Source organism: Paenibacillus sp. Soil750 (genome assembly GCF_001428045.1).
Classification (GTDB): Bacteria; Bacillota; Bacilli; order Paenibacillales; family NBRC-103111; genus Paenibacillus_E; species Paenibacillus_E allorhizoplanae.
Genome location: NZ_LMSD01000012.1, coordinates 1 through 115,343, shown reverse-complemented (window position 1 = coordinate 115,343; position 115,343 = coordinate 1). Strand labels below are relative to the sequence as shown.

Annotated in this window: 108 protein-coding genes, 1 tRNA gene and 1 pseudogene; 93 read left to right on the top strand and 17 right to left on the bottom strand. The window is 44.4% G+C overall.

The window, feature by feature from the left end; translation table 11 throughout:
* Position 1 precedes the first annotated feature (1 nt).
* The 41 genes from ASL11_RS12800 to ASL11_RS12605 all read left to right on the top strand — a co-directional run bounded on the left by ASL11_RS12800 (position 2) and on the right by ASL11_RS12605 (position 34,404).
* Positions 2-592: a nucleotidyltransferase domain-containing protein gene (locus ASL11_RS12800; RefSeq protein WP_157256919.1), complete on the top strand. Its 591-nt coding sequence runs from the start codon at positions 2-4 to the stop codon at positions 590-592.
* A gap of 2 nt (positions 593-594) precedes the next feature.
* On the top strand, positions 595-945 hold the full coding sequence (locus ASL11_RS12795) for a 2Fe-2S iron-sulfur cluster-binding protein (protein ID WP_436244598.1): 351 nt from the start codon (positions 595-597) through the stop codon (positions 943-945).
* Between the two features lie 21 nt (positions 946-966).
* Entirely contained in the window at positions 967-1,710 is a 744-nt protein-coding gene (locus ASL11_RS12790; RefSeq protein ID WP_235550465.1) for a hypothetical protein, read from the top strand.
* Between the two features lie 249 nt (positions 1,711-1,959).
* On the top strand, positions 1,960-3,438 hold the full coding sequence (gene spoIVA / locus ASL11_RS12785; RefSeq protein ID WP_056614411.1) for a stage IV sporulation protein A: 1,479 nt from the start codon (positions 1,960-1,962) through the stop codon (positions 3,436-3,438).
* A gap of 247 nt (positions 3,439-3,685) precedes the next feature.
* Positions 3,686-3,958: an HU family DNA-binding protein gene (locus ASL11_RS12780; protein WP_056614405.1), complete on the top strand. Its 273-nt coding sequence runs from the start codon at positions 3,686-3,688 to the stop codon at positions 3,956-3,958.
* Between the two features lie 161 nt (positions 3,959-4,119).
* Positions 4,120-4,193, top strand: a tRNA-Pro gene (locus tag ASL11_RS12775).
* A gap of 105 nt (positions 4,194-4,298) precedes the next feature.
* Complete coding sequence (locus ASL11_RS12770; protein ID WP_056614402.1) at positions 4,299-5,228, top strand: phosphatase PAP2 family protein; 930 nt, start codon at positions 4,299-4,301, stop codon at positions 5,226-5,228.
* Positions 5,229-5,304: 76 nt separating this feature from the next.
* Positions 5,305-5,553, top strand: a complete 249-nt coding sequence (gene mtrB / locus ASL11_RS12765; protein ID WP_056614396.1) for a trp RNA-binding attenuation protein MtrB — start codon at positions 5,305-5,307, stop codon at positions 5,551-5,553.
* A 218-nt stretch (positions 5,554-5,771) separates the two neighbouring features.
* Positions 5,772-6,305, top strand: coding sequence for a hypothetical protein (locus ASL11_RS12760; protein WP_056614393.1), 534 nt, complete (start codon positions 5,772-5,774; stop codon positions 6,303-6,305).
* A gap of 99 nt (positions 6,306-6,404) precedes the next feature.
* A complete protein-coding gene (locus ASL11_RS12755; RefSeq protein ID WP_056614384.1) occupies positions 6,405-7,271 on the top strand; it encodes a heptaprenyl diphosphate synthase component 1 in 867 nt (288 codons plus the stop codon).
* Positions 7,272-7,284: 13 nt separating this feature from the next.
* Complete coding sequence (locus tag ASL11_RS12750) at positions 7,285-8,040, top strand: demethylmenaquinone methyltransferase (RefSeq protein WP_056614382.1); 756 nt, start codon at positions 7,285-7,287, stop codon at positions 8,038-8,040.
* Between the two features lie 7 nt (positions 8,041-8,047).
* Positions 8,048-8,923 carry a UbiA-like polyprenyltransferase gene (locus ASL11_RS12745; RefSeq protein WP_056614378.1) on the top strand — a complete coding sequence of 292 codons (876 nt, stop codon included), beginning with the start codon at positions 8,048-8,050 and terminating at the stop codon, positions 8,921-8,923.
* Positions 8,920-9,534, top strand: a complete 615-nt coding sequence (locus tag ASL11_RS12740; protein WP_056614374.1) for a UbiX family flavin prenyltransferase — start codon at positions 8,920-8,922, stop codon at positions 9,532-9,534. The genes ASL11_RS12745 and ASL11_RS12740 overlap by 4 nt, the downstream gene beginning before the upstream one ends.
* Complete coding sequence (locus ASL11_RS12735) at positions 9,515-10,378, top strand: menaquinone biosynthetic enzyme MqnA/MqnD family protein (RefSeq protein WP_056614373.1); 864 nt, start codon at positions 9,515-9,517, stop codon at positions 10,376-10,378. Before ASL11_RS12740 ends, ASL11_RS12735 begins: the two co-directional genes overlap by 20 nt.
* Complete coding sequence (locus tag ASL11_RS12730) at positions 10,375-11,352, top strand: polyprenyl synthetase family protein (protein ID WP_056614370.1); 978 nt, start codon at positions 10,375-10,377, stop codon at positions 11,350-11,352. The genes ASL11_RS12735 and ASL11_RS12730 overlap by 4 nt, the downstream gene beginning before the upstream one ends.
* 78 nt (positions 11,353-11,430) lie before the next feature.
* Complete coding sequence (gene ndk / locus ASL11_RS12725) at positions 11,431-11,874, top strand: nucleoside-diphosphate kinase (protein ID WP_056614362.1); 444 nt, start codon at positions 11,431-11,433, stop codon at positions 11,872-11,874.
* Positions 11,875-11,997: 123 nt separating this feature from the next.
* Positions 11,998-12,780, top strand: a complete 783-nt coding sequence (locus ASL11_RS12720; protein WP_056614352.1) for a CheR family methyltransferase — start codon at positions 11,998-12,000, stop codon at positions 12,778-12,780.
* Positions 12,781-12,872: 92 nt separating this feature from the next.
* Positions 12,873-13,037 carry a hypothetical protein gene (locus tag ASL11_RS37090; RefSeq protein ID WP_164483568.1) on the top strand — a complete coding sequence of 55 codons (165 nt, stop codon included), beginning with the start codon at positions 12,873-12,875 and terminating at the stop codon, positions 13,035-13,037.
* Between the two features lie 265 nt (positions 13,038-13,302).
* A complete protein-coding gene (gene aroC / locus ASL11_RS12715; protein ID WP_056614350.1) occupies positions 13,303-14,466 on the top strand; it encodes a chorismate synthase in 1,164 nt (387 codons plus the stop codon).
* Between the two features lies 1 nt (position 14,467).
* Complete coding sequence (aroB, locus tag ASL11_RS12710; protein ID WP_056614347.1) at positions 14,468-15,562, top strand: 3-dehydroquinate synthase; 1,095 nt, start codon at positions 14,468-14,470, stop codon at positions 15,560-15,562.
* 3 nt (positions 15,563-15,565) lie between these two features.
* Positions 15,566-15,952, top strand: a complete 387-nt coding sequence (aroH, locus tag ASL11_RS12705) for a chorismate mutase (protein ID WP_056614336.1) — start codon at positions 15,566-15,568, stop codon at positions 15,950-15,952.
* A gap of 290 nt (positions 15,953-16,242) precedes the next feature.
* Positions 16,243-17,790: an anthranilate synthase component I gene (trpE, locus tag ASL11_RS12700; protein ID WP_056614334.1), complete on the top strand. Its 1,548-nt coding sequence runs from the start codon at positions 16,243-16,245 to the stop codon at positions 17,788-17,790.
* A gap of 21 nt (positions 17,791-17,811) precedes the next feature.
* Positions 17,812-18,852, top strand: coding sequence for an anthranilate phosphoribosyltransferase (gene trpD, locus ASL11_RS12695; RefSeq protein ID WP_056614330.1), 1,041 nt, complete (start codon positions 17,812-17,814; stop codon positions 18,850-18,852).
* Positions 18,842-19,627, top strand: a complete 786-nt coding sequence (trpC, locus tag ASL11_RS12690) for an indole-3-glycerol phosphate synthase TrpC (protein ID WP_056614327.1) — start codon at positions 18,842-18,844, stop codon at positions 19,625-19,627. The genes trpD and trpC overlap by 11 nt, the downstream gene beginning before the upstream one ends.
* A gap of 177 nt (positions 19,628-19,804) precedes the next feature.
* On the top strand, positions 19,805-20,503 hold the full coding sequence (locus tag ASL11_RS12685) for a phosphoribosylanthranilate isomerase (RefSeq protein WP_056614323.1): 699 nt from the start codon (positions 19,805-19,807) through the stop codon (positions 20,501-20,503).
* Positions 20,500-21,693, top strand: coding sequence for a tryptophan synthase subunit beta (trpB, locus tag ASL11_RS12680; protein WP_056614320.1), 1,194 nt, complete (start codon positions 20,500-20,502; stop codon positions 21,691-21,693). Before ASL11_RS12685 ends, trpB begins: the two co-directional genes overlap by 4 nt.
* Positions 21,694-21,696: 3 nt before the next feature.
* Positions 21,697-22,512: a tryptophan synthase subunit alpha gene (gene trpA, locus ASL11_RS12675; protein ID WP_056614309.1), complete on the top strand. Its 816-nt coding sequence runs from the start codon at positions 21,697-21,699 to the stop codon at positions 22,510-22,512.
* A gap of 16 nt (positions 22,513-22,528) precedes the next feature.
* On the top strand, positions 22,529-23,629 hold the full coding sequence (gene hisC, locus ASL11_RS12670) for a histidinol-phosphate transaminase (RefSeq protein ID WP_056614305.1): 1,101 nt from the start codon (positions 22,529-22,531) through the stop codon (positions 23,627-23,629).
* Positions 23,630-23,656: 27 nt separating this feature from the next.
* Entirely contained in the window at positions 23,657-24,745 is a 1,089-nt protein-coding gene (locus ASL11_RS12665; RefSeq protein ID WP_056616957.1) for a prephenate dehydrogenase, read from the top strand.
* 169 nt (positions 24,746-24,914) lie between these two features.
* A complete protein-coding gene (locus ASL11_RS12660; RefSeq protein ID WP_162261633.1) occupies positions 24,915-25,787 on the top strand; it encodes a polysaccharide deacetylase family protein in 873 nt (290 codons plus the stop codon).
* Between the two features lie 407 nt (positions 25,788-26,194).
* The gene (locus tag ASL11_RS12655) at positions 26,195-26,776 is read left to right on the top strand and encodes an RNA polymerase sigma factor (protein WP_056614299.1); all 582 of its coding nucleotides are present in this window, start codon (positions 26,195-26,197) and stop codon (positions 26,774-26,776) included.
* 6 nt (positions 26,777-26,782) lie between these two features.
* Positions 26,783-27,412 carry an anti-sigma factor family protein gene (locus ASL11_RS12650; RefSeq protein WP_056614297.1) on the top strand — a complete coding sequence of 210 codons (630 nt, stop codon included), beginning with the start codon at positions 26,783-26,785 and terminating at the stop codon, positions 27,410-27,412.
* 46 nt (positions 27,413-27,458) lie between these two features.
* Complete coding sequence (locus tag ASL11_RS12645; protein WP_056614294.1) at positions 27,459-28,049, top strand: histidine phosphatase family protein; 591 nt, start codon at positions 27,459-27,461, stop codon at positions 28,047-28,049.
* 128 nt (positions 28,050-28,177) lie between these two features.
* On the top strand, positions 28,178-29,293 hold the full coding sequence (locus ASL11_RS12640) for a hypothetical protein (protein ID WP_056616954.1): 1,116 nt from the start codon (positions 28,178-28,180) through the stop codon (positions 29,291-29,293).
* A 176-nt stretch (positions 29,294-29,469) separates the two neighbouring features.
* A complete protein-coding gene (locus ASL11_RS12635) occupies positions 29,470-29,658 on the top strand; it encodes an IDEAL domain-containing protein (protein WP_056616951.1) in 189 nt (62 codons plus the stop codon).
* A gap of 205 nt (positions 29,659-29,863) precedes the next feature.
* Entirely contained in the window at positions 29,864-30,295 is a 432-nt protein-coding gene (locus tag ASL11_RS12630; RefSeq protein WP_056614292.1) for a DUF2487 family protein, read from the top strand.
* A 281-nt stretch (positions 30,296-30,576) separates the two neighbouring features.
* Entirely contained in the window at positions 30,577-31,122 is a 546-nt protein-coding gene (locus ASL11_RS12625) for a ubiquinol-cytochrome c reductase iron-sulfur subunit (RefSeq protein ID WP_056614289.1), read from the top strand.
* Positions 31,123-31,139: 17 nt separating this feature from the next.
* The gene (gene qcrB, locus ASL11_RS12620) at positions 31,140-31,811 is read left to right on the top strand and encodes a menaquinol-cytochrome c reductase cytochrome b subunit (protein WP_028554311.1); all 672 of its coding nucleotides are present in this window, start codon (positions 31,140-31,142) and stop codon (positions 31,809-31,811) included.
* A gap of 20 nt (positions 31,812-31,831) precedes the next feature.
* Positions 31,832-32,722 carry a c-type cytochrome gene (locus ASL11_RS12615; RefSeq protein WP_056614286.1) on the top strand — a complete coding sequence of 297 codons (891 nt, stop codon included), beginning with the start codon at positions 31,832-31,834 and terminating at the stop codon, positions 32,720-32,722.
* 89 nt (positions 32,723-32,811) lie between these two features.
* Positions 32,812-33,471: a DUF1405 domain-containing protein gene (locus ASL11_RS12610; RefSeq protein WP_056614284.1), complete on the top strand. Its 660-nt coding sequence runs from the start codon at positions 32,812-32,814 to the stop codon at positions 33,469-33,471.
* Positions 33,472-33,525: 54 nt separating this feature from the next.
* Entirely contained in the window at positions 33,526-34,404 is an 879-nt protein-coding gene (locus ASL11_RS12605; RefSeq protein ID WP_056614280.1) for a sporulation protein YpjB, read from the top strand.
* Positions 34,405-34,475: 71 nt separating this feature from the next.
* Here the strand turns inward: ASL11_RS12605 and ASL11_RS12600 are convergent, their stop codons facing one another.
* Positions 34,476-35,348, bottom strand: a complete 873-nt coding sequence (locus tag ASL11_RS12600) for a YitT family protein (RefSeq protein WP_056614277.1) — start codon at positions 35,346-35,348, stop codon at positions 34,476-34,478.
* A gap of 118 nt (positions 35,349-35,466) precedes the next feature.
* On the opposite strand from ASL11_RS12600, the gene ASL11_RS12595 reads away from it, so the two are divergent.
* The 14 genes from ASL11_RS12595 (at position 35,467) to ASL11_RS12530 (ending at position 49,075) form a co-directional block, all read left to right on the top strand.
* The gene (locus tag ASL11_RS12595) at positions 35,467-35,805 is read left to right on the top strand and encodes a nucleotide pyrophosphohydrolase (protein ID WP_056616948.1); all 339 of its coding nucleotides are present in this window, start codon (positions 35,467-35,469) and stop codon (positions 35,803-35,805) included.
* A 65-nt stretch (positions 35,806-35,870) separates the two neighbouring features.
* Positions 35,871-36,395, top strand: a complete 525-nt coding sequence (locus ASL11_RS12590) for a tetratricopeptide repeat protein (protein ID WP_063795565.1) — start codon at positions 35,871-35,873, stop codon at positions 36,393-36,395.
* A gap of 16 nt (positions 36,396-36,411) precedes the next feature.
* A complete protein-coding gene (gene dapB, locus ASL11_RS12585; RefSeq protein ID WP_056614274.1) occupies positions 36,412-37,215 on the top strand; it encodes a 4-hydroxy-tetrahydrodipicolinate reductase in 804 nt (267 codons plus the stop codon).
* 25 nt (positions 37,216-37,240) lie between these two features.
* On the top strand, positions 37,241-37,660 hold the full coding sequence (locus ASL11_RS12580) for a methylglyoxal synthase (protein ID WP_056614270.1): 420 nt from the start codon (positions 37,241-37,243) through the stop codon (positions 37,658-37,660).
* A gap of 1 nt (position 37,661) precedes the next feature.
* Positions 37,662-38,354 carry a bacillithiol biosynthesis deacetylase BshB1 gene (gene bshB1, locus ASL11_RS12575; RefSeq protein ID WP_056614266.1) on the top strand — a complete coding sequence of 231 codons (693 nt, stop codon included), beginning with the start codon at positions 37,662-37,664 and terminating at the stop codon, positions 38,352-38,354.
* A gap of 19 nt (positions 38,355-38,373) precedes the next feature.
* Positions 38,374-39,546, top strand: coding sequence for an N-acetyl-alpha-D-glucosaminyl L-malate synthase BshA (bshA, locus tag ASL11_RS12570; RefSeq protein WP_056614263.1), 1,173 nt, complete (start codon positions 38,374-38,376; stop codon positions 39,544-39,546).
* Positions 39,547-39,570: 24 nt separating this feature from the next.
* A complete protein-coding gene (locus ASL11_RS12565; protein ID WP_063795564.1) occupies positions 39,571-40,860 on the top strand; it encodes a CCA tRNA nucleotidyltransferase in 1,290 nt (429 codons plus the stop codon).
* A gap of 522 nt (positions 40,861-41,382) precedes the next feature.
* A complete protein-coding gene (locus ASL11_RS12560) occupies positions 41,383-42,351 on the top strand; it encodes a biotin--[acetyl-CoA-carboxylase] ligase (protein WP_056614259.1) in 969 nt (322 codons plus the stop codon).
* Between the two features lie 327 nt (positions 42,352-42,678).
* On the top strand, positions 42,679-43,533 hold the full coding sequence (gene panB, locus ASL11_RS12555) for a 3-methyl-2-oxobutanoate hydroxymethyltransferase (protein WP_157256918.1): 855 nt from the start codon (positions 42,679-42,681) through the stop codon (positions 43,531-43,533).
* A gap of 24 nt (positions 43,534-43,557) precedes the next feature.
* On the top strand, positions 43,558-44,427 hold the full coding sequence (gene panC, locus ASL11_RS12550; RefSeq protein WP_056616941.1) for a pantoate--beta-alanine ligase: 870 nt from the start codon (positions 43,558-43,560) through the stop codon (positions 44,425-44,427).
* Between the two features lie 6 nt (positions 44,428-44,433).
* Positions 44,434-44,817, top strand: coding sequence for an aspartate 1-decarboxylase (gene panD, locus ASL11_RS12545; protein ID WP_056614256.1), 384 nt, complete (start codon positions 44,434-44,436; stop codon positions 44,815-44,817).
* 87 nt (positions 44,818-44,904) lie between these two features.
* Positions 44,905-45,501, top strand: a complete 597-nt coding sequence (locus ASL11_RS12540) for a tetratricopeptide repeat protein (RefSeq protein WP_056614253.1) — start codon at positions 44,905-44,907, stop codon at positions 45,499-45,501.
* A 90-nt stretch (positions 45,502-45,591) separates the two neighbouring features.
* Entirely contained in the window at positions 45,592-48,450 is a 2,859-nt protein-coding gene (gene dinG, locus ASL11_RS12535) for an ATP-dependent DNA helicase DinG (RefSeq protein WP_056614250.1), read from the top strand.
* Positions 48,451-48,454: 4 nt separating this feature from the next.
* Positions 48,455-49,075 (top strand): redox-sensing transcriptional repressor Rex, encoded by a 621-nt coding sequence (locus ASL11_RS12530; RefSeq protein ID WP_056614246.1) that lies wholly within the window; start codon positions 48,455-48,457, stop codon positions 49,073-49,075.
* 53 nt (positions 49,076-49,128) lie between these two features.
* On the opposite strand, the gene ASL11_RS12525 is transcribed toward ASL11_RS12530, so the two are convergent.
* Both ASL11_RS12525 and ASL11_RS12520 read right to left on the bottom strand, forming a co-directional pair.
* Complete coding sequence (locus tag ASL11_RS12525) at positions 49,129-50,130, bottom strand: inorganic phosphate transporter (protein WP_056614243.1); 1,002 nt, start codon at positions 50,128-50,130, stop codon at positions 49,129-49,131.
* Positions 50,131-50,189: 59 nt separating this feature from the next.
* On the bottom strand, positions 50,190-50,816 hold the full coding sequence (locus ASL11_RS12520) for a DUF47 domain-containing protein (protein WP_056614240.1): 627 nt from the start codon (positions 50,814-50,816) through the stop codon (positions 50,190-50,192).
* 258 nt (positions 50,817-51,074) lie between these two features.
* Between ASL11_RS12520 and ASL11_RS12515 the strand changes: the two genes are divergently transcribed.
* The 8 genes from ASL11_RS12515 to ASL11_RS12480 all read left to right on the top strand — a co-directional run bounded on the left by ASL11_RS12515 (position 51,075) and on the right by ASL11_RS12480 (position 59,363).
* The gene (locus tag ASL11_RS12515) at positions 51,075-52,370 is read left to right on the top strand and encodes an amidohydrolase (RefSeq protein WP_056614237.1); all 1,296 of its coding nucleotides are present in this window, start codon (positions 51,075-51,077) and stop codon (positions 52,368-52,370) included.
* 43 nt (positions 52,371-52,413) lie between these two features.
* Positions 52,414-52,902 carry a cell wall elongation regulator TseB-like domain-containing protein gene (locus ASL11_RS12510; RefSeq protein WP_056614234.1) on the top strand — a complete coding sequence of 163 codons (489 nt, stop codon included), beginning with the start codon at positions 52,414-52,416 and terminating at the stop codon, positions 52,900-52,902.
* A gap of 153 nt (positions 52,903-53,055) precedes the next feature.
* On the top strand, positions 53,056-53,592 hold the full coding sequence (locus ASL11_RS12505; protein WP_056614230.1) for a hypothetical protein: 537 nt from the start codon (positions 53,056-53,058) through the stop codon (positions 53,590-53,592).
* Positions 53,585-55,090 carry an AAA family ATPase gene (locus ASL11_RS12500; RefSeq protein ID WP_056614227.1) on the top strand — a complete coding sequence of 502 codons (1,506 nt, stop codon included), beginning with the start codon at positions 53,585-53,587 and terminating at the stop codon, positions 55,088-55,090. The genes ASL11_RS12505 and ASL11_RS12500 overlap by 8 nt, the downstream gene beginning before the upstream one ends.
* A gap of 109 nt (positions 55,091-55,199) precedes the next feature.
* Positions 55,200-56,072 (top strand): 3-hydroxyacyl-CoA dehydrogenase family protein, encoded by an 873-nt coding sequence (locus ASL11_RS12495; protein ID WP_056614224.1) that lies wholly within the window; start codon positions 55,200-55,202, stop codon positions 56,070-56,072.
* Complete coding sequence (locus tag ASL11_RS12490; protein WP_056614221.1) at positions 56,069-57,277, top strand: acetate kinase; 1,209 nt, start codon at positions 56,069-56,071, stop codon at positions 57,275-57,277. Before ASL11_RS12495 ends, ASL11_RS12490 begins: the two co-directional genes overlap by 4 nt.
* Before the next feature lie 65 nt (positions 57,278-57,342).
* Complete coding sequence (gene asnS, locus ASL11_RS12485) at positions 57,343-58,638, top strand: asparagine--tRNA ligase (RefSeq protein WP_200962441.1); 1,296 nt, start codon at positions 57,343-57,345, stop codon at positions 58,636-58,638.
* A gap of 38 nt (positions 58,639-58,676) precedes the next feature.
* Positions 58,677-59,363 (top strand): DnaD domain-containing protein, encoded by a 687-nt coding sequence (locus ASL11_RS12480; RefSeq protein ID WP_056614216.1) that lies wholly within the window; start codon positions 58,677-58,679, stop codon positions 59,361-59,363.
* A gap of 1,019 nt (positions 59,364-60,382) precedes the next feature.
* Here ASL11_RS12480 and mtnB read toward each other — a convergent pair.
* From mtnB to ASL11_RS12440, 8 genes are all read right to left on the bottom strand, one after another.
* Positions 60,383-61,018, bottom strand: a complete 636-nt coding sequence (gene mtnB, locus ASL11_RS12475; RefSeq protein ID WP_056614215.1) for a methylthioribulose 1-phosphate dehydratase — start codon at positions 61,016-61,018, stop codon at positions 60,383-60,385.
* On the bottom strand, positions 61,015-61,677 hold the full coding sequence (locus ASL11_RS12470) for a 2-hydroxy-3-keto-5-methylthiopentenyl-1-phosphate phosphatase (protein WP_056614213.1): 663 nt from the start codon (positions 61,675-61,677) through the stop codon (positions 61,015-61,017). The genes mtnB and ASL11_RS12470 overlap by 4 nt, the downstream gene beginning before the upstream one ends.
* The gene (locus ASL11_RS12465) at positions 61,674-62,942 is read right to left on the bottom strand and encodes a 2,3-diketo-5-methylthiopentyl-1-phosphate enolase (RefSeq protein WP_056614211.1); all 1,269 of its coding nucleotides are present in this window, start codon (positions 62,940-62,942) and stop codon (positions 61,674-61,676) included. The genes ASL11_RS12470 and ASL11_RS12465 overlap by 4 nt, the downstream gene beginning before the upstream one ends.
* 65 nt (positions 62,943-63,007) lie before the next feature.
* Positions 63,008-63,877, bottom strand: coding sequence for a pyrroline-5-carboxylate reductase (gene proC / locus ASL11_RS12460; protein WP_056614209.1), 870 nt, complete (start codon positions 63,875-63,877; stop codon positions 63,008-63,010).
* 22 nt (positions 63,878-63,899) lie between these two features.
* Positions 63,900-65,147, bottom strand: a complete 1,248-nt coding sequence (locus ASL11_RS12455; protein ID WP_056614207.1) for a glutamate-5-semialdehyde dehydrogenase — start codon at positions 65,145-65,147, stop codon at positions 63,900-63,902.
* An 11-nt stretch (positions 65,148-65,158) separates the two neighbouring features.
* A complete protein-coding gene (locus ASL11_RS12450) occupies positions 65,159-66,862 on the bottom strand; it encodes a proline--tRNA ligase (protein WP_056614205.1) in 1,704 nt (567 codons plus the stop codon).
* A gap of 39 nt (positions 66,863-66,901) precedes the next feature.
* A complete protein-coding gene (gene proB, locus ASL11_RS12445) occupies positions 66,902-68,002 on the bottom strand; it encodes a glutamate 5-kinase (RefSeq protein WP_056614203.1) in 1,101 nt (366 codons plus the stop codon).
* Between the two features lie 378 nt (positions 68,003-68,380).
* Positions 68,381-69,586 carry a pyridoxal phosphate-dependent aminotransferase gene (locus ASL11_RS12440; RefSeq protein ID WP_056614200.1) on the bottom strand — a complete coding sequence of 402 codons (1,206 nt, stop codon included), beginning with the start codon at positions 69,584-69,586 and terminating at the stop codon, positions 68,381-68,383.
* 155 nt (positions 69,587-69,741) lie between these two features.
* Here ASL11_RS12440 and ASL11_RS12435 point away from each other — a divergent pair, with 155 nt between their 5' ends.
* The 3 genes from ASL11_RS12435 (at position 69,742) to ASL11_RS12425 (ending at position 72,999) form a co-directional block, all read left to right on the top strand.
* On the top strand, positions 69,742-70,272 hold the full coding sequence (locus ASL11_RS12435; RefSeq protein WP_056614197.1) for a DUF1572 family protein: 531 nt from the start codon (positions 69,742-69,744) through the stop codon (positions 70,270-70,272).
* 197 nt (positions 70,273-70,469) lie between these two features.
* Positions 70,470-71,270, top strand: a complete 801-nt coding sequence (locus tag ASL11_RS12430) for a carbon-nitrogen family hydrolase (protein WP_056614195.1) — start codon at positions 70,470-70,472, stop codon at positions 71,268-71,270.
* A 346-nt stretch (positions 71,271-71,616) separates the two neighbouring features.
* Positions 71,617-72,999: a glycine--tRNA ligase gene (locus ASL11_RS12425; RefSeq protein WP_056614192.1), complete on the top strand. Its 1,383-nt coding sequence runs from the start codon at positions 71,617-71,619 to the stop codon at positions 72,997-72,999.
* Positions 73,000-73,061: 62 nt separating this feature from the next.
* Here the strand turns inward: ASL11_RS12425 and ASL11_RS12420 are convergent, their stop codons facing one another.
* Positions 73,062-73,553 carry a cysteine dioxygenase gene (locus ASL11_RS12420; protein WP_056614189.1) on the bottom strand — a complete coding sequence of 164 codons (492 nt, stop codon included), beginning with the start codon at positions 73,551-73,553 and terminating at the stop codon, positions 73,062-73,064.
* 557 nt (positions 73,554-74,110) lie between these two features.
* Between ASL11_RS12420 and ASL11_RS12415 the strand changes: the two genes are divergently transcribed.
* The 17 genes and pseudogenes from ASL11_RS12415 (at position 74,111) to ASL11_RS12335 (ending at position 94,260) form a co-directional block, all read left to right on the top strand.
* Entirely contained in the window at positions 74,111-74,956 is an 846-nt protein-coding gene (locus tag ASL11_RS12415; RefSeq protein WP_056614185.1) for a LuxR C-terminal-related transcriptional regulator, read from the top strand.
* A 621-nt stretch (positions 74,957-75,577) separates the two neighbouring features.
* A complete protein-coding gene (locus tag ASL11_RS12410) occupies positions 75,578-76,594 on the top strand; it encodes a VanW family protein (protein ID WP_056614182.1) in 1,017 nt (338 codons plus the stop codon).
* Between the two features lie 63 nt (positions 76,595-76,657).
* Positions 76,658-78,388, top strand: a complete 1,731-nt coding sequence (locus tag ASL11_RS12405) for a GspE/PulE family protein (RefSeq protein ID WP_056614179.1) — start codon at positions 76,658-76,660, stop codon at positions 78,386-78,388.
* A 24-nt stretch (positions 78,389-78,412) separates the two neighbouring features.
* Complete coding sequence (locus tag ASL11_RS12400; RefSeq protein ID WP_056614176.1) at positions 78,413-79,642, top strand: type II secretion system F family protein; 1,230 nt, start codon at positions 78,413-78,415, stop codon at positions 79,640-79,642.
* Between the two features lie 35 nt (positions 79,643-79,677).
* Positions 79,678-80,376 (top strand): prepilin-type N-terminal cleavage/methylation domain-containing protein, encoded by a 699-nt coding sequence (locus ASL11_RS12395; protein ID WP_056614173.1) that lies wholly within the window; start codon positions 79,678-79,680, stop codon positions 80,374-80,376.
* Between the two features lie 73 nt (positions 80,377-80,449).
* Positions 80,450-81,448, top strand: a complete 999-nt coding sequence (pilM, locus tag ASL11_RS12390) for a type IV pilus biogenesis protein PilM (RefSeq protein WP_056614170.1) — start codon at positions 80,450-80,452, stop codon at positions 81,446-81,448.
* Complete coding sequence (locus ASL11_RS12385; RefSeq protein ID WP_157256917.1) at positions 81,400-82,065, top strand: PilN domain-containing protein; 666 nt, start codon at positions 81,400-81,402, stop codon at positions 82,063-82,065. Before pilM ends, ASL11_RS12385 begins: the two co-directional genes overlap by 49 nt.
* An 8-nt stretch (positions 82,066-82,073) precedes the next feature.
* Positions 82,074-82,793: a hypothetical protein gene (locus ASL11_RS12380; protein ID WP_056614160.1), complete on the top strand. Its 720-nt coding sequence runs from the start codon at positions 82,074-82,076 to the stop codon at positions 82,791-82,793.
* A 30-nt stretch (positions 82,794-82,823) separates the two neighbouring features.
* A complete protein-coding gene (locus ASL11_RS12375) occupies positions 82,824-83,894 on the top strand; it encodes a type IV pilus twitching motility protein PilT (protein WP_082595411.1) in 1,071 nt (356 codons plus the stop codon).
* Positions 83,895-85,094 (top strand): S-layer homology domain-containing protein, encoded by a 1,200-nt coding sequence (locus tag ASL11_RS12370; protein ID WP_056614157.1) that lies wholly within the window; start codon positions 83,895-83,897, stop codon positions 85,092-85,094.
* A 16-nt stretch (positions 85,095-85,110) separates the two neighbouring features.
* Entirely contained in the window at positions 85,111-87,495 is a 2,385-nt protein-coding gene (locus ASL11_RS12365) for a vWA domain-containing protein (RefSeq protein WP_056614154.1), read from the top strand.
* 36 nt (positions 87,496-87,531) lie between these two features.
* Positions 87,532-88,062: a type IV pilus modification PilV family protein gene (locus tag ASL11_RS12360; RefSeq protein ID WP_056614151.1), complete on the top strand. Its 531-nt coding sequence runs from the start codon at positions 87,532-87,534 to the stop codon at positions 88,060-88,062.
* A 6-nt stretch (positions 88,063-88,068) separates the two neighbouring features.
* Positions 88,069-88,608 carry a PilW family protein gene (locus tag ASL11_RS12355; protein WP_056614149.1) on the top strand — a complete coding sequence of 180 codons (540 nt, stop codon included), beginning with the start codon at positions 88,069-88,071 and terminating at the stop codon, positions 88,606-88,608.
* Positions 88,609-88,634: 26 nt separating this feature from the next.
* Positions 88,635-90,524 (top strand): hypothetical protein, encoded by a 1,890-nt coding sequence (locus ASL11_RS12350; protein WP_056614146.1) that lies wholly within the window; start codon positions 88,635-88,637, stop codon positions 90,522-90,524.
* A 35-nt stretch (positions 90,525-90,559) separates the two neighbouring features.
* Positions 90,560-90,910, top strand: a pseudogene (locus ASL11_RS37455) (response regulator); the annotation flags it as partial.
* 1,277 nt (positions 90,911-92,187) lie between these two features.
* The gene (locus ASL11_RS12340; protein WP_056614143.1) at positions 92,188-92,967 is read left to right on the top strand and encodes a prepilin peptidase; all 780 of its coding nucleotides are present in this window, start codon (positions 92,188-92,190) and stop codon (positions 92,965-92,967) included.
* Between the two features lie 33 nt (positions 92,968-93,000).
* Positions 93,001-94,260, top strand: a complete 1,260-nt coding sequence (locus tag ASL11_RS12335; protein WP_056614139.1) for a methyl-accepting chemotaxis protein — start codon at positions 93,001-93,003, stop codon at positions 94,258-94,260.
* Here ASL11_RS12335 and ASL11_RS12330 read toward each other — a convergent pair.
* The 4 genes from ASL11_RS12330 to ASL11_RS12315 all read right to left on the bottom strand — a co-directional run bounded on the left by ASL11_RS12330 (position 94,242) and on the right by ASL11_RS12315 (position 98,714).
* Entirely contained in the window at positions 94,242-94,553 is a 312-nt protein-coding gene (locus ASL11_RS12330) for a DUF5658 family protein (RefSeq protein ID WP_056614137.1), read from the bottom strand. The genes ASL11_RS12335 and ASL11_RS12330 overlap by 19 nt on opposite strands.
* A gap of 32 nt (positions 94,554-94,585) precedes the next feature.
* Entirely contained in the window at positions 94,586-95,479 is an 894-nt protein-coding gene (locus ASL11_RS12325) for a LysR family transcriptional regulator (RefSeq protein ID WP_056614130.1), read from the bottom strand.
* 158 nt (positions 95,480-95,637) lie between these two features.
* A complete protein-coding gene (fhuB, locus tag ASL11_RS12320; RefSeq protein ID WP_056616936.1) occupies positions 95,638-97,683 on the bottom strand; it encodes a Fe(3+)-hydroxamate ABC transporter permease FhuB in 2,046 nt (681 codons plus the stop codon).
* A gap of 11 nt (positions 97,684-97,694) precedes the next feature.
* Positions 97,695-98,714, bottom strand: a complete 1,020-nt coding sequence (locus ASL11_RS12315; protein WP_235550464.1) for an ABC transporter substrate-binding protein — start codon at positions 98,712-98,714, stop codon at positions 97,695-97,697.
* Between the two features lie 240 nt (positions 98,715-98,954).
* Here ASL11_RS12315 and leuC point away from each other — a divergent pair, with 240 nt between their 5' ends.
* The 10 genes from leuC (at position 98,955) to ASL11_RS12265 (ending at position 115,167) form a co-directional block, all read left to right on the top strand.
* Entirely contained in the window at positions 98,955-100,376 is a 1,422-nt protein-coding gene (gene leuC, locus ASL11_RS12310) for a 3-isopropylmalate dehydratase large subunit (protein ID WP_056614125.1), read from the top strand.
* A gap of 68 nt (positions 100,377-100,444) precedes the next feature.
* Positions 100,445-101,050: a 3-isopropylmalate dehydratase small subunit gene (leuD, locus tag ASL11_RS12305; RefSeq protein ID WP_056614122.1), complete on the top strand. Its 606-nt coding sequence runs from the start codon at positions 100,445-100,447 to the stop codon at positions 101,048-101,050.
* 261 nt (positions 101,051-101,311) lie between these two features.
* Positions 101,312-102,829 carry an N-acetylmuramoyl-L-alanine amidase family protein gene (locus ASL11_RS12300; RefSeq protein ID WP_063795562.1) on the top strand — a complete coding sequence of 506 codons (1,518 nt, stop codon included), beginning with the start codon at positions 101,312-101,314 and terminating at the stop codon, positions 102,827-102,829.
* Between the two features lie 68 nt (positions 102,830-102,897).
* Positions 102,898-103,485, top strand: a complete 588-nt coding sequence (locus ASL11_RS12295; RefSeq protein ID WP_056614116.1) for a GerMN domain-containing protein — start codon at positions 102,898-102,900, stop codon at positions 103,483-103,485.
* A 26-nt stretch (positions 103,486-103,511) separates the two neighbouring features.
* Positions 103,512-106,250, top strand: coding sequence for an S-layer homology domain-containing protein (locus ASL11_RS12290; protein ID WP_056614113.1), 2,739 nt, complete (start codon positions 103,512-103,514; stop codon positions 106,248-106,250).
* 194 nt (positions 106,251-106,444) lie between these two features.
* On the top strand, positions 106,445-107,116 hold the full coding sequence (gene nth, locus ASL11_RS12285; RefSeq protein WP_056614110.1) for an endonuclease III: 672 nt from the start codon (positions 106,445-106,447) through the stop codon (positions 107,114-107,116).
* 25 nt (positions 107,117-107,141) lie between these two features.
* Complete coding sequence (locus ASL11_RS12280) at positions 107,142-107,417, top strand: hypothetical protein (RefSeq protein WP_028554377.1); 276 nt, start codon at positions 107,142-107,144, stop codon at positions 107,415-107,417.
* A gap of 87 nt (positions 107,418-107,504) precedes the next feature.
* On the top strand, positions 107,505-111,218 hold the full coding sequence (locus tag ASL11_RS12275; RefSeq protein WP_056614107.1) for a dynamin family protein: 3,714 nt from the start codon (positions 107,505-107,507) through the stop codon (positions 111,216-111,218).
* A gap of 263 nt (positions 111,219-111,481) precedes the next feature.
* Positions 111,482-113,323, top strand: a complete 1,842-nt coding sequence (locus ASL11_RS12270) for an ABC transporter ATP-binding protein (protein ID WP_082595408.1) — start codon at positions 111,482-111,484, stop codon at positions 113,321-113,323.
* On the top strand, positions 113,320-115,167 hold the full coding sequence (locus tag ASL11_RS12265; protein ID WP_056614103.1) for an ABC transporter ATP-binding protein: 1,848 nt from the start codon (positions 113,320-113,322) through the stop codon (positions 115,165-115,167). Before ASL11_RS12270 ends, ASL11_RS12265 begins: the two co-directional genes overlap by 4 nt.
* Positions 115,168-115,252: 85 nt before the next feature.
* Here the strand turns inward: ASL11_RS12265 and ASL11_RS35810 are convergent, their stop codons facing one another.
* Positions 115,253-115,339 (bottom strand): IS3 family transposase, encoded by an 87-nt coding sequence (locus ASL11_RS35810; RefSeq protein WP_235550485.1) that lies wholly within the window; start codon positions 115,337-115,339, stop codon positions 115,253-115,255.
* Positions 115,340-115,343: the final 4 nt, after the last annotated feature.

The window sequence follows — 115,343 nt, the reverse complement described above, 5'->3', positions numbered from 1 at the left end:
CATGATGAAACTGCTGGAGCCACTACTCCCGTCGATTTCGACTATTCATACTCGGTTACAGCAAGCCCATAACGTTCAATGGCTGATTGGCGGAAGCTGTGGCTTACTCCTGCATAACGTCGATATTGGAAGAACTCCCAGAGATTTGGATATTTATATCGATCTGAAGGATGTTCACACGGTACATAAGTTGCTGCAGACTTACGCAATTGATAACCCAGAATTTAGTGAAACACCTATATATGCTTCGATGCTGAGTCATTATCGGATTGATGGACATGCCATTGAGGTTGTTGGTGATTTTAAAGTCAAGGCGCTCGGATCCTTGTATCATGTTGAAGTCAATTACTTGTTTGAGAACTATTACAGTTCTGCCTCCATTGAGGAGTGGAAAGTTCCAGTTATGCCGTTAGCGCATGAATTTCTCTTTAATGTTCTGCGAAATCGGCCCGATCGCTATGAACCGATTCTAAGAACGATGCAAGAACATCCTGACAAACATATGCAGGCTTTGAGTGATTTGATGAACCGTAATCAGTGGGGTCATGAATTTCAAGTGAAGATGAACGAATTGCTAGATTGGAACCGGTGACGATGATGAGTGTATTTGATGTTCATTTTTGGCCAGATAATAAAAAAATTAAAGTAAGACCAGGCACAACCTTGTTGGACGCTGGTAATAAAGCCAAAGTTCATATAAGAACGCGTTGCGGAGCAAAGGCCGCTTGTTTAATGTGTAAAGTAAAGGTAGGCGACCAAAGTGGTCTAGCCCCTCTGAATACGAATGAACGGTTGAAGCTTGGCTCCCTAGTAGATGAGGGGGTTCGTCTTGCCTGCCAAGCACGAGTTACAGGTGATGTGGAAGTAAACATTCCGGAGGATCCCTTAAAGGCAGCAATTCGAGCTCAGCTAGCTAGACAAGCGGAGGATGACGATTTCATTTAGACAAGATAGGATGGTTGAATAGTGAAAGTAAAACGACAACGAACCCAAGGTAGAAGCTTGCTTCTGGCACTCATCTTGGTTATTTTGCTTACAGGCTGCGCGTATCCACAAGAACTACGGAAAGAGAATCAGATTAATCCTGCAGAATTTATTACCGTGGTGGGGCAAGCTGTTGATACCTATCATGAGAAAACAGGTGTACTTCCCATTAAAAATAGTGAGATGACAACACCACTCTATGAGAAGTATGTGATTGATTTTCCAAAACTTAAAAAAACGAATCTGCTCAGTACTGTTCCCGCGAACGCATTTGAAAGCGGAGGTGTCTTCATCTATGTACTCGTTGATGCCGAAACGAAGCCTACGGTGAAGTTAATGGACCTTTCCGCCTATCAAAGTGTGGAAGATGTGCAGAAGAAAGTGAATGATTACATAGCGAAACATGGTGGTAATATGCCACAAGGGGTCGCCATTAATGATGCTTTTGCCTATGTAGATTTCAAATTGATAGGGATGAAAGAACCGGATATTAAATCTGTGTATAATCGAAAAAATGCCATTACGTACATTTTAAACAAGCAGACTGGAGAAGTAGCCATTGATTATGCAATGGATATCAACACGTTCATTAAGAATAATGCTTTAGAGAATTCCTTGAAACCGGATCAAGATTTGAGGCAGATTCTTGTAGATAAATCCTATTTCGTGCCGATTCGGAGCGTTTCCTATACCTGGAAAGATAATCAACCTATGCCACAGAATTGAAAATGAGCTAACCTCTTACCCATGTGTAAGAGGTTTTTTTGTCTTTATAGAATAAGCGCAACGGACTGATCATATATTCTTTCGAAAGCCGTATGTGCTTCATAAAATATGAGCGAAAAAAAGTTGAAACGCATCTATCATATTTCTATCGAAAGTACATATATTTTTACTAGTCCAAATGAATGTACGAGTAGTCAATTGTTACCGTCACTAGCGTCAGTTGACGACCAAACTGTAGGAGGGATTCTCTTGGAGAAAGTGGATATCTTTAAGGACATTGCAGAACGAACGGGAGGGGACATTTACCTGGGGGTTGTCGGAGCAGTCCGGACAGGGAAATCAACCTTTATAAAGCGTTTTGTGGAATCTGTAGTGCTGCCGAACATTCAAAGCGAAGCGGATAGGATCCGGGCTACCGATGAACTCCCGCAGAGCGCTGCTGGCCGCACGATTATGACAACGGAGCCGAAATTCGTACCGAATACGGCGGTTCAAATTTCTGTGGCTGAAGGACTGAACGTCAATGTCCGCCTTGTTGATTGTGTCGGGTATGCAGTCGATGGCGCCAAAGGCTATGAAGACGAGAACGGACCTCGGATGATCAATACACCATGGTTCGATGAGCCGATTCCTTTTCAAGAAGCGGCTGAGATCGGAACACGGAAAGTCATTCAAGAGCACTCCACACTGGGTGTTGTGGTTACGACAGATGGCACGATCTCGGATATCCCGCGGTCTTCCTATGTATTGGCAGAGGAAAGAGTTATTAATGAACTCAAAGAGGTCGGGAAGCCGTTCATTGTGATCATAAACTCTCAGAAGCCAAACAGTGAGCCTGCACTTGAGCTGCGTAGCGAGCTGCAAAGCCGCTATGATGTTCCAGTTGTAACAATGAGTGTAGCTAGCGCTGGAGAAGAAGAAATGGTCTCCGTGCTTCGTGAAGTCCTGTATGAGTTCCCGGTTCATGAAGTGAATGTGAACTTGCCTAGCTGGGTAATGGTTCTAGATGAGAATCATTGGCTGCGGACACAGTTCGAAGCATCCGTTCGCGATACGGTACAGGATATCAGACGCTTACGCGATGTTGATCGAGTTGTCAGCCAATTTGCTGAATATGAGTTTATCGATAAGGCTGCATTAGCAGGGCTGAATATGGGGCAGGGTGTGGCAGAGATTGATCTCTTTGCACCTGATGAACTCTATGATCGTATTCTCGTCGAGGTCGTTGGTGTTGAGATTCGCGGAAAGGATCATCTTCTCCAGCTTATGCAGGACTTCACACATGCGAAGAGGGAATATGATCAATTCGCTGAGGCTCTTGAGATGGTCAAAACAACCGGGTATGGGATAGCGCCTCCTACACTTGCTGAGATGGCATTAGATGAGCCTGAGTTAATCCGTCAAGGCTCCAGATTCGGCGTACGTCTAAGAGCAACTGCGCCTTCGATTCATATGATTCGAGTGGATGTAGAATCCGAATTCTCACCAATCATCGGAACTGAAAAGCAAAGTGAAGAGCTTGTACGTTATCTCATGCAGGATTTTGAGGATAATCCGCTCAAGATTTGGGAGTCCGATATTTTCGGAAGATCACTGCATTCGATTGTGCGAGAAGGCATACAAGGCAAGCTTGCCCAAATGCCAGACAATGCGAGATACAAACTTCAAGAAACGCTTGGACGTATTATTAACGAAGGCTCTGGAGGCTTAATCGCCATTATATTGTAAGAAAATGTGGACAAAAAACACTCGAAAGGGTGTTTTTTGTCGTTTAATAGCGGAAAGACCCACATAAAATGGAAATAGATACTTGAAATTGCTCCCTGAGTGTATTACTATGAATTTATTCGTCTGCTTTCAAAGTTCATTTTGCTTAGAAAATCAACGATTTTTCAGAAGTTTATGTATAATTTCTAGGAAAACGGTGAAAACAGGAAGTAACGGTAGTGAGAAATTTTGGGGGGAGGTGAATGGCATGAATAAATCTGAATTGATCAACAAAGTTGCGGAAACATCTGAGCTTTCCAAGAAAGACGCAACGAAAGCAGTAGATGCTGTTTTTGATGCAATTTCTGAAGCATTGCAAGGTGGAGATAAAGTGCAATTGGTTGGATTTGGTAACTTCGAAGTTCGTGAACGTTCTGCTCGTAAAGGACGCAATCCACAGACTGGTGGAGAAATTGATATCCCAGCAAGCAAAATCCCAGCTTTCAAACCTGGTAAAGCACTTAAAGATGGCATTCAATAATTTGTATTTATACATAGGATTGAACGTTACATAATTATAAAGCCGTGGCCGCTAAATGCGGGTAACGGCTTTATTTGTTTTGCCTGAAAATGGCTTTACAATTTAATATTCTCCTACTATACTAACAAAAGTGAATGCGTTATTTTTGGCTGTAAACGTAACGGGGTATGGCGCAGCCTGGTAGCGCGCACCCTTGGGGTGGGTGAGGTCGCACGTTCGAATCGTGTTACTCCGATTATGACAGAGACATCGGTGTTCGATGTCTTTTTCTAATGCCAAGAAACGAAGCGAGTTAACATTCATAGGATTGAATCTCTTGGATTACGTAGGGGGTACAGGGTTGACTAAATTGAAGTTGAATGAGCTGATTAAGTCACTGGATTGGACAATGTTCGGAATAATTGCTTCTATTTTCTTGATTTGGCGAATTGGTACGGTGGGCAACTGGAGTACAGAATGTTGGATATTACTGTGTATCTGTTTATTAGGCGTGCGGAAGGATCAGATCGATGTAGATTGGAAACGCTTTTTTCTATTCGGCATTCCCCTATTAGGTGTTTTTTATTATTTTTATGGGACAGGCAATGGATTTTGGTGGAAAATTGCAAACTGGATGTTTGAAAATAATCGCCACCCCTGGCGCTGGGATAGCTATATGAACGCAATCCCGTTGAATTCGGGAGGTTGGGCAAGGTGGATCTCAACACCATTTTTGGATAGAGCTATGGTATGGGTGTATAACTATGGCTTTGTGCTTTCGCTTTGGATCTGTATTGTTCGCAGTTTCTGGACACGTAGTATTAAGAAAATGTTGTCATACGCGCTTTCAGGGCATATGCTGCAATTTCCGCTTATCTTGCCTTTTTATAATTTGATCCTGCTTCATGAAGTATGGTATGTAAATAAGCAGCCTGATTTACTTCATCGTGTGTTTGCAGATGAAAACTCCTTATTAGTAGCAGTTATGAATTGCTTTCCTAGTATGCATACGTCCATTTCGTTTGCCATGCTGCTACTTGCACTTCGGGAGAAGGATCGTATCTTCAAATATATGATGGTCACGTATTGTTCGGCTATTATATTTTCGACGCTGTATTTACAAATTCATTGGCTGATCGATGTGATCGCAGGCATGTTATTTGCCTATGGAACCGTTAAATTGACGGATTTTCTTATTCGCGTAGGATCCACGCATGCATTGCCAGCGAAGTTCAAACAATTTTATCGGAAACGCGCAACAACATCAGCCCCTTCTGAATTAACTATCTAGTACATGTTGACTTCCGGTTACTTTTTTTGGCATCATTAGGTAAGGTATGAAGGTTAGGGAAGAACGGAGGATGGATATGGAACAATCGAATAAATCAGATCAGTCAAATTCGAACGGTAACGAGTATTTCGTGATTAAAGCGAAAGATAATGGGGTTCATGTGATTGGATTAACACGTGGACAAGACACACGTTTTCATCATACAGAGAAGCTAGACAAGGGTGAGGTTATGATTGCTCAGTTCACTGAGCATACATCCGCGGTTAAAGTAAGAGGCAAAGCTTTGATTATGACCAAGTTTGGCACGATCGATACAGAAGAATAAAAGCGTATCCCAATAAACGGCTACAACGTCCATCTTGAACGGGGCGAAGTGTTTGTCATGAATTACATCCATGTTATCGTGTGTAACAATTGCATACATATATTTGAGAAAAGCAGGCATAGCCTGCTTTTTTTCTATGTACAATGGTGTATAGGACTTGTTTATTTGGATAACCTGTCGGTTATTTGGCTCCTGCATATGCTTAGGGGGTGTAGATTGTGAAATGGTCAATGCGTATTGTGATCACATTAGGGATTTCGGTTGTTGTTGCGATTAGTCTATCCATGTTACCAAAGCTGGATCTTTCTTCAGGCTTAGGATCTGCCTACACGTGGTCCAATAATAGAGGGGGACAGCTCACCGAAAATAACTTGGCAGATCTTCTAGTTCAAATTCCACTGCAGCTTCGAATACGGAAAGTAGAACTAAGTACGTCGCGGTTGTCACTCGATTTAAGTTTACCCAAAAATGCGGAGACGATTGCGGTTTATCGTGATTTGTATACAATTGCACAGACCATGCTAGTTAAAACCAAAAATGTCGATCAGGTGTGGGTACGTATTATTGACTATTCCGGCTCGGCCGATACAACCTCAACTCAGCTTGTCTTGGCTATGGTTGCTCAACGTGAATTTAGCGAAGATATGGAGAAGAAGCCGTCAGAGCTTAGTTTAATTCAATTGGAGCAAGAGCTTCAGAACCGATTTCGCATCACGTATACCTCCAAATGGCAACAAAAGTATCCACTATAATTTATTGTGCTTCTATTAACGTGTTATGCTATAATAATTTGGATTGAGACATCCAGTTTCATTAAATGATATTTGGCATACGGTTACGGAGGCTTTTGCATGAATTCTTATCGGATCCCTGAGATCGCTAAACAGTACACGCAGTATGATATGATCCAAATTCACACAGACTTGCCCGATTTTCCCGAGTTGCGCACACGTCTGTTGTTTGCATTCTTGAATGAAAATAACAAACTAAGCTCATTAAGTGAATTATTTACTTTAGCAACAGCACTTGTGCAGCTAGGACTCGATACTCATGATCTTGTGACAGTGTCCAATGAAGTCAAGGAGAAGAAAGCATCAAGATCGAGGCAGTTAAAAGTGCTTGCAGGAGATTACTTTAGTGCGAGATTTTATCATCTACTTGCTAAAACAGGGCAGATCGATATGATTAAGCAACTTTCGAATGCGATCTGTGAAGTCAATCGGTTAAAGATGAGCAGCTACACGAAAATGAAACAGCTGAAAATGACGGCAGAAGATTACATTCACCTCACGGTGGAAATTAAATCTCAGCTTTTTTTGTCTTTTTCAGAAGTTATGAATGGTGCGAACAAACAAGCATGGCCTGAAATTCTGAGAGGCTTTGTGAGATGTGAGCTGTTGTTCACAGAAATTTTCCGGATTGAAACCATTTCTAAGTTCAGGGGCAGTTGGGGTTATTGGCATATTAACCAGAACGGCACACGAGAAGAGCGGAAGCAATTACAAGGTGAAGAGGTTGATACAACGAAGGTTCGTACACTTCTACATAAATACAATATATCTTCACAGTTGTATCAATTGCTGAACATTCAAACGAAGCAATTGCAGGACTTTGTAAAGAAGCTTGAATCGGATAGGCTACAAAGTGAACTCTTTCACATGGGAGAGCCCTTTTTACGATTTGCTGGGGAGCATCCTAAAGTGTTAGAAGAAATTTAAGGGGACCTGGGAAATGAGTGTAAGCAATACGAGTAATGAAAATAAAAAAGCGAAAAGTAAAGAAGAATTTGTACATGGTGTTTTTGAAAGCATCGCACCTAAATATGACTTGATGAACAATATCATTAGTTTTAATCGTCACAAAGCATGGCGTAAATTTGCAATGAAGAAGATGAATGTACAGCCTGGGGCTACAGCCATAGATTTATGTTGTGGAACTTGTGACTGGACCATTAGTCTTGCTCAAGCTAGTAAAACAGGGAAAATGGTTGGATTGGATTTCAGCCAAAATATGTTGGATATTGGTGCCGAGAAAATAAAACAACAGCACTTAGATCAGCAGGTCGAGTTAATTCAAGGAAATGCGATGAGTCTTCCGTTTGACGACAATACGTTTGACTTTGCTACAATCGGGTTTGCCTTGCGTAATGTTCCCGATCTTGAACAAGTCATTCGAGAAATGCAACGTGTCGTTAAGCCCGGAGGGCTAGTTGTGTCTTTAGAGCTATCCAAGCCAACATGGCAGCCATTTAAGTCTATCTATTATGTATATTTCCGACATATCATGCCGTTCCTCGGCAAATTGATTGTTAAGAAATATGAGCAATATAAGTGGTTACCGGAATCATTAATTTCGTTTCCAGATCATAAGCAACTCGCGGCCATCTTCTCGAAGAATGGTTTAGATCACGTACAGGCCCATCCACTCTTTGGTGGTGTGGCGGCGCTACATGTAGGGACAAAAGGTAATAAGAAATCAGGAGTGTAATTCACATATGTTTACTAAATTAAAGATTTTTCTCGAAATGATTAAATTCGAACACAGTGTGTTTGCTTTGCCATTTGCCTTCATGGGGGCTATTCTTGGTTCCGTTGTATGGCAGGGACATTTGCCTAGCTGGGCACAAATCGGTTGGATCACCTTAGCTATGGTGGGGGCACGCACTGCCGCGATGGCATTGAATCGTGTAATTGACCAAGCCATTGACAAACGTAATCCAAGAACTGAGAATCGAGCAATTCCTGCTGGACTCATTTCAATACCGCAAGTTATTCTCTATATCATCATCTCGTTTGCAGTTCTTTTTTGGGCAACCTATCACTTAAGTGCATTGTCCATGAAGCTTCTACCCATTGCAGTGTTCTTTCTTGTGATTTATTCCTATACCAAAAGGTTTACTTGGACATGCCATTTCGTACTGGGCTTGACGTTGGGACTTGCTCCTCTTGGCGGTTGGATTGCGGTTACTGGTCAATTTACTTGGTCATCGATCATCTTTTTCCTTACGGTTGCTTGCTGGAGTGCAGGTTTCGATCTCATTTATGCTTGCCAGGATGCCGAGTTTGATCGCAAAGAAGGGTTGCACTCATTGCCAAGTCGCTTTGGCATTAAAGCAGCACTACTAACAGCACGAGTACTGCATGTCTTAACCGCAATCGGTTTAGTCTCCTTATTTTTCATCACACATCTGAGTTGGTTGTATTTGGTGGGGCTAGTTATTGCTTATATATTGTTGTTTAAAGAACATAGGCTCGTTACACCGCAGGATTTGTCCAAATTAAACACGGCTTTCTTCACGATGAATGGCGTATTGAGTTTAGTCATGTTTACTTTCACATTGCTTGATGTCCTAGTGAGTAAGCACTCATGAGCAGCGGGAACTGGGTTGTTGGAATTTCGGGTGCGAGTGGAGCCATCTACGGCGTACGATTATGTGAAGTATTGTTGGATCTTGGGTTAGATGTGCATCTTATAATTACAGATGCAGGTTGGCGTGTGCTGCAGGATGAACATGACTGGAGTGCAACAAAACGTCAAGAGGTGCTTGAGAAGCACTTCGGTGGACGAGCAGGTTCGTATGAATATCATCCCGTAGCGAATATTGGTGCGACCGTGGCAAGTGGTTCTTTTCGAACCAGAGGGATGGTTGTGATTCCGTGCTCGATGGGAACACTATCTGGCATTGCGCATGGTTCATCTGATAACTTGCTTGAGCGTACCGCGGACGTCATGCTAAAAGAAGGAAGAAAATTAATTCTGGTGCCAAGGGAAACACCTTTGCATGCTATACATTTAGAAAATATGCTTACCCTAACAAGAATGGGTGTGCGAATGATACCGGCTATGCCAGCCTTCTATAATCGTCCGCGCTCAATCGATGAGATGGTTGACTTTTTGGTAGGTAAAGTGATGGATAGCATGGAGATTGATCATTCCTTGTACCGTAGATGGGGAGATATTGATGAGCAACCTAGACCCTAAAATCCGAATAGGTCGAATCAACTATACAAACGTGTGGCCGATCTATTATTATTTCCCTGAGCTGATGAATAGTTCAGAAGTCGATATTATTGAACAGGTACCCACATCTCTTAATAAAGCTATGGCTGAAGGCCAAATTGATATGGGACCCATTTCTTCTTTTTCATACGGTCAATTTTTTGAGGATTATATGCTTTTCCCGGATCTATCCGTTAGCTCCTATGGCGAAGTCAACTCGATTCTTCTTTTCCATGACAAACCATTACGAGAAATCGTGAACGGGAAAATCATTCTGCCTACGACGTCTGCGACATCTGTAAATTTACTTAAAATTATTCTAGAAAAATTTTATAATGGTAAACCGACGTACGAATATGCGAAGCCAAATCTAGACCAAATGATGGAGGGAGCAGATGCTGCTCTTCTCATTGGGGATGACGCCATTAAGGAAAGCTGGCGGAATCAAAAGTACATGATTACGGACCTCGGTCAAGAATGGGCCAAATGGACGGGGAAATGGATGACGTTCGCTGTCTGGGCGATCCGTAAAGAAACGATTCGTGCCTATCCAGAGCTTGTAACTACTATTTTTGAAGCATTTAAGGCAAGTAAGGAAAAGGCTCATCGGGAGCCAAAGTATATGATTGAAGAGGCACAAGCTACTGTTGGTGGCACTTCCGACTATTGGCATCATTATTTTCATACATTGTGTTATGATTTCGCGGCTGAGCAGTGGGATGGACTTCATTCGTACTATCAGTACTGTTTCGAACTTGGTTTCTTACCGAAGCCAGTTCAGATTGGCATTTGGGAAGAAACTAAAGTGGCACGGGTGACCGAATGAAAAATTTGTTGGATATATATGCAAGGAAAAGAAAAGATATTTCAGCGATAGAGAAAGAGCTGGAAGAGAGTGTGAATAACGATCACTCTTTGTTAAGAGAAACTTCGATCCACCTACTTAAAGCGGGAGGGAAACGGATTAGACCCGTTTTCGTTCTTCTTTCTGGTGAATTTGGTCATTATGAACTCCAAACGATGAAAAACGTAGCAGTGCCATTAGAGCTTATTCACATGGCTTCTCTTGTGCATGATGATGTTATTGACGATGCGAACACACGACGTGGTCAATTGACGGTTCGTTCCAAATGGGATAATCGCATTGCGATGTTTACAGGGGATTATATTTTTGCAAGAGCGCTAGGTGTGATTACTCAGATTCCGGATCCGAGAATTCACCAGATCATGTCAAAAGCAATTGTTGAAATGTCCATTGGAGAAATGGAGCAAATTCGTTTTTTCTTTCATTCCGAGCAAACCATACGTGACTATTTACTTCGCATTCGACGCAAAACTGCGTTATTAATAGCAATCTCTTGTCAATTGGGGGCGATGGCTTCAGGCGCTCCTGACTGGTTAAGCACTAAGTTGTATAATTTTGGTTATAATGTAGGTATGGCCTTCCAAATCAGGGATGATATTCTGGATTTAACAGGCACCGAAAAACAGATCGGGAAACCACCTGGAAGTGACGTCAAGCAAGGGAATATTACGTTGCCGGTGATCTTGACCCTGCAAGATCCAGCTTTAAAGCCAATGATATTGACAGAACTTGATCGAATACATAAACTGGATGGACAAACGGATGTAAGTCGATTCTTAGAAATGATTCGAGGCAGTGCTGGCATTAAGGAAGCCGATCGACTTTCCCAGGTATATATCGATAAGGCGATTTCGTCATTAGACACATTGCCGGATAACCAAGCGAAGAAAGATCTCATCGAAATCGCTCATTTTATCGGGAATCGATCGTATTAACCAGTTTTCTGACGAAAACGTAAGCCAATGCTTACGAAGTCAGTTTTCTGGCGATAACTTTTAGGAGGTAGTCTTTCAATGGAAAAAACATTTCTCATGGTTAAACCAGATGGTGTACAACGGGGGCTTGTCGGCGAGATTGTAAAACGGTTTGAACAGAAAGGTTTCCAATTGATTGGCAGCAAGTTGACGGTTATTTCCCGAGAACAAGCCGAGATCCATTATGCAGAGCATAAAGGAAAAGATTTTTTCGATAGACTTGTGAATTTCATTACATCAGGACCTGTTTTTGCCATGGTATGGCATGGTGATCAAGTTATCACATTGTCGCGAACCATGATTGGCAAAACGAATTCATTGGAAGCCGCACCTGGAACCATTCGCGGTGATTATGCTGTACATACGAATCTTAACCTGATTCATGGGTCAGATTCACCAGAAAGTGCTGAGCGTGAAATTAATAATTTTTTTCAGCCAAACGAAATTTTTACATATTCAAAAAACATACAAGAATGGATCTAATCTTCCATCGCAAAGAATCTGTTATCGGATACGACACAGGTTCTTTTTGTTTTTTAATGAAGGAATTTGGTAAATCCACACAGAATGTATCAAGGTACATAATGATCAAGGTGGGTGGACAGCATGGAGGATCAAGATTTTTTGTTGTTTATTAAAAAAATAAAGGAACACACGTCCATTGATCTTGCGTTGTATAAGGAAGCGCAAATGAAGAGACGATTAACTACCTTGCGAATGAAGCGAGGTTACAATACGTTTATTTCTTTTTTTGAAGCGATGATGAAGGACAAGGAACTATTCTATGAGTTTTTGGATCGGATGACGATCAATGTTTCTGAATTTTGGAGAAACCCGAATCGTTGGGAGCTTGTAGAACAGAAGTTTATACCTGAGATGCTGAAGCGGAATCGCCGGTTGAAGATCTGGAGTGCAGCCTGCTCTACAGGTGAAGAACCGTACACGCTAGCCATGATTTTAGCTGAGCAAGGGGCATTGGCTGAGACGAGCCTACATGCAACAGATATTGACGATGGTGCTTTGGAGAAAGCACGTAAAGGGATGTACTTAGATCGTTCCGTGCGTGATGTACCAGCTAATTATGTGAAGAAATATTTTAAACAAGATGGCTTAATGTTTCATGTTTCGGATGAACTCAAAAAGTCAGTTCGATTTCAGAAACAAAATTTGCTTGTTGATACATTTGATAGCGGTTACGATCTGATCGTGTGCCGTAATGTCATCATTTATTTCACAGAAGAAGCGAAGCATGTGCTGTACCAGAAGTTTGCCAAAGCCCTTAAACCAGGCGGTCTGCTTTTCGTTGGCTCGACAGAACAGATTTTTTCTCCTGGTCAATATGATCTGGAAGCGGCTGAAACGTTCTTTTATCGGAAAAAAGGAGTATAAGAACTTCCTTATTTTCCAATACTAAGATGTAGCAGTTCAAAGTGAAGGAGACACCAAGCTTTGAACAATGCATACACGCTTAGGGGGCTATCATGGACAAACGCAAGGTGATTACCGCTTATCGCAGAGGAATGATTTCCATTCAAGAATGTGCTCAAATTTTAGGAGTTGATTCCTCACAAATTACGGGTCTTATGAATGATCCTCAGCTTTGTGAGCCTCCGAGGGTCGTCCAGAAGCAACCTATGCACGGCTAATACTAGTTCTTGCCTAGATGATGACACGCTTACGCGGAAGGGTTTGTCCCTGACCTGTGAAGCGTGTTTTTGCATTTGTGTTGTTGCCAAACCTGAGTAGCTATACTATAATGACAACAGATAATCGCGCGTCAAAGCGCTAAAGTGCTTGGTGCTGCAGCTTTTTTTCGTGGCACATGGAGTAAGCAGGCTCGGTTTTTCCATACTATTATGTTTATATACGGAGTTCCATGTTCTTCGTAAAATTCTTAGGGGGTAACGGATTGTGAGATATTTAACAGCAGGTGAAACGCATGGCCCGCAGCTCACTGCGATTATTGAAGGGTTTCCAAGTAATGTAAACCTTAACTTTGAAGATTTAAACCATCAATTACATAGACGTCAAAAAGGCTATGGTCGTGGTCGTCGGATGCAAATTGAGAAAGATACAGCTACCATTGCAGGTGGCGTGCGTCATGGTAAAACAACAGGTGCGCCAATCGCATTAGTAGTCGTGAATAATGACTGGAAACATTGGACTTCCGTTATGGGGATTGAACCCGTTGAAGAAGATAACGAAGGCAAACGCCGTGTGAACCGTCCTCGTCCTGGACATGCCGATTTAAACGGTGGCCTCAAATATAATCAAAAAGATTTGCGTAATATTTTGGAAAGATCAAGTGCTCGTGAAACAACGATGCGTGTAGCCACTGGGGCTGTTGCTCGTCAATTGCTAGCAGAGTTCGGGATCAAAGTTGCTGGACAAGTTATCCGCATCGGCGATGTTGAAGTAGAGCGTCAAGAGCTTCCTATTGATGAACTTATTCGTATTACAGAAGAATCACCAGTACGTGTTGTTGATAAAGAAGCAGAAGCGAAAATGATCGCAGCTATCGATGCTGCTAAAGAAGATGGCGATACATTAGGTGGTATCGTGGAAGTGATTATCGAAGGTGTACCTGTTGGACTTGGAAGTCACGTACAGTGGGATCGCAAATTGGATGGTAAAATTGCACAAGCTGTGCTTTCCATTCAAGCCTTCAAGGGTGTGGAATTCGGAATCGGTTTCGAAGCTGCAGAGCGCAGAGGCTCGAACGTGCATGATGAAATCCTTTATACGCAAGAAACTGGCTTTAGACGCAGAACGAATCGTGCAGGTGGATTTGAAGGCGGAATGACAACAGGCGAGCAAATCATCGTTCGTGGGGTAATGAAGCCAATTTCGACTTTGTACAAACCTTTGCAAAGCGTAGATATCGATACGAAAGAAGTATTTACAGCACAAGTGGAGCGTTCCGATACGTGTGCAGTGCCAGCAGCAGGCGTGATCATGGAGAATGTCATCGCTTGGGAAGTGGCCAATGCTTTCTTAGATAAATTCGGCGGAGACTCTATCGAAGAAATCCGCACGAATTTAGCTAATTTCCTTAAGCAAGTGGAGAACTACTAAGATGAGAGAACTTACCGTAGAGCTTGGAGAACGGTCTTATCCCATATATATTGGCCAAGGCATTCTTACCAATATCTCGACACTGTTCGATCGCGCGAAGCTTAGCCGCAAGTCACCACTGCTTATCGTCACCGACGAGTCGGTGGCGGCCTTGCACTTGGAGCGCGTCCTGACGCTGCTCCGTGACGGCGGCTTCGCCGCGACAGCCTGCGTCGTGCCCGCAGGCGAAACGTCCAAATCCCTCGCGCAGCTCGAGGGAATCGTAACCGCCGCCCTCCAGGCGGGCCTTGATCGCAATTCTGCGATCATAGCCCTCGGAGGAGGCGTGGTCGGTGATCTCGCCGGCTTCGCTGCGGCGAGCTTCATGCGCGGGATCCGCTTCGTGCAGATCCCGACGACCATCCTTGCCCACGACAGTTCTGTCGGCGGCAAGGTAGCGGTCAATCACCCGATGGCGAAAAACATCATCGGGGCGTTCCACCAGCCGGAGCTAGTCCTCTTCGACATCGACTTGCTGTTGACTTTGCCTGAGCGTGAAGTGAAGGCAGGCCTGTCGGAAGTGATCAAGCATGGCTTGATCTGGGATTCCGCTTTCACTCAGTGGTGCGATGAAAACGCAGACAAGCTGTTAGGATTAGATCCAGAAGCGCTAAGTTATGCGCTTTACATAGGTTGTCAAGTGAAAGCTATCGTCGTATCTCAGGACGAACGCGAGAATGATCTCAGGGCGATATTAAACCTCGGACATACGATCGGTCACGCATTAGAGGCCGTAGCGGGCTATGGTGAGCTGTTACATGGTGAGGCCATAGCTATTGGGATGGTCGGTGCGGCAAAGCTTGCACAGCAGTTTGGCTATAGCGAGGACATACATACGGTGACTAGAGGTTTATTTGTGAAATACGGATTGCCGGTGAGCATCCCGTCACATTTGGATACAGATCGTATTATGAGTGCTATGATGCATGATAAGAAATTCAAAGAAGGTACGATGGTGTATATCATCCCGACTGAAATTGGTAAAGTCGAGATCCGTAAGGATGTTACTTCACAGCAAGTGAGAGAAATTGTTGACCTTCTAAAAGGGGAGAAATAACCGATGTACTTAAGGGGAATTCGTGGCGCGACAACAGTTCAACAGAATGATGCAGAAGAAATTCTTGCTGCAACGAGTGAGCTTCTTCAAGCAATTGTAGAAGCGAATGATTTCCTTCCAGAGGATATTGGATCGGTTTTCATTACAGTAACGGAAGATATTACGGCAACATTTCCAGCAAGAGCAATTCGTACACTAATTGGCTGGGAGCTTGTTCCATTGATGTGTTCGCTGGAAGTTCCAGTTGAGAATGCATTACCCAAATGTATTCGCTTGATGGTTCAGGTCAACACGACTAAAACACAAGCAGAGATCAATCATGTGTACTTGAAAGAAGCTAAAGCACTTCGTCCTGATATTGTTAAATTGACAAATGAAGCTACCCGGTAGTATAGTGAAATTAGATGAGTTTAGGTTAGTAGAGCAGAGTTTAGTCGAGTAGAGCAGAGCCGAGTTGAGATGAGAAAAAGTAAAGTAGCTATATGACCATTGGATCGTTCCCAGAGGGGGATCGTCTATTTGTTCATACCCAGCTCTCATTTTCTTTTTTTCACATTCATCCTGATCGTCTACTGAAACTAAAGTCAACCTCTACCCCTGGTAGAGGTTTTTTTGTATTCGAATAGAGTTTTGAGCGCCGCAGACCGCGAGCAGCTCACAAGCTGAGAGGGGATGTTTCCATGTATACACCTGAATTGCAAGAAGTCATTCGTTTGTCCAAAGATTATAATCTTATCCCAGTGGTGCGTCATTTACTAGCTGATACCGAGACGCCAATACGTGTATTTCAACATTTATATCAAGAGCCTCGTGCCTTCCTTTTAGAAAGTGTAGAGGGAGGAGTGAAATGGGCACGTTATTCCTTCTTAGGCAGCGATCCATTCTTGATGATCACGGCGAAGCATGGAAAAACAACGGTCGAAACGGGGTCCGAGAAAAAAATCACGGATGAGAAACCGATCGAAGTGTTGAAGGCTTATCTTCGTTCCTACTCCAGCCCTCAGCTTGCAGATCTTCCACGCTTTACGGGTGGTGCGGTTGGATTCTTCGGATATGACTTATTGCAATACTATGAGAAACTACCGGCTCATCAGATTGATGACTTACAAATGAATGATATTCAGTTTATGTTTTGCGATCAGGTCATCGTATTTGATCATTTCAAACAACAGATCAAAGTGATTGCAAACCTACATGTTCCCCAGTTCGCAACGGATGCGGATATTGCGAAGGCGTATCAAGCAACTTGTGAGAAAATCGATGCGACAATTGAAAAAATTAAACGGCCTCTTAGTTCCGATACCATGACGCACAACCCGATCGTGTCAGAACCAGATTTGGGCGAAATTCGCTCCAATATTACGAAAGATAAATTCATTGCCAATGTGAATAAAGCAAAGGAATACATTCGTGCCGGCGATATTTTCCAAGTCGTGCTCTCCCAACGTTTTGAAATGGAAACAACGGTTTCTCCCTTACAGGTATATCGCGTGCTTCGTACAATGAATCCATCTCCGTATATGTATGTGCTGAAAATGGACGATGAGGTTATCGTTGGAACGTCTCCTGAGTTGCTAGTACGGGTAGAGGAAGAAAAAGTAGAAACGCGGCCGATTGCTGGAACAAGACCTAGAGGGAAAACCCCAGAGGAAGATCACGCACTTGAGTTGGAGCTGCTTGCCGACGAGAAAGAACGTGCAGAGCATTTGATGTTGGTTGATTTAGGTCGAAATGATATCGGGCGTGTCTCCGAATTCGGTACGGTCAAATGTGATACCTTCATGGACATTGAACGCTATTCACACGTGATGCATATCGTTTCCAATGTGTCTGGCAAGATTGCCAAAGATAAGGATTTCTTTGATGCTTTCCTTTCCTGTATGCCTGCAGGCACGGTGTCTGGAGCACCGAAGCTGAGAGCGATGGGAATTATTGCTGAACTGGAACCTGAGTCTCGCGGTTCTTACGCAGGTGCGATTGGTTATCTAGGTTTTTCCGGGAATTTGGACACTTGTATTACGATCCGGACGATTGTATTCAAAAAAGGCAAAGCCTATGTGCAAGCAGGAGCAGGAATCGTTTGGGATTCTGTACCTGAGAGTGAATATCAAGAAACCGTGAACAAAGCGACGGCTTTGCTGAAATCAATTCGTATGGCAGAAGCCATGTTCAGTCCTGAGCCTAGACCTGTTAGCGATATTAACAAAGACTATTTCGTTAACTCATAGAAGGAAGGGGCATGGAAGAACATGAGTGGAACAATTTCGATACAACAAGCGCTTGGTAAAGTAATTAGTGGCAATCATTTATCCCGGGAAGAAGCACGTAGTGTCATGTCTGAGATTATGGATGGAGCTGCTTCACCTGCACAAATAGGCAGTTTGTTGACGGCGCTTCGTATCAAAGGGGAAACATTTGAAGAGATTACGGGGTTTGCGGAGACGATGCGAAGCAAAGCTGTGCAAGTGAACGTACACCAAAGTGACCTGCTTGATACGTGTGGAACAGGTGGAGATGGTGCTGACACGTTCAATATCTCAACGACAGCTGCCATTGTAGCATCAGCAGGCGGGATCCGAGTAGCGAAGCATGGCAATAGAGCGATGTCGAGTAAAAGTGGTAGTGCGGATGTTCTAGAAGCGCTTGGCGTTAAGATTACACTGAGCGGAGAACAAGCAGCGAAATGTCTTGAACGTACTGGCATTTGTTTTATGTTCGCACAGGCCTATCATCAATCGATGAAGCATGTTGCAGCACCTCGTAAAGAACTTGGATTCAGAACGGTTTTTAATTTGCTTGGACCGTTAACCAATCCTGCGGGCGCAGATCGTCAAGTCCTTGGCGTTTTCGATAGAACCAAGACAGAGATGTTAGCGCAATCGCTACAAGCACTAGGCTTGAAACGTGCGATGGTTGTTGCCAGTGAGGATGGGTTGGACGAATTCAGTATCTCTGCACCCACGAAAGTTTCTGAGCTGAAGTCAGATCTAATTACGACCTACACCATTACACCGGACGATTTAGGTCTTCGTGCACATAGTATCAAAGATGTAGCGGGTGGAGATGCTGCCCTGAACGCAGAAATTATTCGTCATATTTTTGCAGGTGAGAAAGGACCATATCGGGACATTGTGCTAGCGAATGCTGCGGCATGCTTCTATGTAACGGGTCATGTAGGCACTCTTCAACAGGGCGTGAAATTAGCTGCAGAAGTCATTGATTCGGGACGCGCGGAGCAGAAATTGCAAGATTTAATCCAATACACAGGAGAACTATGCCATGTTTCTTGATAAAATTGTAGCTACAAAACGCGTGGAAGTAGAGGCGATGAGCGGATTTTCGATCGCGGAGGCTGAAAAGTTAATTTCTCAGCTTCCTCCTTGTTTAGGCTTTGAGCGGGCATTGACGCTTGGGAAAAATCGTTCCATGGGACTTATCGCAGAAGTGAAGAAAGCTTCGCCTTCCAAAGGATTGATCCGCGCAGATTTCGAACCGGTTGGATTGGCCCAAGCTTATGAGCGTGCAGGTGCCGATTGTATTTCGGTATTGACCGATGTTTCGTATTTCCAAGGAAGCAATGATTATTTGGAGGCTGTGCGTAAAGCGGTGAACGTTCCGTTGTTACGCAAAGATTTCACCATTGATCCTAAGCAAATCTATGAAGCAAGACTTCTGGGAGCAGATGCCATTCTGCTTATCGCAGCGATTTTGACAACAGAACAGATGAAGCAATATTTGACCCTAGCGAAGGATCTTGGCCTAGATGCACTGGTTGAGGTGCATGATCGTGAAGAGTTGGAGCGTGCACTTGAGCTGGATACCCAACTGATAGGTGTAAATAATCGGAATTTAAAAACTTTCGTAACCGATCTAGGAACAACGGAAGAATTAATAAGCTTTATGCCAAAGGGTAAAACTGTTGTGAGCGAGAGTGGTATATCTACCGTTGAAGATATGGCCTATGTCGAGAAAGTTGGGGCACAAGCTGTACTTATCGGAGAGCATTTCATGCGACAACCTGTCGTTGAACAAGCAGTTCATCAGTTGATGGGAGTCCACTTTTGATCACGAAGTAGTCCATGAAGTGTATTCGACATCGAAGATTGAATTCAACCGGAAATTCCGGTGCTCACGTAGCTTCCACTACGCTCCGCTCCTCATTTCCTAGCTTCTTTCAATCTTCTCGGTGCTGAAAACTTGACTTTTTGAACTCGTATTTATAGGTAGAAAGAGGCGGATTTGATGACTGTAGGAACGATTCCAACGGTAAAAATTTGTGGACTTCAAAGCGTTGAAGTGTTAAAATCAATCGTACATTTGCCGATAGCTCATATCGGCTTTGTTTTTGCACCAAGTAAGCGACAAGTCACGCCGGAGAAGGCAGCTGAGCTGATTGCTTATTTGAAAGTTGAAGAAGCGAAGGGGCAGACTGTGCCTCTTACAGTTGGCGTCTTTGTCAATCCAACGAAAGAGCAGTTGGTTGATATTTTAGCTGCTGCTCCTCTGGATGTCGTGCAACTTCATAGTCAGGAAACACCGGCTTTCTGTGGATGGGTTCGTGATCAATTTGGTGTACAGGTATTTAAATCGGTTTCCATTTCCAAAACAGAAGATTCCATACCTTCTCTATCCAAGGTAGCTGAGCAACTAGATCCTTATATCGGGCATGTAGATGCCATCTTATTAGATACCTTTGACCCTGTTTACGGAGGCGGTTCTGGGACAACTTTTGCCTGGGATTGTATACCTGTTTATCAAGAGTGGGCTCGATCTGCTGGTATTCAATTGTTAGTAGCTGGCGGACTCCGACATGATAACGTAGATCAATTAGTACATGCTTATGCTCCTGATGGCGTTGATGTATCGAGCGGCGTGGAGACAGATGGCGTGAAAGATATTGCGAAAATAACCGCGTTTGTGGAAAGGGTGACCCGTAAGTGACACAAGTACCTGATCAGCAAGGTAGATTTGGCAAGTTCGGTGGCCGCTATGTGCCCGAGACATTGATGAATGCCTTACATGAGCTTGAAGAAGCTTATGCGCGATATAAAGATGATCCTGAATTTATTGCGGAAGTTCGTTATTTGCAGAAGCAGTATTCCGGTAGACCTACTCCGCTTTACTATGCAGAGCGCTTAACCGAGCAACTCGGTGGAGCGAAGATTTATTTGAAACGTGAAGATTTAAACCATACAGGCGCACACAAAATTAATAACACCATCGGACAGGCCGTACTTGCCAAACGTATGGGGAAGAAAAAGATAATCGCGGAAACTGGTGCTGGTCAGCATGGTGTTGCTTCAGCGACAGTCGCAGCATTAATGGGCTTTGAATGTAAAGTATTCATGGGGGAAGAAGACACGAAACGTCAACAATTGAATGTGTTTCGCATGAAATTGTTAGGATCGGAAGTCATTCCTGTTACTTCAGGAACGCGTACATTGAAAGATGCTTGTAACGAAACATTGCGTTACTGGGTAAGTAACGTTCAAGATACGTACTATATTCTTGGATCCGTAACTGGGCCACATCCATATCCGATGATGGTTCGTGATTTCCAACGCGTGATCGGGGATGAATCCCGTGAGCAAATCTTGGAAACAGAAGGCAGACTGCCGGATGCAGTAGTTGCTTGTGTTGGCGGAGGCAGTAACGCGATGGGGATTTTCTATCCATTCGTTCAAGATGAGTCCGTGAAGTTGATTGGTGTCGAGGCAGCAGGTCGCGGCGTTGATACGGAGGAGCATGCAGCAACCATGACCAAAGGAACGCCAGGTGTATTCCAAGGGTCACTCAGTTACTTGCTTCAGGATGAGTATGGTCAAGTGTTGCCAGCGCATTCGATCTCTGCCGGTTTGGACTACCCGGGAATTGGTCCTGAACATGCGTACCTCAAAGATGCTGAGCGTGCTACTTATTATCCAATAACGGATCAAGAAGCACTGGATGCTCTTCAATTGTTGAGCCGCACAGAAGGTATCATACCTGCTCTTGAGAGCGCTCATGCCATTGCACATACGTTGAAATTAGCACCGACGATGACGAAGGACCAAATTATTATCGTGAGTTTGTCAGGCCGCGGCGATAAAGATGTGGAATCCATTATTAGTTATCTTGGCGAGGGGGTATAAGCGATGAACCGTATTGACAGTCGTTTTGCAGAACTCAAAGCGCGCGGTGAAACCGCAATGATCCCTTTTCTAACAATTGGTGACCCTTCGATTGAAGCATCCTTGGAGCTGATTTTAGAAATGGAACGCGCTGGTGCGGATTTAATCGAGCTGGGTGTTCCTTACTCGGATCCACTCGCAGATGGCCCTGTTATTCAACGCTCTTCTGAGCGCGCTTTGAAGCGTAAAATTTCCATCTTTGATGTAATCGATGTAGCTAAACAGGCAAGGAATCGCGGGTCTCAGCTGCCATTTATCCTTTTTACCTATTATAATCCGGTTCTCCAAATTGGTTTGGAACGTATTTTCAAAGTGATGCAGGAGAATGAAATCAGTGGCATTATTATTCCAGATCTTCCTTTGGAAGAAGATAGTGAGACTAGAGGGATTGCTGAGAAATATGGCGTTCATTTGATTCCTTTAGTTGCACCAACATCGAATGAACGTGTACAACGTATTGCTTCAAATGCACGTGGATTCGTTTATTGTGTATCTTCCCTTGGAGTAACAGGCGAGCGTGCTGAATTTTTTGGCGGCATTGAAGATTTCCTTACAACCGTTCGTGAAGCCGCGTCTGTTCCCATTGTTGTGGGCTTCGGCATATCTTCGCGTGAGCAGGTTGAACGCTTTGAGAAGCTGTGCGATGGTGTTGTCGTAGGGAGTGCGATTGTCCGCACGATCGAGAGCGCATTACCACATTTCCAAGAGGATGCTGCTCATCCTGAAGGTCTTAAGCAAATAGGTAACTTTGTAGGTCAATTAAAACGTTCGAACCACTAATTGATGAGGTGACTTCATGAAACCGAAACAAACCATTATACATTTACCAGTTTATCAACCAGGTAAGCCTATTGAGGAAGTAAAGCGTGAGCTTGGCTTAACTGAAGTGATCAAGCTTGCTTCCAATGAAAACCCATTCGGCTCATCTCCGCATGTGAAGGCTGCCATTGAAGCAGAAATTGCAAATATTAGTCTGTATCCAGATGGAGGCGCCGTACAATTAACAGAAGCTGTTTCAGCTTCTCTAGGCGTTGAGACGAATCAACTTATTTTCGGCGCTGGATCGGATGAAGTCATCCTTATGTTAGCACGTGCTTTTCTAGTGCCAGGTGATGAATCCGTTATGGCTTCACACACATTCCCACAATACAAACACAATTGTGAAATCGAAGGTGCAATCTCCATTGAAGTTCCGTTGAAAGATGGCACACATGATTTGGATGCTATGGCTGCGGCTATTACTGATCGCACGAAAATCGTATGGATCTGTAATCCGAATAATCCAACGGGTACTATGAATTCAGATGCGGAAATTAAAGCTTTCTTAGCTAAAGTTCCTGCGCATACGATTGTTGTTCTTGATGAAGCTTATTGTGAATATAACACCACAGGTGAGTTCCCAGATAGCATTGAGCTTATCGGTCAATACAAGAATGTGATCTCCTTGCGTACTTTCTCCAAAATCTATGGGTTGGCTTCGCTTCGTATTGGTTATGGTATTGGGCATCCAGATGTCATTCGTTCCATTAATCAAGTACGAGAGCCCTTCAATACGACCCGATTCGCACAAGCTGCTGCTCTTGCAGCAATTAATGACCAGGATTTCATCGCAAGCTGTCGTGAAGCGAATACTGCTGGTTTGAACTACTTAGAAGAACAATTTAAACAACTAGGGCTGCACTCGTTTCCTGCTCATGGGAACTTTATTATGGTGGACGTAGCTCGTCCAGCGGCAGACGTATTCAATGGCTTATTGCGCCGAGGGTTAATCGTTCGTGGTGGTCATATGTTGGGTTTCCCTACATCACTGCGTGTCACAATTGGTTCAAGTGAGCAAAATGCCAAATTCATTGCGGCTCTAACGGAAGTTCTTGCAGAGGTTCCTGTTCTAGTCTAATTCAGAAGATAAAGGTTGATTCTTGTCATGACGAAAATAGCAATATTCGGAGTAGGTCTGATCGGTGGATCTCTTGCCTTATGTTACAAAGGAAAACCAGACTTTACCGTTGTTGGCCATTCACCCAATCCGAATTCCGTCGAAAAGCTGCTGAAACGGAATGTTGTTGACCATGCAACTACCGATATGGCAGAAGCTGTGGATGGGGCTGATTACATCTTCCTATGCGTACCCGTGGGGAATTTGGAGGAATATGTTCAGAAGTTGATGAAGCTGCCTTTGAAGCAAGGCTGTATCATTACGGATGTGGGTAGTACGAAAGCATCCATTACAGAAAGCGCTGCAGCGCACTTGAAGGAAGGCTACTATTTTATCGGTGGTCATCCGATGGCAGGCTCTGAGCGACACGGGGTGGAAGCAGCTTCGTCGCATCTGTATGAGAATGCTTTCTATGTCTTGACTCCAGCAGAGGGCACGCCACAGGCTGAGGTGGATCGTCTGACTAATCTACTTAGTCATACTAAAGCGCAAATCGTGCAAGTCGATGCTCGAGAGCATGATGACATCGTCGGTGCAATTAGCCATTTGCCGCATATTATTGCAGTCGCACTTGTTAATCAAGTAAGAAGCTATAACGAGAGTAATCCCTTGTATCAAAACTTAGCGGCTGGCGGTTTCCGAGATATTACTCGGATTGCCTCAAGCGAACCTACGATCTGGCGTGATATTCTCGTCAACAATCGTGAAGTGTTACTCAAGCTGCTCAAGGATTGGAATGATGAGATTTCACGATTCGTTCAGCTGATTGAACATAGCGATGGGGAAGGGATTGCGGAGCAATTTCGTATTGCTGGCGAATTCCGAAGCAAGTTACCGGAACGTCGTAAAGGTATACTCACTTCCTTATTTGATATTTATGTGGATGTACCCGATCACCCGGGTATTATAGGCTCAATTACCTCGCTGCTCGGAAATGCTCGAATTAATTTGAGCAATATTCAAATTATCGAAAGCCGTGAAGATGTTCCTGGTATTCTCCGATTGTCTTTCCGTAACCAAGAGGAAGCCGATCGCGCTTCGGAGTTATTAGGCAAAGAATATGCGGTGCATGTTTAAAATTCGAATGCCTTTTTATCTGTTCAGGACTTTCTTTGTGTTGGTTTCCGCCATCGCAAAGGAGGTCCTTTTGTTTTCTTTTTGTAACCGATTCACAGGTCAAAAGGCTCATGCTATAATGGGTCTTATTATTTATATACATACTATTCATTGTTATGGGGCGGTTGATGTGAAGTACCGAATGTTCATCGTAAGCTTGTTAACGGTCATGATTGTCTTTCTTAATTTTTCACCTATTTTAGCAAGTGCCAAAGATGTGTATTATTCCAATGAGGTTGCCGTTCTTGTCTATCACCACATTGACGAACTTGAACAGAGCTCAGTCACAATCACGCCGAGGCTGTTTGAGCGGCAGCTAGTTTCGTTACAAAGGAAAGGATTCCATTTCATTACCTTGGATCAATTTAAAGACTTCAAAACAAAAGGAACGGCAATACCGGATAATGCGCTGCTTATCACATTTGATGATGGCTACGAAAGCTTCTATACGCAAGCATATCCAATTCTGAAGAGGCTTCAAATCCCTGCTGTGAATTTCGTTATTACGAAAGATTTGGATGATCCCAAAAGGCCTAAGTTAGCGTCTTTATCTAAGGATGAGATTAAACAGATACGTAGTGAAGACCCTAATATTGAATTCCAAGGGCACTCCGATGAGCTTCATGCAATGAAAGATGGAAAACCCATGTTATCTAACAAAGTTATTCTAAATGGAAAACTAGAAACTGAGGTTGAGTTTAAGAGTCGGGTTGTTCAGGATACTCGCAAATGTATTGCCAAACTCAAGGAATTGAATGCTTCGAAAAATGTGGATTCCTATGCTTATCCATATGGCAGCTACGATGATACGACGATTTCTTACTTGCACGAGGCAGGTATCCAATACGCTTTTACAACGAAAGCAGGTATTGCTTCAGAATGGACGGATTCGATGCAAATACCGCGAATTAACGGTGGAAGTCCTTTTGTACGTCCGCATTCCATTAGCAATTTGATCAAGCAGGCCAAAAGAGAACAATCACAACTTGTTAGTTCAAAATGATGCTTGGTAAACGTTTTCAAAAAAGTGTTGACAGAATGAAACCGTATACATATAATAAAAGTACAGTATGGTTTCTCTCCACTCCTATCCGATAATCGCACCATAAGTGCAACCGCCGATTCGGCGGTTTTTTTTTGTCTTTTTGCCTTTTTTTAAAATACATATAAAAGGAATGCAGGTAGATGTCGATAGTAGAGTTGTAGTAGAAATATGAACTTTATCCAACAATTTGTCGAATCTAGCAGGAATCTCGTCTTGAAGCGAGAATAGGTTATAGGCCAAATGTTTGCTAAATTTCGCATTCACACTTTTTTTACAAATATAACGCAACTTTTCACTCCAACCGTAGTAAAACATGTATGAACAGTTGGAGTGGTACCCGGAATCGCGAGGAGGGTCGCCACGTAATGACCGATTCCCAATTGATCAGAGAAATCAAGGATGGAAATGTTCAGCTGTATAACGAGCTAATGCGTCGTTACGAGCGTAAAATCCTTGCCTTTATTTATCACATGCTAAAGAGCACACAAATGGAAGCTATCGCGGAAGATTTGTGTAATGAAACATTTTATAAAGCGTATCGCAGTTTGCATTCTTTCCGTGAGATCGAGGCATCTTTTTCTACTTGGTTATATACGATTGCCCGTAATACCGTATTGAGTGAGCTGCGCAAAAATAAAAGTGTTCAGGTGTCACTGGAGCAAAGCGGTCTTACACCGCATGCTTCTTTTGATGCGATGCCAGAGCAGGCGATGTTGAGGAATGAAAAGGTGTCCATGGTTCGCGAGGCGATTAATAGCTTGCCTGAAAAGCAAAGATCGGCTTTGATTTTACGTGAATATGATCAGATGGATTATCAGGAAATTGCCAACATTTTGGGTCAAACCGTCAGCTCAGTGAAATCTCTTCTATTTAGAGCGAGAGCATCAGTCAAATTGCATCTGGATCCTTATTTCAGTGAACCGATATTCGAAGAATCGAAGGGATGACAAGCGATGAAGTGTAGTGAGATCCAGGAATTATTTGGAGTCTATTGGGATTTGCCGAATGATGACCTGCGTCGTGCAGCAGTTGATAAGCATTTAGAAACATGCGACTCCTGTAAAGAGGAATTTCAAATATGGGAAGAAAGCATGATTCTGATCCGCAGTGCTGCAACTGACGAGGAGCTGACGGACTTTGAGCCTATAGTCTCCACCAAAGTAATGAGCCGAATTTACGAGGATGAATCATGGCGAATTCCAGTTTCCGAACGGATGTATTCGATTTCCTATAAATTAAGAAGAAATTTGACGGCGGTTATTGCATTTTGTCTAGCTCTTTTTGTGTTTAGCTTTTTATTTGCCATCGTTTATGATGGCTCTCCACAGTCAACATTGGCTTCCGCGGACAATTCACTTTACGATCTTGAAGCACCACAAGCGCTAAAAATTAGCGGTACAGAATCTTTGAATGGACATAAGTTAGGTGATGCTGTAGCTAGTCTGAATCCTAGTTTCATGGAACCTTTACGTTTTCATGTTGGACCGATCCATTCGTACCCTCACTACTTATTAGTCGTATCGCTTCTTGGATTAGTAGCAACCATTATTATTATGAATTGGTTATCAAGAACGAAAACTTAATGCTCCTAGTGGAGCATTTTGCATTTCTAGCGCTGGAGGTAAAAGAATGACAACGATAGGGTTTATACGCCACGGTAGCACAGAGTGGAATCGATTAGGTAAGCTCCAAGGGCAGTTGGATACAGATTTAACGGATGAAGGCAGAGAGCAAGCAAGATTACTTGGGTTGCGCCTATCTCAGGAAAATTGGGATGGCATCATTAGCAGTGACTTGAAGCGAGCGAATGAAACCGCACAAATTATCTCAACACGATCTGGTATCCCTCTATTGCGTACAGATAAACGCTTGAGAGAGCGTAAATACGGGTTGGTCGAAGGAACTACTGTCGCTGAACGTGAAGAGCGCTGGGGAGCCGATTGGAAGCTTCAGGATCTGGGTCAGGAGTCGGACAGTGATCTGTGGGCTAGATGGATGGAACTTGAAACAGAAATTTTGAATCAGTACCCGAGTAAGAAGATCTTACTCATCTCGCATGGAGGATTTATTGTTCAAGTGCTTCGTGTTCTGAAATTGAATCAAGAGGAGTTCCTGCAGAATACCTCTTTGACCTTATTATTGCGACAAAGTGATCAATGGGAGCTTCAATTGTATAATTGTTTAACCCATTTACAAACGACCTCGGAAACGGTGGTATGAAAGTAAACATGACTCGATAGAGTCATGTTTTTTTGTTTGTTACGGAATATTTTCGGGAAAAAATCCCATAATGGTTACTAGAAACATCGGAGTAGAAAGCTCCGCCAGATGGGAGATGTAGGATGGAAATGAACCTAGCGGATATGCTCAGCTATGCCGATATCCATGAATTAGGCCGAATTGCACATACCTACGAGTGTGAGTGCAATGGTCATTCTAAGAATGAGTTGATTCAATCGATCCTGAGTACGGCCATGCGCAAAGACATATTCGAAAAACACATTCAAAGTCTTAGTTTGGAAAACATTCGATTCCTCAACTCCTTACTCTCGGACCCTCGCAATTCGTTTAGTATGGAGGAACTCAACGCTAGAGCCCAGCAGTCACGCTTTCAGAAAGAAGAGGTACCAGGAGATTGGAATCCAAGGGATATGATTTTGAAATTCAAGAAATTAGGTTGGTTGTTTAACGGGCACTCCCAACAGACCAAATACCTTTTTCATGTTCCAGCGGATTTAAAGCGAAGATTTGGTGATGTGCTAGCGAAACAATTTAAGCAAAATTTGGTGAAAACAGATGAACCAACGGTTTATCGCGATGAACAATCACTTCTAGTCGACGACATATTTCATTTCTTAACCGCGATTGCTCAGCAAGAAATGCCATTAACAGCAGAAGGTTTTATGTACAAAAGACAACTTGGGCAGCTCCTCAGTATCTTATCTGTTCAAGAGGGCTTGGTAGCAAAGGGGACATGGCGATTCGGTTACGGACGAATGTTCAAGGAATACCCGAATCGATTTTCACTTATCTATGACTATTGCTATTACCACCAACTAATCAGTGAAAATGACCTAGTGCTTCGCATTACAGAAGCAGGAAAGGCACGATTACTGGAAGGGAAAAAAGAAACAGTTACGGATGTGTATACGTTTTGGCTAAGGCTGTACAAAAATCCGATTCCTAATTTACAAAGTATATCGGTTTGGTTGGATCGACTTTGTGATCAGTGGGTGACGATGGCTTCGATTGTAGATTTATTTAGTAAATTAGTTAAACCATTTTACTATGATGGTTCAGAATCCATTGTCGAGCAGCGAATCCTACAAATGATGATGCACATGGGTTTAATCCGGATAGGTGAAGATCACACGTATGGGGCAGTTATCCAGGTCACTAAGATAGGCTCAAAAGTGATTCGAGGAATTAGTCTTGCAGAGGAAGACAAAGTGGTACTCTTCTGATCTAGGTATTAACACATTCCCGTTCAAACGGGCTTTTGAATGAAGCGTTGAATTAGCTAGTGAATATGATGTAATAGGAGCATAACAACGGGTTGGCGTACACCATAATGCAGACAGATATTTTTGCGAAAAAGAAGCTCCTGACAAACCGCGGACAACATTTGGAGGTAGGTCTCATGGGAAAAATGAATGTATCTAACGATGCGCTGCTGGCACTTTTCGCGGAAATGATTTGGGATAATGCCTTACGCAAATATAGAGAAGAAAATCTTTATAAAGAAATCGATAGCGCTCTTGCTAAAGGCGATCAGACATCCTTTTTAGCGCTAACGTCTGAATTAAGGATTTTACAATCACTAGGGTAATCATTAGCTGCGCATGAGCAAGTAATCAAAAAGGCATGAGGATACCAGTCCCATGTCTTTTTTGTCTGTGTATACCAAGTTTATTTGGAAGACTAAATACTTGATTGACAGCTAAGAGATGACGGATTAAAGTACTTAAAGTACAAGTTGAGCTTGCGCTACATAGCGGATGTTCTTTTGGTAAATGATAGGGAGGCGCTACACCTTGAAGTTTAATGAGATTGTTTCACAAGAATGGACGGAATTGAAACCCTATTTGGATACGTGTCTTCTTCCTGTGACGGGGTTGACAGGGGTTGAGGATCCGATGGAAGTGACTACCGTGTTAGAGCGGCTCCGTGATGTCATGGAAATTATCGAGATTCCTTACAAGGGCAGAGTTGTCACTTATCCAGCTCTTCATTACATAGCAGATACGGGTGCAAGTAAGCAAGTGGAGACTATCGTACATCAATTGAAGAAAAGTGGATTTCGTTACATAATCGTATTAACCTTACATTCGGAAGCAATCCACTGGAAATCAGCTGAAACAGATTTGTTGATCGTTGTCGATAAAGAGCAGTGGGCGCAGCAATCAGAGGCAATTAGATCAGGTATATCCAAACAAGTTCAGCAACTATGGTACCCTGTAGAGTAACTTTGGTGATGTCGTGTATTAATGGAAAAAAAATGTGCAAGATAAGGGTAGTAATGGATGAATGTGGCTTGCAAAAAGTTGTGACAATTTCGTTAAAATTTGTCCGAAAGCGAAGATTTCAATCCAATAAAAGGAGTTATGAATTCTTGACGACCTAGTAGACGTAGGCTATTATTAGAAATGTCCTAGTTATGTAGTGTAATGTCGAACGACACGTGATAGAGGTAGCTGATGTCCGAGAGGGTTCGGGCTTCAGCCAATGTAGGAGGGTAGACCTGAGAATGAGTGATCATAACAATCACAATGAAGAACAGCATGGGAAGAAACCCGGGACCAAACGCGAAATGTCTCGTCGACAATTTCTTTCTTATACCCTTGGTGGCGCTGGTGGATTCATGGGGGCCGGCATTATCATACCGATGATTCGGTTTGCCGTTGATCCTGTCCTTCAGCCTAAAGCAGCATCGGACTGGGTTAAAGTTGTCGAAGAAAGTAAAATTACGAATGTTCCACAAGCGTTTACGTTCCAAGTCCATCAGGTAGATGGCTGGTACGAAAGTGATGCTGAACTGGTAGCATGGATTTCCAAAGACAGTAAAGGTGCACTGTTTGCGTTAAATCCGACATGTAAGCATCTTGGCTGTACGGTTAACTGGAACGATAACCCTGCTTACAAAGATCAGTATTTCTGTCCATGTCATGGTGCACATTATACGCAAGACGGCAAGAACCTTGCTGTAGCACCTAAACCGTTAGACGAATACACAACAAAAGTAGAGAATGGTTTCGTGTATGTTGGACAACTGCATGCTAACACTAGAGTATAAGGGGGCGTCACGATCAGATGTTTAAAAACGTATACAACTGGATTGACGAACGTCTTGATATTACGCCTATGTGGAGAGATGTAGCGGATCATGAGGTGCCAGAACACGTTAACCCTGCTCATCACTTTTCCGCATTCGTTTATTGTTTTGGCGGATTGACGTTTTTCATCACAGTAATTCAAATTTTGTCAGGTATGTTCCTTACTATGTATTACACACCTGATATTATCAATGCGTATGCAAGCGTTGATTATCTACAACATAAAGTAGCTTTCGGTGTTATCGTCAGAGGTATGCATCACTGGGGAGCTAGTTTAGTTATCGTAATGATGTTCTTACATACCCTGCGCGTGTTCTTCACAGGATCTTACAAAGCTCCACGTGAAATGAACTGGGTAGTAGGCATGCTCATTTTCTTCGTTATGTTAGGTCTTGGTTTTACGGGATACCTGCTTCCATGGGATAACAAAGCTTACTTTGCAACACAAGTAGGTATGAAAATTGCAGCATCGGTACCATTTGCTGGTCCGTACATCGAAACATTGCTGCAAGGCGGAAGCATTGTTGGTGCACAAACACTAACACGGTTCTTTGCTATTCATGTGTTCTTCCTGCCTGGCGTTCTGCTCGCTTTGCTTGCCGGACACTTCTTCATGATTCGCAAACAAGGTATTTCCGGACCGCTATAATTTAGGGAGGGGCGAATAGCGTGGCGCATGGTCATAAGTCTGATGAAAAAATCGTTTACGTAGGGGATTCCCGCGTAATTAAGAAAACGCAAGAACAACGACTCATTCCTAGAGATTACTCTGCTTACCCAGGTAAATCAGAAGCCTTCATTCCTAACTTCTTGTTGAAAGAATGGATGGTTGGTGTCGTTGTCTTGGTCGGTATGCTAGTTCTAGTTATGTCCGACCCAGCTCCGTTAGGTTATCCTGCGGATCCGAAGAACACAGCATTTATTCCGATGCCTGACTGGTATTTCTTGTTCATGTATCAATTGCTGAAATACCCATACACATCGGGTGATTACGTTGTTCTTGGAGCGGTAGTTGTACCAGGTTTACTATTTGGTGGTTTATTGCTAGCTCCATTCTTGGATACTGGTAAAGAACGTCGCTTCTATAGAAGACCAATTGCTTCAAGCCTTATGATTTTATCTTTGATCGCTTGTACATACCTGACGTACACGTCTTGGTCTCACTATCAAGTTGAGCTTAAAGAGAAAAATATCATTCCCGAGCACATCAAGCGTGAAGAAGAAATGCACGCTAACAAAGGTGGCGCAGCTGGTGAGGGTGCGAAGAAAGAAACGAAAAAAGCAGCTGCAATTGTTGCTGCTGATGACCCAGGTGCTGCGATTTATGCAAAAGCAACTTGCTTAGCTTGTCACGGTGCACAGCTTAAAGGAATGCCAGCTTCTGGTGTACCCGCTTTGTTAGGTGTTGGCGATGGACACACGAAAGATGACATTATGGGCATTATCAAAAATGGTAAAGGCAACATGCCTGCTATGTATAAGCCTAATATCGATAAAGGCTTAACAGATGCCGATATTGATAAATTAGCTGAGTGGTTATCCAAACAAAAAACTCAATAAAACAGAACCTGGTCGCGAAAGTGATCAGGTTTTTTTTGGAAATTTTAGATGGTCTACGTATCAAACTAGATACTAAAGGAGGGGCCAATATGTCCGTTTCCTATTTGTGGAGCAGAGACTTCTTACTTAGTAAGAGAATGCTTTGGTTGCTATTCATAAGCAATTTACTAGGGACCCTATATGGCTATGAATGGTATTGGCTTCAAATGGTAGACACCCTTGCAGAGAATCCGTTATGGTATGTGTTTTTTGTGCCGGATAGTCCGACCGCAAGTTTGTTTTTCACCCTTTCTGTTGGTTACTTGATTGTGGATCGATCCCTTACCAAACCAACGAGTAAGCTGTATAGGGCTATTCGCGGCTTTGTTGAAGCTTTCGGGCTTATCACATCATTTAAGTATGGGATCTGGGCAGTTACGATGATCTGGGCAGGTGCTTGGCATGGGGCAGCTGTTGGTTGGGATGGATGGATGCTGACCGCGTCTCATTTGGCAATGGCCGTGGAAGCGCTGTTATTTGTTCGTTGGTTTTCATTTCGCTTGCCTGCCATTGTACTGGTGGCGATCTGGACGTTCTGGAATGATTTCATGGACTATGAAAGAGGGGTTTTTCCGAGGCTCCAACGTGAGTTGCATCCCTATTTGGGAACAATTCAATTTTTTACCATATGCTTAAGTATCATTGGAATCTGGATCGCGATTACATGCCTTATGGTAAGAGAGAAAAAAATGTTGAAAGCTAATACCTGATGGTCTAAAGTGGGACGAACCTCCATATGATGATGGTGAAGGAGGGGATGTCCCATGTTTTTCGATAGAATGTTAAGAGGGATAGCGGTGACTATCTTACTCGGCTTTGTTCTTTGTTTACTTGCAGCTTGCGGTACCAATCAACATACAGTTGGACAAGCTAGTAAACCTATAGACCCAGTTCAAGTAGAGCGGATTACGTTTTTAAATCAGATTGCGGAAGAAATGTATACATTTACGATGTCTGGACAAGTAGCTGAGGCAAGAAATAAGTTGATTCAATTATCTGATCAAATTCCGAAAATTTCATTTGAAGGAATTACGTCCATTGAGGGATTGAATGCTTTGACTGCAACCGTCACGGATGCGAAACGGGTTTATAACGCGGTCAATTACTCACCAACTGATGGACAAGTAGCGGTTGCCAAAATTCGTCTAGCAACAGATGCGCTTTCACATAAGAACCAGCCGATGTGGCTGCAATACTATAAGGTTCTGCAAAATGATACTCAATTGCTAAGTCAGCAAGTCAAAGCTAATAAACAACAAGAAGCAATAGAAGAATTTGGTAAGTTATCACAACATATCGCCGTTATTCATCCCTCGTTAATCATTAGCCGTGATCCATCATCCGTTGAGAAGTTAGATTCCTTAATGGTCTTTCTTCGAACGAATGTAAATACGAAACCAATGCCTATTAGACCTTTAGAAGCTGGAATCGTGAATTTGAACCAAGTGGTGGATGACATCTTTATGAAACATAAAGATGCACTGGCATATGTGCCTCTCACGGATCCGTATCATCCCATCATCTGGTCACTCAGTATAGGTGTTATTATCATTGGTGTTTTATCGTATGTTGGTTGGCAAATGTATCAATCTGGTCGACATATCGTTCCCGTTAGGCAAACAAAGGAAAGCGAAAATAGATGAGAAAAAGTGGATTAAGCAAGCTCGGTTGAGCTGTTTAACCCACTTTTTCTTATTTTTATTTAGAAAACAAATCAATTTGTTTTAAAACCCTCACCAATGACCTCATGGACATCCCCAACTATGATGAAAGCACGTGGATCTACGGCGTGAATTAACTCTCGCAATTGCCTTGTCTCATGCCGGTAAACGACACAATAGACGACTTCCTTCGTGTTTCCTGAATAGGCACCTCGTGCTGGGAAGAGTGTTACTCCGCGATCAAGTACTTTGGTGATAGATTCTGCTAACACATTGGGCTGGTCACTAATGATCGTAAAGGCTTTGGCCGCATAAGCGCCCTCTGATATGTAATCAATAATCCGTGATGTGACGAATACGGCTACTAGTGAATAGAGCACTTTTTCTTTAGGGAGATAAAGGAAAGAAGAGCCAATTACGACAACATCTATAATGAGGATGACTTGTCCGACACTCCAGCCTCTTTTTTTATGACCAATGCGAGCTAATATATCAGAACCACCAGTTGTTCCACCGAATCGAAATACAAGCCCAAGACCCGTGCCTAGTGTGATCCCAGCATAGAGAGTTGCAAGAAAATAGTCTTGCGTCGTATGAAAAGGTACTAACCAACCCATATGGATTAGCCATTCCATCACCCACAGAAACAATGAAAGGCAGATGACGCCGAATATCGTATACAGCATGGGACCCTTACCAAAATTTCGCCAGCCTAAGTAAAATAAAGGAATATTAAATACAAGGGTGGAGATGGAGGGGGGGACATTAAGCACGTACTTGAGCAAAAGAGATATGCCCGTTAATCCGCCTTCCATTAACTCATTCGATATAACAAAATAGTGCAAACCAAACGCATAAATTGCTGTTCCAATTAAGATTCCCAACACATTGAGAAATTGATCTTGGAACCTTTCTTTAAATATCATCTGAATTCCTCCATGCCTAATATGCTTGTCTTATCTAACAAAAAATTTGTCAACTTTTCTCGTTTAGTTTAACATAAGGAGGATAACCTTTGTGAAGAGGATAGAAAGAAGGATGCCAATGTCAGAACGTACACTTAAAGACCTGCAACAAGAGGTTGATACTTATATTTCCCAGTTCAAGGAAGGATATTTCAGTCCTCTTTCTATGCTGGCTAGAATGTCTGAAGAAGTTGGTGAATTAGCTCGTGAGGTGAATCACTCTTACGGTGAAAAACCGAAAAAAAGTACAGAAGCGGACAATTCAATCGAGTTGGAGCTTGGTGATATTTTATTCATTACGATCTGCTTTGCGAATTCACTTGGCATTGATCTGACTGAAGCGCATGACAAAATCATGCATAAATTCAATACCCGCGATGCAGGGCGATGGACTAAAATAAACACCGAAACGAATTGACCTTCATAAACTAAACCATCCCCCATGAATCGGGAAAACCGCTAATGGCAAAGGAGGATGGGCAGATGAATGGAGAAAATCAAATACAAAAAGCATACGAATCCATACTTGGGCATGATTTTGAAAAGGCCATTGAATGGTTTGAAAAAGCAATAGCTGAAGAACCAAACAATGCTGTCTATCATCACAAACTTTCCATTACTTTCGCGAGAAGTAATAAGCTTATGAAAGCGGTGGAACATGCATCAAAAGCGATTGATCTTGATCCAGCGAACGAGGTATTTCGCTTCCATTTGCAAGTGTTGAATGCACGTGAGCTTGTCGAACAAGCCAGAAGGCAGCTTACGAATCAGTCTGCTCATCCGGAGCGCGCTATTTTTCTGCTGAAAGAAGCGATAGTGCTTGATCCGCTAGCCATTGAAGCGTATCTTATTCTAGGTGAAGCTTTCGCCATGCGAAAGGATTATACCAGAGCTTATCAAACCGTTATGGAGGCTGTTCGTCTTGAGCCGCATCATGAGCTTGCAAAGCAGCATGCCACGATCTACAAGATCAAAATGGATTCAGAGATAGGTCCGAAACAAAGATAAAGGAGATCATCACAATATGGAGCATAGAATACGAGTAGCAGTTATTGGAGCAAGTGGAAGAATGGGGCGGGAGGTTGTGAAGACCGTTCTGCGTGAGACTGATATGGAGTTAGTTGCAGGAGTAAGTCGTACCTCCGGCCCCATTGATCTTGGAAGAATGGTTGGTATGGATGACTGCGGGATTCTAATGGGTAGCGACATCGAAAAGGTCCTAATTGAATCCAAACCAGATGTGCTAGTTGATTTTACAGGACCGCAAACAGCGGTTTCACATACAAATCTTGCGATTCGTTTAGGGATTCGACCTGTGATGGGAACGACGGGTTTCACCCCGCAAGCTATTGCTGATTTGGACATGCTATGCCGAGACAACAATATTGGCGGATTGATTGCACCGAATTTCTCCATCGGGGCTATTCTCATGATGAGGTTCGCTGCCCAAGCTTCGAAATATTTCCCGAATCTGGAAATTATCGAATATCACGGTGATCAGAAATTGGATGCACCATCCGGTACAGCCGTTAAAACCGCTGAAATGATTTCAGAAGTGCGAGAAGAGATTAAACAGGGTAACCCAAAAGAAGAAGAAACAATTGAAGGTTCTCGCGGTGGGTATTACAATGGATTCAGAATACATAGTGTACGTCTGCCAGGTGTGTTTGCGCAGCAGGAAGTTATTATGGCTGAACAAGGTCAAGCACTTAAAATTCGACATGACTCTTACGATCGTGCAGCCTATATGCCAGGTGTAGCGATAGCGGTTCGTAAAGTTATGACCTATACTGGAATGATTTATGGTTTTGAGCATTTTATAGATTAGAGACCCCTAGGAGAGTGGAAGTCAGATGTTAAGCATCGCACTTATTGCCCATGATCGAAAAAAAGATGAGATGGTGAATTTCGTTACGGCTTATGAGCATGTTTTCGAGGGTCACAAACTATATGCAACTGGTACGACAGGCACGCGAATCATGGCAAATACGAAGTTGAATATTCATCGATTCATGTCAGGGCCACTTGGTGGAGATCAGCAGATTGGGGCGCTGGTTGCAGAGAATGAGATGGACTTGATCATCTTCTTGCGTGATCCATTGATGGCTCAACCGCATGAGCCTGATATTATCGCTCTGCTTCGTTTGTGTGATGTGCAGGGAATTCCATGCGCTACGAATATTGCTACTGCTGAGTTGCTTGTAAGAGCTTTGGATCGTGGGGATTTTGCGTGGAGAGAACTCGTACATAAATATAAGCCAGGGATTGAATAAGATGAGTGAACAAGTAGATATTCTTATATTTGGTGCTCATGCAGACGACGCTGAAATTGGGATGGGCGCGACCATTGCCAAACATACACAACGTGGACTTCGCGTTGGACTCTGTGAATTGACCTATGCCGAAATGTCCTCAAATGGCACGGTGGAAACTAGACTAGAAGAAGCAGCGGAAGCAGCGAAAATTCTAGGTGTAGCAGCACGTACGAATCTGGGATTACCAGATCGAGGATTATTTGTCACAGCAGATTATATCGAACGGATTACACAAGAAATCAGGAAGTTTCGTCCACGAATCGTGTTCGCTCCTTATTGGCAAGATCGTCACCCTGATCATATAGCATGTTCAACGCTCGTACAGGAAGCTGTTTTTAATGCGAAACTGCGTAAATATTTGCCAGAAACAGAAGCTGTGAATGTGGAGCAACTATTTTTTTATTTTATAAATGATGTGTATGAAGCTGATGTAATTGTAGATGTAACAAATACTTACGATAACAAAATGGCAGCACTGCGTGCGTACCGATCACAATTTATAACGGGTACGGGCACCGTTGCGACGCCACTCAATCAAGGTTATGTCGAACGTGTAGAAGCTCGTGATCGAATCATGGGTCAGAAGCGTCAACTGACGTACGCGGAAGGGTTCGTTTCCAAACTCCCCTTGGTGATAGAACATTTTGATTGATCGGAAAGAGGTGTGAGAGATGAAAGACAAATTAAAGATTGGTATTACGTGTTACCCAACACTTGGCGGATCAGGTGTAGTAGCGACAGAGCTTGGAAAGCTGCTAGCTGAAAAAGGACACGAGGTTCACTTTATTACACATAGCATGCCGTTTCGATTAGGCAAATTTCATAAAAATATTTATTATCATGAAGTGGAAGTTAGCCAATATTATGTCTTCCGCTATCCACCATATGATCTATCGCTCGCTAGTAAGTTAGCTCAGGTTGCCAAAATGGAAGAGCTTGACTTGCTCCATGTGCATTATGCGATTCCACATGCTGTTTGTGCCTTGCTTGCAAAGCAAATGGTGGGCTCGAACCTCAAAGTTGTGACTACACTTCACGGAACAGATATCACTGTGCTCGGGCAGGATCAATCGATTTCAGATCTAATCCGTTATGCCATCAATGAAAGTGATGCGGTTACGGCTGTTTCCAAGGATCTCATCAAAGAAACACGGGAATTGCTAGCCATTGATCGTGATATTGATTTGACTTATAACTTTGTAGATAAACGGGTGTATTACCCGCGAGATATATCGAAGCTAAGAGGCGAATTCGCGCGACCGGATGAGAAAATCCTAATCCATATTTCCAATTTCCGACCGGTGAAACGTGTGCAGGATGTTGTGGATATTTTCGCAAAAGTGAGTAAAGAAGTACCGTCCCGACTTTTATTCGTTGGGGAAGGACCGGATCTTTCGAAAATGATTTCAAAGGTGAAGGAGCTCGGACTCTCGGATAAAGTAACATTCTGTGGGAAACAGGATGATGTGGCCCAAGTTATTTCACTTGCAGACGTCATGCTGCTGCCTTCCGAGAAAGAAAGCTTCGGGCTTGTAGCACTTGAAGCTATGGCTTGCGGTGTGCCAACGATTGGATCCAATGCAGGAGGAATTCCTGAGTTGATTACTCACGGTGAAACGGGTTTTCTAGCTGAAGTTGGTGATACAGAGCAAATGGCCAGCTATGCGATTAATCTGTTGAAAAATCAAGTGATGTATGAACAAATGGCACAGAATTGTTTGAACCGTGCGCGGTATACGTTCTGTAACGATATTACGACTGTTCAATACGAGGAGATTTACTATCGCGTGTTAGGACGGGAACTCCCTGAATCACATCGCATTTCAGCATCTTCGTGTCAATAAGGATGATAACTGGATAGGAGAATTATGTTGGATGCAGGTAAGGGAATGAATGATTCAGGTGCTTCGGAGGTATTGACGACGCTCATGGAAGCTGGTTATGAGGCCTATTATGTCGGTGGCTGTGTGCGTGATGCTGTGCTGGGACGACCAATCAAAGACATTGATATCGCGACCTCTGCACTGCCAGAGCAGGTTATTGAAATTTTTCAGAGGACGGTGCCAACGGGACTCCAACACGGCACTGTGACTGTTCTGATAGCTCAAGGAGCCTATGAGGTAACGACTTTCCGTAAGGAGGCAGCGTACGAAGGATTCCGTCGTCCTGCCTCAGTTGCCTATATTTCGGATTTAACCGAGGATTTACAGCGAAGGGATTTCACAATGAACGCGATGGCTATGGATGTAGCTGGCGTTCTGCAGGATCCTTATGGTGGACAAGCGGATCTGGCCGCTGGTGTTCTTCGCTGCGTAGGTATTGCAGAAGAGCGCTTTGGTGAAGATGCTTTGCGGATGCTTCGCTGCATTCGTTTTGCCTCCACCTATGGTCTTGATATCGAGGAGAGCACTTGGCAGGCGCTGCTGGCGAATGCCCCATTGCTGCGCCATATTGCCATGGAGCGCGTACGCAGCGAGCTGCAGCGCATGGTAGAGGGCCCAGCCCCTGCGAGGGCTGTGCGGCTACTGCTGGCGAGCGGCCTGCTGGCCTATCTCAAAAAGCAGCTGCCGCTGCCTTTTGAGGCTTGGCTCGCCTGGGATGATGCGCTGGACGCTGTCAGCGTGCTAGAGGGGCAGCATGACCGTTGGGCCATGCTGCTCATGCTCCTGGAGGTGCCAGCAGACGTTGTCCGCGCGGCGCTCCAGGAGCTGACCTTCTCCCGCGCGGATGGCGCAGCGGTCGCGGAAGTGCTTGCCCTGCGCGATGCTGTCGCCGCGCAGGCCCTGGTGGATGACCCGGCTCCGTTGGAGCGGGTCTGGAAGCTTGGCGCGGTGCGCCGCGGCGAAGCCGCAGCCCGCGCGTTATTGCGGTTGCTGCGCGAGCTGCCGCAGGTTGAGGGGAAGCGCGGCGGTTTGGCGCGCTTCTTGGCCCAAACAGCGCCGGAGCTGCTGCGGCGCGGGGAGGATTGGCTGAAGGAGGTCCCCTGCTTCAGCTTGAAGGAACTCGCCATATCCGGCAAGGATGTGGCGGCGGCCCTTGATCGGCAGCCCGGCCCATGGATGGGCAGGCTGCTGCTGGATCTGCTCGAGCGAGCGGCTCTCGGGGAAATCCCGAATGAGCGCGAGGCTCTGATTTACGCCGCGCAGGCTGCGAAGTAGCAGCGCTGTGCGGTTTTTCTTTTGAGTGGCGGATATGGAAGCCATTGCTTGCACGTATTAAATCGAATAATTGTACTGTAAAAACTACATTTATTTTTCTTGATTTACTCTTGAAATTGTATTTAACTGGAAAACCTCCAGTTAAATGTTGCCTTCCAAGTGAAAAAGGAAGAATTCCTCGGAAGTAAGTACATTAAATCCAGCTAATAATGAATTGGTCGCTTTTTTACACAAAATAAATACATGAAATCCAGTTATTCGAAAAATCGGTGGTTGTAAGGTAGCTAGATTGGGTAAAAGTAGATTGTGAGCATGGGTTAGCTAGTGCGTCAAGTTAAAGTATCTTGCTAGCTAGTTGAGTAGACGTATCTAGTAAGGCAAGAATTAGCGAGTTAAATGAATTAGAGGTATATTGTACGATGAAGTAGCAAGTTAATTGGGTTAGAAGTATTATTTGAATCAGAAATCAAGCGCACACCTGCGCTACTATAGATCAAACTATAAGATTGCGAGTGAAATCGTATGAATGAACGAATTTTAGAGCTTTTTGAGGAAACTCCTGAAACTTATGTATCCGGAGCTGAAATCAGTCGGCGATTAGGCGTGAGCCGTACTGCAATCTGGAAGCACATCGAGGAACTTCGTGCGGAGGGCTATGCGTTTGAAGCGGCTTCACGCAAAGGGTATCGTCTAATAAGTAAGCCAGCGAAGTGGCAAGTCAGTGAGTTAATGAATGGCATGAAAACGAAGGTGCTTGGCCAAAAAGTACATATTTATGATGAAGTAGATTCTACTCAAACGATAGCTCATAAGCTGGTGGCGTCTGGGGCAACTGAGGGCACGATTGTACTCGCTGAGAGACAGACAGCAGGTAGAGGTCGAATGGGGCGCAGCTGGCATTCTCCATCGGGCAAGGGGATCTGGTTGAGTCTTATTCTGACACCACGTATTCCTGTGTACTTCATGCCGCAACTAACTCTGCTTAGTGCTGTTGCTCTTTGTCGTGCCATTCAAAAAGTGTGCCAAGTTGAAATCGGCATCAAATGGCCTAATGATCTTCTTATACATGGGAAGAAGGTTAGTGGTATTTTGCTAGAAAGCAGTGGTGAGGATGAGCGCCTAAAGTATGTGATTGCAGGGATTGGCATCAGTGTTAATTTGTTAGAAGAAGATTATCCGGAAGAACTGCGCCCGGTTGCAACTTCCTTAGCGATTGAGTCCGGCGGAAAGGTTTCACGCGAGGGAGTAGTACAAGCTTTTCTACTGGAATTCGAGGAGATGTATGCCCTTTATATGGAGAAGGGATTTGCACCAATTCGGTTACTATGGGAGGCGTTAAGTGTCACGCTGAAGAGACCGATTCGGACATCAACGCCATCGGGTTTTATTGAAGGTATTGCAGATTCTTTGGATGATACGGGTGCATTGACGGTGATAACCCCCAATGGTGAACGGATTAAAATTTATTCTGGAGACATTGAACTGAAGTAGTGGGAGATAAAGGGTATCCTCCGGAAGCAAGCTTTGGTATAATAGAAGCATAAGGCGGTATCCTTATAGGAACTGCACTTGTAAGTTGATCTGGCAAATGACCTTACACATGATCTTGCAGAATGATGCAAATCATCAAGTTGCATGGTCACAAATGCACTGTCGGTGTCTACCACGACAACGGAATAACCTAGGAAACAAGATGTTGGATTCTGCTCTGAGCCTTACAAGGACCGAGACAGAGGGATCATTGATTCTTTCTGCATGCGCTCCTTTTAGCTCTTAGCTAAAAGGTTTTTTATTTTATATGAGGAAGCTGGGATTACTGTGGAACAACGAAAAGCGCTAACGACAGCAAAGATGAGAAAAATGAAACAAGATGGCGTGCCGATTACGATGGTAACGGCCTACGATTATCCTTCAGCACGATTGTCGGAAGAAGCAGGTATTGATGTCATTCTAGTTGGCGATTCACTAGGCAATGTTGTGCTAGGCTATGATTCTACACTGCCTGTTACTCTGGATGATATGGTATATCATACACGTGCTGCAGTGCGTGGTGCCGCGAATACGTTTGTCGTCGCTGATATGCCATTCTTAACGTACCACGGCAGCTTGGACGCTACTTTACAAGGTGTTGGACGTTTGATGCGTGAGGGCGGAGCTAAGGCGGTTAAATTGGAAGGCGGCGCGGAGATCGCGGCTACGGTCAAAGCGATAACAGAGGCAGGCGTGCCTGTCGTTGGTCATTTGGGGCTAACGCCACAGTCAGTTCACCAACTGGGAGGCTTTCGTGTACAAGGGCGCAGCTCGGAGCAAGCGAAGAAGCTGTTGAGCGATGCGAAGGCTATCGAGGAAGCAGGTGCGTTCGCGGTTGTTCTGGAGCTGGTTACGGATGAATTAGCGGCATGGATCACGAAGCAGCTTTCCATCCCCACAATTGGCATAGGTTCTGGCGTTCATTGTGATGGGCAAGTGCTTGTGTATCATGATTTGCTGCAGTATGGTTCTGACAGTGCTCCCAGAAAGTTTGTTAAAGCCTATGCAAATATCGGGGAAACTATCCGTGCAGGGATTGGCGAATATGTGAAAGAAGTGAAAGCACGGACGTTCCCGGCGCAAGAAAATACATTTCATATGGACAATGATGTTGTTCAATATCTATACGGCGATAAGGAGTGATTGGTCATGGAAGCGATCCACACCATGGAAGTGGTTCAGACAATTGCCGATTTACGAGCTCGGATCAAAGCGTATCGACGCAAGAATGATCAGTCTGTCGGTTTCGTGCCGACGATGGGTTTTTTACATGAAGGACATGCGAGTCTTCTCCAAAAAGCTCGTTCTCAAAGTGGATTAGTTGTGTTAAGTATTTTTGTGAATCCATTGCAGTTCGGTCCTGGTGAAGACTTTGAACGTTATCCGCGCAATGCGGAGAAAGATTTGGCGGTAGCTGAGGCGGCAGGTGTGGATATTGTATTTATGCCTTCCGTAGATGAGATGTACCCAACACCAACACGCACCACGGTGAGTGTGTCAGAGGTCACGACGAGACTCTGCGGGGCTTCACGACCTGGTCATTTTGATGGTGTGGCTACGGTTGTTAGTAAGCTGTTCCATATGGTTCTGCCGGACCAAGCATTCTTTGGTTTGAAGGATGCCCAACAAGTGGCTGTGATTGAGCAAATGGTTCAGGATTTAAATATACCCGTTGAAATCGTGCCTTGCCCAACCCTGCGTGAGAACGATGGCTTGGCGATGAGCTCGCGTAATGTATATCTATCAGCAGAGGAGCGTCAGCAGGCGCTGGTATTGTCACAGTCTTTACAGCAAGCGAAGGCATTCATCCAAAGCAAGTCAGCATCCTCTTTTACATCACAAGAGCTAGAAATCTTAGTTCGCGATCATATCCAAACGGCGCCATTAGCCGTTATTGATTATGTTGAAGTATTGTCCTACCCAACTTTAGAGCCTTTTGAACATAGCCATTCTATTACTACTCTTATTATTGCTCTGGCTGTGAAGTTTGGGAAAACACGTTTAATTGATAATCTTATTCTACAAGTCAGGAAGTGACGTCTTATGTTTCGCACAATGATGAAAGCGAAGATTCACCGCGCCACGGTTACAGAGGCGAATTTAAACTATATCGGCAGTATCACGATCGATGAGGATTTGATTGACCTCGTTGATATGCTTCCAAATGAGAAAGTGCAAATCGTGAATAACAACAACGGTGCACGTCTGGAGACGTATATTATACCTGGGCCACGCGGCACAGGTGTGGTGTGTCTGAATGGCGCGGCAGCGAGACTCGTTCAAACAGGTGATACCATTATTATTGTTTCCTATGCCATGATGAGCGACGAAGAAGCGAAAAAGCATCATCCAACGATTGCCATTATGGGAGCAAACAACACCGTTGCCCAATTGCTGAAGGAAGAAGAACATTCAACCGTCCTCTAAGCAGGCAGACTTACCATGCCATGCATGAAAACGTCTTTGTTTACAAAGAATGAGGGTAAGCTTTCGAAGCAAAGGTGGGGATGCCAAATGTTTAAGCATTTATTTTCCACAATGAATGAGGTTTTGGAAGAAATCCAGAAGGAATATCCGAACAGCGATGTGGAGAAAAAGGCCGAACTTGACGAACAATTGCAAGTGTTAAAAACGATGAGTGATGAATTCATCGAGGCGTGGCTGCTTTTTGAGGAGAAGCTGGGAAAGTTTTATGGGGCGGTGCCGATCAGCAATACTCAAACCTTACATGATGAACTTATGGAGCTCGACATGTCCGGCAAACAAACCGAAGAATTCATGCGCGGACAAGGGTATTATAAGTTGTACATGTATGATCAAGCGATCAAAGAATTCGAGGTGCTGATTCAGCGGCAGCCTGATTTCTTATTAGCGCGAGTGTATTTAGCGATGGGACATTTGCGAAAAGGGGAGTTTGGTGATGCATATCAACACTTCAAATTCCTCTTGCCATTGACGGAAAATTCAAAGATGAAAGCTATTTCTTATAATGCCATGGGTTGTATTCAAGTACAAAACCAGAACCTTGAGAAGGCTTTCGAATATTTTCAAAAAGCCTATCATACCGATCCCTCTTGTATGGAGCCGCTAATCAATCTCGATGAGTCCTAAACCGAAACGGTAAAACAAGGTATTCCCTTTTCCTAATCAGATTTGGTATGCTAGGAGAAGTGTAGGACGAAGGGATTGAAGATAGACGTTATGAAATTTGCAGTTTTGGATTTTGAAACGACAGGAAGTCAGCCTGGGGACGAAATTATACAGGTTGGACTCGTCATCATAGATCAATTTGAAATTACAGACAGGTATACTTCTCTGGTGAACCCAGGGATTAGTATACCTTCTTCGATTACAACTTTAACAGGGATTACCAATGAGATGGTTGCGGATGCACCATCACTCGATCAGGTTATGTCAGACATGTTTCCACTCTTGTTTGATTGTGTGCTAGTAGCGCATCAAGCAGCGTTCGACTTATCATTCCTGCAGCGAGGACTAACGAGAACTGGTTATCCTCCTTTCTCGGGTCGTGTCCTAGACACCATGGATATGCTGCGTATTTTATTCCCGTCCATCTCTAGTCTACAGCTTAGTATGGTGGCGGCGTTGTTTGGGATTGATCATGAAAGGCCACACCAAGCAGACAGTGATGCGGAAGTTACTGCATTGATTTGGATCCACTGCTTGGATCGCTTACTGGGGCTGCCTCTCTTAACGGTACAACGGTTGAACCAAATTTTCGAAAACGGTAACACCGATTTGGGTTGGTTTTTGGACGAAATTTGTTTATATAAAGAGTCAGTAACAAGTGTCGATATGGATACGAATCGTTACTTTCGTCAATTTACATTGAATGTGACGGATTGGGGAGAAGACGAAGAGCCGCGCTCTGAATACGAAGTAACGGCAGCGTTAGGAACTTCTTTTACAGCGTTTCAGCAAGGCCTGAAATCCGCACTCCAACAACGATTCGAGGTGTACGAGGATCGTGAATCTCAGGATCAAATGATTCTGGAAGTGGAGAAGTCTCTCGAGGCCGATCAGCATTTGATGATTGAAGCGGGAACAGGGACAGGCAAATCACTGGGATACTTGATTCCTTCGATCTATTACGGTTTGAAGTATGAGAAGAAAGTGGTCGTCTCGACACATACGATTAATTTGCAGGAGCAGCTGCGTGAGCGGGATATCCCTTTATTAAAAGAAATTTTTCCTGTTCCTTTCAAAGCAGCTGTCCTCAAAGGAAGAAGTCACTATCTGTGCCTTCGTAAGTTTGAGACGAAGCTCACAACACGGGACTACGAAAATGGCAGAGAAGACCCGATAACGGCCGCACAAATGGTCGTTTGGCTAAGTGAAACCGAACATGGGGATGAGGAAGAATTACACTTTGGCAATAAAGGTGCTCAATTCTGGTACTCGGTTGCGAGTGATACGGACTCCTGTTTAAACCGCATGTGCCCTTGGTATAAGAAGTGCTTCTACCACAGAGCTCGTAATGACGCCAACACGGCTGATGTGATCATCACGAACCATTCCCTCCTCTTTACGGATATGAAGGCTGAGAACCGCCTTCTACCGTCCTACAAGCACCTTGTGATTGATGAGGCGCATCACTTTGAAGAAGTGGCAAGTAAGCACCTCGGGATCGAGCTGCATGCCTCTGCGTTCTACCACTCCTTATTGTGGCTGTATAAGGATAATCGAAGCGGACAGCTTCCAATGCTTCGTTTCCGATTACAGAAATCGGAAGAGGCAGGGGAGCGCGCAGCCGCTTGGAGTAACACGATTGATGGATTGTTCCCGAAAATCATTTCGATCAAAGAGGACTGGGAACGTTTAAGTGAAGCCCTGTACGAGTTGGTTTCCTCCAAAAGTGATCCTTCACAATCGGAAACTTCGCAATATGTGCTGCGTTTGAAGCCGGAGACCCAGCCTCCGAATTGGCGCGAGTTGTTAATTATGGAGGATAACATTTATCTGAATGCGAATGAACTTTTGCGAACTTTGGATAAATTGTTGAGTGAGCTAAAGGAGCAGCAAGATGGACTTGGTGTTCAAGGGTTAGTGACCGATCTGAATGGAACCGTGAAAGAGCTGTATGCGCATCGTGATGCGCTTCATTTCTTTATGAAAATGGCAGATGAAGGGTACGTGTATTGGATTGAAGCCGGCACGTATGCCAAAGCCAAATCGGTTCAGTTGAATTCTGTTCCAACGGATGTAAGCGGGTTGCTGCAGCAGCATTTCTTTGAAACGAAAGACAGTATTATTCTAACTTCCGCAACACTTTCGGTGAATAAATCGTTCCAGTACTCGGCGGAGCAGCTAGGCTTAGCCATTCCAGAAGACGAAGAGTCAGGTAAGCTGAAAACAGTGCAATTACCGTCTCCTTTTAACTATCGTGAGCAGGCTTTGGTCGTCATTCCACGTAATTTCCCAACGATCAAGGGAGCGGGAGATCCCGTTTTCATCGAAGCACTGATCAACTCTCTAAGTGATGTTGCACAGGTGACGAAGGGGCGAATGCTAGTTCTATGCACCTCGAACCGGATGTTGAAGCTTGTTCATGCAGGAATGAAGGAAAAGCTGAACCCACATGGCATCACTGTGCTTGGCCAGGGTGTTGACAGCGGCAATCGCAGTAAGTTGACCCGAATGTTCCAAGATAATAAAATGTGCGTGTTACTGGGCACTAGTTCGTTCTGGGAAGGTGTAGATATTCCAGGAGATGCGTTAAGTTGTCTGGCGATCATTCGACTCCCATTCCAACCGCCGAATCACCCGCTTGTAGAAGCCAAATGTGAGAATATCAAGAAGCGCAATGAGAATCCATTTATGAAATTTTCTGTTCCTCAAGCTGTTATTCGATTTAAACAAGGCTTCGGTCGATTAGTTCGGAGGGCGTCAGACAAAGGGATCGTCATTATCTATGATACACGTGTTATTGAAACGTATTATGGCAAGCACTTCCTCTATTCGTTGCCTGGTCCGAAGATCGAGCACATGACCTGCGAACAAATGCTGCCGAGGATTGAGCAATGGATGGGAGGAGCTTAAGAACGTGAAAACACAAAAAATTTCAGAAGCTGTTGTCCGCAGATTACCTATCTATTTACGCTATTTAAACGAGTTGCAAATGAACAATGTTTCCACGGTGTCTTCTCAGGATTTAGGTCAGAAGTTAGATCTGAATCCTGCTCAGATTCGGAAAGACTTAGCTTATTTTGGCGAGTTTGGCAAAAAAGGTATTGGTTATGATATCAATTACTTGATAGAGAAGATTCGTCAGATTCTGAAATTAGATCGACATATTCAAGTTGCCCTCGTTGGCGCAGGAAATTTAGGCAGAGCACTTTGCAATTATAATACGTACTTACGTAATGATATGAAAATTGTAGCTTTATTCGATGCCATGCCTTCTAAGACAGGCGAAGTGATCAATAATTTGGTTGTGCTCCCCATGGATAAAATGAAATCAGTTATGTCTGAGCTTGGTGTTCGGATCGGTATTATTACCGTCCCCGCGGCTGAAGCACAGAATGTTGCAAATGAGTTCGTTGCTTGTGGCATTGAAGCGATCTTGAACTTTGCTCCAGTCATCATCAAGGTGCCGCCAGATGTGCGCGTGCATTATGCGGATTTCACGACAGAGCTTCAAAGCTTAGCTTATTATCTCGATTAGTATGAAAAAGGCACGACCCGCGCAGCTTCAGCGGGTCGTGCCTTTGTTAGTTATTACATGATTAAACGGAATATCGCAAAGTACAGGGTGTAAGCAAGAACCATTGAGATCGGAATGGTAATAACCCAAGTGACTAACATTCGACCAACCGTACCCCATTGTACTTCATGGAATCGCATGACACTGCCTGTCCCGATAATCGCAGAGGAAATAACATGTGTCGTTGATAATGGTTTACCAATAAAGGTTGAGATTTGAATGACAATCGATGACGTTAAGTCCGAGGCAAAGCCGTTGATCGGCTCAATTTTAACAATTTTACCTGAGACTGTTTTAATGATCCGCCATCCACCAATGGAAGTACCAAGGCCCATCGCGAGGGCTGCAGCAATTTTTACCCAGATCGGTACATTCAAATCATCTTGAACGCCGGCTGCAACAAGACCAAACACGATAATCCCCATTGCCTTCTGCGCATCGTTTCCACCATGGGAATACGAAAGTAACCCGGCAGAGATGATTTGTAACGTACGAAAACCACGATTTAGTTTGGATCTGGATGTATTACCTGACCAAAGTACGATATTTTTGATCAATACCATAATGAGATAACCTAAAACGAAAGCGATAATCGGCGATAAAATAAGAATGATAATAATTTGTGTGAAACCACTCCAGTTAACGCCATTGAAGCCTGCTCCTGCAATTACAGCACCAGCTAAGGCACCGAGTAACGTGTGGGAGGACGAAGATGGAATAGACAAGTACCAGGTAAGTAAGTTCCAGATGATTGCTGCAAGCAAGGCTGCAATCACGACTTCAACGCCATTTTCGATCTTCGCAGGATTGGCAATACTTCCGCCGACTGTTTTGGCTACTTCCGATGAAACCATAGCCCCAACAAAATTAAGTGAAGCAGCCATGAAAATCGCTACACGCGGGCTTAATGCTCGCGTAGAAATGGAAGTAGCAATCGCATTAGCTGTATCGTGGAATCCGTTGATGAAGTCAAATAGCAGGGCTAGTGCAACGATTATGATCAAATAAGTTAACATGAATTCCTCCTAGCGCTTTCCAATTGGAAAACTTTCTTCGTACACACAGACATCTTGTCTTAAGAGTAACGAAGTACTACGCTGTCTAGAATGTTAGCGACATCTTCGCAAGCATCGGTTGTTTCTTCCAAACGCTCGTAAATTTCTTTGAGTTTGAAATCTTCGTATGGGTCTTTGCGTGTGATGAAAATTTGACGAATTCCTTCGCGCATCAAACGATCTCCATCATTTTCTAATTTATTTATAGCCACCGTGTGCTCCGGAATTTGCATATATTTTTTCTTAGCTAAAAGCTTGAAAGCATCTAGCATATGTTGACAGGAGTCTACGATAACTCCAGAGAAATCTTTCATGTAGGAATCTGTATGAGAAACACTCAAATAGTCGAAACGAGCAATCGTAGCCTCAATACCATCGGTAACATCATCGACTTTGGAAGCTAGCACCATAATATCTTCCCGATCAATGGGAGTGATAAATACTTTGTTCAAACCTCTGAAAATGTCATGTGTGATGGAGTCTCCTGCATGCTCAAGATCATGAATCGCTTTGACATACTCAATTGGGGGTTTATCACCCATCATAGCTGTACGAAACAATTGAGCTGTTTGCAAAGCGTTCTCTGCAGCACGGATAAGAAGTTGCAAGAAATCGACTTCGTTCTTTCTGGTGAATAACGTTGTCATAGAATCCTCCTAATTTTTACTATATGTACAAGTTTTTGAACGAATTTGTGATTTGAAAATGACCAAATTGTAGAAAAAACTCACAATGTTTAAAGTATCATACTCGTTAGGGCTAAAGCAACGAAAATTCCGTGACAATTTACAATTTCTCAACAACTTAAGAATCGTACACGGCTTCCTTGATTTTACAAGCTTGAAGATGTAAAGTTTATGGAGCAGTAGCTGTTTATAGAATGAGCATAGAGAGGGTTTTTTACTATGAAAAAAACATTAATTTCAAATGGTATTTTTATTTCTAATAAGGAAGACAAAACATCCATCAAGGGCTGCATGGTTATTGAAGGCAGTCAGATTACATACATCGGGACAGAAGTGCCAGAACCATTAGAGAATTATGATGAAGTGATTGACGGTACGAATAAGCTGTACATGCCAGGACTTGTGAATACACATGGACATGCTGCGATGTCATTGCTCCGCGGTTATGGTGACGACCTTGCACTGCAAGTATGGTTAGAAGAAAAAATGTGGCCGATGGAAGGGAAATTCACTTCGCAGGACGTCAAATGGGGAACGCGGTTGTCGATCCTTGAAATGATCAAAGGCGGCACAACGACATTTGTCGATATGTACGACCATATGAATGAAGTTGCTTTGGCAGTAGAGGAATCAGGGATGCGCGGCGTTTTGACCCGCGGTGTGATCGGATTATGTCCGCCGGATGTGCAAACAGCTAAGCTAATTGAAGCAACTGAATTTGCAAAGAGCTGGCATGGTAAGGCGGATGGTCGAATTACTACGATGATGTCGCCGCATGCACCTTACACATGTCCGCCAGATTATATCGAGCGTATTGTACAGGCAGCACATGATCTTAATCTCCCGATTCACACGCATATGTCGGAAACTAGCCGTGAAGTCGATGGCAATGTCGAACAGTATGGCGCGAGACCTGTGGCGCACTTGGAAAAGCTAGGCGTGTTCACTCGCCCAACGCTTGTTGCGCATGGTGTTCATTTGAATGATGAAGAAATAGCTATTCTTAAACAATATGATGTGCGTGTTTCCCACAATCCGGGCAGTAATCTTAAACTCGCAAGTGGTGTTGCCCGTTTACCAGAATTATTGCGTGCTGGCGTTAAAGTTTCTTTAGGTACAGACGGAGCGGCATCCAATAACAATTTGGATATGTTTGAGGAAATGCGTTTGGCAGCTCTTATTCATAAAGGAGTAACTGGTGACCCATTAGCGATCCCTGCGAAAGAAGCCTTATTGCTTGGGACTCGGATGGGAGCAGAATCCATTTGGTTGGAGGATGTTGGTTTGCTTGAGCCTGGAATGAAAGCAGATTTCATCGCTCTGGATATTGATCAGCCTCATTTCCTTCCCAAAACAGACTTTGTTTCCCACATTGTGTACTCCGCTTGTGCGAAAGATGTCGTAGATGTTTGCGTTGATGGCAACTGGATCGTCCGTAAAGGTGAGTGTTTAACTTTAGATGAAGAGAAAATTAAACGTGAATTTGAATTATGTTTTGATCGACTAAAAGGCTAATGCTAAGGCAAAGTAAGTGGTTTTGGGGAGGTGCGCGGCGGTTATGAATGCGAAGCGAACGATCACACTTGGCGTTTTTATTATAGCAACGCTGGGTGTCGTGCTTAGCCGATTCTACCTGAATGTGCAGAACGAACACTGGGATGAGAAACGTGTAGCTGTTGAAAAAGCCTATGTGGGAAGTATGATGACAAAGGCATCAAAGGTGGATTTTTTCTACGGTGATGAGCCGTTTCAGATTGTATATGGGGAGAACAAGCTAGGACAGCGTTTAATTGCATGGGTATCTGCTGAAGATGTTCATACGGAAATGGCGGAGGAAGCCTTCACAGAAGAGCAAGCCCGCGCTGCGGTATCGAAAAAGGTGCCGACTAGTGAAATTGAGCGAGCAATACCAGGCAAACTAGGAAATGACTATGTATGGGAAGTATTTTATAAGACGAAGGATGATAGAGGTACGCGGTATTTCTATGATTACTATACCTTCAAAGATGGTACTTATCTGGATACCTATCGGCTCAGCCTTCAATAAGAAGGTTGAGTTTTTTTTGTATTAAAACTAGAGTGCTGACTTCATAAGTTTCCACTGTTTACATAAGGCATATCGTATATAAGTGATGATATACTTATCGTATTGCTTTAGAGGCATACAAATACATCATTACAGAAAGGTGGACGCCAACCTATGAAGATGAAACTGCGCGTTTTACCTGTTATTTTGAGCGTGATTATTTCGGCTGGTGTACTTTTTGGAGGCTGGTTCGCCTATACAAGTTTTGCGATGGAAAATCCATTATCACATATCATTAATACGGCACCAGGTGTAACGAATTCCACGATGAAGCTTTCTTCGAATCAAGTGGATGTTGAGTTGACTTTGAAGCCTGACGCTAATTTACGACAAGTTGTTGAGTTAATTAAAGACGAAGGCGCATCGATTATCGGGAAACGTACTGTAAATATAACGATTAAGAATCAACCCTCAGACAAGCTGGATCAATGGTGGTCTAAAGCGTTATTTGAGGTAGCTCAAGCGATGGAAACGAAGCATTATGCGGATATTCCAACAACCTTAGAGAAATATGCAAATGGTGTGCCTACGATGAACGTAGACAGCGAAATGGATGAGTATAATGTTTACATTCGACTAACAGATGGTGATACGACTAAATTTATCATGCTGCCAAGAATCTCCCAGATCGGAGTGTGGCCGAATGAGTAAAATATATAAAGAAATTGGGATTGGATTTATTCCTGTTTTTCTAGTGTTCTTAACTTTCCTAGGTGTGAATGTGATACCTATCTTATTCGTGAGTGCGCTGGGTGGATCGTTATTGTATATGATGAAAACCCGCGGCGGTATCGGAGCCGCAGCAGGCGGAGGAGATCGGAAAAGCAAGAACCGGACCCCTTCGTTTCTCACTTTTGATGAAATTGGCGGACAAGATCGGGCGAAGAAAGAATTGATGGAAGCACTTGATTTCTTGATTAAGCATGAGGAAATTAAGAAGCTAGGCATTCGTCCGCTGAAAGGATTACTATTGACAGGGCCCCCTGGTACAGGGAAAACTTTAATGGCCAAAGCCGCTGCGCATTATACGAATTCTGTTTATATGGCTGCTTCAGGCAGTGAGTTTGTTGAGATGTATGTAGGTGTCGGTGCAAGTCGAGTACGTGATTTATTTAAGGAAGCAAGAGCTCGTGCTGTCAAAGAAGGCAAGGATAATGCCATTATTTTTATTGATGAAATTGATGTTATTGGTGGAAAACGGGACGGTGGCCAACAACGCGAGTATGATCAGACATTGAATCAGTTGTTGACGGAGATGGATGGGATTCATACGAATGATGCACCGAGAATTCTCATTATTGCCGCAACGAATCGGAAGGAAATGCTCGATAGTGCTTTGCTGCGTCCTGGCCGATTTGACCGACATATCGAGGTTGATCTGCCAGATAAAAAAGGTCGTTTAGCCATTCTGCATATCCATGCCAAAAATAAACCGTTAGCTGAAGGTGTTACTTTGGAGCAAACGGCTGATCAAACCTTTGGCTTTTCAGGTGCACAGCTTGAGGGCGTGCTGAATGAGGCAGCTATTTATGCGATGCGTGAAGATAAGCCAGCGATTGAGCAGCCTCATTTGGCTTCGGCAATTGATAAGGTTATGATGGGGGAGCGAACAGATAAAGAAACAGCGAATGGTGAGAAAGAACGTGTGGCTTATCATGAATTAGGCCATGCTATTATTGCAGAGCTTGTTCGTCCAGGGTCCGTTTCCCAAGTAACAGTGAGTCCGCGTGGGAAAGCCTTGGGGTATGTTCGTCATAACCCGCCGCAGGATCATTATTTGTATACGAAAGATTATATCGAAGATCAGATCATGATTGCCCTTGGTGGATCGGCAGCGGAAGAAATGATTTACGGAGGTCGCAGTACCGGGTCTCGCAACGATTTCGAACAGTCGCTTTCCATGGTTCGTAACATGATGGATGCCGGACTTACCAGCTTGGGTATTATTGATCGTGAGATGGTGACGAAGGAACAGCTAATGAAAGAAAATGCTGCCATCCTGGATGCGTTAATGCTGCGTACGAAGAAAATGTTAGATGAGCAACGCAGTGTGTTTGAGCACTCGTTCGCAATTCTGATGAAGGAAGAAGTACTTTCTGGTGATACTTTTCGTACATTATTTGACGCTTCTGTGTCACAAAGTGCATAATAATGACCGTTGGCCAATTAGGCCAGCGGTTATTCGCTTTACTACACGTGTGCATGATACATATAATTATAAAGTGACGGAAGAAGTAAGGATGAAGGAGAAACAAGCTATGATGTTCAGAACAATTGGTGTCATTGGCGGAGGGACGATGGGGCAGGGCATTTCCGAAATGCTGGCCGCACGTGGTCTTGATGTCATACTTGCCGAGAAATCAATAGAAAAGCTAGACCGCGCTTTTGAGCTAATTACGGTCAGTTTAGATAAGCAAATTGAACGTTGGGCTTTGACAGAAGCAGAGAAGAAGTCCATCCTTTCGAAAATCAAACGAGCCAACTCGATTCAGGACATGGCTTCCTGCGAGCTCGTGATTGAAACGATTTCAGAAGATTTGAATGCGAAAAAGCATGTCTTTTTCCTACTCAATCAAATATGCTCGCCTCAAATCATACTAGCAACGAATACTTCTACGTTAAGTGTGACGGAGATTGCAGCAATTACAACGCATCCTGAGCGTGTCATTGGTTTGCATTTTCTACATCCGGTAGCCAAAGTGAATCTTGTTGAAATCGTACGGGCGATGAAAACGTCGGACGAGACTTATAATCTTACACGTCAGTTTGTGGATGACGTACTCACCAAGAAGAGTATTAAAGTGAATGAATCACCAGGATATATTACGACGAGATTGATCTGTACGCTCATTAATGAGGCATTGCACACCTTATCCGAAGGTGTCGCTTCCGCGGAAGATATCGATCAAGCGATGCGTATCGGCTATGATTTCAAACATGGTCCACTGGAGATGTGTGACCGGTTCGGGCTAGATGCTGTATTGGCTGCGCTAGAGGGGATGTTCCGTGAATACGGCGATATCAAATACCGTCCTTCCTATTTGCTGAAACAAATGGTACGTGCCGGTCATCTTGGTGCTAAGACGGGAGAAGGTTTCTTCCGTTACGACAAGGATGGTGACCGACTATGAATATTCTGGTCATCAATGCTGGCAGTTCATCCGTGAAATATCAACTGTATGATATGGAAAATGCAATTGTACTGGCAAAGGGTAGAGTAGAACGCATTGGGATGGATACCGCTATCCTGATGCACGAACCAGCGGGCAAACCCGAATTTCACAAGGTGGATGAAATTCTAGAGCATACAACGGCCATCCGCAGAGTGCTGGATGTGCTTGTCCATCCGGAGCATGGCGTATTGACCGCCATCTCACAGATCGATGCTGTTGGCCACCGTGTCGTCCACGGAGGCGAATCCTTCAAGAGCTCCGTCCTCGTCACGGACGAGGTGAAGAAGGAGATTCGGCGTCTCTTCGATTTGGCGCCGTTGCACAATCCGGCGCATATGCTGGGCATCTCGGCGGTGGATGCGAACATGCCTGGCGTGCCGCAGGCAGTCGTCTTCGACACCGCCTTCCATCAGACGATGCCGGCGAAGGCCTACCTGTATCCGGTGCCGATGGCGCTCTACCGGAAACATAAGGTGCGCCGCTATGGTTTCCACGGTACGTCGCATAAGTACGTGAGCGAGCGTGCCGCTGCCTTCCTAGGACGCCCGCTAGAGCAGTTGAAGCTCATTACCTGTCACATTGGTAATGGCGCTTCCTGCGCCGCTGTATGGGGCGGCCAGTCGGTTGACACGAGCATGGGAATGACTCCGCTCGAAGGTCTGATGATGGGCACGCGCAGCGGCGATCTGGATCCGGCCATCGTGCCCTATGTGATGGGCAAGGAGGATTTGACGATCGGCGAGGTGAGCTCCATGCTGAATAAGCATAGCGGCCTGCAGGCGATCTCAGGGATCTCCAGCGACATGCGTGAGATCGTGGAAGCTGTGGAAGCGGGCGATAAGAACGCTACCTTGGCTTTTGAGATGTATGCGTATCGGCTGCGCAAATACATCGGGGCTTACGCCGCGGCGATGAATGGCGTCGATGCGATTGTGTTTACCGCAGGCGTAGGCGAGAATTCCGCACCGCTGCGTAAAGCGGTATGCGAGGGCTTGAGCTTCCTTGGGGTTGATTTTGATGAGGAAGCGAACCTGCTTGGTAGAGGTATAGAAAAGCGAATAACTAAGCGTGGTTCAAAGGTTGAAGCACTTGTTATTCCAACAAATGAAGAATGGGTCATCGCACAGGATACTTACAGTCTCGTGCAATCACAGTCCGACTGATTCTTTCGTGGAAATCGGGAAATAGTGTACAATAGTAGTGATCTTCAGTTCTAGGGAGGAAGGATATCCAAATGAAAAGTACAATAGGTGAAGTGAAACATCATGTCGGCGAGTCAGTTACCATTGGCTGTTGGCTTAACAAGAAACGCTCAAGTGGTAAAATTCAGTTTTTGCAGCTTCGTGACGGTTCGGGATATATACAAGGTGTTGTTGTTAAAAGTGAAGTGAGTGAAGAAGTGTGGGAAGCAGCTTCTAAGCTAACTCAAGAGAGCTCCTTATACATAACGGGAAAAGTAAAAGAAGACACACGCTCCAAAGGCGGTTTCGAGCTCGACGTGACTGGCGTAGAAATCATTCAAGTCACCGAAGAGTATCCGATTACACCGAAGGAACACGGTGTGGATTTCTTAATGGACAATCGTCACCTGTGGATTCGGAGCCCGCGTCAGCGTGCGGTTCTTGTGATTCGCGCAGAAATTATCAAAGCGGTTCAAGCGTTCTTCAATGACAGAGGGTTTCATTTGGTGGATCCGCCAATTTTGACACCATCCTCTTGCGAAGGCACGACGAACTTATTCCACACGAAATATTTCGATGAAGATGCCTTCTTGACGCAAAGCGGACAATTATATATGGAAGCAGCTGCGATGGCACTAGGCCGCGTATATTCCTTCGGTCCTACCTTCCGTGCGGAGAAATCCAAAACACGTAGACATCTCATCGAGTTCTGGATGATTGAGCCAGAGATGGCGTTCGTGGACCATGTAGAAAACCTGGAGGTACAAGAGCAATTCGTATCGCATATCGTACAAACGGTGCTGCAGAACTGCCAAGCGGAGCTTGAAACGTTGGAGCGAGATACATCCAAGCTAGAGAAAATTAAAGGCAGCTTCCCACGAATCACATACGATGAGGCTGTTGACTATCTGCAAAAAAATGGGCATGAATTCGCTTGGGGAGAAGATTTCGGAGCTCCTCATGAGACAGCGATTGCAGCTCAGTACGAAACACCGGTATTTATCACTCACTGGCCAACGGAGATTAAGGCTTTCTATATGAAACCAGATCCAAGTCGTCCAGAAGTCGTACTGTGTGCCGATATGATCGCGCCAGAGGGCTATGGTGAAATTATTGGGGGAAGTCAACGGATTGATGACCCTGAATTAATGGAGCAGCGCTTCAAGGAGCATGAGCTTTCTCAAGAGGCGTATCAATGGTATTTGGATCTTCGCAAATATGGAACTGTACCGCATTCCGGTTTCGGTTTAGGCTTAGAGCGCACAGTTGCTTGGATTTGCGGTTTGGATCATGTGCGTGAAACCATTCCATTCCCACGTTTGTTATACCGTCTATACCCTTAAGTAGTGGCATTGTCCATGGGGAGAAAGGGGAAAGACGTATGAGTACGCAATCGAATACACAGATGAAGGTCGAAGCGATCCTGATGAATAGCTTTCTGGAGGGGAGTGTCGCGGTCCCGAGTCTATTGCTCAAGCATTATCGTGCACTACTTTTGAGTGAAGTTGACGTCATGACACTGATTCATTTCATTTCTTTTGTTGAAAAGGATAGGAACACATTCCCGACACTGGATGAAATCCAGGAGCGAATGTCAGCTTCACCAGATGTCGTTATTGCCAGTGTGCAGAAGCTGATTCGTGAGCAGTTTATCGCGATCGATGAGGATACGCACGAAACAACAGGGTTTCGAAGCGAGCAGTATAACCTGACGCCGCTCTATAAGAAATTAGCGAAACGCGTGGCGGAGCAGCAGCTGAAAGAGTTAGCGGAGTTGGCGGCAATTACGCAAGGGCCTAGCGATGATCGAGTGAAGAACATTTATACAACCATCGAAAATGAATTCGCTAGACCGCTAACGCCAATGGAACTGGAAACGATCAGCAATTGGCTGGACAAAGATATGTACAAAGAAGAGCTGATCATGACCGCTTTGAAAGAAGCTGTGTTTGCCGGGAAAGTCCATTTCCGGTATATTGATCGGATTTTGCTGGATTGGAGTCGCAATCGCGTCTCGACAGTGGATCAGGCTAAAGAGTATTCGCAGCGGTTTAGGCAGTCGCGATAATAAGGGAAAACGCCCATTTTTCTCTCCGAAAGGATAGGGAGGTGGGCGTTTTTTTTGCTACTTCTCTGTGTATTGTGCCAACCCCCGGCCCCAGACCCCGTGATTCTCCCCCCAGTATGAGAATTGTGTAATTAGGAACTTAATGTAGCGTTATGAGTGTTATGCGAGTAATTGAAGAGTATAACGATAAAGAGAAGAAATTGGAGGAATGTGGAGTAATGTTGCAAGTCCTCTAGCCTGTCAAAAATGCAAAAGAGCATTTTTCGAATGGTTTCCTCCCTCTTTTATTGGATATTGATGCAAATAGGCATCAAATGGGAGTGATATCAGGAGATTTTCCTGAGAAACCTTAAAAAGGTTGCCTATTCGCACGCATTTCCTAATTTCGATCCTAAATTAGTAGAAAAGGTTGTATTTTTGCATTTTTGAGGAAGGGGAGTGGAGAGGTGAGAGGTGAGAGTCAGAATGAGAATGAGAGTGAAAGTGAAAGTGAAAGTGAAAGTGAAAGTAAGTGAGTGTGTGAAATAGTACGATCATCCAAAACTACGCGCTGCCTCACAGCCCCCCCGAAGTGTCTTGCCTACCAGCACTCAGCCAGTGCATACATGATCATGTTCACAAACCGCATAGCTACGACTACCCTGCCGCTAACCCACGTTGTCTCCAGGCCTTTAATCACCCGCTACCCCAAGTCCCCAGCTTCCCGCCTACGCCAGCGAGAGCTCATCTGCCGAAATACCACCCGATTACCTAGCCTGACAATATTGCCTCCGACCCCCAAACCCTGATTCTCACCATAAAGATACGGAACGAGAGGCTGCTAGTTGTATGAAAATAGCCAATAAAAAAAGTTGCAGAACGAGGTCCTATATTTCGCAGCAAACGCAGTAAATGCGCTGAAATTACGAAATAGCGGACTGACGTTCCACAACTTTAAGTAAAAGGTAAATTTAAGTGAAATAGCGGCACCACGTTCCGTAACTATAGGCTAGAGAGTTCGCGGATACACGTGGATTAGATTACTTCTTTAGCAAATGCAAGCGGTACACATATTCGAATAAGAATTCGAACGCTTCGAGGTGACGCTTTGCTTCAAAGGCATTCGCTCCCCAAGCGTAGATCCCGTGTTTACGGAGCACAATCCCTGGAATACGCGGTACGATCGCACCTTCAACAAGCTCAGCAATACGCGGAATTTCCGCATAATTTGGCAGAATCGGGATCTCGATCTGCGCTTCCTCATCCCAAATGTTGAATGCTTTGATCAACTCAACGCCATCAACTGGAATGCTCCCACGTTCTCCATACAGCTCGGAAGCTAAGTTGTTAAAGATTGTATGCACGTGGAAAATGGCGCCAGCACCTGTTAAGCGGTAAATCTCACTATGGATCAAGGTTTCAGCTGATGGCTTAAGGCTTGTAGCTTCCGTCGGCAAACCTTTCTCATTGACGAGAAGGAAATCCTCAGGAGTTTGGACGGATTTATCTCTACCGCTAGACGTGATAGCGAACGTGAAAGCACTTGGTTCAAAGCCGCCAACACGAACAGATAAGTTGCCGCTTGTCGCAGGAAACCATCCACGCGCCGCTAGATTGGCTTTGATGTCTCGTAATTCAGCGAAAGCACGCTGTTTTTCTTCTAGTAAAATACTCATTTGACGGGTTCAGCCTCCAATTGCTTAATGATATCGAAGAACGTTTCGAAGGGGTGGTACGCATAGCCAAGTTGATCGCAACGCTCGATGAGGTGAGATCTGGCAAAAATCGTATCCACTAACTTAGCACCTTCAAAATCGGTGATGCTGTCTCCGATAATAATCCGCTCATACCGCTCAGGATTGTAGGAACGAATGATACTTGTTTTGCACATCCCGCAGTCGGTTTGACAATGTGCATCACACGGGTTCGGCCACAGGATCTCGATGGTTTCCCCTTCGAAAGAGCTGGCATTGCAATAAATATGATCTTCAGGAATCGCAAACGTACGAAGCAGTGGATAAATAAAGAAATCAATCCCTCCGCTAGTGATCAAAAGGGTAATTCCTTGCTCCTTGCAGTAGGAGACAAATTCTTCAAAACCATCACGGATAGTCGCATTGTTGATCGCATAGTCCACAATCTCCGATTTACGTGAGGTAGGCAGGAGGGCAAACATGGCCCCCACACCTTCACGAATCGATATTTGCTGCGTCACAATCTGCTCGACGATGCCTTCCCAACCTTCAGGATTGAAGTGCTTCATAATCGCTACGATGTTATCGTTAACGGTGATCGTACCGTCAAAGTCACAAAAGATAATGCGTTCCTTGCTCATTCTCTAATCCCCCATGTGTCTATAGCTGATTGTAGCTCTGGATGTGTTAGGGCGTAATCGCGTAATGTTTTGCCATGTAAAGTCGCGTCAATTGCTTGGCGGAAAGCTTGTCCTCCAGCGATAGTGCCCATCGGGTGACCGTGGATACCGCCTCCGGCGTTCACAATAACATCCTGTCCGAAATCACGCAAAATGAGTGGAACTAGACCAGGATGGATACCCGCAGAAGGAACAGGGAAGCTTGGTGCTAATTTTAATTCTAGATCAGACGGCGCCTGATATGTGTAATCTTTACGTAAATCCTGCGTTAGCAGCACGTGCTTAATGGCTAAATTCTCTTCCTTCGGCATTACAACGGAGCCATAGGGGGAAGGGAATAACACCAAATCAGCACCAGCAAGACGCATTAATTTGCCTAGTAAGACAGAAGGCGAGATGCCGTAGTGCGGTGACGGATAGGTAGCTCCAGCCAAGGCAGGATGTGCCATGATCGGAATGTTAATGTCCGGATCTGAGCTTAACTCATGCAGAACATCGAAGCCGTATGCCAACACATTGAAAAGCAAAGCATTAGCGCCAGCTGCGATGGCTTTCTTGGCTTGTGAAGCAAGTTTGGAGGTTGATCCAGTCAAATTAACTGCATAGAGCAGCTTTTGACCCGTTTCCTTCGTGGCTTGTTCAGCTGCTTCAAGACAAATCGCAATGCGTTTCTCCATCGGTGTTAACGGATTTTCAAATAAAATCTCGTCATCCTTGATAAGATCGACGCCACCAGCCGCTTGTAAGTAAAACTGCTCACGCAGTGCTGGCAATTCATACCCGACAACGGATTTGAAGATGCTCATTAGCAGTGGGCGATCATGCACGCCTAGAAGATTACGAACGCCTTGCATGCCAAATTTCGGTCCAGGGAATCCTGCAAGGAAATCAGAAGAGAAGGCAAGGTCGATCAGCTTGATTTTGCCATCCATAGACAGCTTACCGAAAACAGTCACTAACAGCGCGGGAATATCTCGGCTATAGTTCACATCGGGATAGGCGATGGTAATATCCGCATAGCGTCCGGAAATAGGTTCACCAGCCCCAGGCTCATGGACTTCAACGGAAACGACTTTACCCAAATGCTTCTCCATAGAAGCTTTCTGAGCCTCAGGCAGTTCCGTCCAGCTACCAACGGTAAGACCAACAGCGATGCTTGTTGCTTTTTTATGAAAATCGGCTTTCTCATCGAAACTCCGATACGTTGCTAAACAATATGAACTCATGACGAACTTTCACCTGCTTTACTAGAATCACTTCACTTAGGTTCCACTTGTTTCACAGAAACGGATTAAACTGTTTTTCCAACAGTGCTGGTAGCGGCAATTTGTTCGCCCATTTCCTTCGTGCGAGCGGCACAATGCAACACAGCTTGATGGATAGCCTCATCGAACTGATAGCGATCCAAAGCTTGAATAGCAGCATGCGTTGCTCCGTTAGGAGACGTCACTTTACGGCGTAGTTCCGCAGGGTGTTCCTTCGTATTTTGAACCATGTGCGCTGCGCCGAGCACCGTTTGAAGCGTTAATTGATTCGCATCTTCTTCAGTTAGACCGCCTTCGATCCCCGCTTTAATCATCGCTTCCATGAGGTAGTACACATAGGCAGGACCACTTCCGGAAATGCCAGTAAGGATTTCAAGCTTATCTTCTTCTACAATCGTAACAGTCCCAACCGCTTCAAACATTTGGATGGCAAGCTGCTTGAATGTATCATTAACCTTAGACGAGAAGCTCATTCCTGTTGCGCCTAATCCGATAGTGGAGGAAGTATTTGGCATCGTACGAACGATGGGCAAGTTGGATTGTAGAAGTCTTTCCGCTTTTTCGATAGAAAGGCCTGCAATTACGGAAATTAACAGCTGACGCTCGCTCAAAAGCGGTTGAAGCTCTGCAAAAGAAGTTTCCACATCTTTAGGCTTCATACAGAGAACAACAACGTCGGCTTCTTGTATAATTGTATGTTTCGTCGCTTGATCTGAAGTGGCTTGAACGCCATATTCCGAGCATAAAAATGACAAGCGATCCTGATTGGAGCGATTCATCATATATACGTTTTGCGGATTCGCGACTTTCGTCTGGATAAGTCCGCGGACGATGGCTTCAGCCATGGAGCCTGCGCCCACAAAAGCAATTTTAACTTGCGATAACATGATTGACATTCGTTGTTCCTCCTCCTAAGATTTATTCGCGTATTTGTCCGCTTCCGTAGACGCGGTATTTGGTTGAAGTTAGCGCAGGCAGCCCCATAGGACCACGTGCATGAAGCTTCTGCGTGGAAATGCCGATCTCAGCTCCGAATCCGAACTCAAACCCATCGGTGAAACGGGTAGAAGCGTTATGATAAACCGCAGCAGCATCCACTTCTTGCAGGAATTTCTCAGCATTAGCAGCATCTTCTGTCACAATACACTCGGAGTGCATCGTACCATAGTTACGAATGTGAGCTAGCGCCTCATCTAGATCCTTAACAACTTTGATGGATAAAATATAATCCCCGTACTCTGTGCCCCAATCGGACTGTTCCGCAACCAGCATACTTGGTACCAAAGCTCTTGAACGCTCGTCACCCCGCAACTCAACATGAACGCCTTGGAAGGCATCGGCAATCGCAGCTAAATGCTTCTCTGCAATGGCTTCGTGTACAAGCAAAGTCTCCATACTATTACAAACAGAAGGACGTTGCGCCTTCGCATTAATCCCGATTCGAATCGCCATATCGAGCTGTGCACTTTGATCTATAAAAGTATGACACACCCCTGCACCTGTTTCAATGACTGGGACGGACGCGTTATTGACAACATTTTGAATAAGTGAGTGTCCACCACGTGGAATTAGCACGTCAATGAGACCATTCAGCTTCAACATTTCATCGACGGAGCTGCGATCTGCGCTTAAGATTAATTGCAGGGCATCTGCTGGCAAGTCAGAACGCTCTAAGGCTGTATGCAGTACCTCCACAATTTTCTCATTTGAAAATAGGGCTGAAGATCCGCCACGGAGCACAACCGCGTTGCCTGTTTTGAGACAAAGACCTGCCGCATCAACCGTGACATTCGGTCTAGCTTCATAAATAATGCCGATAACGCCGAGTGGTACACGGATTTTGTGAATGCGCAGACCATTAGGGCGATCAAAGGATTCAAGCGTATCCCCAATCGGATCAGGCAGCTCTGCGATTTGACGAAGGCCTTCGGCCATCGCCGCAATGCGTGTTTCGTTTAACGCCAATCGGTCTAGCAGAGAAGCGCTAGTGCCTTGCTCTTTGCCACGCTGCAAATCCTTGCTATTGGCTTCAATGATCGCTTGTTGCTCCGTAATTAAGGCGTCTGCCATCAGCAATAAGGCTGCATTCTTTTGCTCCGTTGTGAGATTGCCCATCGCTTGGGCAGCTTGCTTAGCAAGCTTAGATTTGTTAATAACTTCACTCATGGGAAGACCTCCTAGTTAAATAAGGATTGGCAATGCGTTAACAATTGTTCCACGTTCAGTTCATAGACATCGCCTTGACGTCGTTCTTTGCATTCGATAATTCGCTCGTTCGTTTTCTTTCCAACTGTTAACCGTAAAGGGAAGCCGAGTAAATCAGCATCGTTGAATTTCACGCCAGGGCGTTCCTCACGATCATCCCACAGGACCGAATAGCCTGCGCTAGTTAAGGCGTGATAGATCTCTTCGGATAATGCCATTTGGGCTTCATCCTTCACTTGAACAGTTAACAGATGAATGGAATAAGGAGCAATGGCATTTGGCCAAATGATGCCTCGCTCATCCTGGTGCTGTTCGATTACAGCAGCTAGAACACGAGAGACGCCGATACCATAACAGCCCATGATCATTGGCTCAGAGACGCCATTTTCATCGCTAAACGAAGCGCCTAAGGATTCACTATATTTGGTGCCGAGCTTAAAGACGTGACCAACTTCAATTCCTTTGGCAAAAGCGAGTTCATGACCGCAATGAATACAGCTTTCTCCTTGGCCCACATTGCGAACGTCAACATAGGTTAATGCACCAAGATCACGTTGAACATCTACGTGCTGAAGATGATAGTCCGCTTCATTGGCGCCAACAACCGCGTTGTTTAAGCCTCGAATCGATGTGTCTGCAAGTAATTTGACGCTTGAGAGACCAACCGGCCCAATAAACCCGGCTATCGAACCAAGCGCTTTGATTTCAGCTTCGGTTAGCATCGTGATTTCAACTACACCGAGAACTTGCTTTAGCTTGATCTCATTGATTTCGAGATCTCCACGGATGAGCATGATCACAGGCGCTCCGTCCGCTTGGACGGCAACGGATTTGATAATTTGTTGCGGTGCAATGGTAAGGAATTGGCTTAATTGTTTGATGCTCGTTATGCCCGGTGTGTGTATTTTTGTTGGTTGTGCATATGGCACGTCAGTAGATGAAGCACCTTCGTTGGTAATTACGCCAGTGGCTTTCTCCAAATTAGCCGCATACTGACAGGAAGGACAATGTACAATTGTATCCTCACCGACATCCGCTAAGGCCATGAATTCATGCGTATCCGTACCGCCAATCGCGCCGGAATCGGCTTCAACAGCACGGAACTGCAGGCCGCAACGTGTGAAAATATTGACATAAGCTTCAAACATCGCTTGATAGCTGGCATCCAGACCGCTTGCTGAGCGATCAAAAGAGTACGCATCTTTCATGAGAAACTCACGGCCACGTAACAGGCCGAATCGTGGTCTGCGCTCATCGCGATATTTTGTTTGGATCTGATATAACGTGACGGGTAACTTTTTATAAGAATGAATCTCATCTTTGACAAGTGTTGTAATCACTTCTTCATGTGTAGCACCTAATGCAAATTCACGGCCATTTCGGTCTTCAAGTCGCATTAATTCAGGACCGTAGACATCCCAGCGACCAGAGGCTTTCCATAATTCGGCAGGATGGAGGGCAGGCATGAGCATTTCTTGTGCACCAGCGCGGTCCATTTCTTCACGCACGATCGTTTGAATATGTTGAAGGGCCTTAAGACCCAAGGGTAAATAGGAATAAATACCGCTGGATAACTGACGAATGAGTCCTGCTCGCAGCATAAGTCGGTGACTGGCTGCCTCGGCATCTCCCGGTACATCTCGTAAAGTTGGATTAAGTAATCGTTGTTGTCTCATGTGTAGGGAGATCCTCGCTTTCTATAGGTGAATCTAAACTTAGGTCAAAGGCACCCATTCATCGCGGTGGATGACTTCGATGCGTGAAACTTCGACGCGTTTCTGGACTTCGTCCGTCGATAATCCTGCCGCGGCTTGAACTTGCCAAGCTGCATAATTAACGACGCCGCGGCCCAGCAGCGCGCCTTCACTACAGATCACCTCGACGACATCGCCGGGGTGGAAGTCACCAACCGCTGACGTGATACCAGCGGGGAGCAGGCTCTTCCCACCGTTGATCAAGGCTGCTTTCGCCCCTTGATCAACGATGATTTGCCCTTGGGGCAGCGAGTGGAAGCCGACCCACTGCTTCTTGACCGGCAGATTGTTCAGCGCCGTGTCAAAGTACGTTCCCTTGCCGGTACCACCCACGGCAAGGTTCAGATCATCGGGCTCAAGTACGCGCCCGATGAAGACCGGCACGCCCCCGCGCATCGCGATGCGGGCGGCCTCGACCTTGGAGCGCATGCCGCCGGTGCCGACCGCGCTCCCTGAGCCTCCAGCGAAGCTGAACAGCTCATCGCTGATGGCGTCTACGCGATCGATTCGCTGTGCGTTCGCGTTCTTACGAGGATCGTCCGTGTATAGGCCGTCCATATCGGTAATGATGATCAATTTGTTCGCTTTGACCAAATTGCCTACCAATGCCGACAACGTATCATTGTCGCCGAATTTCAGTTCATCCACCGAGACGGTGTCGTTCTCGTTAATAATTGGCACCACGCCGCGCTGCAGGAGCTCGTCAATCGTCATCATCGCGTTCTGCACGCGCTTGCGGTTGGAGAAGTCGTACCGGGTCAGCAAAATTTGCGCCACGCTTACGCCGTGGGAGGCAAAGGCTTCATGGTACGCCTGCATTAAGAGCGCTTGGCCGACGGCTGCCGCGGCCTGCTTCTCATGCAGCACCTTGGGCCGTGTGCGATAGCCAAGGGAGGTGAAGCCTGCGGCTACTGCGCCGGAGGTCACGAGCAGCACTTGGCTGCCGCTGCGCTGCAAGTGCGCGAGTTCAGCCGCAAAAAAACGTATTTTATCCGGATTCAAGCCACCCGTATCTGAGGTTAATGAGGAGCTGCCGATTTTGACTACGATTCGCTGAGTCATATTCATCCCATCCTTCGATTTCCAACTATGTAGATACAAAAAAGACTCCCGTCCTTAAAACATAAGGACGAAAGTCTGTTGCTTCCGCGGTACCACCTTAGATTAGCGCATATCAAATAGAAAGCGCTCAACTCTAGATTCCCTGTATAACAGTAGGGCTCTGTTCAACTCATCGTTGACGGTTCAGGGGCGGGTTCGGATTCGGTTCACGGCAAGCTCTCTCAGTCAATGGAGCTCACTCCCTGGTTACGTGCGGCACGATTCGTACTATTCCCATCATAACGTTGCTGTTTGGAATTTTTAATTCTATCTAGAATAGCATGGTACGCGAGACTTTGTAAAGGTATAAATGGCTTGCTTTCAAGGTTCTTTGGATAATTAGGAGTTAAAAAGATTTAATTTCCCAATCCGCTGCACAGCCTCTTCCAATCGCGCTTCCGAAGAAAGAAGGCCCAGTCGGACGTAGCCCTCACCGTGCGTTCCGAAACCAACGCCTGGTGCTACGACAACTTTTGCTTCCTCCAGTAGTAAATCGGCAAGGCTTTGGGAGGAATGTCCTTTCGGTACAGGCAGCCACGAGAAGAAGGAACCTTGCGATGGTTTAGCGTTCCAGCCGATGCTGGCGAGTGCCGTGTATAACGCGTTCCGACGACTTTCGTACACATCACGCAGCTCTGTGACACAGTCTTGTGAGGCAGTTAATGCTGTAGCCGCTGCTGCTTGGATACCACCAAACAAAGAGCAATAGTAGTGATCTTGCATCAAGTTAATGAGGCGAATGACTTCTTTGTTGCCAAGGGCAAAGCCTACACGCCAGCCTGCCATATTGTATGTTTTGGACAAGGTATAGAACTCAATGCCTACTTCCTTGGCTCCAGGGGTTTGCAGGAATGAGATCGGCTTCTGACCATCAAATCCAATAGCTCCATAGGCGAAATCACTGGCAACAACGACACCATTTTTCTCAGCGAAGGCAACTGTTTCCTCATAAAAAGAAGCAGGAGCTGTCGCACCCGTCGGATTGTTCGGATAATTAATGAACATAAGCTTAGCACGGTCCAGATCAGACTGCTTTAACTGCGAATAGTCAGGCAGGAAGTTATTTTCCTCACGTAACGGCATGAATGCCATCTCTGCACCTGCTAGTGCGACACCAGACCAATAATCGGGGTAGCCAGGATCAGGAACAAGGCATACATCGCCTGGATTCAATAAGCATTGGGCAATTTCGATGAGACCTGTTTTACCGCCGAACAAGATCGCAACTTCGGTATCGGGATCCAAATCCACGTTGTGATCCTCTTTATAACGTTGTGCAATCGCCTGTTTCAGAAATGGAAACCCGCTGAATGGCGGATATTTATGATACAACGGATTCGCAGAAGCTTCCTGTATGGAAGTCACAATATGCGGAGGCGTAGGACGGTCAGGATTCCCTTGGCCTAAATTTATGACATCATGGCCAGCGGCAATTTGTGCATTTGCTTTGCCAACGAGCGTTGCGAAGAATTGTGTAGGCAGACCCTTCATTCTTTCAGCTGGTTGTATGGCAAATCGAGAGGTTGTTGAAGATACGTTTGTCACGGTTTAATTCACACTCCGGAGGTCGGGATTTTAAACTATACCCTAAATGTAACATGATTAATCTTTTTTTCATAGTCGATGAAGATTTTGAATTGGTCATCTTTTTCATATTGCTCTAAGATGATGGTAACAAATGTAAAAGGGGATGAACGCGGATGGCATCGAACACGCAAGTTGCTGAAGTATTTCTACAGGAATCTATACGTGCTTTTCAGAGTATGAAGAAGTTGGCGGACAAATCATTTGCACAGACAGCGGAGTCATTCTTTTATCAGACTATAGATGAAGAATCGAATTCACTGGAAGTGATTATGAAGCATATGCATGGGAATATGTTGTCCCGTTGGACGGATTTTTTAACCTCTGATGGGGAAAAAGGGTGGCGTGATCGTGATGGTGAATTTGAAGGTGACCACCTTTCTCGGGAAGAGCTGCTTGCGCAGTGGGAGGCGGGTTGGCAAGTTGTGATGACGACACTGCAAACCTTGACTCCTGAAGATGTGCTGTCTCACGTTCAGATCCGAGGCGAAAGTCATACGGTATTGCAAGCGATTCAACGTCAAGTATCGCATTATGGTTATCATGTCGGGCAAATCGTGTTGCTTTGTAAGCATTGGGCAAGTACAGATTGGCAGACGCTCAGCATCGCTAGAGGGCAGTCCAGACAATTTAAACCTACGATTTAAGCGTGATACGTGTTGAGTTGAGCGTACTTTTCGACTAGTATGTAGTCATAGATGTTTTTTTACCACATAAGAAAGTAAAAGTTTTCGGTTCCCGAAAACGTCTTGCTTATTGGCGATAAAACCTACCTCTAGACGCGGTCGCTCATCTTCGAATGGCCTCGATAGAGGTTTTCTCAATCGGAGGGAGTCAACTCGACATGTCACAGTCACAACTACTTAATCTTGCTCTAATTCAAATGGATATTGCGATCGGTGAACCCGATGTGAATTATGCGGTGCTCGAAACAAAGCTTCTTGAAGCCGTTGACGCGGCACAGAAGCCAGACGTCATCATTTTTCCTGAGATGTGGAATACTGGTTATGCACTAACTGAAATTCATCAACTTGCTGATGTGAATGGGGAGCGGACGAAGGCGTTTTTGAGCTCTTTTGCTCGGACGCATCAGGTGAACATTATCGGTGGATCAATTGCGGATAAAAAAGAAGATCGTGTACTTAATACGATTTATGCTTGGAATCGCGAAGGTAACGAGATCGCAGAGTATTCCAAAATCCATCTGTTCCGACTTATGGATGAGGAGAAGTTTTTGCACAGTGGGGAGCAACTAGGCTTGTTTGATCTAGAAGGGGTTCCTGCTGGGGCGATGATTTGTTATGATATTCGTTTTCCGGAGCTGTCACGCAAATTGGCGTTAGATGGCGCTCGTATTTTGTTCGTGCCTGCAGAATGGCCGCATCCACGATTGCACCACTGGCGTACACTGCTTATGGCGCGAGCAATTGAGAATCAAATGTACGTAGTTTCTTGCAATCGTGTTGGGACGAGCGGTACGACAAATTTCTTCGGTCATTCGATGGTCATCGATCCTTGGGGCGAGGTGCTTGTTGAAGGTGATGAGAACGAAGCAATTCTTCGGGTGACGATTGATTTAGAAGAAGTTGTCCGCGTTCGAGGTAAAATACCTGTTTTTGAAGATCGTCGGCCCCATTTGTACTAGGGAGATTGATTTTTGCTGCGATATTCTGTAAACTAAGACCAATTGAATGATCAATTATGGCTGTGAAGGATGAATAGTACTTGAAGGACTTCATGTTCAGCGAGCTGGGGATGGTGAAAGCCCAGAATGAAGGTCAAGGAAACGGCTATCCGGAGCCTATACGATAAAGGGGATATATGCTTGTATCAGGTATATCAACTAGGGTGGAACCGCGGGTGCTAAAGCTCTCGTCCCTAGGCATTATTTGATGCCTTTGGATGTTGAGCTTTTTTGATGTTTGCTCATATCCAAACGGCTGTCAACGGTCGAAGACCCACATATAAGAAGCTTAAGGAGCGATTGAACAATGAGTGTAACAATGGAGCAAGTCGTCGCATTAGCGAAGCACAGAGGATTCGTTTTCCCAGGTTCAGAAATTTATGGCGGTTTGGCTAATACATGGGATTACGGCCCGCTTGGTGTTGAATTGAAAAACAACATTAAACGCGCATGGTGGAAAAAATTCATTCAAGAATCCCCGTATAACGTTGGATTAGATGCGGCAATCTTGATGAACCCGCAAGCATGGGTGGCATCCGGTCACGTAGGTAACTTCAACGATCCAATGATCGATTGTAAAAGCTGTAAAGCACGTCACCGTGCGGATAAATTGATCGAGAACAAGTTGGCTGAAAAGGATATCGAAATCATCGTAGACGGTATGACGTTTGATGATATGATGAAATTGATCGTGGAACACAACATCGTGTGTCCAGATTGTGGAAGCAAAGATTTCACAGATATTCGTCAATTCAACCTGATGTTCAAAACGTTCCAAGGTGTAACAGAAGCGAGTTCAAACGTTGTTTATCTTCGTCCAGAAACAGCACAAGGGATCTTCGTTAACTTCAAAAACGCACAACGTACAATGCGTAAAAAGCTGCCATTTGGTATCGGTCAAATCGGTAAAAGTTTCCGTAATGAAATCACGCCAGGTAACTTTACGTTCCGTACGCGTGAATTCGAACAAATGGAGCTTGAGTTCTTCTGCAAGCCAGGTGAAGACTTGAAATGGTTCGAGTACTGGAGAAGCTTCTGCCATAACTGGCTGTTATCCCTAGGTGCAAAAGCCGATAACCTTCGTCTTCGTGATCATAACGACGATGAGTTGTCACATTATAGTAATGCGACAACGGATATCGAGTACAAATTCCCGTTCGGTTGGGGCGAGCTTTGGGGCATCGCGGATCGTACGGACTACGATTTGAAGCAGCACATGGCGCATTCCGGTGAAGATTTCAACTACATCGATCAAGAAACGAATGAGCGTTATGTTCCTTATTGTATCGAGCCGTCCCTTGGAGCAGACCGTGTTACTTTGGCGCTTCTGATTGATGCGTTTGAAGAGCAAAAATTGGAAGGTGACGACAGCCGCACAGTTCTTCACTTCCACCCTGCGTTGGCACCTATGAAAGCAGCGATTTTCCCACTTTCCAAGAAATTGAATGAAGGTGCACAAGCTGTATTTGCAGACCTTGCGAAGCATTTCATGGTGGATTACGATGATACAGGATCCATTGGTAAACGTTACCGTCGTCATGATGAGATCGGTACGCCATTCTGTATCACATATGATTTCGAGTCCGAGACAGATGGTCAAGTGACGGTTCGTGATCGTGATACAATGGTTCAAACGCGTATGCCGATTTCGGAGCTAAAAGCCTTTATTGAGAATGCCCTACAGTTCTAATTGTTACTTGAAAACCCCTTGTGAGCACGTCAAATGACGTAAGCTTACAAGGGGTTTTTTTTTTAGATAACATAATCTAAGACTTCACTGTAAGGTAAGTAACGTCGAACTTCACGCAGCGGCGGTGTATACACATGGATAGAAATAGCCGGTTCATGAAATGGATTGCTTAACTGGTGAATTTGATTAGCAGGCGCAGTGAAGTATTCCCCTGCTTGGATGAAGTCATCCTTATGAGCAACAGGATAGCCTTCTGTATCTAATAAGAAGGTTGAATTCACTAAGGATCCTGAAACCAAATAAGCCGTGCCTATGGACAAGCCATGGTTATGGATGGCTGTTGAGCGGGAAGTTGGAATGTGAATGACGATAACTTCCAGTTCGGGTGAGCTAAACACTACATTTCTACCATAGGGTAGTTGATTGGGTTCGGTTTTGAAATCTGGAACGAAGATTAGATGTCTCTCTATCGATTGAAGTGCCTCTTTTAATTGTTCCAGAGTTGGTGCATGCAACTTACAGAATGTCTGTTCAATTGCTCTGATGAGCGTCATTGGCATCTCGCCTCCTAGGCATTCTTATCTCTTTATCAATATTAATTTGGGAATGGATAAGTTTTGTTTATATAATATGCCTTGGTGTTCCAAAAGGTTAGGGTTAAATGTAAGAATTTAAAGCGGAAATCAGTCTGCAGACGGGGATATGTTTCAAAGATGGTTCATGAAGAGAGTCAAATCGAAAGTTACAACCAAAGAAGTGTAACTAGACGAATAGCCGAGGTTTAAGAGTGTTACCTTCCGATGTTAGAAAGGGGACACTTTTTTCGTATATATCCTACGAACGGCACATGCCAGAAATCCTTATTCCTGATGGAAGAACTGCAAACGCTATCTTTTTGTAGTACAAGTATACTATCTTCTTAGAATTACTACCTTTGCACTATTTCAAGCATTCGATTTGAGCCTTATAGTTAGTGACACATGCGCGAAAAATACATAAATTTGTAAAGGTTGTGAAGATAGGGGCGACGGCATACGACAAATAATTCAATTCTACTCACAGCATGGATGCTATTTATTTCGGGGTTACATAGGAAAAGGGAGTGGAATTGATGAAAGGATTAGCTGAAGAGACGCAAATGCATGAATTTACAGAGAGAGTCGGCATCTCTCAAGCGGAGATAGCCAAGCTACATGAGAAATCATTTCTTAATGGCGTTCAAAGAGATTCAACGCGCGTGAGGTTTCGCGTGCAAGGGAAAATGATGGAACGGCTACTAGCTAAAAACCAAGGACTCATGGATGTCATCCTTCGGCAAGCACATCTGAAGACGAACACCTTCTACTTTCCTAATTTATTGATGGTAACGGATAATCATGGGGTCATTTTAACGATTAATGGGGATGAAAGATCCATCTTGCAAGCTGCGAATTTGAACAACATCGGGATCGGATCTTCGTTATCGTTGTCTAGTGCAGGGACCAATGCGGTTTCGGCTGCGATTGATCTTCAGCGTCCAGTTTGGATTAGTGGTGAGGATCATTATCTGGATACGATGCATAACTGGGTGACGATGTGCGTTCCGATTCAAACTGCGGATAATCAGATCATCGGTTACTTAGTTTTGACTGCTTTTCAGTATATTTCAGCACCTTTTATGTATCCGTGTATCAAATCAATTGCACTTCTGCTTGAATACGAGTTGAGAAAGACCGAATTACAAAGTAAAACATGGTTCGTTGAAGAGATGCTGGAAGAACGCTTGAAAGCTTTCAAACTAACGCTGCGTGAAAAAGAAGTCGCGACGTATTGGTTGCTCGACTACGATTATAAGCAAATCGGCAAAGTCTTGGGGATCAGCGAGAATACGGTCCGTGTCTATGTAACGAAAATCAATCGCAAGTTGAAAGTCAATTCCAAAGCATCATTAATTTTGAGTGTACTTGGCGCTATTTAAGGTTGAAAGCAAGAAGTCATACATATGCATTACATAGGATTTATACATATTGACGTATTACGTTGAGAAATGGTTCAAATTGTAGAAAAAAGCTTCGATCTTTCACGATGTTTGTGGGGATCGGGGCTTTTTTTGTGTGTTCAACGTCTTTAGGATTTGAATTTTCAAGAAGGGTCAGGAGCGAAAAGCAAGTAACTGCCCGAGTAGTTCGGGTTTTTTATGAATGAATACCTTGGAAATCCCTTACATGCTTTGGCATGGTTAAAATTTACATATACGAGGAAGACCCATTTTTTGAGGAATTTGCTGAAAAAGCGCGTTCGATCTTATACATATGCAAGTGGTATATAAAAGCAATGGAATTAATAGGGTACGCGTACATTTCAAAAGAACTATATGAAACCGCTTCCTAAGTACGACTTTTATAGCGAAATCCCGACTTCGGCCCCCTGCACCTGCCCCCACCTAGATTGAATTCCCTATGAAATAGCGTCTAAATGGCTAACGTGGCTTAAGAATTATAGTTCATGCATTAGGTCATTTGAATTAATAAATATGTATGATTTGCTCTACAGAAATTACCGTCTATATTTGAGGCATCCCACCGAAACGGGAGGGAAAATGTCGAGCTTTGAGGGACGGTTGGCTATGAGACAAAGAAGAAGGGCCTTGATCCTGCAGCCTATTAAATGGATTCTTCTTCTAGGCGTCGTCGGTTCTGGGAGTGTATATGGATTATCGGCGGCAGGGTTCATTGAGTGGAATTCAGAGCACAAACTAGAAAGCTTGATGTTCTGGAAAGACACGGATCATGCTTCAACGAAAGGAACAGCGCTTGCAGCTGGCATGGACAAAGAAAGTGCGAAGCCATCGGTCAAACCGGTATCAACGCCAACGACTACGGCCACAGCATCGCCAACAGTTGTACCTGCTAGTACGCCTATAAGTACAGCAGCAACAACATCACCAGATAAGACGTTAACATCGGGTCTGCAAGTCATTTCACAAGCGCAGAGTATTGTTGCTGTAAATGCGAATGTGAAATCATGGCTAGAGCAGGCGGGACAGATCAAGATTGAGTCAGGGAAGCTATTCTCCTTTCAAGCTTGGTTGACCGAGGTCAGTAAAAGTAAAGTACCTGAAATGAAGGCAGATGAGTTATCGCATGTGGCATCCCTGTTGTATGAAGCTGCTCTGCGTGCTGGCATGCAAGTTGGTGAACGCTATCCACATCTAGATAATCCCGCTTATGCAGCTGCTGGATTTGATGTTAATTTTCAAAGCGAGCTGAAAGATTTAACCTTCTATAATTCAATCGGCGTACCCATTACAGTTGGCGTGATATACAACGGGGAAACACCTGTCGTTACGTTCAATGGGAAACCGAAAGCGGATTGGAAAGCTCCGAAAATTACGGTTAGTAAAGAAGTATTCACACCAGAGAGCATTGTACTCACGGATTTTACACTGGCTGGTCAAGGTGATAAACGTAGTGAAGGTCAATCAGGACTTCTAGTCAAGGTGTTCGCGGATGAGAAGAATGATGGCAAGAACGAGTTGATATATAAAGATTACTACGCACCGCATCCCATTATCATCGCGAAGGCGCCAACAGCGGAAGAGCTTAAATCACCTTAAATCACTTTTATTAGGTTGCACAGATCCGTCACGTACTCTATTAACAGAAGGGAGGACCCCCCAATGCGCATAGGTGAATTATTTGTAATGAACGGACTCATCACAGAGGATCAGCTTGAACAAGGGCTGAAGCAGCAAGTGCACACGAGGAAGAAAATCGGTGAGATTCTTATCGATAAAGGGTTGATTACGGAAAGACAACTGGTTGAAGTGCTGGAATTTCAGTTAGGGTTTCCGGTTGTTAATATGTTTGAGACACAACTCGATATGCAAACCGTTCAGCTTATCCCAGAAACGCTTGCTCGCAAGCACTGTGTGATCCCAATTGAACGTAAGAATGGCAAAATCAAAGTTGCCATGGTTGATCCGTTGAATTATGGAGCCATTGAAGAAATACGAATGGCGACGAACATGAGTGTGCAGCCAGTGATAGCCATTCGTTCTGAAGTCGAGCAAGCCATTACGAAAAATTATGGCATGAAAGAATCAGTTGATGAACTGATGGTCGACTTAGATAAAATCGAGATCAAAGATGAGGAATCCGAAGCGAATGATCAAGGATCACCGATCGTAAAGCTGGTCAATCAAATCATTCAATCCGCTGTGCAGCAGAGGGCGTCCGATATTCATGTTGATCCTCAGGAGAAACAGCTGATCGTGAAGTACCGAATCGATGGTGTGCTTCGAACGGAGAAAGCGCTGCCGAAGCATATGCAGGGCGTGTTGACTGCAAGGTTAAAAATCATTGCAAAGTTGAACATCGCGGAAAGACGACTACCTCAGGATGGTCGAATCCAGATGCAGGTGGATAACCGCCGAATTGATATACGAGTTTCGACATTGCCGACAGTTCATGGTGAAAGTATCGTTCTTCGGATCTTAGATCAATCGGCAGGGGTTAAAAAAATTGCCGAATTGGGGCTAAGTGATGCGAATTTGGTGAAATTCGACAAAATGATTCAGAAACCGAATGGGATTATGCTGATATCGGGACCTACAGGAAGCGGGAAAACATCAACTCTCTATTCAGCACTGGGACAATTAAATGGCGATGATGTCAAAATCATTACGGTTGAGGATCCAGTCGAGTATCGGATGAATGGGGTAACGCAAGTACAAGTTAACTCTCAGATTGGTCTAACTTTCGCTTCTGGCTTACGATCCATCCTACGACAAGATCCGAACATTGTTATGGTCGGGGAGGTCCGGGATGCAGAAACAGCAGAAATTGCCGTACGTGCTTCCCTAACGGGGCACTTAGTGTTAAGCACCATCCATACGAACAGTGCCGTCAGTACGATTAGTCGACTTGTCGATATGGGAATTGATTCCTATCTCATCGCTTCCTCGCTCTCCTGTATCGTGGCTCAGCGCCTAGTACGACGAGTATGTCGTGAATGTGCTGCCCAGGTACCTGCCAGAGAGGATGAAGTGAAGCTGCTGGAAACGCATGGTCTGCTAACCGGTACAGAACAACAACTGGCGGGAACTGGAACAGGTGTCGTTGTTCCTATGACTTCAGCGAGAGCCACGGATAAACCGATCATGGTAACAAGAGGCAAAGGTTGTGGAACATGCAATAAGACAGGCTACAGAGGTCGTATTGCCGTGCATGAGTTGTTAGTCGTCGATGAACCGCTGCGCAGCCTAATCGTCCAAAATCGACCAGTTAGTGAGTTGGAGCAGCATTTGATGAAGAATGGTTTTAAAAATATGCTCTACGATGGCTTGCTCAAGATTCGCCAAGGTCATACCACAATTGAAGAAGTGTTGAAAGCTGTGGCAGACGAATAGCAGTTGAACTGAAGAAGGCTATGAATGGGGGTGAACAATAACTTGGCGAACTTTACGTATGAAGCCGTCAATGAAAGCGGTAAGAAGCTGAAAGGGATGGTGAAAGCACAGAACAAACAGCTGGCGATTACGGAGTTGCGAGGACGCGGGATAACCATTCGGAGTATCCAAGAGCAGCGGAAAACAACGATGGATCTGGAGATTCATATCGGAAGGGCAGTCAAGCTAGAAGATTTCGTTATCTTCTGTCGGCAATTCGCTACGTTGATTCGAGCCGGGATTCAAATTGACCAAGCCGTTTCGATTCTTGAAGATCAATCCACCTCCAAATATTTGAAAGCTGCTTTGGGGGATATCTCGGAGCAAATCAGAAGCGGGCACCCCTTATCGAAAGGGATGGGCGAACATCCTAAAGTATTTCCCGATATGTTCGTCAATATGATGGCTTCGGGTGAAACCGGCGGTAACTTGGACGAAGTCCTTGAGCGAATGGCCGAACATTATGAGAAAGAGCATAAAACGGTTCAGAAGGTCAAGTCAGCAATGACTTACCCAATCGTAGTTCTGGTCATCGCCATCGTCGTCGTTATCTTCCTCCTCTTGAAAATTGTCCCAACCTTTGCGGATATGTTTCTAGAGCAAGGCTCGGAGTTGCCGCTGATTACCAGGTTTGTTATGAGCTCAAGTGATGCGATCGTCCATTATTGGTGGATGTTCTTGGCTGGCGTAATTGGCATCATGGTTTTATATCGGAGCTTTGCTTCGAGTGAAGAAGGGAAGTACTGGATCGATACGATCAAGTTTAAGATTCCAGTCTTTGGCCTTATTCTCAAAAAAGCTGCGGTTGCCCGAATGACGCGTACGATGTCCTCCCTATTCGTGAGTGCGGTGCCTGTCTTGCAGGCACTGGATGTAACTGCGAAAGTTGTTGGCAATCGGGTAATAGCCAAGGTGCTTCGAGATGCCAAGGATAGCTTGCAGCAAGGTAAAATGCTTTCGGAACCGATTCAGAAAAGTGGCATTTTCCCAAAAATGGTCGTGCAAATGCTAATTATCGGAGAGGAAACAGGGCAAGTCGATAATATGCTAGCAAAGATTGCAGATTTCTTCGAAGCGGATGTCGATCAGAGTGTAGATCGATTGAAGGCGGTGATCGAACCTCTGATGCTGCTGTTTATCTCTAGTATTGTTGGCGTGATTGTGGCGGCGATCATGAGTCCAATGTTCAAAATGTACGACAATTTCTTAGGATAATTACCGACCGGCTTGAAAGGAGGTGATAGACAAACATGTCGGCGGCTTTACTAGCAGTACAACATAACGCACTACCAGATTGGCAAGGACAAGTACATAACCAAAATAAACCTAGAGGTGGGAATGAAATGAACGCATTGGCATTGGAAAACAATCAAAAAGAAGGATTTAAAGCTCCTAAAATGTCTTTCCGCGAGGTAATGAAAAATGAGAAAGGCTTGACGCTCATCGAGTTGCTAGCTGTTATCGTAATTATCGCGATTATTGCAGCTATCGCTATTCCTTCAATCGGTTCGATTCTAGAGAAAACAAGAATTAACGCACATCGTTCGAACGCTCACATGGCAATTGATGCTGCACGACTTTATGTAGCCAATGAAGGAGTTACGTTGGCAGGTACTGCAACAACAACCTTTGTATTATCTTTAACAGATTTGAATACAAGTGGATATTTGGAAACGATCCCGAAAGATCCTTCTAACAAACCTAACACGTATGGTGCTGGAACAGCTGCAACAGCTGCAACTGCAACTACACCTCGAGGTGCTGGTGATAGCTCAGCTTCACACGTAACAGTTTCCAAAGATGCAACTGGCAACTTCGTATATCAAGTAACATTAATGGGTGCTGGTACTGGCGCACAAACGTATATGAACAACACGTTAGAATCCACTATTGAGCTTCCAGGATACGTAGTAGAAGACGGTACACCAACTGCACCTACTACTCCATAATTCAATGCCCCCAAGCGCGCCGCCTAGCGGCGCGCCCCTTATCCCTTATGCATAACCGAGAGGAGTCACCGCAATGTTCGCAAAGAAAACGAGCAAGTATACATACGGCATGCAAATTTCGGATACAGAAGCGAAGCTGGTTGAAATTATGAATGTGAATGGACAGGTTACCCTGACACAGCGTCATTCGATTGCGCTGGATAGAGGCAGTATTAAACACGGAAAATTCGTGGACGAAGATTCGGTCATTGCGCGCATTTCGACCCTAGTCAAGCAAATTGGGTTGCAAGGTGCACATATCAATGTGACGGTGCCACTATCCAATGTGGTACTCCGTAAATCCGTTTTTTCGGCCTTAAAAGATAAAGCGTTACGTAACATGATTGACGTTGAATTACATGGCGGACAGCAATTGCCTTTCAAGAATCCGGTGTTTGATTTTGTTCGACTAGGAGCTCCGAAAGATGAAGCCGCAGCTTCTTCGGAAGGTGTAGTGAAATCCTCCAAGTCTTCGCCACAAGAAGAAGTTCTCATCTTTGCGACACCTGGCGAGGTGGTCGAAAGCTATGCTCATGTCGTCAAGCAATCAGGGTTAGTGCCAGTAGCCGTTGATTTGGCACCACTGGCTCTTCATCGTATGTTGGTACGTCATACCAAATTAACTGGCTCCGCGATGAAGGAACGATTTATGCTGCTGCATGTCGAGCCAGATCATGCGGATGTCAGCATATTCGTAGATGGCATACCTGTCTTTTTCCGATCAATACAAATTAATACGAGTTTCTTCCTAGACACAGGCACGGATCAGCTTGCAGCATATGCACGTAATCTATCTATGGAGCTTGGTCGTGTTTTGAATTATTTCCAATACACCGTGTCCAACGATCAGAAGCATGTCGAGCTCGTTTATTTGGTAGGCGATCATGAATGGATCACGGCACTTCCAGAGCATCTAGAAAGTGCATTCACAGGTGAGATTACATCGTTTCCATTGCCTGCCATTCTGAAAGATGAAGACACCACATGTCAAGCTTACGCGGTTCCAGTTGGACTGGCGATGAAAGGGGCTTAGAGACGATGAGTGCAGGCGTGCAGAAGCTACAATCCATCGAAATTAACTTGCTGCAAATGCGGCAAGAAGAACAAGCAGGAACGAATCCCATTCTCCGTTATGTCTTTATGACAGCAATCGTGTTGCTAGTCGGTGGTATGGGATGGATGTATACGAGCGCTAAGTCAGAAATTAAGAACACGAATAAAGCATTGGAGCAAGTGAACCTTCAAATTAAAGAAAGCCAATCTAAGCTTGCAGGATCCCCTACGGCAGGGGCAGTTGCCGATTTCGTTGCTTTGCCGAAACAGCTCATCGCAAGTAAGCCATTAGCAACAGATGTCCTGGATAATCTTTCTGCCTTAATGCCACTTGCATCAAATCTAACCGCTCTTTCTTTCGGGGATGGTAATAAGGTCAAAGTGACAGGTAATTTTGCTTCCAGCGAAGATATTATTACATTCATGCAAGCGACGAAAGCCTCAAGCTCATTTACATTAATTTCTACCAGTGGGATGAACAAAGTGGTATCGACGCAAGAAGATAAAAACGCAGCTGTAGTTAACGATCTGCCAATGCCTGTTATTCAAGCGACTTTCGAGCTGCAATACAAGCCCGATGCCAACAAGAAAGGTTGATCGAACGTATGAGCATGCTCAGTAGTAAAAGAAATCAAATCATCGTAGCGTTCATCCTGACATTGGCGATGGTGATGGTGTATATCAATTTCATTTCACCGTTACAAAATGAAAAAGAAATGAAAGAAAGTCTTCTGATACAGAAAAAACAAGAATTAGATGCTTTGAATAAACGTACTGCTGGCGGTGGTGCAGTTGGTGCTGCAGAGCAAGTGAGCCTTTCCAAAACACGTGTCCGCGTTCCTGAATCACCAGATGTAGAAGGCCTAATTCGCGAGGTTCGGATGTTAGAGGTGATCACGAAGATGCCGGTAGCTAGCTATAATTTTGAAATTGGCAAGGTAGCAGAAATGACAATCAAAGCACCTGCAAGTACGCCACCAAGCAGTACGTCACCAACAAATGCAAGTTCGGCGACAGCTCCTGCTGCACAAACATCTTTATCACTCGCCATTCCAATTAAGCTCAACACAACAGCTAAAGGGGATTACGCGCAGATCCACCGCTTTCTAGACGAATTGCAAACGACGAATCGTTTGATGCAGGTGGATAAGTTGACTTTTGCTGTGAAAAGCGGAGCGCCTGTGAAGCTGAATGCTCTGAAAAGAGAAATAACGGTCAATGTCTCCTTAGTATCGTATTATGCACCTGGTTTACAGAAATTTTTCAAGAATCCGCTTACTGTTCCTTATACGAAGCCTGCTGGAAAGACGAACCCGGTTTATTAATAAAACCATGTACATACGGGAGGAAACACGATGAGTATGAGTTCGCCAACGACATCCGATACCTTATCATTGAAAGATTTGCTGCGTGTTTCTTACGAATCGAAGGCTTCTGACTTGCACATTAATGCAACGACAGAACCTCTTATGCGGCTACATGGGAAGTTGATGAAGGTGGTTGATTCCGTTCTTTCTCCTGAAGATACACATCGCATGGCGAAAGAAATTTTAACGAAGGAGCAATATGAAACATTGTCTAAAAAGGGGGAAGTTGACTTTTCGTTCGAGCTGCCAGGTCTTTCTCGTTATCGGGGCAATGTATTTAAGCAAAAACGACATATTAACATGGTGTTTCGTGTCTTGTCGACGACAGTGCCCTCCCTTTTTAGCTTAAATTTGCCTGATTTGGTTCAGGAATTTGCACACAAGCATCAAGGTCTGGTTCTAGTAACAGGTCCTACAGGTAGCGGTAAGTCGACTACGCTTGCTTCCATCATCGATTTCATTAATGAAACTCAGAAGAAACACATTATTACCTTAGAAGATCCAATTGAGTATATTCATCCGAGTAAAAATTGTCTGGTGGCACAACGTGAGATTGGTATTGATACCTTAACGTTCTCCAATGGTTTGCGTGCTGCACTTCGTCAAGATCCCGATGTCATTCTAGTTGGTGAAATGCGGGATTTGGAAACGATTAAGACAGCCATTACGGCGGCAGAAACAGGTCACCTTGTCCTCGCGACACTTCATACCCCAGATGCTCCTCAGACCGTCGATCGGATTATCGATGTTTTTCCAACAGAGCAACAAAGACAAATACGCGTTCAGCTAGCATCCGTACTCATTAGTGTTTTATCCCAACGATTAGTACCCCGTATGGATGGACGAGGAAGAGCCATGGCGCTGGAAATATTAATCAATACACCCGCTGTAGCCAATTTAATTCGGCAAGAGAAGATATATCAAATCAAATCGGTCATTCAAACGAATCGACAAATCGGTATGCAAACGATGGTTTCCAGCTTGAAGCAATTAGTGGAAGAAGGCATTATCCATCGGGACGCGATCAAAGAATATGAAATGACCTTAGGAGAAGATTAAATGAAAACCAATAAACATGCACTCGTTACTGCTCTTCTTGTCTTATCCATTCTGTCACCAACAACCGTTCTAGCGAGTGAAGCTGCAGTCAATTCAGCAGTTAGTGTGCAAGCAAGCAAACCATTCGCCGTATTAAAAGGGCTCGATAATGAAGCGCGTAGTCAACAGTACGAAAACATGAAGCTTTCACCAGCAGGTTGGCAGGTCGGCATGATTATTTCCAAAGAACCTTATGCAGTTGTTACTAGCGTAGATGCTTCTGGCGCACATGTGAAAATATGGACAGGAGCAATCGCACGTGATTTCAATGATTTGCTCGTGTTCTGGGATGAAATTGGAGTAGAAGTGTCAGGAAAACTTGATTTCCATGCCACTGACGTCGAAGAGACGACACGTTCGTACTTTGAAAGCGCCTCCCAAGAGTCCTATCGTGTCAAAGCCTACCTAGGTAAAGTGCCTTGGGCGAACATCCCTACGGATGCAGAGGTAGTTCGAGATGGCAGTACAAAGGTAACATCGAATGGCTTAATCAACGTATATGGTATCGTTTTTCAGAATCCTGATCGTGCCGTTGCACCGACACTTGGCTCAGTAAAGAATTTGCCAGATATGCCAGATGCCGTGCCAACGCTGCGCACATGGAAACAAACGTCCGTAAGCGCGGTTCCAAGCGATGCATTAACGCACTGGGCAAAGGATGACATTCTTGATCTTATGCAGAAATCGATTATCGATGGCTATGAAGATCACACAATACGTCCGAATCGTACGCTTTCAAAAGCAGAGTTTGTAACACTTGTTGTTAAAGCATTAGGGATTGAGCCTGTTCAAACTCCTGTCAAAGGTTACGAGGATATGGGGAAACATTGGTCAACCAGCATGGTTGCTTCTGCGCAAACTATGGGTTTGCTGGATTTGAAACCTGTAGATGTAAACTTTTCTCCAGATTTACCAATTACGCGTATTGAAATGGTGGGTCTCGTTGATCGCATTTTACAAAAGTATGCCGTTAAGGGTGGAGCGGGCACTGGTGAATTCACGGATATCGGAAGTTTAACAGACGGTAATAAAGCATCTCTTCAGAATGTGATACATGCAGGCATTGTCGGCGGTTATGAAGATGGTTCGTTCAGACCACAAGGGTCACTCACTCGTGCTGAAGCTTTCAAGGTCATCTCGAGAATCATTCATTTGGTGTAGAAAGGAGTTCGTAACTATGCATTGGTTTCAAAAAGCGAAAAAGAAAAGTGCAATCATGTTGACCGGAATGTTGCTCACGACTATGCTCCCTGTCTTCGTTGGAACGAATACCGTTTATGGGACTGAGGTCGATAATGGTTGCTTAGCTATAAACGGAGTAGGAAATGTTCCAGTAACAAGTGTTGAACGTAATCAATTGGTCACGATTAATTACACATTGGACCCGAATGGCACGCATACCGTAACACAAACGCGGGATGCGATTGATATTGCTTTTGTAGCAGACGTATCTGGAAGTATGGATTACCATATGAACAAGAATGATAGCAGAACACCTATTCGGTTGGAAATTTTAAAAACTGCCTCTGCTACGTTGACAAGTAAACTTCAGTCGGTAAACAATAGCGACCGTCTGGGACTCATAAAATTTAGTTCTGGGGCATCTAAAGTACTTGATTTGACAACGGATTATGCTCAAGTTCAAACCGCAATTAATCTATTAGATGCTGATGGTTCTACGAATATTGATGATGGCTTAGCCAAGGCGAAGACGATGTTAACGGCGAGTGGAACGAAACCTGTGAAACAAATTATTTTGCTCACGGATGGTAAAGCAACCGTATGGACGGATGAGAACGATGGCAATAAGCAGAAAAGCGGTGAAACCAGTGCTGCGAATGCTGCGAAGGCCGATGCTGATGTCCTTGCAGGTCTTGGGATCAAAGTATATACGATTGCTCTGGCTACCGCTGGTTCTGATGAAATTGACCTAGATTTGTTGCAATATATTGCAACGAAGACAGGGGGGAAAGCTTATGAAGCGAGTTCAGTCAGCCAACTTTCCACGATTTTTGATAACATTGCCAAAACCAATGAAGCACCAGCTCAACTCAAAACGGTGACGCTTCGTCAACCCATCCCAGCAGGGTTCATCTTAGCACCAAATGAGAATGCTTCGAACGTCAAGTATGAGGCTGCAACCCACGAAGTTGTGATCAATGTAGGAGACATTAATTTCCCTTTTGACCAAGATAAGATTGATCTCTCCATTAAATTAATACCTGATACAGCAGCAGGTGACTATCCACTGCAAGATGCAAAGGTCACCTATAAGGATGCATGTAATGCCAATCGACAGTTCAATATTAATTTTGGCACGCAGCTATCCGTAAGTATTCGTGTGGTTGATAGATATGGGAATGTGTATATCGGGAATGGTCAAGGAGAGCTCCAACGGTTGCGAGCTAGTGATAAACAAAAGCAATGGACGATTGCGAACAAGACAGTAGCTATCTCCGATATTCATTTCATAGATTCAGACGTCCATTCTATTGTTCGGGTTACTTACAAGGATGGTACAACAGAACAATTTGATTTGAAACCAACCGCACCGGGAACTTATGAACTTCTTGATGGGAATGGCAAGCCAATTAATGCAAATGGTTGGCATAAGGGTCCAGGGAAACTTCGCTCCGTGTCAGGCTCTACATCACAATTGCCGAGCACGACCGTTTATGCCAATGATGACTTCCGAGGAGCTTATCTTGCGGGGTATCAGATCTCTCTTGATAACGGCAGTTGGCAATCACAAACAACAGATGGTGTGGTTATCCCTGATGGCAATGGCGTGAATTTCAAAGCGCGTGCGATTACGAATGCGATAAGTGGCAGTGCTTCTAATCCAATTGGTGGAGCTGTAGCGACTGGTAATGTGTCCTTGGATAGTTCAGGACCATTGATTAGCTGGAGTAACGATATCGATATCACTAAGCCGACGAATGATGCGCTCATTTATATTACGGCAACCGATGATTTAAGTCCTGTAACCAATGTGACAGTCTGGTTTGACAACAAATCACGATCTATTTCTTCTAACTCAACCAAAATGACGAAGAATGGCAATACATACGCATTTCGATTAAGCGATGTGACCGGTTTTGATACGATAGAGAATCGCCAAGGCTGGCATCAAATTCAGTTTGAAGCGACGTCCGTGGGAGGTACAACTTCAACAGCGCAAACCCCGGAATATTTCGTGATTAACCCAGGTTTGTCGGCTACGCTTAAAGGCATGAATTATAACGCAGGAGATATTTCGGATAAACCAGTAAGTGTTGCTGTGGTGGATGAGAAGTATCCAGTATCTGATCGAACTTTCGGTAGTCACGTAGAGCACGGCTTCACGTTGAAAAATATGTATTACGTGATTAAACAATCGTCAGCGACACCGGAAGCAAGTGAATGGAAGCCATTGGCATCGAAGCGCTTAACAGTGACAACCAAAACGAACACGACATCCGGAACGTATTATGTCTTCTTAAAATTAGTTGACAGTTCGAATGTCGAAATCGTTCAACAACCACTGATCGTTAAATTCGATACAGAGCAAAATAACAACTAGACTGGCAAATCGGTGAGGTAGTGAGGAGGACTTACGGTGCGCCGCAATGAACGTCGGAAGCAAGCCCAGCCAAATGAAGACGGTATGTCACTCGTGGAAATCTTGATTGCTGTGACGATTATGTCGATTATCAGTGTCACGTTGATGGGTTATTTCACCTCAGCTGTTGATAAATCCGCGCAAGAGAGCCGCAAAATTATCGGTGCCAACTTAGCTCGATTGAAAGCAGCTGAGCTGCGTGATTACTTCAAGAATGGCTATAAAGACGCCATTGTTTCGCAGCTGACAAGCAGCCCCAAATTTTCTGGTGACTTATCGAGTAATGGATCGGAGTTAATGAAAGGTAAATTGGACTCAACGGAAATCAATGGTACAACGTATCGGTATTTGGTTGAACTTGAGAAGAGCTACGCTCGCTGGGAGGCTGCGGATCCGTTTCGTAATGATTCAGATGACTATTTGGCTCAAATGTTCGTTACTGTGTATTGGTCGAACGAAGATTCTCTCGATGCACCTTCAGCGAAATCATCAACGACACTCGATACGTATCTTATCAAAAGGTGGTAGCGCCAGATGCAGCGCAATGAGAAAGGGATGTCCATGATTGAACTTCTGGCTGCCTTGCTGATCGTTGGCATGGTAGCCTCCATCCTGTACTCTTTTATGCTAATGGGCGTGTCGATGTATAAACGAGTCACGATGGAAACCCAGATGCGTAATCAAGGAGACGGGTTATACAGTCAGATTATTTCGGAGTTGAAAGAAGCGATCTACGTTCAAGATGAAGGGACGGATAAGAAGATCATTCGTTATGCGAAAAAGAATGATGACCCGAACATTTATATTGATCTCTATGAAATGGAAGTCATACCGAATCCAACTGGCGGAGGGAAAATCGAAATTAGGGAAGCTGGGACGAATGTTGTTAAACGTGTTTTCCAATTAGGAAGCAATTTTACCATTCAAGAAGGCAGCTTAAGTGAAGCGAGTCAAAATCATGACCGTGTTCAAGTAACGCTTGAGTATGCCAGAATTAATGCGAATCAGTTTAAGTTAGCAGACAACCCGAAGTTGGTCATTAATTCACAAATCCCACTATTCCGTAATGAATAAATGTAACGGATTGGAGGAGGCATGTATTGAACTCTAGGAAAGAAGACTATAATGGCCTCCAGCCGAGGAAACAGAATGAGGAAGGCTCAGCGCTAGTCATTGCTTTACTTGCTGTTGTTTTAATGACCATGATGGGTCTCATCCTCATGAGCGTACTTCGTGGAGGTGCGATTCAAGCAGCCACAACAGAGTCAAAAGTTCAAGCGGAGGCGATCGCACAGAAGGGGCTGGATGATACACTTGCCCAAATCCGCAGAGCCGTTGCCAATGGTGAAACGATTGGGGGAACGAACTATCGGAATCGCGTTCGCAATGTAGAGAATCAACTAGTGTTGATGCTTCCTTTTATTGATAAGCATGTAGGTGATTCTCATCAATCAAATGATAAGAACGGGGAAGTCATTGAAGCGAAGAAAGGGACTTATCAAGTCGATATTGTTCTTGCAGAGCCTACGAATCCAGAATCACCGACGAAAAAGCCTTTGGCAATCCCTGACGCTCCGTACGTTCGCAAATTCACGATAACTTCTCGAGGTATGATGGCGGGCACTCCCACTACCATTGTTACGAAAGAGATGACCGTTTATGTGAGTACGATTAACCCCGTGTTTCGATATCCGGTCTCGTCAGGTGGTGATTTGGTACTCAATGGAACACCTTCAATTAAAGGAGATATCTATGTAGCCAATCATTTGTATGTTCGGGATGAGGCCTTATTTACAGGCACAACCAGCGGTGCGAATCGAAGTAAATATGGGATTCAAACTGGACGTCCAGAGATTCGCGGTTTCATTCGAGTCGACGGAGACAGCGATACTATAGCGCCGGGGAAGTTTAATTTTACCCGGTCAGATGGATTGACTGAATTTCCGCCGCTCACGTATACAAGTGAATTGGTGCAACCTGATTATTTTAGACCACAATATTTTCCATTAGAAGATCCAACCTTGGATCCTGACGTTGAAGTAGATGTAGAAGGGTTTGTCACTGGTAAAACGACTACCGATTTAACAGCTAAGTTAGCAGCTTTAGGTGGGTATTCAGCACCAGATCCAGCAATTATTGAATTACCGCCATTATATCAAGATTTGACAAGGAGTAAGCTGTACAACGATCAATGGGTAACTGTTGATGGAGAAGTGAATGTACTTGATGAAGCATCAGCCACAAACGAGGCTGACCTATTCATTAATAATGGTGTGCTTACCATGGCGAACGACGCATCGAAACTCAAACTGAAGAATGGTTCCCTGTATGTGAAGTCACCGGATCCTAATTTAGTAGCGGCTGATCTGCGAGGCGAGCTTTCGGTGGAACCAGGAAAATTCTTAGCTATTGATGGCAACGTGACATTGAATGACGGATTCCGTTTTCCAAATGGCACGATGTATATCAAAGGGGATCTAAAGATCATTGGGAATGTTTGGTTGCAAGGTACCGTGTATGTAGAGGGCAACGTGGAGTTAAAGCAGATGACGTCAATAAATAAAAATACGGAGGAGAATCCGGACCCTTCATTAACACCGCTGATTGTTGTCGCCTCAGGGGAGATCGTGCTAGGTAATAGCACAAATACCGATGATGAGAATGTTCGCGCTTTCTTCTACACGAAGCAAGGAATTCGCTTATATGGCGTCATTTCTAAGATGAGGCTGACTGGCGGTATACATGGTGGTGCAGGAGGTGTAGAACTCAATGCGGTGAGAGGTGAACTGACTACATCTGGTAGCTCCGTTTCGAAGTATCAAGGGAGTCCACCATGGAGTAGAGAAGTACCGGAGGTGCAATTGGACAATTCAAAACCATCAAGACTTCAGATTTTCTATGATGACAATCTCTATGATAAACCGCCAGACGGCATCCCAACGACAGAAAATTTTAACGTTTTTGTGAAAAATGTCAAATACATCAAGTAACTACAGATTAACCATTCTGGAAGGAGGTACCTTCAATGTCATTCCAAATCCTAGTCGTTGACGATACGAAATTTATGCGGAAAATGTTGACTGACATTTTGAAGCAATACGGTCATGAGGTGGTCGGAGAAGCAGAGAATGGTAGACAGGCTGTACAGAAGTATGAGGAACTACAGCCTGATATTGTTCTAATGGACATTACAATGCCCGAAATGGATGGAATTGAAGCGATGAAGGAAATTCGTAAACTCAATCCATCGGCAGTCGTTCTCATTTGTTCGGCTATGAGTCAGCAGGATCTCATCTCAGATGCATTGAAAGCTGGTGCAAACGGCTATGTGATGAAACCTTTTAAACCGAATCGCGTGAATGAAATCGTTCGAAAATATGGTGTTCCCCGTGTTATAGGCCATCTCATACCGCAAGATATGCAGCGCACGGAAGCTGTCGTCGTCGAAATCGAAGTTGTAGAGGCGACAGTTGAGATAGAGGAATTGGAATTACATGCTAAGTTAGCCGAAGGTGCTACCGCCCCAGCAGCAAGTTTGCATGCCGTTGATCAAGGTTATGCAGAACCGAAGGAGCTACATCTTACGAAGCAAGATGAGGAGATCTTGAATGAAATCTCGTCGAGCAGCGAGTCCAACCAATCCAACCAAGAATTAACAAATAAGCTGATTCATGAGGAAGAACAGATTCCTGAAGTCGTTGAACTCCAACAAACTAGTGGTGAACCAGAGCCTGTACAAGAACCTGAATCAGAACCTGAATCTCAAATTAAGAATTACGTCGCGGAGGAAAGGAAAGTTACAGGCAAACCTGCTCAGGTTGTCAATGCACTGGAAGTTCTGCTCGCGTTTGCCGAGGTAGAGGAGTCTAAGGTTGCTATGGAGTCCTCGGATACCATGCACATGCCTGAACAATCACAGACGACAGAAGAAGAGGATCGTCTCTTGGAAATGGAGAGGCTGGCCGCTGTGATGCAAGGCGATTTGGAACTTGAATGGCAGCTGGAGCAACAGCAAATGCAAGATCAATTGCAACAGCAAGAAGCAAGCGTTAATGCGTATGAAGACCCTTCAATAACGGAGACCTACTCGATCGCAGAGGAATCAGTCGAAACTAATGATGAAGATACAAATTCGAGCTCAATGGAACTTAGCATAGATGACCTCAATGAGATCACTTTGGAGATGGAATCTTTAGAATCCACCTATGAAGTGAAAGATCCAACCAAAGAAGTTCCAGTATTCAAAGAAGAAGTTCCCGTAAACATGTCTTCTAAGTCACAAGAAGCGGTTGACGTGAATAAAGTTGGCTTTAAAGCTGTGAATGGCGGAAAGATCATTAATTTATTCAGGGGGACTGGACCAATGAAAAATTTCACAAGCAGTGTTATGTGTAACTGGAGCGAGGATTTGAACGGTGAGATGTCTCAATACTTGGTTGTTTGCACGGAAGCAGAGAATAAAATTGAGATTGATATGACAACGGCAAGTGGGCAAAAGCAATCCATAACCGTTACCATTGAGAGTTTTAATCAATTAGCTGCTTGGCTTCAGGTTCAGTTGGGGACTGCACCCGTAAGCAATCGTGAATATGCAAAGAAAGCAGATTTCTAATTACGTATTGATAAGGGAAGACATCTAGAGGGGGTTAGGCAATGGGGTGGGAAGCATGGAGTTACACAATTCAATTGTTCATAGTGGGTGCTTTGTTCGGTTCATTCTTTAATGTCGTTGGGCTTCGGGTACCGAAAGGTATATCCGTCGTTGCCCCGCGATCTAGCTGCGGAGGTTGTGGGCGCCAGCTTAACGCGATTGATTTAATTCCGATCTTAGGATGGTTTATCCGAAGAGGGAAGTGTCACACATGCGGATCACCAATATCCCCTGTGTATATCGTTGGAGAGTTAGCAGGAGGTATCCTATTTGCCTCCCTTCCCTTCGTGGTCAGCGTAAATGAACTTTGGATTGCTTATCCACTTGTATCTGTGCTTCTCATCCTGACAGTGAGTGATTTGGCCTACATGCTCCTGCCCAACAAAATCATTTATCCAGCCATGTTGCTATTTACGGGATTGCGATTATTCATTCATCCACTGCCAATTTGGCACTATGCGTTGGGATTCGTCATTGGAGGGGGCACACTGCTTGCTGTGTCTCTGGCTGCAACTTGGATGGGGAAGCCGGCTATGGGCTTTGGAGATATTCGATTGATGGCTTTAGTAGGACTCGTCATGGGAATCAAGCTCGTGCTGTTATGCATATTTCTGTCGGCGCTGCTTGGCAGCGTCATCGGTGTGGCTCTAATCGCCTCAGGTAAACTGGATCGGCGTTCACCAATTCCCTATGGTCCTTTCATCGCTGTTGCTGGTTTCATCTGTTTTTGCTTCGGAGACCCATTGATGACGTGGTATATGGACCTCATCGTATGGCAGTAAAACTACATTTTGTAAAAGAGAGGTCGGACTCCTATGAACTGGTTTCTAGCTCAGTCGTTTCGTGCTAAGCTTCAGCTCGGTTATTATACTGTTGTTGCTTTTTACACAATTATTATCCTCATTCTGATGTTAACGGCAGATGTATCCATCATTTTTGCATTATCTTCGTCACTTATTCTCATGGTGTTCAGCTTTCCTTATGTGCGTTTCTTGGAAAAGGCGTTAACAGAGCCCATTGATAACGTAACGCGTGTCGCGATGAATATTGCCAAAGGAGACTTCACACAAACCGTGGATGCTTCTTCCAAGGATGCGCTAGGCGATATGGGGCGCTCCTTTAATGCCATGATCGTTAAATTGAAGGAACTACTGAATGAAACGGCTTCGATTTCGAAGCATGTAGCAGACTCAAGTCGTGATATTTATCATAAAAACGAAGGTATTAACACGATGATCGTGGAAGCAACGGGCTCGGTCACTTCACTTGCTGAGGGAGCTAATGAGATCTCATCTGGTGTGTTTAAAAGCTTTTCCGTCGTTAAGGAAATTGAAACCAAAATCACGGATTATGTGGATTCTACACATGAAATGAATAATCGTTGCGGGCAAACGCTTGATCTTGTGAAAAAAGGGATGAGAGCAGTAGAAAGTCAATCTGAGAGTGTTTCTCATATCGTACTTGCGACAAGCAATGTATCGGGGACGATTGATGATCTAGTAAAGGAAGCGGCTGGAATTTCCTCCATTACACGCACGATCTCCGAAATTGCCGAACAAACGAACTTGCTGTCCTTGAATGCATCCATTGAAGCAGCGCGTGCAGGCGAGCACGGAAGAGGGTTCTCTGTTGTTGCTCAAGAAGTTCGCAAGTTAGCTGAAGAGTCTTCCAAATCGGCCAAGAGCGTATTCCATATGGTACATAATATTGAAAATAGCATTAAAATGGCCCAGAAAAATATTCAGATCAATGAGGAAATTGCTCGCCGGCAGACAGAGTCCATTGAAGCAACGGAAAAAATATTCGGTGAGATGGTTGAAAGTATTCAATTCATTACGCAGCGTATGAGCGAGTTTACAGGAGAAAGTCAGAAGATGTTGAATGCAGCCCAATTCATAACAGGTACCATGGAAAATATTTCAGCGATTACCCAGCAATCAGCAGCCGGTACTGAACAGGTATCTACATCGATGGTACAACAAACGCGTTCCGTCAAAGCTGTTGTTATTCAGTCCGAGCAAATGCTTCGTATGGTAACCCAATTGCAGCGCACGATTCAGATATTCAAGCTTTGAGAGAATGAAGTTGAGATCCAGTAAGCGTGCAAGAGGAGAATACCTAAATAAATAACGGTAGATAGTCGGAATAGATTGTTGATGAGCAGTCGTTTACCTACTTTTGCTGCAATAAAGAAGAGAGAAAGGGGGAGTATGATTTTTATGCCATAGAAGGCAAAGTAGCTATGTTCATATAGGAAAGCCATAATCGGATTGGCTTCGCCAATCAATTGCAACCGGAGACCCATATCTGTTAGTCCTGCATCCATTAAACTAGCAATACACAGGAAAATAATTAAATTACGACTCAAAGGGACCACTCCTTTTGACATTGGAGGTTATGCTAACGTATCGTTTGCATAACCTCTTTCATTGTGGAGATAAATGCTTCTGCAGCTTTGGAAATATAGCGACCTTTGCGATAAGCAATAACAAGTTTGCGCGTGGGTCTGCCCTCTAAGATGACGTTTACGGGAGAAAGTTCATGTAAGCTTCTTTTGGAAATCAAGTAGGGCACGAAAGCGATCCCCATGCCAGCAGCAACAAGCGATTGGACGGTTTCCATATTACTCGATTCAAAAACAATGTTCGGTGTGAAGCCAGCTTCCTGGCACAGATCAAGGGTCAGCTTTCGGAAACCTTGTCCTTTTTTCAATGCGATGAAGGCTTCCTTTTCCAATTGAGAAATTCGTATCGGATCTTTGCTGGATGCTAATGGATGCAGCGGCGGAACGGCTAGGATGATTTCTTCATCTAACAGCGTCTCATAGACGAGAGATTCTTCACGTAAGGGTAAGGATAGAAGTGAAATATCTGTTTGACCGTTTACTGTTAAGGTTTCAAGGTTGGATGAAGTCTCTTCGACGAGCGAAATTTCAATATCCGGATAAGCTGCCTGAAAGACAGGTACCACATATGGTAAAATAGTTGATCCAGTAATTGGCATACTGCCTATCACGAGGCGGCCTTTCTTCATTTGAGAAATGTCTTCCATTTCTTTTTTGAGCCCTTCGATCATATCGAGAATCTTCTGTGACTTCTCCACAAACAGAGAACCCGCGTGGGTCAACTCAACGGAATTAGTGCTACGTTGAAATAAAAGGACACCGAGTTCCTTCTCTAGCTTTGACAATTGCTGGCTCAATGAAGGTTGGGCTATATGTAACTTCTCCGCTGCACGTGAGAAATTCCGTTCTAAAGCGATCTGGATGGCATACTGTAATTGACGTAATTCCATGCGAAGAAGTGTCTCCTTAATAGATGTCTTGAAGGTTATCATATCAAGCTTTGTGGGGCGAAACAAGCTGGACATAGGAATAAATAACCATAAAGGGCAATGACCACTGGTTTCTTCCAGTTTCATTGCCCTTTATGGTTAATATTGGTTAAACAACGCTATTTGCGAACAGTGCTTCTATACATGAGGAATAATAGATACGGAGCGCCAATAATTGCTACAACGATACCTGAAGGAATCTCTTTGGGAATAAGTATCGTTTTACCAACGATATCAGCACCTGTAAGCAATATGGCGCCGAGAATGGCCGAAAGGACAAGAGATTTCTGGTGATGTTGCCCCAAGAATAGACGTACTGCGTGTGGGGCGAGTAAGCCGATGAAACTAACGGTGCCGACACATGCAACAGCAATGGCAGCAACCAACACACCAATTATTGCTGAGATAAGCCTTGTTTTCTGCAACTTAAGGCCTAGTCCAAGTGACACGTGGTCACCAAAGGCCAACAGATCTACCCGACGACCTAGCATCCATGCACTTGGAAGTAAAATGACTGTTGTGATCAGGAGTTGGATGCATTCCTTCCATCCTCTAGAGTAAGTACTGCCAGCCAACCACGTTAGTGCAGGAGCAGCACCGAGCTGCGATTTAATAACAAGAAATTGGATGACAGCCGAGACAAGTGCCGAAACGGCGATCCCAATAAGAATGAGGACTACGGGATTCAGCCCTTTTTTCCAAGCAAAGGCATACACACTTCCTGCAGAGAGGAGTGCACCAATGATGGCACCAACGGGTATCCAAGTACCAGGAGCTGATGGCCAAATGGTTAGGACCAATAGGGCGCCCATCCCAGCACCTGAGGTGACACCAACAACGGAAGGATCCGCGAGCGGGTTGCGAACCGCACCTTGCATCATGGAGCCTGCGACAGCTAAAGAGGCGCCTGCGAGAGCGGCAACGAGAATGCGAGGAAGACGCAAACTCAGAATAACATTGCGAGCCATTTCTTCACCTTGACCTGTTATTACTGCGATAACTTCAGCGAAAGGTATTCGCAGGGCTCCAGCCGTCAATCCGTATAGGAACAAGAAAACTAAAGCAATGCTAGATACGATAACTAGAATGGGATACGGGATTTTAGTTCCGACATAACCGACGCTCATTGAGCTGCTTTCAGCTGAAGATTTCATTCTGGAGCCACGAATGGCTAGCCAGATTAACCATGGAGCACCTAATAAAGCGGTAACAGAACCCGCGGGTAGCTCTCCTAGTGTACTTCGAAACATTTTGGCAACTAGATCCGCACTAAGTAAGACGACAGCACCCCAGAGGGCACTACCTGGTATCAATAGTCGGTGACGTTGTAAACCTATTAAACGGACTAGATGAGGTGCGATTAGGCCGATAAAACCTATGGGTCCTACCACACTTACTGTAACACCAGCAAGCAGTATGGCCGAGGCAAGGGCTACCATCCGAACCATATTCACATTTTCACCTAATGAAACAGCAGTTTCCTCATTTAATGCAAGCATATCCAGTTTCTGACTAAAAAGAAAAGCTACGACAAGTCCAATGCATATCCAAGGGAGCGCATATTGGACACCTTGCCAATCGTTCTGTCCTAACGCACCTGATCCCCACATAAATAAGCCATTTGTTTCATTCTCATACATAATTTGCAGACCGCTTGTGAAGGCAGATAGTACTAGCGTTACGATCATGCCTGCAAGTGCCATGCGAAGTGGTGAACTTTTGCGACCTCCTGACATGAAATAGGCCATGAACGCAGCGCCGCATGCACCTAATAACGCTAGAAGCAAGGAGTGATCAGACTTTAGTGCAGGGAAAAATACCGCAGCCAAAACGATGATGAAATACGCACCAGCGTTCAGGCCAAGTGTTGATGCGGAGGCCAGGGGATTGCGGGTGACTGTTTGTAGCAGTGCTCCTGCAACAGCAAGAGCAGCACCGGCAAGCATACCAATGACAGCGCGCGGCATGCGAAGCCCCCGCACCATGTGATGGTCGGGGGTATCTTGTGGAGATATCAAAGCTTGGATGACCGTTTGAACAGTTATGTTAGCTTCTCCTTGTGTCAAATTGAGGAAAAGGAGTAGGCAGAGTGCAAGCAGTCCGCCTCCAAACACAAGAAGTGATTTCCATTCGATATTAGCGAAACGGTTAGTTTTCGATTTCATCGCGGATTGGATCATTTTGTTAATGCAGTTGCAGTAAGCTCAGCGAACACTTTAGCTGATAATGGACCACCGAACGTCCATGTATTACCAGGTAGTTTAAAAGTCTTGTTTTCCTTCACAAAAGCAAGACCTTTCCAAACGGCATTGTCTTTCAATTGTTTCTCAAATACATTGTCATTATCTTGAACGATGTAGAAGAAGTTCGCATTTTGGACCGCTGGTAAAGCTTCAACAGAAGCTGTTGAGAATCCGTAAAGTTCAAATTTGCTTGATTTGAATACGTTTTTCAATCCGATACGTTGCAGAATTTGAACAACCATGGAGTTGTCTGTGAACATGCGAAGATCTGCATTGTTTTGGTTACTGTATGCTTGTGTTAATGCGAATTCGGCACCATCTTTTTTCGCAGTTGCTAATTTCGTTTTCGTATCCGCAAAAGCTTTGTCAAGATCAGCTACGACTTTGTCGCCTTCAGCTTTCTTACCTGTTACATCTGCAATTGTCTTGAATGTCGTTAACATGCCTTCAAATTGATCGCCTTTTCCTTCAGCCGGATAGGATTCAAATACGATCGTTGGGGCGATTTTGGAAAGTGCTTCATAATTTTTACTCGAACGCAATGTGCTTGTGATAATAAGATCTGGCTTCAAGCCTGTAATCGTTTCTAAGTTAGGCTCTTGACGAGTCCCCACATCAACAACAGAAGCATCAAGTGCAGGCTTCACATTGACCCATGTGTTGTAACCTTTCGTATCAGCTTGACCAACAGGTTGAATTCCTAGAGCAAGGACATCCTCGGTATAAGCCCATTCCAATGTAACAATGCGTTTCGGTGTACCTTTAATAGTAGTAGTTCCTAGTGGATGTGTAATTGTTTTGACTGCATCTCCTACAGGTGTAGCAACTGCTGATGCTGCAGGCTGAACAGATGAAGTTGGAGTAGGTGAAGAAGTTGAAGTTCCGCAAGCTGCGGTAATGAAAAGTAACATGAGTGAAAGTGAAAAAGTAACTGGTTTTATAAAGTTTCGCACAATAAAATCCCCCTGATTGGTATGTATTCAAATGATTGGTGAATCGATGGCCAATTCGATATCACTAGGAGAATGATAATCATTATCATTGCGGATGTCAACCATTATATAATATATAGGAATAATCTATCAAGCTTATAGTTATTATATCTTGGAACTATGACGTGATCCGTGCTAAAGTACTTTATGAGGGTAAGACATTAGCAAACTAATGCGGATAATGACAAGAGGTGACTGGGTATGAGTAAAAAGACAATGTTCGAGAAGATTTGGGATAATCACGTTATTAACCAGGAAGATGGCAAGCCTAGCGTTATTTATATTGATTTGCATCTAGTACATGAAGTAACTTCACCGCAAGCTTTTGAAGGGCTTCGTATGTCCGGTCGTAAAGTTCGTCGTCCTGACTTAACTTTCGCAACAATGGATCACAACGTGCCGACTAAGGACCGTTTCAATATTACGGATCCAATTTCCAAGCAACAAATTGATACACTTTCACAAAACTGCCGTGACTTCGGCGTTACACTTTTTGACTTGGACAGCCTAGATCAAGGTGTTGTTCACGTTATGGGACCTGAACTTGGTCTTACACATCCAGGCAAAACAATCGTTTGTGGCGACAGCCATACTTCGACGCATGGCGCATTCGGCGCACTTGCTTTCGGTATTGGTACAAGTGAAGTTGAACACGTAATGGCAACACAAACTTTGCAACAATCCAGAGCAAAATCCCTTGAAGTTCGTATCACGGGAAGTTTGAAACCAGGCGTTACAGCAAAGGATTTGATCCTTGGTGTTATCGCAAAATACGGAACAGACTTCGCAACAGGTTATGTTATTGAGTACACAGGTGAAGCGATCCGTGGTCTTTCCATGGAAGAGCGTATGACTGTGTGTAACATGTCCATTGAAGGTGGAGCTCGTGCTGGTCTAATTGCACCAGACGCTACAACTTTTAACTACCTGCGTGGTCGTGAGTATGTACCGCAAGGTGCTGATTTCGACGCAGCTGTAGCAGAGTGGACGAATCTTGTTACTGACGAAGGCGCTACTTATGACTGGGTATTGGAATTCGACGCAGATACATTGATCCCGCAAGTAACTTGGGGTACGAGCCCTGGTATGGGTACAAGCGTTACTTCCTTGGTTCCAGATCCACAAAGCTTCGAAACAGAGAACGAACGTAAAGCTGCTGAAAAAGCGCTTGAATATATGGATTTAACACCAGGAACACCTATGACAGAACTGAAAGTAGATTATGTCTTCATCGGTTCTTGTACAAATGGACGTATCGAAGATCTTCGTGCAGCAGCTAAAATTGCGCAAGGTTACTCCGTAGATCCAAGTGTAACGGCAATCGTTGTTCCAGGTTCTGGACGTGTTAAAATTCAAGCTGAAAAAGAAGGCTTGGATAAAATTTTCTCCGCAGCAGGATTTGAATGGCGCGATGCGGGCTGCAGTATGTGTTTGGCGATGAATCCAGACGTACTTCAACCAGGACAACGTTGTGCTTCCACATCCAACCGTAACTTCGAAGGTCGTCAAGGCCGCGGCGGACGTACACACCTTGTTTCCCCAGCTATGGCTGTTGCTGCAGCGATCAAAGGTCATTTCTATGACGTTCGTGATTGGGAAATTAAAGAATACCAACAAGCTTAATTTCGATATTAAACGTATTGTTTAAGATGCTAGTTTTGCTGTAGCAAAACTTTAAGGAGAATGAGAACATGGAAGCTTTCAAACAACATACAGGTCTTGTAGGCCCTGTTGATCGTGTAAACGTAGATACAGATGCAATTATCCCTAAACAATTTCTTAAACGCATTGAGCGTTCTGGCTTCGGACAATTCCTTTTCTTCGAGTGGAGATGGGATGAAGCAGGTAACGTAATCGAGAATTTTCCACTAAATCAAGATCGTTATCAAGGAGCTTCCGTTCTGATTTCCAGAGCGAACTTCGGTTGCGGATCATCCCGTGAGCACGCGCCTTGGGCGATTCAAGATTTCGGATTCCGCGTTATCATCGCGCCTTCCTATGCAGACATTTTCTACAACAACTGTTTCAAAAACAGCATTCTGCCAATCAAATTGTCGGAAGAGCAAGTTGAAGAGTTGTTCCAACGTACTGCGAAGCACGAAGGATACAAATTAAATGTTGATTTAGAAAATAAAAAGCTGACTGATGAGTACGGTCTTGAAATCCACTTTGATTTGGATGAACATCGTCGTCAATTCTTGCTACAAGGCTTGGATGACATCGGATTGACACTTCAACATGAAGCGAAAATTACAGCGTATGAGCAAGCTCACCAAAAACGTTTAGCTTACAAATAAGCAAATGCGAGAAGACGTATCCCCTAGTGGGATACGTCTTTTTTCTTTTTCTTTTCAAGTTTTATATATAAATCTTGCAACTTTTGGCAATTTGCTTCGTCTAATAGATTACTAGAATGTCGAAGTGAAGGAGGTTGTGCTGTCAGGTATAGGTTGATTTTGCTATAATATAAAGGAAGTTGATAGTTTCGTAGAATTAGCTGATTGGTTGCGTTCCTACATCCCCCGAAATCCCCCAATTCCGACATTACATAGAGGTGAATGATGAAATTTCCTGCATTTTGTTTGTTTTTGCTCGCATGTCTGTTGCTGCTGCCAACAACCGCCTTAGGAGCTGAAGCGCCTAAACCGATTAAACTGTATATGAATGAGAAACAGCTCGAAGTCCAAGGTGTTCAACCGCGAATTGTAAATGATAATACAATTGTTCCCGTTCGAATAATCGTCGAACAAATCGGTGCACAAGTGAGTTGGGACGAGGCTACAAGTAAAGTAACCATCGTGAAGGACAAAATTAATATCCAACTCGTGATAAACAATGTAACTGCCATCATTAATGGTAAAAAAGAAACACTAGAAGTAGGACCTAAGATCGAAAATGGCTCAACAATGCTTCCGCTGCGTTTCATTGGTGAAGTATTGGGTATTGAATTTAAGTGGGATGGTGCAACGTCATCCGTACATATGTTTAAACCGACTGAATCGGATTCTAAACCAGTTACGGGCCCTGTTGACGTAGTAGTTCCTGACGGAGGAACTGCAAATCCGGAGACCAAACCTCCAGGAACGAAACCTTCTACCGGGACAAACACAGGAAACGGAACTGGAACTGGAACTGGAACTGGAACTGGAACTGGAACTGGTACAGGTACAGGTACAGGTACAGGTACAATCACGCCAGACCCGTCCGTTCATGTGATTACGTCTATTTCACTATCAGAAACAGAATTTTCAGTCATTGCTAAGGATGGAAGCGTAAGTCCGAAGGTCTTAACTTTATCGAATCCTTCGCGTCTTGTGTTTGATTTCCCTAACACCACATTGGATGAATCACTGCAGAAGCTACTTGTTAAAAATTCAGGAGAATTGCCATCCAAGCAGCCGTTAGTATCCAAAGTGCGATTTTCAAATTTCAACGATAATCCGGCAACAGTTAGAGTTATTCTGGATTTGAACGCGCCAGCGGAGTACCAGACGATTACATCCAAACTTCCTAATCAATGGAAGGCTTCAATTGGTGAAAGGAAATTAACGGTTATCATCGATGCTGGTCACGGTGACAACGATCCTGGCGCACTTTCCATCACGGGTAAGCATGAGAAGGAATTTACACTTGCTACAGCGAAGAAGGTAGAGGCACTATTATCGAAAGATAAGCGGATGCATGTTCTGATGACCCGTGCTGATGATACTTTTATTCCGTTAGATGATCGAGTTTCTTTTGCTAATGATATTTCAGCAGACTTATTTTTATCGATCCACGGAAATAGTGCCAAAGCAACAGTATCAGGAACGGAAACATACTATAACAGGCCAGAAAGCTTAGATTTCGCTAACGTAATTCATAAGTACGCTGTTCCAGCTACTGGGTTTGCTGATCGAAAGGTTCGTCAAGCAGACTTCCGCGTTATCACCAAAACTAGTATGCCTGCAGTCTTGCTTGAAGTTGGTTATTTGTCCAATAAAAATGATGAATCTGCCATGTATAAAGAGACATTCCAGGACAAATTAGCTGCTTCACTTGTTGCCGCGATTAAGGAATATTTGAACCTTAAATAAGCATGTAGACCATCAAGCGGTTCAAACTAGGCTAGCCTGTCTAGGCATAACGCTAAGGAGTGAATAAGATGAACAAAACAAGTCGCCTAGTTCAAGGAGCGCTCCTTGTAAGTGCCATAACATTGTCTGTTACGGCTTGTGGCCAGAAAATTCAATTAACTGGGGCCGCTACTACGGCACCGCAGTCAACTACAACACCAAGTGCAATAACTTCCACACCAACGGCCACCCCGAAACCTACAGTTGCGCCTATGAAGCAGTTGCAGGTAAAAGCCTATTACAGTGACCAAGATGAAATGAAGCTCGTTGAAAAATTGGTCACAGTGAGTGTTGAAAAGGATTCTGATGCGTATGAGGCTGCTCTTAAAGCACTTCAGAAAAGTGATGATCCGAAGGCTATTCCCTTATTTGATGATTTGAAATTCACAAGTGTGAAATTCGATACTGTCAAAGGTGAAATGAAGCTGGATATGACATTCGGCCCCAAAACGCAATTAGGTGCTCCTGGGGAAGAGTTATTCTTACAAGCACTGAAGAAAACGATTTTTCAATTCCCAGAAGTAAAAACATTGTATGTACTTAAAGACGGTAAGCAAGTAGATAGTTTAATGGGACATTTGGAGCTTCCATACCCGATTAAACGACCTACTAATTAGGATCTGAAGAGGAGTTAACTTTGATTATGAAAAATAAGCAATTGGCGAGTGCTATCGTAAGCTCATTAATCATCACAAGTCTAGCAGGTACGCCAGTCCTTGCAGCACCCGTGAATAATTCAACAACTTCAACAACTTCAACGACAACCTCTAATTCGAATGTTCGTCTTTCTTTTAATGATGTGAGTAGTAACTACTGGGGGATTCGCCACATTTCGAAGCTTGCTTTGGAAGGCGTTATTGAGGGAGTAGGCGATGGCATCTATTCACCGGAAACTTCGGTAACGCAACAAGATGTGCTAATTATGGCTACACGGATGATGGGATTACAGGCAGATGTCGATAATTTGTCGTCGGAAACGGTGTTTCCTGATTTCATGTTAGTTGATAAATATGCTCGAAACTACGTAGCACTAGCCCTACAAAAAGGCTTGATTTCAACAGAACAAGAAAAATTAAGAAGTCAAGGTACGAAGCTTGTTGGCAATTGGGGACAACAAAAAGCGACAAGAGAATGGGTGGCTGAAGTTGTCATCCGAGCTATTGGCAAAGCTTCTCTTGCACAAAGTTTATCGAGCCAGGCAACATCATTTACAGATAATACGCAGATCAGCAGCAGTGCATTAGGATTCATTAATGCAGCCGTAGCTCTAAAAATCGTAGATGGGTTCGAGGATGGTTCTTTTCAACCGAAAGGCGCTGTAACACGTGCGCAAATGGCGGCTTTCCTAAGTCGTTCTCAAAAGGACTCGATTACTTTGCCAGAGCGTGCGAAGAAGGGCTATTTGACTAGCCTAACGAGCGGCAGCATCGGTCTTATGGATAAAGACGGGAATACTAGTACGTACAAGATTTCGCCGAATACCGTATTTTTCGGAAATAAAGATGATGTTGCCATATCACCAAAAGTTCTGCAAGAAACATACGAAATATCGATTGTTCAAGTAAACGGAACAGCTTATTATGTAGAAATTCTTAGTGATGAACTGCACATGGACATTCACGAAGGTCAGTTGTTAAAGCTGAATCTGACAACGATGAAAGCAACCTTAGATGATTATGAAAGCTACGATTTAGCGTCGGATGTTGCTGTAACAGATATCGAAGGGCGAGGACTTAGCCTAGGTGAGATTGTTGCTGGCAGCACGATTCAAATTCGTAAAAGTCAACTTGTGGACAGTGACAAATATACATCTATCGTTGTGAAACAAATCCCGGTAAATAAAACAGCGGTTGGCGATATTCAGACGTTAAATAAAGACGCTATGCAATTGACGTTGCTTGAGTCCGCATCAGGTGAGACTGAGACTTTTGGCTTCTCGAGTAATGTAGTTGCGACACTTGCAGATAACACGTTAATTAGTGTAGATGCGATACATGTTGGTGATACGGTAGAGTACACGGTCAAGAATAGTGAGATTGTTAAGATTATCGTTAAAAAGCAAGCGGATGTTGGAACGAGTGTAGAAGGAACGTTCAAACAATTTACGGACGATCATTCTACGATTTTGATCAATAAAACTTCTGGTAAGACAGTCGATGCCTTTGAATTAAGTAATAATCCTAGCGTTGTTATTAATGGTTTAACGAACGCAAGTATTTATGATCTGGCTGCTGGTGATCAATTAAAGCTAGACGTGTTGAATAATAAGGTTACAACAATTACAGTAATAAATCGATCGATTGAGAATTTATATTTTGCCAAAATCATTGATTATAAGGACTCATCTAAAATTCTAACGGTTACAGATAATGCTGGAAATCCAAATGCTTATATTTTAAATGATGGTATTTCCATCACATTTAATGGCAGCAAATTGCCGTTTAGCTCTTTTAGTGGTATTTTTACCCCAGGTAAATATGTAGATGTTCTGGTTTCTAATAAAAAAGTGTTGAGTATTCAGATGTCCACGCAGTTAGACGGTGCATTAACACAATTGAATTTACAGACGAATGATGTCACGTTGAAAACAGATAGTGGGCAAAGCTTAACGTTTAAACTGAACTTTACACCAATCGTTGAAGTTGCAAATAAGCCGAACAGTACGCTTTCTGATTTGAAAGTGGGAGATAAGGTAAGTCTTCTGCTTAGCTATGATCAAACGACTGTAACTAAAATCGTCACAACGAACACGACGATATACAAAACCCTTCTAACCAATGCGAACTTGAAACAAGCTACGGTTATGGATGGCACGAATACGAACTATACAATCGCATTAGATGGTGTTTCCCTTGTGAAAGCCGATGGTACTAGTGCAGAGTTCGCTGATTTGGCGATTGACGACTATGTGAAATTGACATTCAAAGGTCTCGCGATTACGAAGGCAGAGTTAATAACACCGATTCGTGGTAAAGTAACAGCTGTAAATGCAGCAGGTACAAGCTTGACTGTTCAAGATTTTACGGGTAAAAGTCAAGTCATTAGTGCAGGCAGCAATTTCAGTGTGAAACTTAACGGTGGTGCTGACTTGAGTTTCTCCTCCATTAAGGTGGGGGATCGTGTTCAATTGATGAAAGATATCAATGATAAATTGCTCATCCAAGTAGCTGCAGCTTCTAAACGTGAGTTTGATCAATACAGCTCTACGTTGAACCAAGTCTACATGAAAGCTAATAGTGCAAGTGATCGGACTGCGTACAATTTGTTCCCGAGAGCTTACTTCCATAATGGTTCCACAGTTGTACCGGTATCCTCCTATGTATCTGGTGATCAATTGAATCTGTATATCCTTGACAATAAAATTGTTGAGATTGAAAAATAGAAATTTGAACAAAAGTTAGAGGAAAACCGTCTGTATTTGAGATGTTAATCATCTCAAACAGACGGTTTTTTCTATTTTTCAAAAAAAAATGTTTATTTTTTAGAAAATGTTCGCATTTTGACGCTTTCAAGGATTGATTATGACCTAACAATTCGCTAAACTGGAGAATATTACGACCCTAAGGAAGATCAGCTATGACACAGAAGACAGTAAGACATATTCTGGATACGATCGGTGAGCTATATCCGGATGCGCATTGTGAGTTGAACCACAGTAATCCATTTGAATTAACAATTGCTGTATTACTATCGGCTCAGTGTACGGATGAAACCGTGAATAAGGTTACTAAAGACTTGTTTGCGAAGTACAAACGCCCTGAAGACTACTTGGCTGTTCCGTTAGAGGAATTGGAGCAAGATATTCGGAGGATTGGACTATTTCGTAACAAGGCTAGTCATATTCATAAGCTGTGTCAATTGCTACTGGACAAGTTCGGTGGTGAAATTCCTGAGAAGCATGAGCAGTTAGTTGAATTGCCAGGTGTTGGACGTAAGACAGCAAATGTCGTTGTATCGAACGCTTTTGGCGTGCCGGCGATTGCGGTTGACACACATGTGGAACGAGTCTCTAAGCGATTGGGACTTGTGGGCTCGGATGATTCCGTGCTGGAAGTTGAAAAGAAGTTAATGAAGAAAGTTCCGCGAGACGAATGGACGCAAACACATCATCGACTCATTTTCTTTGGTCGATATCACTGTAAGGCACAGAACCCCAATTGCACCTTCTGTCCTCTATTGGACAAATGCCGTGAGGGGAAGAAGCGTATGAAACCACAACCAACTAGGAAAACTATTACAAACAAATGAAATGCTGACAAAGGATGGGATTGAAATGAAATGCATCGCCGTATATACTAATAGCTTTGAATTGTTCTCCGATATTTATGAGCAAGTAATCAATACACCGTTAGCCGATAATGAGGAAAAAGTCATTGAAGGTGTAACTGTCAGTGAATCCGGCGAGGTTCCTCAGAATTACATAGACAAAATGAAAACAAAATCCGAGGTTGTTGTGATGAAAGTGAAGGATTCGGATATTACGATTCTTCAACATCGTGACGTTTTTGAAATTTTCCTACCGGAAAAAGAAAAAATCGCCCTCACGTAAGTCCAGAATCTCCCTTTGGGAGATTTTTTTTCTGTATAGCTGAGAGGTAGTACTAAAGAACAAATCATAGAGGAGCGGAATGAACGAATGACGCAATTGGTAGCTGGAAGCATCACTGTCATGCCGGATGCACTTAAGAAAATGCAGCAAGTGCTTGGGCATGCAGGTGATGATGATAATGCCACGAAAATGGGGCAATTGCTGGATAAGCTCGATAGTGGACGGATGAATATTGCGTTCTGCGGGCATTTCTCTGCTGGAAAATCAACACTTATTAATCAGCTGTGTGGCCAAGCTTTGTTACCATCAAGTCCCATTCCAACGAGTGCTAATATTGTTAGTATTCGAAATGGGCAACCTGGTGCGCATGTAACTCATCGCAGCCATGAAGGGAAGGTCAACCCGCAAGGGATGACAACAACCATTCCACTCAGCGAGTTAGAAGCCTATTGTGTGAACGGAACGGATATCGAAACGGTTGAGATTACTTACCCTATTCCCTTTCTCGGTGAAGATACAGCTTTGCTGGACACGCCGGGCATTGATTCTACAGATGATGCGCATCATCAATCTACGGAATCCGCATTGCATTTAGCTGATGTGGTGTTCTATGTCATGGACTATAACCATGTGCAATCTGAAGTGAATTTAGCGTTCACAAAGAAAATGAAAGAGTGGGGGAAACCGCTCTATCTTGTTGTTAATATGATTGATAAGCATAAGGAATGGGAGCTTCCTTTCGAGCAGTATCAAAGTGGAACGAAGCAAGCCTTCTTAAATTGGGGTATTGAACCTGATGATCTGTTGTTTGTGACGATGAAGGAGCCAGCTCATCCACATAATGAGTACGCTAAGCTCCAGTGGTTGCTGAGCCGGCTTATCGAGCGCGGTGATATCTTGCGAAGCTATAGCATTGATGCATCTGCACGCTATTTGGCTGCTGAGCACAGCAAATGGTTGGCGGAGCAACATGAACCGCAGAAGGCGGAGTTGCTGGAAGCGATCAACGAGGAAGGCGATGTTGAGGACGTTCAAACGTTGGCAGCTGCCAAGCAAGCCGAACTTATGGCATTGAAAAACTTGCCTGAAATGTTAATTACTGAGCTTCGTAAAGATGTTGGCGCCATTATTGAGAATGCAAATATTACGCCTGCGCTAACGAGGGATTATGCTAATGCCTATCTGGTGAGCCGTAAACCCGGATTTAAGGTTGGATTTTTCGGGGGCGCAGCAAAGACTGCTGCAGAGCAAGAGAAACGGCTAACCGCATTTCAGGCCGATTTGGCAGAGCAAGTAGAAGCACAGCTGGATTGGCATTTGCGTGATGCGCTGAAAAAGGCAGCAAGCGAGCAAGGTCAACATGATGCTGCGCTAATTGCACAGATTGAAGCGTTGAAGGTCGAAGTTACTGGTGATTTGATCGGTTCACAAGTGAATACAGGAGCGACGTTTGGCGGCGAGTATACGCTGAATTACATGAAGCAGCTAGCTGGGGAACTGAAGCTGCAGTACCGCAAACTGGCGTTTGCGGTGATTGACATCATCGCGGCTTCGGTCCGCGATAACTCACGTCCAGCCGCCGCTGCGCTAGCGGCTGAGCTGCAAGCACTAAGCGGCCGGCTGAGCGCCAGCCGCGAGATCGCCCGCCTCGAGGAAGCCGAGGCGGCAGCAGAGACCCAGCTGCTGCGCTTGGCCAGCTGGGAAAGACCTTCTGCGCCGGCGCTCCCGGATGCGCAGCAGTACACGGCCATGGAGGAGCCGGCAGCAGCCCCGCTGAGCGGGGCTAACCTGCACGTGACCTCCATGGGCACGATCCTGCAAGCCGCCGCGACTGCGTCGGCGGCTGCAGGCACGGACGCAGCTGCCTCCACAGTTGCAGCTGAAACGTCCGCAGTGCCGTCATCCGTGTTCACCACGGGTGAACACGGGAAGCGCATGGAGCGCAAGGCCGCCGACTTGCAGGCGGCCTCGAGCCTCATCGACGGGCTGCCGTCGATGCGGTCGCTCGCGCGCTCCATGCGTGAGAAGGCGGACCGTCTGCGTCAGCGGACGTTTACGATTGCGCTGTTCGGTGCGTTCAGCGCGGGTAAGTCTTCGTTCGCCAATGCGTTGATTGGTGAACGGGTGCTTCCCGTGTCGCCGAATCCGACGACGGCGGCGATCAACAAGATTATGCCGCCGACGGAAGGTTGGCCGCATGGCACAGCTAAGGTCAAGATGAAGAAGGCTGACGCCATCTTGGAAGATGTCCTGTACTCGCTCCAAATTCTTGGCGTAGAGGCCACGGATATGACTAGCGCTTTGAAGCGGATTAGTCAGCTTTCACCTGCTGACGTAACAGCCAAAGGAAAACCGCATTTCTCGTTCCTGAAAGCCGTTGAAAAAGGCTGGGAAGCAGCCTCCAGTCATTTGGGGACTGAACTGCGGATCACCAAAGATGAATTTTCTGGTTATGTGGCGGAAGAACATAAATCCTGCTTTGTAGAATTTATTGAATTGTATTATTCCAACCCACTGACGGATCAAGGTATCATTTTCGTGGATACACCAGGGGCAGATTCCATTAACGCTCGACACACGGGTGTTGCTTTTAACTATATTAAAAATGCAGATGCCATCCTATTCGTCACTTATTATAACCATGCTTTTTCCCAAGCGGATCGTGAGTTCCTACTCCAGCTAGGCCGTGTGAAGGATAGCTTTGAAATGGATAAAATGTTTTTCATCGTGAATGCAGCTGATTTGGCGGCAAGCGCTGAGGAGCTGGCAGGTGTTGTTAAGCATGTGGAAACGAATTTAGTGCAGCACGGCATTCGTCATCCACGAATTTATCCGATTTCCAGTTACTTGGCAGCAGAGGGTAAAATCAAGGGCGACGATAACTTAGTTGTACAATCGGGTATTCAGCCTTTTGAGCAGCAGTTTGTGCAGTTTACCTTGAATGAGCTTAGTGATGTCGCCATTCACTCGGCTAATCTTGAGCTGCATCGCGCCATCGGTACGATGCAGAAGTGGTTGGAGCGAGCACAGTCAGGTGAGGAAGAACGCAGGTTGCAATTGATCATGCTGGATGAGTCGGAGCAGCAGGGCTTAGATTTGCTTGATGACACGCGGTATGATGCAGAGCTAAAAGAATTGAAGAAGGAAATTCAAGAGTTGATGTACTATGTCAAGCAACGTACGATGTATCGGTTCGGAGAGCTTTATAATTTTGCATTCAACCCTTCAACTTTCCGTGATGAGGCCAAAGATCCGAAAGCCGCACTACAATTCGCTTGGAATGAACTATTACGTATGATTGGCCATGACTTATCTCAGGAGGTTCTAGCCACTACACTGCGTGTGGAGAACCGCATGAATCTCATCAGCACCAAACGGATGAATCGCTGGGGCGAGGAGCTGAGCTTACTGCTTGAAGGCTTTGAGAAGGCTGCCTACGAGTCGAATACGTTTGTGACACCTGAGGTGACAACGAAGCTTGAAGCGTCGGAAGTGAGCTTGAAGCTGCTTCAGAGTTATTTCAAGAATGCGAAGCAATTTTTCGAGGGTGATGGTAAGAGCAAGCTCAAAGCCGAATTAGAAAATCGGATCAATGCGCCGGTTGTTGCTTTTATTGAAAGTCAAACCTCAGAGCTTGAACAAGCGTATGGCATCCAGTTAGAAAATTGGTTAATAGCTCAGAAATCGATCATGGAGCAACAGGTCAAAGAGCACGCAGAAGGGCTTCGTGATGCACTTCAAATGAAGATTGATTTGGATGAACTCATATCTAAACAGCATCAGTTGAAGGCATTTGTTTAGTTGTTAAACAAAAGGGGGACTAGGTTCAGTGGAACTTAGTTGCCTCTTTTTTTGGATTGCTCATGTAAGGGCTTTCAATGGCGGTTATCCCGATGATTTAAAAGAATAGGGGGGATTACTACACGATTTTGTGAATTTATGCCTAATTAAGCGTTTAAATCCGAGTTTCCTCGAATTGCTCACATATAGTGATGGTGTTAAGATTCATAAAGTGTTCACACATTATAAGCGTTTCAAATCTATCCTTTTAAGGAGGGCCCAAAGTGGATGTATTCAGGCAACTGAAGCCATATTTTTGGCCAGAGAAAAAACTGTTTTTTGGAGCTATTGCATGTCTTGCAATCGCTACCGCGCTCGGCTTGGTGTATCCCAATTTACTTCGGTATCTGATTGACGAAGTTATCACCAAGAAGCAATTTGACCTGGTGCCTCGACTGGCACTGATCGTTGTTTTAGTTGTTTCAACGAAAGGGATGTTTCAATTCTTACATGGTCTATGCGGGGGACGCTTAGGAAACCGTGTTGCATTCCACTTACGGAATGCGCTTTACCAAAAGCTTCAATATTTATCTTTCCAGTATTATGATCAAGCTAGAACAGGAGATCTAATGTCCAGGTTGACAGCTGATCTAGAAGCGATACGCCAATTTATTGGATTTGGCTTCGCACAAATGCTGAATGTGTTGTTAATGCTCGTTTTCGGCATGGGCATGATGTTCTCCATCAGTTGGAAGTTAGCTTTACTTACGATGATCACAATGCCATTTCTGGCATTTACGGCAGTGCGCTTTGAAGGAAAAATTCATCCGGCTTTCCGGATGGTACGTCAGTCATTAAGCACAATGACGACGGCTGTTCAGGAAAACATTACAGGTGTACGGACGGTTAAATCTTTTGCTCGCGAACCTCATGAGGTTGCCAAGTTCGCAGCACGCAATGAAGATTACAAGTCCATGAATATTGGATCGTCAGGGATTTGGGCGAAATATTTTCCGATCATGGAAATTCTAGCGAACTTGAGTGTTGTTATTTTACTCGGGGCTGGGGGCTACATGGTTATTGACGGGATGATTTCACTAGGTGAATTAGTTGCCTGCTTTAGTCTCATTTGGTACATAATCGGTCCTATGTGGGGTCTTGGTTTTCACATTAATAACTTTACGCAAACGAAAGCTTCTGGTGAAAAGATTCTAGAGGTTCTACATCAGTACATGCATGTCAAAGATAGCGAAAATGCTGCAGCGCTTACTAAGGTTGATGGGCATGTGCGATTCGATCATGTCACTTTCGCTTATCCCGAGAAACAGCCAGCTCTATATGATTTTACTTTGGATGCGCCTCCAGGCTCTGTTATTGGGCTTTTAGGAAGCACAGGGTCTGGAAAGACTACCGTGATTTCACTGCTCATGAGAGCTTATAACGTGAAAGAAGGCAAGGTAATGTTGGATGGGAAAGATATTCGTTCCTTGCAACTTGAAAGCTACCGCAGCCAAATTTCAACAGTTTTCCAAGAAACATTCTTATTTTCATCTACTATTCGTAACAATATCGCTTATGGTCGCAAGGATGTAACGATGGATGAGATTATCCGCGCAGCTAAACTTGCGAAGGCACACGATTTTATTTCAGAGCTGCCAGAGGGATATAAAACGCTAGTTGGTGAGCGAGGACTTGGGCTTTCCGGTGGTCAGAAGCAACGGATTGCTATAGCAAGAGCCTTGATCAAAGATCCGAAAATCCTCGTTCTAGACGATGCTACGAGTGCGGTTGATATGGAAACTGAGCATGAGATTCAAGCAGGCTTTGGTGAAGTCATGGCAGGTCGTACGACGTTTATCATCGCTCACCGGATCTCTTCGTTGAAGCACGCAGATGAAATCATTGTGCTTGATAAAGGGCGGGTCATTCAACGAGGTACGCATCAAGAACTTTTACAACAAGAAGGCCTATACCGTCAAACGTATGACATTCAGTATGCGGACGGACCGCAAAATCAAACGGCAAAGAACCAAGCAGCAGTTGCTCGTGAAGAAGGTACTTCTCAGGAATCGGTTGATGCCAAAATAAATCCAATCGCTACGCCAGAAAGAAGGTTGGCAAATTGAGTACTACATCGAAGCAAGCTGATGCAGCTTCAACCAATCCAGATTCTCAAACAGGACATCGCTTCGTTTATCAAGATGATGAACTGATCGAAAAGCCTTTTGACTGGGGCCAATTAAAACGCTTGTTTGGTTATATGAAGCCTTATCGAAAACAAATGCTCCCAATTATCATCATCATGATGCTTTTGGGTGCGATTACCAAATTGACAGTTCCACTTCTCATCAGTAAAGCGATTGACAATGCCATTATACCTAAAGATAAGAACCTTCTCTTACTGATAGTTGGTATTATGCTCAGTGTTTATCTCATTCAATGGATTGCGAACACCTTCCGCATCAAATATACGAACATGATAGGGCAACGAGTAATCTACGACCTCCGTCATGACCTTTTTAGTCATATTCAAAAGCTTTCATTCCGGTTCTTCGATACAAGACCAGCTGGATCCGTACTTGTTCGTGTAACAAACTATGTCAATTCGTTACAAGATTTATTTACGAACGGTGTCGTCAATTTATTGATTGATATTGTACAACTGGTAGGAATCATCATCATTTTATTATCCTTTAATTTTAAACTAGGCGCATCGATCATAGTAACAGTTCCGATTATGTTTTTCATATCGACGAAGCTTCGGACCAAAATTCGTCGTTCCTGGCAGGACGTTACGATGAAGCAATCCCGATTAAATGCCCATTTAAACGAATGTATTCAAGGTATTCGTGTCACACAGGCGTACACGCAGGAGAAAGAGAACATTCAATTTTTCACGAAAATGAATATGACCAATCGGTTGTCTTGGAACCGCGCATCCATGTTAAATCAATCCTTTGGGCCACTCATTGAAATTACAGGCGCGATAGGATATTGTATCTTGTTCTGGTTAGGTGCGCATTTGGTTCAAACTGGAGAAATTTCCATTGGTTTGCTAGTAGCTTTTGCAACGTACATTGGGTACTTCTGGGAGCCGATTACGCGACTAGGGCAGATGTACTCACAGTTATTAATTGCGATGGCTTCGGCAGAACGGATTTTTGAATTCATCGATGAGAAACCTACTGTTTCAGAAATCGAGGGTGCCAAGGATTTACCTCATGTACAAGGAAATGTGAAGTTCAAAGATCTCGTGTTTGAGTATGAGCCAGGACGTCCTGCGCTGAACAGAATCAATTTGGATGTAACTGCAGGGCAATCCATTGCACTAGTGGGACATACAGGTTCAGGCAAAAGTACGATCATGAACTTGCTTTGCCGGTTCTATGACCCGAATGAGGGTGTTGTAGAAGTTGATGGTCACGACATCCGTCAAGTGACGATCCATAGTCTTCGCTCCCAAATTGGTGTCGTGCTCCAAGATACGTTTATTTTCTCGGGTACGATTCGCGATAACATTCGCTTTGGCCGTTTAAACGCCACAGACGATGAGATCGAGCAGGTAGCGAAAGCGGTTCATGCGCATGATTTTATAGCTAAGTTGCCCAATGGGTACGATACAGAGGTGCAAGAGCGCGGTAACGTCCTGTCGATGGGACAGCGCCAATTGATTTCATTCGCAAGAGCGCTGCTTGCTAATCCGCGTGTGCTCATTTTGGATGAAGCGACAGCAAGTATTGATACAGATACGGAGCTCAAAATCCAAGAGGCGCTGAAGACACTCTTAGCAGGTCGTACGTCCTTCATCGTGGCACACCGTTTATCAACGATTCGTAATGCTGACAAAATTGTCGTGCTTGATCACGGACGCATGATGGAAATTGGTAATCATGATGAGCTCATGAAGGAACAGAAGATCTACTACGGTTTGATCCAAGCTCAGTATAAATTTTTGCAGGATGCTGTGTAGACACGTAAAGAAGAGGAGCTGCTTAGCCACTTGTGAACTGTGACCCTAATTGTGGACGTTTTAAAAGAAAGACCCCRTGGCCTAATTAGGCCGCTAAAAGGTGACTTCTGAATTCATCAGGAGTCATCTTTTTTAATCCCCATTGGTAACGTTCCGAGTTGTAATACGAAATATAA

Excerpts from the sequence above, each read along its gene's own strand:
- ASL11_RS12800 (WP_157256919.1), top strand. The coding sequence starts at position 2 with ATGATGAAACTGCTGGAGCCACTACTCCCGTCGATTTCGACTATTCAT.
- ASL11_RS12795 (WP_436244598.1), top strand. The coding sequence starts at position 595 with ATGATGAGTGTATTTGATGTTCATTTTTGGCCAGATAATAAAAAAATT.
- ASL11_RS12780 (WP_056614405.1), top strand. The coding sequence starts at position 3,686 with ATGAATAAATCTGAATTGATCAACAAAGTTGCGGAAACATCTGAGCTT.
- mtrB (WP_056614396.1), top strand. The coding sequence starts at position 5,305 with ATGGAACAATCGAATAAATCAGATCAGTCAAATTCGAACGGTAACGAG.
- ASL11_RS12755 (WP_056614384.1), top strand. The coding sequence starts at position 6,405 with ATGAATTCTTATCGGATCCCTGAGATCGCTAAACAGTACACGCAGTAT.
- ASL11_RS12750 (WP_056614382.1), top strand. The coding sequence starts at position 7,285 with ATGAGTGTAAGCAATACGAGTAATGAAAATAAAAAAGCGAAAAGTAAA.
- ASL11_RS12745 (WP_056614378.1), top strand. The coding sequence starts at position 8,048 with ATGTTTACTAAATTAAAGATTTTTCTCGAAATGATTAAATTCGAACAC.
- ASL11_RS12740 (WP_056614374.1), top strand. The coding sequence starts at position 8,920 with ATGAGCAGCGGGAACTGGGTTGTTGGAATTTCGGGTGCGAGTGGAGCC.
- ASL11_RS12735 (WP_056614373.1), top strand. The coding sequence starts at position 9,515 with ATGAGCAACCTAGACCCTAAAATCCGAATAGGTCGAATCAACTATACA.
- ASL11_RS12730 (WP_056614370.1), top strand. The coding sequence starts at position 10,375 with ATGAAAAATTTGTTGGATATATATGCAAGGAAAAGAAAAGATATTTCA.
- ndk (WP_056614362.1), top strand. The coding sequence starts at position 11,431 with ATGGAAAAAACATTTCTCATGGTTAAACCAGATGGTGTACAACGGGGG.
- ASL11_RS12720 (WP_056614352.1), top strand. The coding sequence starts at position 11,998 with ATGGAGGATCAAGATTTTTTGTTGTTTATTAAAAAAATAAAGGAACAC.
- ASL11_RS37090 (WP_164483568.1), top strand. The coding sequence starts at position 12,873 with ATGGACAAACGCAAGGTGATTACCGCTTATCGCAGAGGAATGATTTCC.
- aroB (WP_056614347.1), top strand. The coding sequence starts at position 14,468 with ATGAGAGAACTTACCGTAGAGCTTGGAGAACGGTCTTATCCCATATAT.
- aroH (WP_056614336.1), top strand. The coding sequence starts at position 15,566 with ATGTACTTAAGGGGAATTCGTGGCGCGACAACAGTTCAACAGAATGAT.
- trpE (WP_056614334.1), top strand. The coding sequence starts at position 16,243 with ATGTATACACCTGAATTGCAAGAAGTCATTCGTTTGTCCAAAGATTAT.
- trpD (WP_056614330.1), top strand. The coding sequence starts at position 17,812 with ATGAGTGGAACAATTTCGATACAACAAGCGCTTGGTAAAGTAATTAGT.
- trpC (WP_056614327.1), top strand. The coding sequence starts at position 18,842 with ATGTTTCTTGATAAAATTGTAGCTACAAAACGCGTGGAAGTAGAGGCG.
- ASL11_RS12685 (WP_056614323.1), top strand. The coding sequence starts at position 19,805 with ATGACTGTAGGAACGATTCCAACGGTAAAAATTTGTGGACTTCAAAGC.
- trpA (WP_056614309.1), top strand. The coding sequence starts at position 21,697 with ATGAACCGTATTGACAGTCGTTTTGCAGAACTCAAAGCGCGCGGTGAA.
- hisC (WP_056614305.1), top strand. The coding sequence starts at position 22,529 with ATGAAACCGAAACAAACCATTATACATTTACCAGTTTATCAACCAGGT.
- ASL11_RS12665 (WP_056616957.1), top strand. The coding sequence starts at position 23,657 with ATGACGAAAATAGCAATATTCGGAGTAGGTCTGATCGGTGGATCTCTT.
- ASL11_RS12655 (WP_056614299.1), top strand. The coding sequence starts at position 26,195 with ATGACCGATTCCCAATTGATCAGAGAAATCAAGGATGGAAATGTTCAG.
- ASL11_RS12650 (WP_056614297.1), top strand. The coding sequence starts at position 26,783 with ATGAAGTGTAGTGAGATCCAGGAATTATTTGGAGTCTATTGGGATTTG.
- ASL11_RS12645 (WP_056614294.1), top strand. The coding sequence starts at position 27,459 with ATGACAACGATAGGGTTTATACGCCACGGTAGCACAGAGTGGAATCGA.
- ASL11_RS12640 (WP_056616954.1), top strand. The coding sequence starts at position 28,178 with ATGAACCTAGCGGATATGCTCAGCTATGCCGATATCCATGAATTAGGC.
- ASL11_RS12635 (WP_056616951.1), top strand. The coding sequence starts at position 29,470 with ATGGGAAAAATGAATGTATCTAACGATGCGCTGCTGGCACTTTTCGCG.
- ASL11_RS12625 (WP_056614289.1), top strand. The coding sequence starts at position 30,577 with ATGAGTGATCATAACAATCACAATGAAGAACAGCATGGGAAGAAACCC.
- qcrB (WP_028554311.1), top strand. The coding sequence starts at position 31,140 with ATGTTTAAAAACGTATACAACTGGATTGACGAACGTCTTGATATTACG.
- ASL11_RS12610 (WP_056614284.1), top strand. The coding sequence starts at position 32,812 with ATGTCCGTTTCCTATTTGTGGAGCAGAGACTTCTTACTTAGTAAGAGA.
- ASL11_RS12605 (WP_056614280.1), top strand. The coding sequence starts at position 33,526 with ATGTTTTTCGATAGAATGTTAAGAGGGATAGCGGTGACTATCTTACTC.
- ASL11_RS12600 (WP_056614277.1), bottom strand. The coding sequence starts at position 35,348 with ATGATATTTAAAGAAAGGTTCCAAGATCAATTTCTCAATGTGTTGGGA.
- ASL11_RS12595 (WP_056616948.1), top strand. The coding sequence starts at position 35,467 with ATGTCAGAACGTACACTTAAAGACCTGCAACAAGAGGTTGATACTTAT.
- ASL11_RS12590 (WP_063795565.1), top strand. The coding sequence starts at position 35,871 with ATGAATGGAGAAAATCAAATACAAAAAGCATACGAATCCATACTTGGG.
- dapB (WP_056614274.1), top strand. The coding sequence starts at position 36,412 with ATGGAGCATAGAATACGAGTAGCAGTTATTGGAGCAAGTGGAAGAATG.
- ASL11_RS12580 (WP_056614270.1), top strand. The coding sequence starts at position 37,241 with ATGTTAAGCATCGCACTTATTGCCCATGATCGAAAAAAAGATGAGATG.
- bshB1 (WP_056614266.1), top strand. The coding sequence starts at position 37,662 with ATGAGTGAACAAGTAGATATTCTTATATTTGGTGCTCATGCAGACGAC.
- bshA (WP_056614263.1), top strand. The coding sequence starts at position 38,374 with ATGAAAGACAAATTAAAGATTGGTATTACGTGTTACCCAACACTTGGC.
- ASL11_RS12565 (WP_063795564.1), top strand. The coding sequence starts at position 39,571 with ATGTTGGATGCAGGTAAGGGAATGAATGATTCAGGTGCTTCGGAGGTA.
- ASL11_RS12560 (WP_056614259.1), top strand. The coding sequence starts at position 41,383 with ATGAATGAACGAATTTTAGAGCTTTTTGAGGAAACTCCTGAAACTTAT.
- panC (WP_056616941.1), top strand. The coding sequence starts at position 43,558 with ATGGAAGTGGTTCAGACAATTGCCGATTTACGAGCTCGGATCAAAGCG.
- panD (WP_056614256.1), top strand. The coding sequence starts at position 44,434 with ATGTTTCGCACAATGATGAAAGCGAAGATTCACCGCGCCACGGTTACA.
- ASL11_RS12540 (WP_056614253.1), top strand. The coding sequence starts at position 44,905 with ATGTTTAAGCATTTATTTTCCACAATGAATGAGGTTTTGGAAGAAATC.
- dinG (WP_056614250.1), top strand. The coding sequence starts at position 45,592 with ATGAAATTTGCAGTTTTGGATTTTGAAACGACAGGAAGTCAGCCTGGG.
- ASL11_RS12525 (WP_056614243.1), bottom strand. The coding sequence starts at position 50,130 with ATGTTAACTTATTTGATCATAATCGTTGCACTAGCCCTGCTATTTGAC.
- ASL11_RS12520 (WP_056614240.1), bottom strand. The coding sequence starts at position 50,816 with ATGACAACGTTATTCACCAGAAAGAACGAAGTCGATTTCTTGCAACTT.
- ASL11_RS12515 (WP_056614237.1), top strand. The coding sequence starts at position 51,075 with ATGAAAAAAACATTAATTTCAAATGGTATTTTTATTTCTAATAAGGAA.
- ASL11_RS12510 (WP_056614234.1), top strand. The coding sequence starts at position 52,414 with ATGAATGCGAAGCGAACGATCACACTTGGCGTTTTTATTATAGCAACG.
- ASL11_RS12505 (WP_056614230.1), top strand. The coding sequence starts at position 53,056 with ATGAAGATGAAACTGCGCGTTTTACCTGTTATTTTGAGCGTGATTATT.
- ASL11_RS12500 (WP_056614227.1), top strand. The coding sequence starts at position 53,585 with ATGAGTAAAATATATAAAGAAATTGGGATTGGATTTATTCCTGTTTTT.
- ASL11_RS12495 (WP_056614224.1), top strand. The coding sequence starts at position 55,200 with ATGATGTTCAGAACAATTGGTGTCATTGGCGGAGGGACGATGGGGCAG.
- ASL11_RS12490 (WP_056614221.1), top strand. The coding sequence starts at position 56,069 with ATGAATATTCTGGTCATCAATGCTGGCAGTTCATCCGTGAAATATCAA.
- ASL11_RS12480 (WP_056614216.1), top strand. The coding sequence starts at position 58,677 with ATGAGTACGCAATCGAATACACAGATGAAGGTCGAAGCGATCCTGATG.
- mtnB (WP_056614215.1), bottom strand. The coding sequence starts at position 61,018 with ATGAGTATTTTACTAGAAGAAAAACAGCGTGCTTTCGCTGAATTACGA.
- ASL11_RS12470 (WP_056614213.1), bottom strand. The coding sequence starts at position 61,677 with ATGAGCAAGGAACGCATTATCTTTTGTGACTTTGACGGTACGATCACC.
- ASL11_RS12465 (WP_056614211.1), bottom strand. The coding sequence starts at position 62,942 with ATGAGTTCATATTGTTTAGCAACGTATCGGAGTTTCGATGAGAAAGCC.
- proC (WP_056614209.1), bottom strand. The coding sequence starts at position 63,877 with ATGTCAATCATGTTATCGCAAGTTAAAATTGCTTTTGTGGGCGCAGGC.
- ASL11_RS12455 (WP_056614207.1), bottom strand. The coding sequence starts at position 65,147 with ATGAGTGAAGTTATTAACAAATCTAAGCTTGCTAAGCAAGCTGCCCAA.
- ASL11_RS12450 (WP_056614205.1), bottom strand. The coding sequence starts at position 66,862 with ATGAGACAACAACGATTACTTAATCCAACTTTACGAGATGTACCGGGA.
- proB (WP_056614203.1), bottom strand. The coding sequence starts at position 68,002 with ATGACTCAGCGAATCGTAGTCAAAATCGGCAGCTCCTCATTAACCTCA.
- ASL11_RS12435 (WP_056614197.1), top strand. The coding sequence starts at position 69,742 with ATGGCATCGAACACGCAAGTTGCTGAAGTATTTCTACAGGAATCTATA.
- ASL11_RS12430 (WP_056614195.1), top strand. The coding sequence starts at position 70,470 with ATGTCACAGTCACAACTACTTAATCTTGCTCTAATTCAAATGGATATT.
- ASL11_RS12425 (WP_056614192.1), top strand. The coding sequence starts at position 71,617 with ATGAGTGTAACAATGGAGCAAGTCGTCGCATTAGCGAAGCACAGAGGA.
- ASL11_RS12420 (WP_056614189.1), bottom strand. The coding sequence starts at position 73,553 with ATGACGCTCATCAGAGCAATTGAACAGACATTCTGTAAGTTGCATGCA.
- ASL11_RS12415 (WP_056614185.1), top strand. The coding sequence starts at position 74,111 with ATGAAAGGATTAGCTGAAGAGACGCAAATGCATGAATTTACAGAGAGA.
- ASL11_RS12410 (WP_056614182.1), top strand. The coding sequence starts at position 75,578 with ATGTCGAGCTTTGAGGGACGGTTGGCTATGAGACAAAGAAGAAGGGCC.
- ASL11_RS12405 (WP_056614179.1), top strand. The coding sequence starts at position 76,658 with ATGCGCATAGGTGAATTATTTGTAATGAACGGACTCATCACAGAGGAT.
- ASL11_RS12400 (WP_056614176.1), top strand. The coding sequence starts at position 78,413 with ATGGGGGTGAACAATAACTTGGCGAACTTTACGTATGAAGCCGTCAAT.
- ASL11_RS12395 (WP_056614173.1), top strand. The coding sequence starts at position 79,678 with ATGTCGGCGGCTTTACTAGCAGTACAACATAACGCACTACCAGATTGG.
- pilM (WP_056614170.1), top strand. The coding sequence starts at position 80,450 with ATGTTCGCAAAGAAAACGAGCAAGTATACATACGGCATGCAAATTTCG.
- ASL11_RS12385 (WP_157256917.1), top strand. The coding sequence starts at position 81,400 with ATGTCAAGCTTACGCGGTTCCAGTTGGACTGGCGATGAAAGGGGCTTA.
- ASL11_RS12380 (WP_056614160.1), top strand. The coding sequence starts at position 82,074 with ATGAGCATGCTCAGTAGTAAAAGAAATCAAATCATCGTAGCGTTCATC.
- ASL11_RS12375 (WP_082595411.1), top strand. The coding sequence starts at position 82,824 with ATGAGTATGAGTTCGCCAACGACATCCGATACCTTATCATTGAAAGAT.
- ASL11_RS12370 (WP_056614157.1), top strand. The coding sequence starts at position 83,895 with ATGAAAACCAATAAACATGCACTCGTTACTGCTCTTCTTGTCTTATCC.
- ASL11_RS12365 (WP_056614154.1), top strand. The coding sequence starts at position 85,111 with ATGCATTGGTTTCAAAAAGCGAAAAAGAAAAGTGCAATCATGTTGACC.
- ASL11_RS12355 (WP_056614149.1), top strand. The coding sequence starts at position 88,069 with ATGCAGCGCAATGAGAAAGGGATGTCCATGATTGAACTTCTGGCTGCC.
- ASL11_RS12340 (WP_056614143.1), top strand. The coding sequence starts at position 92,188 with ATGGGGTGGGAAGCATGGAGTTACACAATTCAATTGTTCATAGTGGGT.
- ASL11_RS12335 (WP_056614139.1), top strand. The coding sequence starts at position 93,001 with ATGAACTGGTTTCTAGCTCAGTCGTTTCGTGCTAAGCTTCAGCTCGGT.
- ASL11_RS12325 (WP_056614130.1), bottom strand. The coding sequence starts at position 95,479 with ATGGAATTACGTCAATTACAGTATGCCATCCAGATCGCTTTAGAACGG.
- fhuB (WP_056616936.1), bottom strand. The coding sequence starts at position 97,683 with ATGAAATCGAAAACTAACCGTTTCGCTAATATCGAATGGAAATCACTT.
- leuC (WP_056614125.1), top strand. The coding sequence starts at position 98,955 with ATGAGTAAAAAGACAATGTTCGAGAAGATTTGGGATAATCACGTTATT.
- leuD (WP_056614122.1), top strand. The coding sequence starts at position 100,445 with ATGGAAGCTTTCAAACAACATACAGGTCTTGTAGGCCCTGTTGATCGT.
- ASL11_RS12300 (WP_063795562.1), top strand. The coding sequence starts at position 101,312 with ATGATGAAATTTCCTGCATTTTGTTTGTTTTTGCTCGCATGTCTGTTG.
- ASL11_RS12295 (WP_056614116.1), top strand. The coding sequence starts at position 102,898 with ATGAACAAAACAAGTCGCCTAGTTCAAGGAGCGCTCCTTGTAAGTGCC.
- ASL11_RS12290 (WP_056614113.1), top strand. The coding sequence starts at position 103,512 with ATGAAAAATAAGCAATTGGCGAGTGCTATCGTAAGCTCATTAATCATC.
- nth (WP_056614110.1), top strand. The coding sequence starts at position 106,445 with ATGACACAGAAGACAGTAAGACATATTCTGGATACGATCGGTGAGCTA.
- ASL11_RS12280 (WP_028554377.1), top strand. The coding sequence starts at position 107,142 with ATGAAATGCATCGCCGTATATACTAATAGCTTTGAATTGTTCTCCGAT.
- ASL11_RS12275 (WP_056614107.1), top strand. The coding sequence starts at position 107,505 with ATGACGCAATTGGTAGCTGGAAGCATCACTGTCATGCCGGATGCACTT.